Source organism: Vibrio mangrovi, from assembly GCF_024346955.1.
Classification (GTDB): domain Bacteria; phylum Pseudomonadota; class Gammaproteobacteria; order Enterobacterales; family Vibrionaceae; genus Vibrio; species Vibrio mangrovi.
On record NZ_AP024883.1, the window covers coordinates 1,499,459 to 1,614,801 of the forward strand.

Here is a 115,343-nt window from a genome sequence, read left to right on the forward strand (position 1 = left end):
CGCAACTGAGGCTGATTCGTGACGGCGAAGCTGTGGTTCCCGGCCGGCAAGAGCTGGCTGTGGAAACGACGGAAGTCATTACTGATGAGGATGAGCAAGAAGATACCGCATCAGATGTATTAACAGGATTTGAAGGTGAAGCATGATTGAAAGAGGTAAGTATCAATCACTGACAATGATCAACTGGAACGGTTTTTTTGCCCGGACGTTTGATATTGATAATCTGGTAACAACGCTTTCGGGTGGTAACGGTGCCGGGAAATCAACGACGATGGCGGCCTTTATCACGGCACTGATTCCTGATCAAAGTCTGCTTCATTTCCGGAATACGACAGAAGCCGGAAGCTCCCAGTCTTCCAGAGATAAGGGTTTGCACGGGAAGCTTCAGCCGGGCACCTGTTATGCTGCTCTGGATGTGGTCAATTCCCGTAAACAGAGAATTCTGTTTGCCGTGAGATTACAACAGGTTGCCGGCCGGGATAAGAAAGTCGATATCAAACCGTTTCTGGTTCAGGGTATTCCCAGCCATGTCCGGCCGACTGATCTTTTGATTGAGAATGTTTCAGACCAGCAGGCCAGAGTCCGGACTCTCAGCGAAGTGAAAGAGGCGGTTGCCCGCCTGGAAGGAACACAATTCAAAGCATTTAGCTCGGTCGTTGATTATCACACCCAGATGTTTGAGTTTGGGGTGGTGCCGAAGAAAATGCGTTCCAGCAGTGATCGTGCAAAATTTTACCGCCTGATCGAAGCCTCTTTATATGGTGGTATCTCCAGTGCAATTACCCGGTCATTGCGTGACTACCTGCTGCCACAGAATGGCGGTGTAAAAAAAGCTTTTCAGGATATGGAAGCCGCGCTGCGTGAAAACCGGATGACGCTTGAAGCGATCAAAACGACGCAGGCAGATCGGGATTTATTCAAGCACCTGATTACCGAATCGACCAACTATGTTGCGTCTGACTATATGCGTCATGCCAATGAACGCCGGAGTAAAGTTGAGCAGGCACTTTCATTCCGCCAAACATTATTTGGTGCTCAACAGACACTGATTAGCCAAAGCGAGCTCCTGTCTCGTGTCAAAGATGAACTGGATGAACTGACAGAACAGGAATCGGCGCTGGAACAGGACCATCAAAGTGCCTCCGATTATCTGCAACTGGTTCAGAATGCATTGCGCCAGAAAGAGAAAATTGAGCGTTACCGGGACGATCTGGAAGAACTGCAAGAGCGGCTGGAAGAACAGCTGATGGTTGTTGAAGAAGCTCAGGAGCAAACGGCGGAAGCAGAGCATCAGGCAACAATTCTTGAAGATGAAGTCGACAGCCTGAAGTCTCAACTGGCAGATTATCAGCAGGCACTGGATGTCCAGCAAACTCGGGCGCTTCAGTATCAGCAGGCAGTCCGGGCACTGGAAAAAGCCAGAGAAACGCTTGATGATGACAGCCTGACTGCTGAGAATGCATCACAGAAAATTCAGGCGCTGAACCAGTCTCAGAGTGAAATGACCGGGCAGGTACTGCAACTGAAGCACCGTCTCGATATGTCGGCAGCGGTAGCATCCCAGTTTGAGCAGGCATTTCAGTTGGTGCAGTCGGTTGTGAGTGATGTTGAGCGTCATACTGCCCATGAGCAGGGAGTGATGTTGATTGAGAAGTCACGCCAGTTCAGACAGCTTGCTGAACAGGAAAATCAGTGGTACGCCCGTCAGAGTGAGATCTCTCGCCAGCTTGAACGCCAGGAGAGTATAGCTGCACTGGCTGAAGAGTATCAGAACGCATATCAGATGACGCTGAATGATGAATCAGTTGTCAACGAAGAGCGCGAGAAACATCAGGAACTGCTTGATGTGGTGGAAGAAGAACAGACAGCTCTGCGGGAGTCACGAAGTGATCTCCGTCGCCGTCAGGAAGATACTCAGGCACAGATTCAGCGACTGGAAAGTATTGCTCCGCAATGGATTATTGCCCGTAATGCATTAGATGCACTAAAAGAACAGAGTGGAGAAGCACTGGATAGTTCCCAGGCAGTTTTTTCTCACATGCAGCAAACTCTGGAGCAGGAAAAGCAGCAGACACAGGAAAAAGAGAAACTGGCGTTACAGCGTCGTGACCTTGAACTGGAAATTGAGCGGCTGGCTTCTCCCGGAGGTGCCAATGATGCTCGCCTGAAGTCCTTAGCCGATACATTAGGCGGAATGCTGCTCTCTGAAATTTATGATGATATTACTCTGGAAGATGCGCCGTACTTCAGTGCGATGTATGGACCGGCCAGACATGCGATTGTCGTCTCCGATTTGTCAGAGATTCAGGAGCGTCTGGCTGAACTGGATGATTGTCCGGAAGATGTATATATCATTGAAGGGGATGTTGATGCTTTTGATGACAGTTCTTTTGATGCAGATGAACTGGAAGGTGCGGTTTGTGTTCGCCTGAATGATCGTCAGATTCGTTATTCCCGTTTTCCTGAGATTCCTTTATTCGGCCGGGCAGCAAGAGAGCAGCGGCTGGAACAACTTCGTGCGAAGCGGGATGATATTGTTGAGCTGCATGCCAAAGCATCATTTGATGCCCAGAAACTGCAACGTTTATATCAGGCTTATCAGGCATTTGTTGCTTCCCATATTGCCACTGTTTTTGAGGCGGATCCGGAGCAGGCTTTGCAGGAATGCCGTGATCAACTGAATCAGGTAAGCCGGACACTGAGCGATTTGACTCATCAGGAACAGCAGTTACAGGCCCGGTTACAGCAGAGCAAAGATGCTTTATCTCTGATCGGGAAAGTCGCTCCTTTTATCCATTTGCTGGAAGATGAAACCCTACAGGAGCAGGCCAGTGAGATTGAAGAAAGTCTCGCTGATCTGGAAGAAGCCAAACGTTTCCTGTCACAACATGGTGCAACTATCGAACAGTTGAGCCGCTGTATTAATGCTCTTGAAAATGATCCGGAACAGTTTGATGCATTAGAAGCTGAATACCATCAGACGGATCAGCAGTTACAGCAGGTCAAAACACAGATTTTTGCAATATCTGATTTGATAGAACGGCGTCACCATTTGAGTTACTCCGATGCTGTGGCTCTGGTGAATCAGGGAGATGCCTTGAGTGAGCAACTGAAAGAAAAGTTGCAGCTTGCCGAAGCCCAACGGGCTGAAGCCAGAGAAGCATTGAAGCAAAGGCAAAGTCAGGTGAGCCAGTATCATCAGGTTCTGGCTTCGCTTAAAAGTGCACATCAGTCAAAACTGGAGACAGTTCAGGAATTCGAACAGGAGCTTCAGGAGTTTGGCGTTCATACCGATGCCAGTGCATTAGAGCGTGCGGAAAGCCGGAAGAATGAGCTTTACGAACGCTTGCATGTTTCCCGGCAACGACAGAGTGAACTGGAACGGACGCATACATCGACAGAGATGGAGATGACATCGCTGACTAAACAACTGAAGAAAGTTGAAAAAGAATATGCTGATCTCCGGAAGTTTATCGTTAATGCAAAAGCAGGATGGTGTTCGGTGCTGAGACTGGCACGGGAACATGATGTCGAAAGACGTCTGCATAAACGGGAACTGGCTTATCTGTCGGCGGGAGAACTCCGCTCAATGTCTGATAAAGCATTAGGTTCTCTGCGTCTGGCTGTGGCCGATAATGAAGTGCTGAGAGATTCTTTACGTCAATCAGAAGATACGGCCAGACCGGAACGTAAGATCCTGTTTTATATTGATGTTTATCAGCATCTGCGGGAGCGGATTCGTCAGGATATTATCCGTACGGACGATCCGGTCGAAGCGATCGAAGAGATGGAAGTTGAGCTGGCCCGGCTGACGGAAGAACTGACACAGCGGGAATCCCGTCTGGCAATCAGTTCTGAGTCGGTTGCCAGTATCATTCGCAAAACGATTCAGCGCGAACAGAACCGGATCCGGATGCTTAATCAGGGCTTGTCTAATATCCACTTTGGTCAGGTTAATGGTGTCCGTCTGAATGTGAAAGTCCGGGAAAGTCATGAAATGTTGCTGACAGGGCTGGCTGAACAGCAGGAGCAGCATCAGGACTTGTTTAACAGTCCGCGCTATACGTTTTCAGAATCGATGGCAAAACTATTCCAGCGGGTTAATCCGCATATTGATATGGGACAGCGCTCACCTCAGGTTCTCGGTGAAGAACTTTTAGACTACCGGAATTACCTTGAACTGAATGTTGAAGTGAACCGTGGGGCTGATGGCTGGCTACAGGCGGAATCCGGTGCATTGTCAACCGGGGAAGCTATCGGAACCGGTCAGTCGATTCTGCTGATGGTGGTGCAGAGCTGGGAAGAAGAGTCCCGTCGTCTGCGGAGTAAAGATATCATTCCATGTCGTTTGTTGTTCCTTGATGAGGCTGCCCGTCTGGATGCTAAGTCTATTTCAACACTATTTGAGTTGTGTGACCGGCTGGATATGCAGTTACTGATTGCCGCACCGGAAAATATCAGTCCGGAGAAGGGAACAACTTATAAACTGGTTCGGAAAATTCTTAAAGATCATGAACATGTTCATGTTGTTGGTCTGAGAGGCTTTGGTCAGAATGATACGACAGAGCCTGAGGCGCTGACGGCGGAAGCGACCTTATCGGATTAAGAATTCTGTTACCTGAGTGATGATAGGTCATCAAAATATACACCAGTGAGAAAAAACCACCTGAGTTTGCATTCAGGTGGTTTTTTTATAGTTGATACCGGTTTGACGTTCAGAAAAAACCTTGGGTGTTTAATCGATAGAAATTAGGAGCTCATCGCCTTGTTTTTCAATCTTCGCATCTCCCCGGACTTGTTCTCTGGAAACATTTTTTACAATAATATTTTTGTCTTTCCAGCCATACTGATACAGATAAGGCTTAATATAATGCAGGCGCAGGTTTGACAGATTTTTAAATGCATCGGAGCCGGTCAGCCTGTAAAAGTAAGCGCTGGTTTTAGCCTCATCAACGGCTACTGTGATCTGGCGGAATTGCTGAGGCTGTTGCAGATAACCATGAATATCATGTTCGGTAATCATCTCAGTAAAGAGAATTCTTTTTTCGTTATAGCCATAGTTATACTGATGCATTTGCCAGGCGAAGGGGATAAATAGTGTCACTAACAGCAGGGTTCTCCACCAGAATCGGGGAACCAGCAAGACCAGCATTGTAATCCCCAGTGGTAATGTAACACCTGAACGCAATGGCACTTTTACTCCCAGCGGAATAACACTGGCGTAAATTGAGAAGACGACCAACAAGGCTACAAGCGTGTATTTCAGGTGATTTTTTAGTGCCCACACCAGAGTGATCGCCGCCGGCACATAGAACAGGGGACTTAATTCTGCCAGATAGCGGGCATTGCGCTCAAAATTCGCAGCGCTTTTCCCGATATTGGCAATAATACCGCTGATATCAGCCGATGGTGTTGATTTTCTCCAGGAAACAAACTCAATAAAGTGTCCCTGTCCGTTCTGGAACAGTGTATAGCCATAGACGCTCAGATTGGCGACAGCATATCCGAGGACATAACCGGCAATCCAGAGGCAAAAGAACTGAATCAGGCTCCGGAAATTCTCTTCACTCAGTTGCCGGATAAACAACAAAGGAATCAGGAAATAAAATGCCGGATAAGTCGCAAATAATACAATACCTGATGTGAGTAAGATGACCGGTCGGGAATACCGTGCTCTGATAAAGCTGAAAAATGCCAGAAAGAATGTCCCCGGAATCAGGGTCATCGGCCATTTGAATAACATGGTAAAGTAGGGGACGTTGACAACCAGTAGTGCGAAACAGAACGCTAGCCAGCGATCACTGCGAATCTCTGATGCAACCCGGTAACCAAAAATAAATATGAACAGGTTACATAAAGTTGCTGCCATTATGGCAGGAGTCAGGCGTAAAACGTCGAAGAGGGCGAAGTTAATCCATCGTCCTTCTGAAACGAATTTGTAGTCGTAACTCTCCATGTAAGGTAAAGCGTCATGGGCAATATTTTCCAGCATAGATTCATGCAGGTTCAACAGTGTCCATACCAGAAAAAAAGTTGCAACTCCCCATTTGAACAGGGAAACAGAGTTAAGAGATTCACGTACGACTGAGGGATGTGCGGCAGGATTATTCATCGTTTTTCCTCCTGTGAGAGAAAACAGCACGATAGCCAAGATAGTTAATGATCATGGATGTACAAATAGCGATAACCTGAGCAAGATAGACGAACATCTCCAACCCATCGACCAGTAGATATAACATACCGGTGCTACAGGCGAGCGATGACAGGTTGACCAGACAGAATGGCAGCAACTGACCACTTCTGGCGGCGCTTTTGAAAACAAAGCGCCGATTAAGTATGAAGCTAAACACCATGCCGATCAGATAAGATAAAATCGATGCGGGAATATAGTGTTCAGAGAGCCAGTACAGTATGACAAACGTAATATAGCTTGTCCCTGTGTTGATCAGTCCGGCTAGCGCAAAACGGATTTTTTGCCTGAATTCGGCATCAAACAGGCTATTTTGCCACAGAGCGTTTTTTGACGGATTCAAACGTTCTTCCTTTTTTCAGGATGTACAGCGGACGGCCTTTGGACTCATTATAAATACGGGCGATATATTCTCCCAGAATACCAATAGATATTAGTTGTACGCCACCGATAAACAGGATTGAGACCAGCAGAGAAGTCCAGCCGGAGACCCAGTGATCGGTCATCAGACGGATATAGATAGAATACATCAGGATTGCAAAGGCGACACCGGAACTGATGAATCCCATCATGATAGATAATTTCAATGGCTTGACGGAAAACGAAAGAATGCCATCCAGTGCGAATTTCAGCATTTTACCCAGCGGGTACTTGGATTCCCCGGCAAAACGGGGAGAGCGTTCATAAAGGATTGATGTTTGTCGGAAGCCAATCCAACTGACCATTCCCCGGATAAAACGGGCTTTTTCCGGCATAGCGATCAACTGATCGACAACCTGGCGGTCCATCAGGCGAAAGTCACCGGTGTCCAGCGGTATCGGGACTTCCGATAATCGGTTCAGCAGGCGGTAGAATAATTTGGCTGAAGCCAGTTTAAACGCTGACTCACCATCTCTGCGGTCACGGGTACCGTAGACAACATCATATCCTTCTTCCCACTTAGCAAGCATCTGTTCAATGAGTTTTGGTGGATCCTGCAAATCGGCATCAATCAATACAACGGCATCGCCGGTGCTGGCATCCAGCCCGGCGGTGACGGCTTGCTGATGTCCAAAGTTACGTGAGAAAGACAGCACCAGAACTTGATGATATCGAAGGCTGTGGGCCAGCAATTTTTTTTCAGTATCATCCGAACTGCCATCATTGACGAAAATTAACTCAAAGCGGTAGTCGGGAATTGCGTTTGTGACGGATATCAGTTCCTTGACGGTGAAGTCGATGACCTCACTTTCATTAAAACAGGGAATGACCACGGAGATTTTCTTTTTCATAGTCTGCCACATTGCTCCATTACGGATAACGACATGTGAAGCAGACTAGCAATCCAATGTAAAAAACATGACAAACCCAAGTGAAAAGATCAACAACCGCTATGTCATTGCCAGGCTGATGTGGGCTTTACGGATGATTTGTCCGATGACAACCAGAATGATTGCGCCCAGTAAGACAGGTGTGAACAGAAATCCCCAGCTTTGTCCGGTTAGCATAATCAGTAACGGGTTTGCTCCGGCTGGTGGATGTGTGGTGTGAGTCAGTAGCATCGCAGTCACTGCCAGCCCTGAAGCAATTGCTAGAGTGAATGGTGTCACCGCTATGAATTCAGCAAAAAAGACTCCGATAAAAGCAGTGAGCAGGTGACCCAGAATCACATTTTTGGGTTGTGCCAGTGGGCTTTCCGGCAGTCCGAAGACCAATACAGCAGATGCACCGAAAGGGGCCATCAGCAGAACCAGATCTGTCTGGACAGTTTCTGAAAATGCCAGAATTCCAATCGCAATGGCTGCACCTGTTCCGGACAGGAGTGCCAGATAAAATTTATTCATTTGTTTCTCCAAAAGTAGACCGACTTATCTCCTATTAATGTAGACAAATCGGTCTACTTTTGTCAATCTATAAAAGGAGGATGCTTATGGTGAGTGATAAGAGACAGTTGTTATTGGATGAATCTCTAAGGTTATTCTATGAAAAAGGGATTCATGCTGTTGGGATTAATGAAATCCTGAAAGAGACCGGGGTGGCGAAAAAAACGCTCTATCGTTATTTCCCCAGTAAGGATGATTTAGTTCTTGAAACACTGAAATACCGGGATCAGCGTTTTTTAATCTGGCTGGAACAGGCATTACGGGGCTCTGTATCCAATGAAGAGCTTGTCAGTCGGCTATTCCGCGCGTTGACTGAATGGTTTGATGATCGCGTGCCGGAACTGAGCCATTTTCGAGGATGCTTTTTTATCAATACGTCAGCAGAGTTTCCTGACACAGGTGGTGAGATCTCTCGCTACTGCAAAGCCCATAAAGAGAGCGTCAGACAACTTATTGGCCGACTGTTACCTGTTCCGGATGAGAACTTACTGGATATGCTTTGTATTCTGAAAGAAGGTGCAATTGTTTCCGCTTTTGTGAATCAGGACAAAACCGCAGCAGAGCGCTGTCTTCCTATCATTATCCGTTGGATGAGGAGCTGACAGGTGACTGAAATTGGAGATAATCAAAAGTGGACCGATAAGGATGCACCGTACTCAGTACTGTTGTTCTGGGGTTCATAATATCCGGAATTTACCGATGATTTTTTTATATTCCAATATGTTATGTATGGAGAAACAGAGATTTCGGTGATTGATCCGAGGTTGACAGTATGGCGAAGACTCAATGAAGCCCGGGCCCCATAACCGTCATTCTGTGTTACGGAGATATCCGAATATCCGGGAACTGTACTCAAATGACTTTGATTACGTCCTTCCAGAAGGTAATCGTATTCGAGTTGCCATTCAATCAGTATTGGCCCATTTGCTAATCTGATCATGGCTCCGAGAGGAAGGTAAAGATAAGATTGTTCCCGTTCATATCCCCAGTGGCCGGTTGTCGTTTGCCGATAAGATGAATCATCATTCAGATAGCGGTAACCGAGCCCGGAGTAAGGAGTCATCAGGCCGTTCGAGTAAAACATATTCAGACCGAGCAGTCCCCTGACTTCGAAGATATAATCGGATATGTCAGACATGTCGCCGCTCTCATTACTGGTATAATCAACAGTTCCTTCAACATATGAGGCTTCTACTCTTCTCATCCAGGAGTCATAGGTTGCTACATAGCCCTGAATGCCATATAGAGTTCCCTGATCCTGCATGACGGAGGGTTCTTTATAGGAAAAGTGCGCGATAGCCGGCCCGATGCCGGCTTCATAGGTTGTCTCTGCCATCCCCAGACAAGGGAATATCAACCATATACTAGAGATGGCCGTTTTCATTTGAACATTTTTCATATCTACACCCTGAATTGATGTACTGGTTCTAATATTAACCTAATATGAAAAATAACGCCTATATATGGGACAATAGCTGAGGTGTTGAAGCAAAGTGTTGCATCGAATATTCGACCCGGGCTTCCGGCTCCAGCGGTGATTCAGAAACACCAATATGCTCGATATGTCTGAGTCTGGGGAGCAGGCCTGAACCGTTGGCTATCTGAATCGCAAGACCCGGCCGGGCATTGAGTTCCAGTACCATCGGGCCCTGATTCTTATCAAGCACCATATCTGTACCAATATAACCTAAGCCTGTCATTTCCCATGCCTTTGCCGCCAGCACCAGAAGCCGTTGCCAATGAGGGACTTCTAATTCGTTCAGGGCACGGCCGGTATCCGGATGGTGAGTTATCGGATTACCGAACTGAACACCCCGTACAGCCTGGCCCGTCGCAATATCAATACCGACACCGACTGCACCCTGGTGTAAGTTTGCCTTTCCGTCTGAAGCTCTGGTTGAAAGGCGCATCATGGACATGATCGGGAAACCTTTGAAAACGATCACCCGGACGTCCGGAACACCTTCATAACTGAATCCATCAAAGCAGTCATCAAACTGAATCAGATTCTCAATAATTGCGACATCATTTTTTCCACCAAGGGAAAACAGGCCTGCCAGGGCATTACTGACGTGTCTTTCTACATCGGCAGCATTTAAGGTCGCACCTGATGGTTTAACATAGATTCCATCTTTATGAGAAGTCACCACCAGAATGCCTTTACCGCCACTTCCCCGGGCCGGTTTAATTACAAATCCCGGCCACTGGTGAACTAATTGATGAATCTGTCTGACTTCATGCTGATTACGGATGACTCCAATCAGGTGAGGTACGGTACATCCGGCTTTTTCAGCAATAATTTTTGTTTTGAGCTTGTCATCGACTAAAGGATATTTAGAACGATCATTGTAACGACCAATGTAGCTATGGTTGCGTTTATTCATGCCCATAATCCCCTTATGCCTGAGGCGAAAAGGGGAGGTATATTTTTCAAAAATCATAGTTCATCTACCAGAGGTTTGAAACGCTTCAATTCGCTGAGACGATAGCCGGTATAAGTTCCGAGTAACAGAATCAGAGCCAGTACGATCAACTGTAATCCGATAAAATTGAACGTGAGGTGCTGTACATATGAATTGGTCATTCCCAGATAGACAAGAATTGCCGTAAATAACGAACCTCCGCCCTGTAGGAAAACCTCTTTGGCGCCGTCTTCCTCCCAGAGAATCGACATCCGCTCAATGGTCCATGAGAGAATAATCATCGGGAAGAATGTAATCGTCAGTCCTTCGGTGATCCCAAGCCGGAAGGAAAGCACTGTAAAAATCGAAATCATCAGAATAACGGCAATGATGACCGCCGATATTCGGGCAACGAGTAACAGATTTAGTTTGGAGAGGTAACTACGGATGAATAATCCGGTTCCGACAATCAGAAGGAATCCGATAATTCCGGTCAGAAGCTGCGTCTGAACAAATGCTACAGCGATCAGGACCGGCATAAATGTCCCGGATGTTTTCAATCCGATAATGACACGCAGGAATACGACAATCAGAGCCCCAATAGGAATCAGCATGATGGTCTTAAACATCGCTTGTTCTTCGAGAGGCAGGCTATGAATCGACAGATTGAGTAAGCCGTCTGCATCGACTTTACTGTTGGTCGCTTCCTGTGGAGATACATCACGGGAGATCATACTGAACTGAACCCGGCTGTTTTTGCCGCCAACGACATCCAGCAGGGAGACGTTGGACTCATCCCATACCAGCAAATTCGGATGATTAGCCTGTTTCCCGGTATCCGGATTAAAGACAACCCAGCGTTTTCCATCCCAGACTTCATTCATCGGCTCAATGTTCTGGCGACGACGACCGTCTTCCAGTTGTAGAACACCAACGATCTTATTGGGAATACCTGAATATGAAAGCATCTTTTGGGTCGCTTCATATTTGGTCATCTGATTCAGCAATAATTGGGCATTCTGACTTTCTTCATCATTCAGTGCTTTGATGAGTTCTCTGGTAAACGTAATATCATCGGCTGAGCGCTCATTCGCCTGAGTAATCAGTGAGACAGCCGCAGCTTCTTCCGGGCTGTCAAATGTCGGGCGCTCGACAGAATATTGCGGTGGCTCAGGAACAGATTCAGCCTGAGGGTCAACAAGGAATTGGGTTTTGTAATAGATCGTTTGTGGGCCACTTGCCCGGCGAATTGACCATTCCGCCCGTCTGCCGGGTTTCGACTCAAGATAAGAAACTCCGTATCCTGGTGAAGATGCAGATTCACTGACGAGTGTAAAGCCATCCTGTGTGTAAGGGGCAGCGAGAGAGACTTTTGCTTCTTTACCCAGTGCATTGAACTGGATCCGGGCTTCAATTTCCCAGACCTGTCTGGTTTCTCCGGGTGTCCAGGGAACACCATAAACCTGATGCCGGAAGATGCTCAGGTAAATACCGGCAGCGATCAGCAGCACAATCGAAATATAAAATGGAATTCGGGAAGTCATAATCAGTATTCACCAGATGATTACTTGGTCGTGGATTGAATGAATTCTTTGCTGACATCCACAAGGGCAATATCACGCAGGAATTCACGTCCCAACAAAATCGGATGTGACATATGAGAGCGATCAGCTAGGGTAAATTCGGTACGCTCACGGATTTTTCCGACACTTATCCATAGTTCGACGACAGCACGCCGTTCGGTGTCAGCTGTAGAGGCCTGTCGGATCTTGACATAACGTAGTACGGGCGCTTCAATCCAATTGCTCTTTTCTTCTGGCCTGGAATCCTTCTCCGTGGATGTTTTTGCCCGGCCGGCTAAGTGAAATTTCACCCAGTCTTTTCCATTTCTTTCAAACTCTTCGATATCCGTTGCATCCAGAGAGGATGTCGCAGCACCAGTATCCACTCTGGCATCGAATTTCTGTTTAATCGAGTCGATACTGACACGTTCAACCTGCCCGAGTATTACTTTATTGGCCGGGACAGGATCTGCCGCAGCCAGCTGTTGTAATGACTGAGCTGAGTTGGATTCCTGTGGTAATGAACGTTGATAGCTTCTCTGATTCAATAAATGAATCTGCTGCTTTAAAGATGAAACTTCATTTTCAAGGCTATCGATATAATCAACCTGATTGCTGGACTGTAGTTCCAGATTCGTCAGACGCTGGCTAATTTTGCTTTCTGTTCCATGAATTGCTGAGAGTGTTTCCTGATGAAAGTTTCTTTCCTCTGTCGTGACGCATCCCGCTAGTGTGGATATTGCGACCACGAGTGCAAGTCGTTTAAACATGAGTAACCTAATTCTGTTGTTGTTATGATTGATAAAAAATATTCTGGGGTGATTTCCACGTCCTAGCGTACTCTGATTTTTTATATTGCACGTTAGATGTATGTCAATTATGGTTTCCGGGCGATAAGAATCGCTCTTCTCGGTGCCGGATAGCCTTCAACCGTTTTTGTTGGATCATTCGGGTCAAGATAGTCAGGCAGTGAGTTATGTGTCATCCATGTTGTTGTACGCTGTTCTTCTGTTGAAGTCTCATTCTCATCAGCAATAACGACTTGAATAAAACCACATTTTTCCAGCCATACTTTCAATGCACGTGCCGAAGGAAAGAAGTACACATTCCGCATTTGAGCATAGCGATCCACAGGTACCAGAACCGCATTTTCATCACCCTCGATGACTAGTGTTTCCAGAATCAGTTCGCCGCCTGAAACCAGCTGGTCTTTTAACTGTAACAGGTGATCCAGCGGAGAACGGCGGTGATAGAGCACTCCCATACTGAAGACAGTATCAAAAGCTTCCAATTTTGGCAGTGCTTCAATACCGAGTGGTAATAAATGGGCTCTCTGATCATTTCCCATCAGCCGTCGTATCGCTTCGAACTGGATAAGGAACAAGTGAGAAGGATCCACACCGATACAGAGTCGTGCTCCTTCTCCGAGCATTCGCCACATATGGTAACCATTGCCGCAGCCAACATCCAGTACACTGCGGTTTTTCAGCGGAGAAATATGGGGTAATACGCGTTCCCATTTCCAGTCTGAACGCCACTCTGTATCAATATGGATGCCATGAATGTTATAGGGGCCTTTTCGCCAGGGATGAAATGTTTTCAGCAGATTTTCCAGTTTCTTTTGTTCTCCGACTGACAGTGGTTCCTGATTATTTATGGCAACCTCTGTTTGTAGCTCAATATGATCCGGAATCAGTGTCGGTAGTTTGTTCAGTGAACGGAGCCACCGATCGAAATCACCATGTGAATCGTTCTGCCAGTCTGTCAACTGTTGAGGCAAAACGTTCAGCCAGGGCTGAAGGCGTTGATCTTGAGCTATCAGCTGATAAAAATTAGCAAAGTTAAACATTGAATCAGGTATCCTGCGAAAGAATGAAACCGGGGAATATCCACCGTAGATAAAGTTGTTGTCTCTGCCTTGTCGCCGGGCAGAGATTCAGATATGTGTCTTATTTGATTGCGAACATCGAACCAAAGTTGAAACACTGGAACCAGATATCAAAACTACGAAACCCAATCTGCGTAAAGCGATTTTTGTGTGTTTCAATGGTGTCGGGTTGCAGCACGTTCTCAATGGCACTCCGTTTCTGGCTGATTTCCAGCTCGCTGTAGCCATTAGCACGTTTGAACTCATGGTGTAGATCGATCAGCAGATCATTGGTTGTTGTATCCGGGAACTTATATTTTTCCGAGAGAATCAGGATTCCGCCCGGACGTAGCCCATGATAGATCTTTTCCAGCAGTTGGTTACGGTCATCCGGAGATAAGAATTGCAAGGTGAAATTCAAAACGACAATCGATGCATTTGTGATGTCCACTTCCCGGATATCCGCTTCAATCACCTCAACCGGAGTATCGGAACGATAAGCTTCAATGTGTAACTGACAACGTTCGACCATTGCCGGTGAATTATCGACAGCAACAATTTTGCATCCTTCGTGGTGAATATGACGGCGCATCGATAAGGTTGCAGCTCCCAGAGAACATCCGAGGTCGTAAATATTGGTATTGGGCTTGACGAAACGTTCTGCCAGCATACCGATTGCAGAAATGATATTACTGTAACCGGGAACGGAACGCTGAATCATATCAGGAAAGACTTCAACAACCCGTTCGTCGAATGTAAAGTCCCCGATCTTATCTATAGGTGCTGAAAAGATGGTGTCTTTATGACTCATAAAAGCCTCATTGTACATATATAAAGCCGGTCATTCTGCGCTGAACCGGAAAAGGGACGTATTTTATGCAATAACAGAGCGGTTGTCATCATGAGACATCTATCAAAACATTGTCATCTGATCATTCTGCTCTGAACCGGGAAAGGGCGGCAAATCCGGCAGCCGGATGTGTTGTTGTAACTGATGATAGAGATGTTGTGCCAGTTCGGGAGCCAACTGATTGTCCGGGGTATGAATCATCAGATAAGGTTGTTTTCCCTGAGCGATCCATTCAGGAAGTTTTTGCAGCCAGGGAGTAAAAAAGGTGTCGTTGTGTGTGATGTCCGGATGGCCGATAAATCGGATCATCGGAGTGTTCCCGGTTGAAATGGCATGGACTGGAACGCGGGGTTTCTTCTTCTGGGCATCGATCACCGCATCGGTTTCCGGAAGGGCAGCAAAAACTGGTCGGCTATCCATGATAATCCGGTCGGTCTGTGTTTCAGCCAGCCATTGGTTGAACTGTTTTTCTTCCGGACCCTTTTGGAAAAATGCCGGATGACGGACTTCCACTCCAAGAGGAAAGCTGGTCGGGAAATAACGGCAAAATCGTTTGAGAGCGGGGAGGTGCTCCGGGCCGAAAGCTGCCGGCAATTGAATCGTCCATAATCCGACCCGTTCATGAAGTGGTGCCATCAGCTGCATAAAGTGATTCAGTAAATCTTCACAGCCTTTGAGCATCAGCTCATGAGTGATCTGCTTCGGTAGTTTAAAGGTGAACCTGAAGTCTGGTCCGGTGGCAGCTTTCCAGTTTGCAACTGTTGTCGGTGAAGGAGATGCATAGAATGTTGTATTCCCTTCAACGGTATGAAAAACTTGTGCGTACTTTTCCAGACGACCGGATGCGGGCGTCCCTCGTCCATACAGGGTTTGTTGCCATTGTGGGTGTGACCAGAGAGTCAGCCCGAGTCGAATTGGGAGCGGGTTTGTCATCTTTTTGATTTAATTTGTGCCAAATGCGCGATATCGTTTTGAAGAAGCCGGTCTTTTAGCGCTATAATCAGCGCCTATTTTTTTGTACAGTTATCGTTTGTACGATGACTCCGTACTCAGCCGTTGCCTCGGGCGGCTTTCCGGGCTCATATTGTTATCAAATACAACTTTGCTATCAAATACAACTTTGTTATCAAAGGCTGAATCGGTATTGTATGCCGGAATCATATTGTTGAACAGTAGCACGGTTATTTAGAATATTTGTTGTTGTCTGCTTTCAGAATAAATTAAAGCAGGCAGTGAAGGTTTGAATCAGTTATTGGAAATTGGGAAACTCATTATGCGTAGCCATTATTGTGGTCACCTGAACAAGTCCCTTGTCGGACAAAATGTAGAACTTTGCGGTTGGGTGAATCGTCGTCGGGATTTAGGCGGTCTGATTTTTATTGATATGCGAGATCGTGAAGGGCTGGTTCAGGTTGTTGTTGACCCGGATATGGCAGAAGTATTTGAAGTGGCGAACCAGCTGCGTAGTGAATTCTGTATCCGTCTGACAGGAGAAGTCAGAGCTCGTCCGGAGAGTCAGATTAACCGTGATATGGTAACCGGTGAAGTTGAAATTCTGGCAACTCAACTGGAGATTATCAACCGCTCTGATGTATTACCGCTGGATTTTAATCAGAAGAATACAGAAGAACAGCGGCTGAAGTATCGTTATCTCGATTTACGTCGTCCTGAAATGAGTGATCGCATTAAGTTGCGCGCCCGGGCTTCCAGTTTTGTGCGCCGTTTCCTCGATGGACAGGGATTCCTGGATATTGAAACGCCGGTTCTGACTAAAGCAACACCGGAAGGTGCGCGTGACTATCTGGTTCCGAGCCGGGTGCACAAAGGTAAGTTTTATGCGTTGCCGCAATCTCCGCAATTGTTTAAGCAGTTGCTGATGATGTCCGGATTTGATCGTTACTATCAGATTGTAAAATGTTTCCGTGATGAAGATTTACGGGCGGATCGCCAGCCTGAATTCACACAGATCGATATTGAAACCTCGTTCATGTCCGCAGATGAAGTCCGTGCTGTGACAGAAAAAATGATCCGGGAAATGTGGCAGGAGTTGTTGGATGTCAATCTGGGAGAGTTCCCGGTGATGGCATACAGCGAAGCGATGCGCCGTTTTGGTAGTGACAAACCGGATCTGCGTAACCCGCTAGAGTTGGTTGATGTTGCTGATTTAGTGAAAGACGTTGAGTTCAAAGTGTTCTCCGGACCGGCCAATGATCCGAAAGGCCGGGTTGCTGTGATTCGGGTTCCGGGTGGGGCGAGTCTGACCCGTAAACAGATCGACGGATACGGTGAATACGTTTCTATCTATGGCGCGAAAGGGCTGGCATGGATGAAAGTTAATGACCGGGCTGCGGGAATGGAAGGAATTCAGTCTCCGGTAGCTAAGTTTTTGTCTGAATCTGTCATTGAGGCTATTCTGGAACGAACTCAGGCGCAAAGCGGCGATATTATTCTGTTTGGTGCAGATAAGACTGGTGTTGTCTCTGAAGCACTGGGTGCATTACGCTTGAAACTGGGAACTGATTTAGCTCTGACGGATGAGTCTGTCTGGGCTCCTTTGTGGGTGGTAGATTTCCCGATGTTTGAAGAAGATGATGAAGGCCAGCTTCATGCAATGCACCATCCGTTTACATCGCCTCTGGGTGTTACACCTGACGAGCTGAAAGCCAATCCGGCAGGTGTCAATTCTAATGCCTACGATATGGTACTGAACGGTTATGAAGTTGGTGGTGGCTCGGTTCGGATCCATGATTCGGCGATGCAGACCACGGTGTTTGATATTTTAGGCATCAAGGAAGATGAACAGCGTCAGAAGTTCGGCTTCCTGCTGGATGCTTTAAAATATGGTACACCACCACATGCAGGTCTGGCATTTGGCCTTGACCGTCTGGTGATGTTGCTTTGCGGAACCGAAAACATCCGTGATGTGATTGCGTTTCCGAAGACAACGGCAGCAGCCTGTCTGATGACAGAAGCTCCGAGTGAGGCGAATCCGGCAGCTCTTGAAGAGCTGGCTATTGCAGTTCGTGCAAAAACGGAAAATAGTTAATTCCGCTGAATAAGAAGAAAGGTGGCTGTGAGCCACCTTTTTCGTTTTTAGCGCTTGCACAAGAGATTAATTGAATAGGTAACCTGATTTATACTGGTGTTACCTGATGTGAGATACAGGAAAATACTTTGGCCCAGATGTATTTTTATTACTCTGCGATGAATGCGGGGAAATCAACCACACTGCTGCAATCTTCTTTTAATTACCGGGAGCGCGGGATGAACCCGGTGATTTATACGGCGGCGATAGATGATCGGTACGGCATTGGGAAAATCAGTTCTCGAATCGGGCTGGAAGAGGACGCTTACCTTTTCAATGACTCTTCAGATCTGTTTCAGGAAATTGACCAGTTGCATCAGCAGATGAAGGTCGATTGCATTTTGATTGATGAATGCCAGTTTTTGTCGAAAGCACAGGCATATCAACTGACTGATGTAGTTGATTTGCTTGGAATTCCGGTTCTCTGCTATGGACTGAGATCTGATTTTAAAGGTGAATTGTTTCCGGGAAGCCAGTATTTACTAGCCTGGGCAGATAAACTGGTTGAACTGAAAACAATTTGTCATTGCGGTAAAAAAGCCAATATGGTGGTTCGGGTAGATGCGCAGGGGCAGCCGATTGCAGAAGGTGACCAGATTGATATTGGCGGGAATGACCGCTATGTCTCTGTATGCCGCCGACATTATAAGGAAGCGCTTGGGCGTCTTCCATCCTGACTTTCCTAGGGCAATGCTCTAAGCGTTAAAGACAGCGCAATGCGTCCAGTGTATGCTGATAATGGAATACATAACCACAGCGGCAGAGCTTGTCGCTGCTGATTTGTTTATCTTCCTGAGCAACAACCGGAGGCAAATCTGCTTCTGACGAAACGACATTTAAAGCAGCCTGATAGAATTCAGCTTTGCTGACGGTCTCCGGGGTTGTCACATTGAAAACGCCGGAAAGTTCTTTTTCAAGCACATAGCGAATGCTGCCGATGGCATCATCGAGATGAAGTATATTGGCTGGGGCCAGATAGCTGACTTGTTTGAGTTTTGGCACAAACCGGGCCGGGTGGCGTTTCGGACCGATTAAACCGCTAAAGCGTAGAATGGCGTAATCCAGGCCGCTGTCAATGACATGCTGCTCCGCGGTCAGCAAGACTTTAGCTGATGCGCTGAAATCGGGGTTCCCCTGAGCCTGTTCCAGACTGGCATCCTGTTCCGTCATTATGCCGGAGTGGTTGGGATAAACTCCGGTGGTACTGATCATGACCAGTTTTTCTACTCCGGCGATTTGACACTGTTCAACCAGATAATTCCAGTAGTGGGCGTATTCATCCTGTTTATGTTGTCGGAATCCCGGAGGAAAACAGCCGATGACAATTTCTGTGTTTTGTGCTGTAAGCGTTTCGGATAATGGTTGCTCGGGCTGCTCGAAATGGAAACAAAAACTACGGATCCCCTGAAGTCTCAGAGAATCCGCCCCTTCCGGCGTCGTCTTACTGGCAAAAACCCGGCAAGAGTCAGACAGATGTTGTGTCAGTGGTAAACCAAGCCAACCGGCACCAATGATTGTTACTCGTTTCATATTATATGCCGTTTTTATTCAGAGTCCTTTAGCGGAAGTTTACGGTGTCAGTACCCGGAGAATCCGGTCCGCATATTGAGCGACTTCAATGCCTTCATCCGTAAGATAACCACCATCCGGATGAGTACAGAGGTTTTTCTGGTACAGGCTTTCTACCGCATCCTGCGTTTTTTTCTCTGCGGTTTTATGAACTTTGATCCCAGTATCACGACTATTCAGATCAAACTGAAGCAGTAGATTGAGTTCATTGAGTTGCTGCTGATTAAATTTCATGGTCGTCTCGTCTGTTAACCCATAATATGGCATTACCATAGAAATAACTGCTTTTTATCGCAACATTTGAATGTTGAAAGTGTTATGTCGAGGGAGAATCATGAATATTCAGTGGTACTTATCTATTGTTGGTCTATCAATTTGAATGCAAAATAGGCAAACAATTCAAAAAGCAAAAAATTTATGTTGACTGCATGGGGTGAATCCGTAGAATGCAATCCCGTGTCAGAGAGGACGAGCAAGTCTCAGTACTCATCTGAACAGTGGCGCGTTGGCAGAGTGGCTATGCAGCGGATTGCAAATCCGTGGACCTCGGTTCGACTCCGGGACGCGCCTCCATTACTTCTATCTGTAAAGAAGTAAATGCGACACTAGCTCAGTTGGTAGAGCGCAACCTTGCCAAGGTTGAGGTCACGAGTTCGAACCTCGTGTGTCGCTCCAGATTCTCAGTACAGCTTCGGGTTGTATTGAAGATGGTGTTTCTCAAGTTCATTGAAGCATCGCAATAAGTAATTATTGTATGCCCTGGTGGTGGAATTGGTAGACACAAGGGATTTAAAATCCCTCGGCGTTCGCGCTGTGCCGGTTCAAGTCCGGCCCGGGGCACCATCAAAGTTAAAATGCGACATTAGCTCAGTTGGTAGAGCGCAACCTTGCCAAGGTTGAGGTCACGAGTTCGAACCTCGTATGTCGCTCCAGTCTTTTCCTCTTCTTAGGTTTTTCTCTGGACTATCTCTGTTTTATTTTTTTACTTGCTGATATCGTTTCAGATCAGATGAGTCGTTTCTTGCTTCCTGAATTGATTCACAGTGTTGCTTCCCTCAGGTCTTTTAACATCCAGATATCACAGCCGCTATGAATCGTGCCGGTGAGTGGTTGAGACAGATGGGTGAATCCAAACTGCTCGTAGAGTCGGATTGCTGAGTGCATGCTTGATAGTGTATCGAGATAGCAGCGGTGATAGTTTTTATGTCTGGCATAGTCAAGACAGGTTTGTACGAGTTGTTTGCCGATCCCGAGTCCCCGGCTTTCCGGGAGTAGAAACAGTTTTTTCAATTCACAAATAACCGGATCGCTGCCAAAAGGAGCAATTCCGCCACCGCCAATGATATTTCCGTTGAGTAAGGCGACAAAATAGCGGCTTCGGTGTTGATCCAGATAATGTTGGCTCATGTGCATGACTTCCGGATCTGAAGGACCGAAGCCATCTCCGATAGCACCATATTCCGAACCGACCTGTTGGATGATTTGGCAAATATCCGCATCCCATTTTGCGCAAATCGGCATAATTTCTACACTCATTGAAGACCATCCTGTCATATCTGATACGAATTATTGACTGGTTTCAGTCTATCAAAATAAATGCGTTATCAAATTAACAAATGTTAACCAATCAGTAAGGTTAATTTTTGAGCAGAAAATTGATGAATAAATGCTCAATAACCACATGAAAAGCGATTACAATTTGGCTTTGTAAGCGGCTTTGGGTACTATGTATAGCTATTTTATCAGACCTAAGAATTGTTCGGGAAACCGAGAGAACCTTTGTGGAAACTGCTGAAAAAGGCAGATGAGGAAACGATGCAACATCTACAAGAGATTATTGCCAATGCTAGTACGGCAATTCAGGCTGCTGACACGCTGAATGCGTTGGACGAAGTCCGTGTTCAGTATCTGGGTAAAAAAGGGGAGCTGACTGCTCAGTTGCAAAATCTGGGTAAATTACCGCCAGAAGAACGCCGGACAGCAGGGCAGGAAATCAATGCTGCCAAAAATACAGTTCAGCAAGCCATTTTTGCCAGAAAAGAAGAACTACAGCGTGCAGAATTAGAACAAAAACTGGCGGCTGAAACGATTGACGTGACGCTACCGGGACGCCGTATTGAAAATGGCGGTATTCATCCGATTACACGGACAATCGAGCGTATTGAAAGCTTCTTCGGTGAGCTTGGTTTTACAGTTGAGTCCGGCCCGGAGATTGAAGATGATTTCCACAATTTTGATGCATTGAATATCGCAGAAGATCACCCGGCGAGAACGGACCATGATACCTTTTTCTTTAACCCTAAATTAATGCTCCGGACGCACACTTCTGGTGTACAGATCAGAACGATGGAAGCCAGTCAGCCACCGCTTCGTTTTATTGCGCCGGGCCGGGTTTACCGGAATGATTACGATCAAACGCATACTCCGATGTTCCACCAGGTAGAAGGTATGCTGATTGATGAAAATGTAAACTTTGCTCATTTGAAGGGCATTCTGCATGACTTCTTGTGTAATTTCTTCGAAGAAGAGTTAGAAATCCGTTTCCGTCCTTCTTACTTCCCTTTTACTGAACCATCAGCTGAAGTGGATGTGAAGCGGAAAAATGGTAAATGGCTTGAAATTCTGGGATGCGGTATGGTTCACCCGAATGTTCTGCGTAGTGTTGGTATTGACCCTGAAAAATACTCCGGATTTGCTTTCGGAATCGGTATTGAGCGTCTGACGATGCTTCGTTATGGCGTTAATGATCTGCGGGCATTTTTCGAAAATGATCTGCGTTTCCTCAAACAGTTCAAGTAATTCAGGGGTGAAATTAGAATGAAATTCAGTGAATCATGGCTGCGTGAGTGGGTGAATCCGTCAGTAACCACAGACGAACTTGCTCACCAGATTACAATGGCGGGTCTTGAAGTAGATGATGTGATCGCCGTTGCCGGTACATTTACCGGTGTGAAAGTCGGACAGGTAGTCGAATGTGCCCAACACCCTGATGCTGACAAACTACGCGTTACAAAAGTTGATGTGGGTGAAGAAGCGTTACTTGATATCGTTTGTGGTGCACCAAACTGCCGTCAGGGGCTAAAAGTTGCGGTTGCTACGGTTGGTGCAGTTTTGCCGGGTGATTTTAAGATCAAGAAAGCAAAACTGCGTGGTCAGCCGTCTCACGGCATGTTGTGTTCATTCTCGGAGCTTGGCATCGATGTTGAGTCAAACGGAATTATGGAACTGCCCGCTGATGCCCCACTGGGAATGGACTTTCGTGAGTTCCTTAAATTAGATGATATGACGATTGATGTCGACTTGACGTCAAATCGTGCCGATTGTTTCAGTCTGCGTGGTCTGGCCCGTGAAGTCGGAGCCTTAAACCGAATGGATGTTACGGAACCGGTCATTCAGCCTGTTGAACCTTCAACTGATGCTCTGATTTCTATTGAAGTCAAAGCACCTGATGCGTGTCCCCGCTATCTTGGTCGTATTGTAAAAAATGTGAACATTGATGCTCAAACACCATTGTGGATGCAGGAAAAACTTCGCCGGAGCGGATTACGTTCCATCGATCCGATTGTCGATGTGACTAACTATGTCATGTTGGAACAGGGACAGCCAATGCATGCATTTGATCTGGCGAAGATTGATGGTGGCATTGTTGTCCGGATGGCAGAACAGAATGAAAAACTGACGCTGCTGGATGGTACTGAAGCAACGCTGAATAGTGATACTTTGGTGATTGCCGATCATCATAAAGCTTTGGCAATTGCTGGTGTCTTTGGTGGTGAAGGTTCCGGTGTCAATGAACAAACCCGGGATATTTTACTGGAGTGTGCATTTTTTGCGCCGGACAGTATCCGTGGGCGGGCGAGAAGCTACGGTCTGCATACTGATTCTTCCATGCGTTATGAACGCGGAGTTGATTATGCGTTACAAACCCGCGCAATGGAGCGTGCTACTGAATTGCTGGTGAGCATCTGTGGCGGTGAAGCAGCGTCTGTTGTTGTGGCTGAGTCTGAGCAATACCTGCCTCAGCCGGGAACAGTTACACTCCGTCGTGAAAAGCTCGACCGTTTACTGGGACACTTTATCGCTGATGAAGACGTCGTTGAAATTCTGACTCGTTTAGGAATGGAAGTTGCTGTCATTGATGGTGGCTGGACGGCTGTGGCACCGACATGGCGTTTCGATATTGCCATTGAGCAGGACCTGATTGAAGAAATTGGCCGTATGTATGGTTATGACAATATCCCACTTCAGGCTCCACAGGCTGCACTTACCATGAACCTGCACAAAGAGGCTGACTTATCGCTGAAACGTGTCCGTGATTTGTTAGTTGACCGTGGTTATCACGAAGCAATTACCTATAGTTTTGTTGAGCTGGAGCAACAGAAACTGATCGTTCCTGATGTAGAACCGTTGGTATTGCCAAATCCTATTTCTGCGGATATGTCAGCAATGCGGTTGGGATTGATTCAGGGATTGTTAAATACGGTTGTACATAATCAGAAGCGCCAGCAACCTCGTGTTCGTTTATTTGAGCATGGCTTGCGTTTTATTCCTGATCAGCTGGCCGATCAGGGTATCCGTCAGGAAGCGATGATTGCGGGTGTGATTGCCGGAACTCAGGGTGAAGAACATTGGGATCTGGAAAGCCGAACCGTTGATTTCTTTGACGCGAAAGGTGATGTGGAAGCAGTTCTTGAGCTGACATCAAACCCGAATGCGTATTCATTCTCTGCTGCCAGACACCCGGCATTACATCCGGGACAGACAGCCGCTGTGTATTATGAAGGCCGTCAGATTGGTATCATTGGTACGGTTCATCCGGAAATTGAGCGCAAGTTTGGCCTGAATGGTAAAACGGTTGTGTTTGAGATCGAGTGGAGTGGACTAAATCAACGTTTGATTCCAGAAATCGCATCGGTTTCAAAATTCCCTGCGAACCGCCGTGACATTGCTTTGGTTGTTGATCAGAACGTGACATCCGGAGAAGTGGTCGCAGCTTGCTCTCAGGCTGGTGGGCAGTTGCTTCAGGAAGCGAAGCTTTTTGATGTTTACGTTGGAAAAGGTGTTGAAGATGGGAAGAAGAGCCTTGCCATTGCTTTGACATTACAGTCAGTCGAGAGAACTCTGGAAGAAGCTGAAATTTCTGCTGCAGTTAGTGAAATTGTTGCTGTAGTCTCTGAAAAATATGGTGCAGTCCTTCGTGACTAAGTCCTTTGATTGAGTGACTAAACAGGCTGATGTGATACACATCAGCCTGTTTTTTTATGGTGAGGATAAATATTTAGACCTGATGGACAAACATATTTGATCTTCTGGCGTAATTTTGACATTATTATGATAATAATCAAATAGTTATGAAATAACTTTCTGTTGAATACTCTCGATTTTTTCGATTGAATAATCAATTGTCTGTGGATGAAATGTGATGTTCTCCCACAATCCTTACGATTAGAGTGTTTATTTTACAAGCGATTTAATAAAAAAGTTGGCGTAAATCAGAAGGTTGGCATACACTATTTACAATAAAGCCGATATGTTGTTGATTGGCTGAGTAAAAATGCTTTGGTGCTGTCATATCGACAGTAAGGTTCAATATAGCTTTGAGGGAAGTTTTATGGCGCTCACAAAGGCCGATTTGGCTGAAAACCTGTTCGAAAAGCTTGAGTTTAGTAAACGGGATGCCAAGGAAACGGTTGAAGCATTTTTTGAGGAAATCCGTAAAGCTCTGGAAAATGGCGAGCAGGTAAAACTGTCTGGCTTTGGTAATTTTGACCTGAGAGACAAGAACGAGCGTCCTGGTCGAAATCCAAAAACCGGTGAGGATATTCCGATTACTGCAAGACGTGTTGTCACATTCCGCCCGGGCCAGAAACTGAAAGCCCGCGTCGAAAATATAGAACCGAACGAAGAGTAATGAGTGATACATGAAGGTGTACAGGCGGTACGCTTTCATTGATGAATCTTATATTCTTTCCGGCTTCTAGCCTTTTGCCACTGATAAACAGTTCTACTGTAGACCTGTTCCAGTGGCTATTGTTTTTATATCAGAGAAGTTCTTCATGGATAAAGATTTCTGGCTCACAAAGTGGGCTTCAAATCGTATTGGTTTTCATTCGACTGATGTTAATCCGTTGTTGATAGAATACTGGCCTGCATTGTCACCAAAGGGAGATGAGCATGTTCTTGTTCCCTTATGTGGAAAGAGTGAAGATCTCGTCTGGCTGGCGTCGAAACACCAAAAAGTCATTGGTGTGGAACTCAGTGAAATTGCTGTCAGGGCTTTTTTTGCCGAGCACTTTTACCTACCGTTAGTGACACATATTGATTCATCTCATGTGTATTATGAATTTGACGAGCTAGAAATCTATCAGGGTGATGTATTCACAGCTCCACTTAGTGGCGTCGATCTGATTTATGATCGGGCGGCATTGGTGTCAATTGCTCCATCCCAGAGATATGCATATGCCCAGCGGTTATGTTCGTTGCTGAAACCGGGTGGAAGGATTCTTCTGATTACGGTAGATTATGTACAGGATGAATTAGCCGGACCACCGTTTAGTGTTGACGCTGAACAGGTACAACAACTATTTCCGGGGATGAAAACAATGTTACTTTGTCGTCAGGAAGCGGATCAGCATCATCCGAAGATTGCCAGACAAAATCTTACCCGATTTGCCGATGAAGTCTGGCTTATTGAAGCCTAGAGCATGTTGGTTGAAATGATAAAGGCCAGGTTATAAAGACCCGGCCTGTTTTTATTCTGCCATCATGTTTCATTTCTATTGTATTGTGGCTTTATACTGGCAGATTCATTGTCTTAGTAATGAATGATAATCTGACGGGCACATGCCAGAGCTGCTTCTTTGGCCTGCTCTACGTTTTCTCCTGTAGCCAGAGTTACTCCGAGTCTTCTTCTTCCTCCGATTTCTGGTTTAGCAAACAGGCGAAGTTGTGTTCCCGGTACAGTCAGTGCTGCTGCCAGACCGTCAAAACGAATATTGTCAGATGTTCCCTGACCAAGTAAAGCAACTGAAGCTGCCGGTTGATATTGAACGATCTGCTGAACCGGTAATCCGGTAAATGCGCGTACGTGCAGGGCAAATTCGGATAGGTTCTGAGAAGCCAGAGTAACCAGTCCTGTATCATGTGGACGTGGAGACACTTCGTTGAAGATGACTTGATCACCTTTTACAAATAGCTCAACACCGAAGATTCCGTATCCGCCGAGTGCTGTGACGACTTTACCTGCAACTTCTTGTGCATTTTTCAGTGCTGTTTCAGACATGGCCTGAGGCTGCCAGGATTCCCGGTAGTCACCATCTTCCTGACGGTGTCCTATTGGTGCACAGAAATGGATACCATCGACGGCACTGACAGTTAACTGGGTAATCTCATAGTCAAAGTCAATAAAGCCTTCCACGATAACTCTTCCGGCACCAGTTCTGCCACCTTCCTGTGCATAGTCCCAGGCTTTATCGATATCCTGTTCTGATTTGATGACACTTTGGCCTTTACCAGAAGAACTCATGACCGGTTTGACGACGCATGGAAGTCCCACTTCTGCAATAGCATCCCGGAAACTATCGTAGTTATCAGCAAAACGATAGGGTGAGGTCGTCAAAGATAATGTCTCAGCAGCCAGGCGGCGGATCCCTTCACGATTCATGGTCAGTTGGGTTGCTTTGGCTGTTGGTACGATGTTGATGCCTTCAGCTTCCATCTCAACAAGTGTTGCCGTTGCAATTGCCTCAACTTCGGGAACCACATAGTCGGGTTTTTCCAGCTCAATCACTTTACGTAGTGCATCACCATCCAGCATATTGAACACATGGCAACGATGAGCAACCTGCATTGCCGGTGCATTAGCGTATCGGTCACAAGCAATGACTTCCAGCCCCAGCCGCTGGCACTCGATAGCGACTTCCTTGCCCAGCTCTCCGGAGCCAAGTAGCAGAACTCGTGTTGCACTTTCTCTTGTCGCTGTCCCCAACATTATCTGATTTCCTCATTTCATTATGAAAACTGCGGCAATCATACTGGAATCGCCCCAAAAAGCAAACGTTTGCTTTTTGGGGAGGTTAAACATGAGAAGGGGGATTTCTCATGAATTATTAACTGGTTATGTTCAGAAGAATCTTATATTTGAATATATTCCAGTTGTATATTGGGGTCGATTTTTTGCAGGGTTGAACGGGTATCGTCCAGATGGGTTATCTTTCCGCTTTTCGTTTCGGCAAGGACAACACGTTTGATGTCATTAAATGCAGAGCCATGCATTCTGAGTTGTACCAGCGCGACCTGAAGTGGGGGAAGGCTGGGATTGAAAGCCGCATTTTCGGCATAGGCACCTAAAGAAACTCTCTGGTCCGTAAGTTCTATGGCGATACCACTAAAAGTATTGCTATATGGAGCATAGCTTTTGTTTAATGCTTTAATTGCTTCCTGTTTTAACGGATCTGAATATTCTGCATGGACTTGATGTGATTGTTCCCCCATCAAACCGGTCTGGATTCCCAGATCTAATGGTCCGAATGCCTCAGGAAGATAGTCATGCAATTTTTTAGCTTCTTTGCCGGGCAGTGTAATATGTAATGTGTCTGCGCCTGAGAGTTCATTCATAAACTGGCGGCAATGACCACAGGGTGGAGTATCGATGATGATGTCGGTCAGCCTTTTTTCTCCGGCCATCCAGGCATGAACGATTGCTGCCTGTTCCGCATGAATGGTTTGCCCTAGTTGCACGTTAGAGAACTCAATGTTGGCACCAAAGTACAGCGCCCCGGATTCTCCGAGGACAATCGCTCCGACCCGAAAATCTGAAATCGGTGTATATGCATAAGCAGCAGCCAGCGGTAGCAGATGCTGAGCGAGTGTCTGTGTGTCCATATCGGTACTGTGGGTCAGCTGCTCGACTTGTTGTGAGGTGAAGTAGGCAGAAAAGCTCGGATCTATGATGATATTCTCGACTTGCTTAGCCAGAGTGGCGGGAAACTGACTGAGAACAGTGAGTAAGTCTTGGGTCATATTTTCATCTCTTTCACAACTTCAGGTATTTCATACTAGCGTAGTTTGATTAATTTGTTGTGACTAAATTCTTATTATGCGACCAATAATTGTTTCAGTTTCATTAATATTGTGATTTATATCACCATATGGTGGGTGATAATAAATTCTATTATCAGTATGCGGTGTAACTTTATCCGGAAAACCGGAATACGACACGCAGACGTATTCCGGGATACTTCTATCTATTTATCACTACGGTTTCAGCGACTAATTCCGCCACTGATAAGGAGGCATCACAGTGACTTCGTTGACACTGTTGACTCCATTCCAGTTGTCATTCACCAGTCCGTAGAATGTGTTGTAAGATTTACTTGTGTAGTACTCTAAATCTCCAAGCAGGCGGACATTGCCACTGGCACTCTGATTATCGGAGAACCATCCCATCGGATAAAACGTTGATTCGACAACTGCATTGTCCCGAACATGGAACTGGCGTCCCCACATATAGTTGTTCGGAGCAACCCCAATCAGACTCATGGCACCGACAGTACTATTACCGGAAACAGTTCCATTCACAACCGTGGCATGATCAACGATTCGTGCATTACCTGAGACATTTCCTCCCAATACTTTGGCATAAGGGCCGACATAAACACTTGATGGTGTACCATTAACAGCACATCCGCCGCCATATGGATGCCGAACGGTACCGTTAGGGCAGGCGTCTCTGTTGCCATTCCGGAAGCCTGCCGGCCAGGCGCCCTGCATCTGTACCATATATGGATAACGGTAGATAGAAGGATATGGTGTGCCGTCAGATGTTCCTTCCCAGGTAATTTTTTGGTACTGGGTTGGCGCAGCAAGAACGACCAGATAAAGCTCTTCGTTGGAATTAACGGCAAAGCTTAATTGACCATCAGTACCACTTTTCAGTTCACTGTAACGGGGACGAGACAGACTGCTGTCGGTCGCTACCAGACCCCAGCGCCACCCTGAATTTGCACCGGACTGGGCGACACCACGAAATGTAATGGTTACATTTCTTGTGTTTGCTTCAGGATAGAGACGAATGACATTATAACCCCAACGCTGTGGTGCCCAGTGGTAAGGTGAAACAAAACGGTGATTGCCCTGCCACTGATTATCCATAGATTCCAGCTGTGTCAGGCGTAACCGGCGATGGGTATTGTTGCCTGGATCCTGATCAATGGCACCATAAGTGGAGCGGAACAGTGAACCTTTATTACTGCCATCCGGATTTCGGTAATCCCAGGTAACATTGTGCATTGCCCATTCACCGAACAGATCATTTAACTGTTCGATATTCCAGTTCTGGTTATACATGAGCTTTGTCCAGGGATCACGCCAGCCATATGGTGCGTCTTTTGTCCACATATTGTTGACGACTTCATGACCAAACTTATCTTTGAGGTACTCGAAGAATTGCCAGTTACAGTAACGGTCCCGGGTGTTGCCATAATGCAGATGAGGGGCATTGGCCAGCATTTCACTGCAATGGAGATTGGTCGGGAAGACCTGATGAGCCATCCAGTTGGCATGACTTTCATAAATCCAGCATGCGACGCCACCACATTCAGGGAATGCCGGTGTTAGAGACTGAACGCCATGTGCGAATTCGTGAGCAAGTCCCCAGCCGTCTGCTGCTGTTCCGGGGCCGACCCACATGCCCATATTACTATGACCATTGCTATACCAGCCACCGCCGGACAGACCATAGTTATTACCAAAATGGATACCCGCTTTGTATTTTGCTGACGAGTTACAGTAAGGTTCCTGAAAATTGACTGTGTCGCCGAAGTAGATGTCCCAGATACTTTCCAGCGTATTCAACGCATTCCAGGCTTGGGACTGATTGATGTTCGTGCCGTCAGCCCAGTAAGTGGCAAAGTGTGCACTTTCTATTCTGAGCGGTGAACCGTCGGTTCCGGTGGCAGCTGGAGCAACCCAGTTACCGGCGACACACGACTGGGCGGCATTCACATTACTGGCAGAAGCCAGCAACATCAGGGTGAGACCCAGCATACTGACGATGTTAACTATATTGTATTTCTTATATTTCATTTCGTATTATCCTCATGAATGAGTTCATGATGATTATATGAAACAAGATGCTTTTGATTGATTTGTTTTTGTACGTTTTTTGATCTACCCCTAATCTTTTTTTACAGTATGGATACTGTATTTAAAATATTCATTTATCGTATCGCATCAATTAGATATGACAGTACATTATCGGTTAGTTTGTCAATAACTACATCTGCATATTACTGACTACACCATAATGCGAAGACATATGCCAACGGTGCCAGTACAGAAGTAATAATACCGCAGAGAACCAGAGCAAGAGAGCTGAATGCTGCATCTCTGGGATCATTTTCTACACAGCTTGCTGTCCCCAAGGCGTGAGAGACACTTCCCATCGTGAGCCCTTTTGCGATCGGATGGGTGATATTCAGAAACCGGTAAATCGGGTATGCGAAAATAGCGCCGAACAGGCCGACAATCAGGACTAAAATCGCAGCAATTGACGGTTCTCCTCCCAGATTACTGGTGATTTCCATCGCAATCGGTGTGGTGACTGATTTTGCCAGCAAAGCGGCAATGAGAGGCATATCCGCATGAAATAATATCGCAATCAGCGCTGTCGTGAGCATAGACATTACACTGCCAAAAACACAGGCAAACAGGATGATTCGCCATTTGGCCCGAATTTGTGGTAATTGCTCATAAAGTGGGTAGGCGAGAGCAACGACAGCGGGTTGTAGTAAAAAGTTGACCCACTGATTGTCTGCTGCATAGGTTTGATAAGGAACGTGAAAATAGATCAGGATACCGATAAGAATTGCCACACAAATCAGTAGAGGATTCGCAAGCGGTGTCTGGCATTTTTGGCACAGCCAGCGGACGGCAAAAAAGATAGCAATAGTAATAAAAAGCCACATTTGTGATATTCCTCAGTGATGTTCTTTTTTCAGCATGCGATCCAGTAACAGACCCATACCGACCAACACAATGATTGTGCCACCAACAGCACTGGCAAAAATAGGTAACGCATTCCGGACAAGTGTATCGAAATGAACCATCAGGCCGACACTGATTGGAACAAAGAGAAAAACCATATAGCGGATAAACAGTGAAGCGCCCGGTTTTACCCAGGTGACCGGCAGTAGTCCGCTGGAGAGGGCAATAAACAGAATCAGCATTCCCAGAACGCTGCCCGGAATGGAAAGATGTAACCAGACCTGAAGAAGGGTTCCGAGCCACAGAGAAGTAAAGATTGCTCCAAAAGAGACAACATATTTGAGCAGTGAGATTATCATGTCGATTTCCGAAATTAGCGGATATTCATCTTCACTACATGAAAGCCTTATCCATAAAAAGACCAGCATGAAGATAATATCCGGCGAGTAAATCCACTACGATGTCAGGCTGGCAACGTAATGGTAGATTGATTTCAGTATCTGCATCTTGTGCGCATCCTGCTCATGTTCATGAGCAAGATTTTCCAGACGCAGAATATAATCATCCATGTGCTGAGAGAAGTAGTCCTGACAGTGGGATTGCCACTGTTTCTGTTCCGGCATTGTGAGTGTCTCCGGATAATTTCTGGCCCGATAACGGAACAATAGCGGTTTGATACGCGGATCCTGAAAAGAAATGGATAAATCCTGCAATGCATCAGGAGATGTTTGCCGGATGATTTCCATCGCCGCTTTATCGGCAGGATTGAAGAAGCCGCTGTACAGCTGCGTGTCTACATCGGAATCCGTGGTATAGTCTTTTTCTTCACTAAAAATCTGTACCAGCTTCTCTCTGATTTCCGGGTGTTGTTTGATCAGTGCTAAATGATGCAGACACTTGTCTCTGTCGATTCCTATCGAGCTGGCGTTCTCTGCTGTCAGCGTTTTGGCCGGAGCAAGGATCGGGCATTTATTCAGATGCACCAGTTTAACCGGGACAGGGAGTTCATCCTCTTGTAAATCATCATGTTTGGTATAGAGACGTCCCCGAAGCGCATCAGCATCCAGATCAAAAAGTGGTTGTGGATCTTTTGCCAGGTCAACCATGATCACGGCATTTTTATTCTGAGGGTGCCATGCGAGTGGAACAACCCAACTGGTGTATTGACAGTGACTTCCCAACATACCGGACACGTGCATCAATGGTGTCATGCTGACAATATCGATCAGGTCGTTCAGCTTACGCTTATGGCGCATACTGCAAAAGTAATCAAATAATTTGGGTTGTGCCTTTCTGATAACTTTTGCTAGTTCAATGGTCGCGTAAACATCAGCCATCGCATCATGCGCGTTGGCATGTTCGATACCATTCGCAACGGAGAGATGTTCCAGTTTGAAGCTGGTAGTTCCATCCTCATTTTGAGGCCACTCAACACCTTCCGGGCGAAGTGCATGACAGGCTCTGGCTACATCCAGCAAGTCCCAGCGGGAGTTACCGTTCTGCCAGCTCCATGCATAGGGGTCGATAAAATTACGGTAGCAGGTATAGCGGGTGATCTCATCGTCAAAGCGAATATTGTTATAGCCCAGACTGGTTGTATTGGGTTTTGCCAGTTCCTGATGAATACGGTGGATAAATTCCGGTTCGGATAAACCTTTGGTATTGGCCTGCTGTGGTGTAATGCCGGTAATCAGAGCTGCTTCCGGTGCCGGAAGGTAATCTGCCGGAAGCTTGCAAAAGATGACTAATGGTTCTCCGATGACATTGAAATCCGAATCGGTCCGGACACCGGCAAACTGGCAAGGGCGATCTTTGGCAGGGTGCGTTCCCCAGGTTTCATAATCAAAAAAGAAGAATGTCGGTTGTTCGCTATTTTTCATATATAATGTGTTGATTAAATTAGTTAAATCAACCAGTTGAATGAATACGATGGGTCATCGGGCGAATAACGGAACCGAATAGTGGAGAAGCCGTTTTCAAGGCAAGAATGACTCTTTCGTATTGTTTATTTCAATGGCAAGCATACATAGTTCTGTTGCAACAAGTATCCGGTAATCAGCCTTAGAAAAGCAAGACAATTCATGAATGTTGACCGTCGGGGCATTGTCAGTGCAGAGAATTCTATCACTTTGGGTTTGAAAATAAAGTTTGTGGCGGAATAACACTAATTCTGCAAATGAACTAATTATTTTGATGGATGTAGTGGAACAACCCCTTTCTATAAATAAGCAGTAAAACATGGATGCCTTTGTTTAAGCGTAGCAGGATGTTTTTGGTCATTGTGGAATTAGATCTGTCAGGATTATAAAACGAATGTGGCTGGTATCACCTGTCCGGTTAGGCTGAGGGTTTTCAAATGTTCTCATCAGTGTCAGAAAAGATACGGAGTCAGGAGACTCCGTATCCGCGAGCTGAGGTTATAATTTGATCTTCTTAATCATACCGGCCTCGGCGTGACCTGGGATATTACAGGCGAATTCAACGTTCCTTTCGCCATGAAAATGCCAGATCAACTGTTTCGCTTTTCCCGGAGCGACAGTCACGGTACTGCCGGAGTCATGTTGATGATGGCTGTTTGCAGTTTTCATCATTTCACGATGTTCAAGTTGCTCTTGCTCTGAGCCAATCGAGAATTCGTGAACAATTTTGCCGGTGTTGATCACGACGAATTGCACAATATCATCCGGTTGAATGTTCACCTCTTTTTTGAAGGTGATTCTCATGTTGTCATCTAATATCACGTGGACCACTTTGTCTGGTTTGGCCCCGGTTGCCGGCATGCCGACTGCGGACATTCCATCCATGTCCATCATTTCAGAGTGCTCCATGTTGGTGCCGCCACTCATCTGGTTGTTGTTCATTGTATCGTGATCTGAACCGGAATGTTCCATGTGGGCAAATGTAGTTGTTGCCGTGAGGGTCAGTACGATTGCGATTAACATTTTTCTCATTAGAGTTTCCTTAGTTGTTACGGAACATTTTCCACAGAACATCTATTTAGCCTGAGTGACTTCCCGCTGTTTCCATAACTTAAAAATAGCGGGTAAAACAAATAGTGTAAGTATGAGGGCCGAAGCCATACCACCGATCATCGGTGCGGCAATACGTTGCATGACTTCTGACCCGGTGCCTTCCCCGTACATGATCGGGATTAAACCGATGATTACTGTCATAACAGTCATCATGACCGGACGGACACGTAACCCTGCGCCTTCATGTATTGCCTTGTTGAGATCATCTCTGCTTAAAGGGAGTTTGTCTTGCTGGGCATCGAGTTTTCTGGCGTGCCAGGCCTGATTAAGATAAACCAGCATGATGACACCAATTTCAACGGCGACACCAGCCAGAGCAATAAAGCCGACTCCGACAGCAATCGAAAGGTTATAGCCGAGGGAATACATCAGCCACAGCCCCCCGACCATCGCGAGTGGCAATGTTGCCATGATAATAAGTACTTCACCCAAGCGACGGAAGCTGAAGTAAAGCAGCATCATGATGATGACAAGTGTGATGGGGACAACCATACTCAACCGGTCTTTGGCCCGTTCCATATATTCATATTGTCCGGACCAGGTTAACGCATATCCCGGTGGTAGCTTGAGTTTTTGGGCCACTACTTGTCGCGCTTCTGAGACATAGGAGCCAAGATCCCGTTTTTCAATATCAACATATACCCAGCCATTGGGACGGGCGTTTTCGGTTTTAATCATCGGCGGACCGTCTTCATAGCGAATGTTTGCAACATCAGCTAACGCAATACGTGCTCCATTCGGTGTGACCAGCGGGAGGTTTTGCAGCCTGACGACAGAGTCACGGTAATTTTGTGGGTATCGGACATTAATCGGATAGCGTTCCAAACCTTCGATTGTTTCACCGACGTTCATTCCACCGACAGCTGTAGCAACGACCTGCTGAATGTCTTTAATACTTAGTCCATACCGGGCAGCCTGACGGCGTTGAATATCTACTGTGATATAACGGCCACCGGCAACACGCTCTGCGTAGACGGAAGCCGTACCGGTAATATCGTTGAGAATTGGCTCCAGTTGTGCACCTATTTCTTCAATCACATTCAGTTCCGGACCAACGATTTTGATACCAATCGGAGTTTTGATACCGGTTGCCAGCATATCGATACGGGTTTTAATCGGCATCACCCAGGCGTTGGTCAATCCGGGAAACTGGATAAGGTCATCCAGCGTTTTACGCAAAGACTGTGGAGTAACTCCTTCACGCCACTGGTGACGAGGCTTGAACTGTATCACGGTCTCAATCATGGTAAGCGGGGCCGGATCCGTTGCGGTTTCTGCCCGGCCGATTTTGCCCCACACAGTTTTCACTTCTGGTATGGTTTTGATCAGTTTGTTGGTCTGTTGCAGTAACTCCCGCGCTTTACCAATTGAAATTCCCGGATAGGTTGTCGGCATATACATCAGATCACCTTCATCCAGTGGCGGAATGAATTCGCTGCCCAATTTACTGGCCGGATAATATGCTGAAAACATCAGCCCTGAAGCAATAACGATCATCAGTTTCGGGTAATTCAGACTGAGGTTGAGCAGAGGACGATACAGACCAACTAATATGCGGTTGACCGGGTTTTTATGTTCAGGCAGTACCTTCCCCCGGATAAAGTAACCCATCAAAACAGGAACCAGAGTGATCGCCAGTCCGGCAGATGCAGCCATCGCATAAGTTTTTGTGAAGGCGAGTGGTGAGAACATCTTGCCGGACTGACCTTCCAGTGCGAAGACAGGAACAAAGCTTAAGGTAATGATCAGTAATGAAAAGAAAAGCGGTGGCCCGACTTCCTGAGTTGCTTCAGTGATAATCCGCCAGCGGTTCTTATCGGTTAGTGGAGTGCGCTCAATATGTTTGTGAACGTTTTCAATCATCACAATTGCACCATCAACCATGGCTCCTATCGCAATTGCGATCCCGCCTAATGACATTATATTGGCGTTGATCCCTTGCCAGTGCATGATGATGAAAGCGACCAGAATGCCGACGGGCAGACTGAATGCGATGACCAGAGATGAGCGGATGTGAAACAGAAACAGTGCACATACGATCGCAACGACAATGAATTCTTCTGCCAGCTTTTTCCAGAGATTCTCAACAGCGGAGTGAATCAGGTCTGAACGGTCATAGACCGGTACAATTTCCACGCCATCCGGCAGGCTGCGCTGTAAGCTTGCCAGTTTATCTTTCACATCACTAATCACACGGCTGGCATTTTCACCGAAGCGCATTACGATTACACCTCCGACAGCCTCTCCCTCACCATTCAATTCGGAAATACCCCGGCGCATCTGAGGGCCGAGTGTAATATCCGCAATGTCTCCCAGTAACAGTGGTGTGCCTTTTTCTGTAACTTTCAGAGGGAGTGACTGAATATCCTGAATTCCGGTCAGATAGCCGGTTGTCCGTACCATATGTTCAGCTTCTGCGACTTCAATCACCGATGCTCCGCTCTCCTGATTTCCGTTCTGAATCGCCATATTCACCTGTTGCAGTGTCAGGTCATAAGCCCGTAATTTGGCAGGATCAATCTGTACCTGATACTGCTTGACCATTCCGCCAACGGTAGCCACTTCAGAAACGCCGGGAACCGTTTGCAGTTCATATTTCAGAAACCAGTCCTGCAGGCTGCGTAGTTCTGCTAAATGGCGTTGACCGGTTTTATCCTGTAATACATAGCTGAACACCCAGCCCACACCGGTTGCATCTGGACCTAAAGTTGGTTTAGCGTTGTCCGGTAGTCTCGGGGCTACCTGGCTGAGATACTCCAGAACACGGGAACGTGCCCAGTACATATCCGTCTTATCATCGAAAATGATGTAGACATATGAGTCGCCGAAGAAGGAGTAACCCCGTACAGTTTTGGCTCCGGGAACTGCCAGCATTGCCGTGGTTAAAGGATAGGTGACCTGATCTTCAACGACCTGAGGTGCCTGACCCGGATAACTGGTTTTGATAATAACCTGTACATCTGACAGATCCGGAATGGCATCGACCGGAGTGTTCTTTACGCTGTAAAGTCCGGCTAAAATCAATGCGAATGTTGCGATAAGCACAAGAAACCGGTTATTGACCGACCAGCGAATAATTGTATTAATCATTGTGCCCCCTCAACCGGTTGGAGTTGCTGCAGAATATATTCAGAATTTTGTCTGCGAACTAGAAATCGGACCCGGTCACCTTCAGCAAAGCCGGATAAGTCCACTTTGTCCCCTACGGAAAAATTCATTTCACCAGAATCCCAGTTCCATTCTGCGACCGGTTGGTGCTTCAGCGTGATCATGCCGTAATCTTTCATCAGAGAACTAATATCTCCGTTTAGCCATACCTCTGCTGAGATAACGGTATCTCCGATCTTGAAGTCGATGATTTCATATCCACCACTTGCGGTTTTCTTTAACTCAAAATCAATGGCTTGACCCGGTTGCAGATTGTCTGCCTCAATGTTGTCAGCGAGTGTGAAATTCATGACCATTCCCGGCCAGTCCCACTCTGGTACCGGCTGGTGATTAATCGTCAGCATCCGGTGTTCTTTCATGACATCGGTAATTTCACCGGAAGCCCAGGCGGTTTGTGCCTGAGATGTGACACCGTTAATCCGAGACAAATCCGCAGACTGACTGGACTCTGAATCCAGCAGGAACTGAGCAGAGGTAACGACGCGGTCGTTCTTTTTCAGTCCTTGTAACACTTCGATGTTATCTCCGTCTTCGCGGCCAGTAGCAATTTGGGCCGATCGATATTTGCCGTCACCTTCTGCCAGAACGATCCGAGTCATACCACCGGAGTGAATCACCGCAGATTTAGGAATAGTCAGGACCGGTTTTTCTGTGACCGGCTGCAACGCGATGTTTGCGAACATATTGGGTTTAAGATCACCGTCGGGGTTTGGAAACTTGAGGCGTACCCGTAACGTCCGGGTTTTGGGATCCAGAATCGGGTAAACATAATCAACTTCACCTTGCCACTCCCGTCCCGGAATCGCATCTAAAGTCATTGTTGCCAGACTTTTCGCTTTGACCCAATGGGCCTGACGTTCAAACACTTCAGCATCAACCCAGACCTCGTTGAGTGGGCCGGCACTAATCACTGCCTGGGCTGGTGACAAATAACCGCCTTCCCGGATGTTCAGGCTGGCAACGACGCCATTTGCCGGAGCTTTGACTGCGATGGATCGGGAAACCTGATTATTTTTGAGGATGGATTGAATTTGCTGACGATCAACACCCAGAGTAACCAATCGTTCGGTTGCACCTGCAAGCAGATTACGGCGTCCGGTTCGGTTTGCGTTCAGTAACTCTTCCTGAGCTTTTACCAGTTCCGGAGAATAAAGAGTGAACAGAATATCGTCTTTGCTGACCTGTTCACCGACAGTATTGACGTAAAGCTTTTCTATCCATCCTGCAACCCGGACATTGATTTGCCATAAACGGCTTTCGTCAAAGGCGATATAACCGACGGTTTCGATGCGGGGAGAAAGTTGTACCAGTTCGGCAGAGGCTGTTTTGACACCTAAATTGTTTTCAACCGATGGGTCGATTGTCACTGTGCCCGGCTGTTTATCAGTGTCGGAACTTTCTGCATAAACAGGAATGAGATCCATCCCCATTGGGGACTTGCCGGGCTTATCCCGTTTATAATTTGGATCCATTGGGGCGACCCAGTAGAGTGGTTTGTTCTCTCCGGAGGGGACGGTTTCTTTTGTCATGGTTTTTTGTGAAATTGCATGTTGTGAGATTTTCGGAACGGAGAAAATATATTGGGAGCCAAAGCCCAGTGATGCGCCGATAATCAGTGCCAGCGTGGCAACTTGTGTTGTTTTCATTCGTATTCCTGCCTTGTTATTGTTTTACCGGAGTAATTGCTGATAGTGGCTTTGCTGCCGGAAACTCGTAACTGCCAAGTAGTTGCGCCAGACGGCTATTGACAATATTGAGGTCGGTTAACAGACGCTGATGTTCCAGTTGTAATGACAACTCATCATTACTGGCCGTGATAACATCATTAAATTGCGCGGTATTGTTCTGATAACCGCGTTCAACCGCGTGGATCCGGGCTTTCGCCTGAGGCAGTAAGGTGGATTGATAATGTTGAATGCGTTGATTCAGATTTTTATGATCAGCCAGTAATGCATTGACCTTTGCGTTCATCTGAGTTAACAGCACATCTTTTTGTGACTGGGCTGCTCCAACCTGATACTGGGCTGCTGACAGCTTCCGGTCCTGTCGGTTTCCGGTAAAAAGAGGAATATCCATGGTCAGATAGGCACTGACTAAATCAGAGGCTGGTTCGCCTCTCATATTGTTAGATTGTCGATAGGCATACATCACTTCGATACCGAACTGGGGTGTGTAGGCTTGTCTGGCAATATCGACCTGAGTCTGACGGGCAGTAATGGTAGCGTCTGTCATTCTGACCATCGGATGCTGGTTCAGATACGGGTAATAGGAGTATAAATCGGTATTATTATCGAGTTGTTGTTGTAGTTTTGACCAGTCTAGATGGTTGCTTGCCTGTAAATTACGGCCGGTAGCCAGCCAGTCAGAGCCTAACCATTCGGAAAGCTGGGCGATCAGGCGTTGCTGACGTTGTTTGTTGGTCTGAAGTTTTTCATCCAGTCTTGAAACCTGAAGCTGGGCGTTAAGGAGATCCTGAGTTTCACTTTTTCCTATTGAATAATTGGTTTGAATAAACTGCTCCATCTCTTGCATCAGTTGCCGGTTTTCAAGTAAAACCTTTTCTGCAATTTGCTGATATCCGAGTTCCAGCCAAAGCAAAACCATACTGTTGATCACATCCAGCTCCCGGGCAGCCGCTTGCAGCTCCGTACCATTGGCCTGCTGGTTGGCTTTTCTGTGACGCAAATCGAGCGTATCACCCCGCCCAAATTGTTGCATGATGCCGATAGAGAGGTTGGTCATGGGATCTTCATCGAACTCGAAGCTGTCAACGGGTAATCCGGTTACGCCGACTTTGAGTTTCGGATCCATCCATGTTGCATCGGCGATCCCGGTTTCGCGGATGGCCTGAGCCTCGGCAAGAAATTGTTTTCTGTTTCCATCGTGATTTAATGCGATCTCAATCAATTGAGGTAAAGACGTTACGGTAGATGACTGAACTGTATTTTGCGATATCGTATCGGCATACACAGTCGAATTCATCCAGGCCGCTGCGCTGACGGACAGCGCAAGAATGCATGGTTTGATATTCACTTTTATATCCATTGTTGAGCGCTAACGCGCACGTAGACACCCCCGCATGACATAGTGCGGAGAAACGACAACTGTTTGGTCTATTGAAGCAATGGAATTAAGCGATCGGAGGCCTGAAAAGGGATTGACTACGATAAACGGCATCGCCGGACAGCATCATCTTGAAAAGAGCCAGTCGACCGTTCAGGGAAGTGAGTTCATCGATTTGAGGAATAACGGCAAGGACATTGATACATCCCGAATCGCAACAGTAGTGCTCCGATTTCGTATCTACATCACAATGGCTGTTATCCGCCATTTGATCCGGTCTGGGCGTTGATTGATGCTGATGGGTGTGAGGTATGCTTGCCTTGGATCGTGCACTGTCTGAAATCTGAGAACTTGTCAGGATAATACTTGAAGCGAAGACGGACACAAGCAGAGCCATCAGTGCAATCAGCGTAATCCAGGTTGTACGGCCAACAGATAAGTGCATAAACAACAATAAATGAAAAATTTTGCATATATTAAAGGTTTACGCAGGGTAAAGGTCAAGCCGAATTTGTATCTGTCTGTTACTCGATTTCTGATAGTAGCGTATTTCGTAATAAAATCGATGATTGATGAGAATAGGAGCAGACACTTGTTAAATGAAGACATTGCTGAAGGAGGGGGTGATAACCGATGGATAGGTTAGATGGTTGTTTCCCTTTACAATAAAAACAGAGACATAGCCGAAATCTTAGATTGCGGTTAGACTTGGACTCATTGAAGTATGATGAAGACTTTATGTCCGATGAGATGTATTAGGGGATAACAAATGCTGGATACAAGTTTAAGTGAAGCAATACAACTACGAATTGATCAGAAAACCAAACCGTTAGGGTCGTTAGGAAAGCTGGAATCTCTGGCACATCAGTTAGCATTGATCCAGAGTCAGGGGCTTTCTCAGGCGGTAGAGCAAATTCAGATCAATCGGCCAACAGTCTTGGTCTTCGCCGGTGATCATGGAATCGCTGATGAAGGCGTCAGTATTGCTCCCAGCGCAGTGACGCAACAAATGGTACTCAATTTTCTTGCCGGTGGCGCTGGTGTGAATTGTTTCTGCCGGGCCAATCAGGTTGAGCTCAAAGTGATTGATACCGGTATTCTGATCCCGGTGGAATCTGAGTCAAGCCAACTGGTTGTACAGCGTATCGGTGAGCGAACCTGTAACTTTGCTAAAGAACCGGCGATGACACCAGAGCAGGTTGAACAAGGAATAACTCTTGGGCGACAAATTGTACTGGAAACGATTCAGAATGGTTCTAACCTAGTCATGTTTGGCGAAATGGGGATTGGGAATACCAGTAGTGCGGCAGCAATTCTGGCTGCTTTGACTGAATATGATGTTGAATCCTGTGTCGGGGTAGGAACAGGAATTTCACCAGAGCAGTATCAGAAGAAAGTGGCTTTGGTTGCATCTGGTGTGCATCGGGCAAAAGGACAGGACCCGAAAACAGTACTTGCTGAAGTCGGTGGTTATGAAATTGTCCAGATGGTTGGTGCTTTTCTTGCTGCCGCAGAGAAGCGGGTTCCAATATTGGTTGACGGTTTTATTGTGACTGTTGCAGCACTGGTCGCTGCACGATTGCAACCGGAATGCCGTGAACTGATGATTTTTGCTCATCAGTCTAAAGAATCAGGACATCAACGGGTTCTGGAAACATTAAATGCTAATCCGTTACTGGATCTTGATTTACGTTTGGGCGAAGGAACCGGTGCGGTACTTGCGGTTCCTCTGGTTCGTGCAGCAGCAGAATTTTATAACACCATGGCAAGTTTTGCTGAAGCCGGAGTCGAAGTGGAATGTTGAGTCGGGTAAAATATCAGATTGAACTCTTTCTGTTGTCACTGAGCTTTTTTTCCCGTATTCCGGTCCCTGCATCTGTTCCTTACTCGACGGAACGTATGAACCAGTCCGGTCGTTATTTTTCACTGGTCGGTTTATTACTTGGGCTGATTTGTTACGGTGTCTACAGTGTGTTCCTGCTGGTATTGCCGGAGCATATCAGTGTTCTGCTCATGATCTGTGTCAGTCTGTTATTAACCGGAGCCTTTCACGAAGACGGTCTGACGGATATGGCTGATGGTATCGGTGGTGGGATGACAACAGAACGGCGTCTGGAAATTATGAAAGACAGCCGGATCGGAACCTATGGTGCGTCAGCTCTGATTATGGCGTTAGCCGTTAAATATAGTGTGTTGTCTTACCTTGCTCTGCATACATCCATGCTCCAGGTTTTGCTGGTGGGTTATGCGTTGAGTCGGGCGATTGCCGCTTCTCTGATTTATGACATGCCTTATGTGTCGGACAGCAATACCAGTAAAAGTAAACCGTTAGCCAGTCGTCAGACAATATATGAGTTAGGTATCTTACTGTTTTTCGGTATTATTTCCTGTATCGGATTAGGTTTATCTATACTGATGATTATGGGATGTGTATGCTTCTTGCTCCGGTTTGGACTGAAATGGTGGTTGCTGCGCAGAATCGGTGGTTTCACCGGTGACTGTTTGGGGGGCGTCCAGCAGATCATGGAATTGACGATTTATCTGGTACTGGCAGCATCGATGGCTTCTTAGATACAGATTTGGGGTTGAATTATTCTGGGGGGGTATGCCTGTATCCTGAAACCTGAGAGGAAGCGGGTAATCACTTTATTCCCCGTGTAAAAAGCATTGGCGTCACATTGTGAATAATCACTCGATGCTTTTCTGCAACTTAATGATAAAATTGCGCTTTGTCGAATAACTGGTACTGCAGTCAGACAGGTCTTAATATTGCTGTTCTATCGATTGAAGGAGTAATACATGAGCAATTCACTTTTTCGTCAGTCATTTCTGATTGATAGCTTATATAGTGATGGTGCTCTTTTATCGAGTGAATACACAACGGATGATGGTGTACTGTTGAAGCTGCATTGTCCGGGTGTTCTGGAAGTGATTCCGCCACAATTGGATGAAAAGACACAACATATTGTTGTATCGTGTGCGATTCATGGCAAAGATGCAGGGCCGGTTGAATTGGTTAATCGCATCGTTTCTGACATCGAAAGTGGGTTTCAGCCTGTTCGGGAACATTGTCTGTTCATTATCGCTCATTTAGAAGCACTCAAACATCACACTCAGTTTTTTGATGAAAATCTGGAGCGTTTATTTGATGATAAGCCCAGAGAATCGTCTCAGGAACTGGTGATCGCCGATAATCTGAAAATATTCCTGAAAGCGTTTTGGAAAGAAACATCCAGCGAAAACCGCTGGCACTTTGACTTGCACAGTACGCTGAATCCCTCTTCTTATCATACATTCGCGATTAGCCCGAAGGTGCGTCACACTGTCCGGCCTAAGGCATTGGTCAATTTTGTGGAGTTGTCTCACCTTGATGCGCTTGTACTGGCTAATGCGCCATCCAGCTCTTTCAGTTGGTATACGGCAGATTGTTATTCAGCCCGCTCTCTGGCGATTGCGCTTGGACAATCCTCCCGGCTGGGGCAAAGTTTGCTTGATCGTTTTAATGCGTTTGATATTACGCTCAGGGATTTATGTGCCCGGGAGCCAAATGAGCATTTACCGAGAAAAACAAAGTTTTACCGGGTGAGCCGGACAATTGTCCGTATGAATGATGACTTCGATTTTATTTTTTCTGACGAGGTTGAGAATTTTACCGCTTTTGTTCATGGCGAGGTTTTTGGTCATGACGGAGATAAGCCATTGATGGCAAAAAATGAAGGGGAAGCCATATTATTTCCTGATAAATATGTTTCGGTCGGGGAACAGGCAGCTTTGATGGTTTGTCCGGTCACGGTAAGATACGAGCAGGATCAACTGGTTTACGATTAGTCGTAGTTTTTGGAATATTTCCGGAATAATGGTGAGTGTTGGACACCCATTTCCTTTTCAGCAGAGGTTAGCCAGAGCATAATCATTGGGTATGACCTCTTTCTATTTCACGGGTGACGCGTTAAGGTTAGCCCATCTGATTCTTCTACCTTGATATTCATGGATTTTACTCAACTTCTTTTTGAAAAAAGGAAGCGTTGGTATCGTGCAATTATTGCGATGAGTACGCTATTACTTGCTTTTAGTGCTGTTTATGTTTTTGCCGGAGAGGTGTTTATTACGCCCTGGCATGAGATGACGGGCTTTGACCGGCAACTGATTCTGGAATTACGAGCTCCCCGGTTGATCGCTGCTATCGTTATTGGTGCATGTTTGGCCGTTTCCGGAGCGACATTGCAGGTTTTACTGGGAAATGTACTGGCAGAACCGGGAATCATTGGCGTCTCCGGAGGTGCCAGTGTGGCTATGGTGATTATTCTTTTCTTCTTCCCTCTGGCAGCAACTCCACTGGTTTTTATGTTGGGTGCAATCATTGGGGCAATGGTATTTACTTCCATTCTGGTCGGAATTGCTCGAAGTATGCGGCTGACAACGATTCGCTTATTGCTTGTCGGTGTCGCGTTGGGGATTCTGGCCCGTTCGGTTGTCACCTGGGCGTTTTACTTCAGTACGGATTTGAGTTTGAGACAACTGATGTACTGGCTGATGGGCAGTATTGGTGGCGTTGACTGGTCTTATCATCTGCTTTCGCTATTAATATTACCAGTGTTTATCTGGTTGATTCTTCAGGGGAGTGTGTTGGATCGACTGATGATGGGAGAGATACATGCAAAACAATTGGGTATCGATGTTCATCGTGTTCGCTGGAAACTGATTGTTGCTGTTGCGATTCTCGTCGGTGCTTCAGTTGCTTTAGGCGGGATTATCGGTTTTGTCGGGTTGGTAGTACCACACTTGTTACGCCTGGCATTCGGGACTGAGAACCGTTATCTCTTGCCTGTCTCCGCTGTTGCAGGTGCGCTATTACTGGTGTTTGCTGATTTGATCTCCCGGACCGCACTCGATTCCGCCGAGTTGCCTTTGGGAGTGGTGACCACAACTATCGGGGCGCCGGTATTTATATGGATGCTATTGAAAAATCATGATTCACGTTAGAGATCTCAGTGTAGGAACCCGCCTGCTTCCACTTAGTTTCGATTGTGCTCAGGGGGAGTTGATTCATGTCGTTGGTCCAAATGGTAGTGGTAAAAGTACGCTTCTTACAGCTTTAGCCGGGATGATTCCCTATCGGGGAAATATCCAGTTGGGGGAAACAGATCTTACCCATCTTTCTCTGCCGGCTCTGGCTCAACTCAGGGCTTATTTATCTCAGCATGAGCGTCCTGCATTTTCTATTGATGTTTACCAGTATCTTGCGTTGTCTATACCGTCGGTTTTACCTGTCACACAGGAAAAGTCGTCTGTTGTGATTCAGGAATTGGTGCAGCGGTTAAACTTGCAGGATAAGTTGCATCGTTCAATTCACCAGATATCTGGTGGAGAGTGGCAGCGTGTCAGGCTTGCCGGTAGTTGTTTACAGATTTGGCCGACGCTGAACCCCCATGCCCGGCTGATGATTCTGGATGAGCCCGCAGCTGCTCTGGATGTTGGTCAGGAGTATATGCTGTACGAATTATTGCAGGACGTGAATAGCATGGGAATAACGGTGATTATGGCGAATCATGATTTGAATCGTACACTTCGGTATGCTGATAAGACATTACTGCTGAATCAGGGGATTTTGCAGCAGTGGGGAGATACCCGGTCTGTTCTGGCTCCTGAACATGTTGCCGATGTATTCCGGACACAAGTCCAGTCGGTTGAAATTCAAGGGAAATCCTACTTACTGTTCGATTAGTTTTGGTGCATGAAGCACAACACTGGCGCAGGGATGAATGTGAATTTTATGGTATCTTTAGTGTTCTTATTTTATTTGTATATAAATCAATTGGTTAAAATACTATAAAAAGTTGGCATACAAATAGCATTTACATTATTGATACATTCTCGTTCTTGTTAGGCTTTTTATAGTCTCCTTAGCCACCTTGCTCCACAAGGTGGCCTTTTTTTATTTTACTGGGTCAGTTCGGACAGTGCTGCCGGACGATAGTAGACGGATTTCAGGACTTTTCCCTGACGAATTGTTTTTTCTGCACTAACAAAATCTTCAGCACATTTGGCAATGATGTAGTCTCCTTTAATGACCGGAGCCAGTTTGATACCTTGTTCTGCATAAAACGACTCGGTTTCATCATATTCTTTCTGGCTGCGACAGACCTTACTCATATTTGAGCTGTGAACTTCATCCCAGCAGGGAATAAAATCAATATTGCGGTGATCTGCAACATTTAAAAGTAGATCAATAAGATAACTGATTCCGGGATTATGTTCTGGTGTATGATGCCCAAGGTGTACCAGCCGTCCCATCAGTACATAAACTGTATCAACAATCGCATCGGCTTGCTCTGTTTTGTCCTGAGCTTCAGCAAGTTCAGTCAGTTCTTCAATGGCAAGTGAAGTATGAAGCGTGTCCGCAGCACTATCCAGGCTATCCGGTTGATTAACGGGAAGATCAAATGTAAGACGAAATTCTACGATATCGTTATATAGATGTTCGAACACTGCTGGTGTTAACTTAGATAAATACATGGAGGTAATCCCAAAACTATTTCATGCGAAAGGCTAAACTGAAGCCTCTGTTTTCATCGACTCAAGCCCAAAAATTATAACAGACGAAGAGTACCATTCCTGATTCAAAAGTGGTACACCCCGATAGTATCGGTGTGAGGAAGGCGCAGCCCCTGAAGCGGTTCATCAGAATATCTTCAGGGCTTATGTGATATGGGTTCGAGCTAATACTAATAAGAGTGTCGGTTTGGCGGCAGTGTGGTAAATATGGTCCATTTCTTATCCACATCTCCTTTATAGCCGACTACTGTTGCAGAGACTCGCCGGTTTTTTGCGTTACTAATCTGATCTTCACCATTCGCTTCAGGAGCCGATTCGCCAAATCCGACAATCCGGATCCTTGCTGCCGGAATTCCTTGTTCGATCAGTCGTCTTTCTACACTTTCGGCTCTTTGCCGGGATAAGGCCTCATTATACCGGGTTTCGCCGCTTTTGCTGGCATAACCTCTGAGTTCAATTGAGGTTTCAGGGTATTCTTTCAGGAAATGAACCATCTGTTTAATTTGTGCATTAAAGATCGGATTAATATTACTGGAGTTGTTCTCAAATAAGATGCGTAACTGGCGTTGTGTTTTACTCCGGTAATAAGTCTCACAACCTTCATTATCAGTTTCGGCGTCTTTTGGAGTTGAAGGGCATAAATCACGGGCGTTAATGACCCCATCATGGTCTGAATCACTCAAATCAGAAGTCTGTACAGCAACCGGAGGAGCGATGTAATCATATTCATCCTGACTTTGGTCAGCAATGTTGGCTGCACAAGCAGAAAAAGATGATAAAAGTAGTAAGTATTTGAATTTCATCTTAATCACCAGATGGTTCAGTCCATTCTTTCGGTACAATGACCTTCAGGCCGTCAAGTAAATTACCCACTGCATTCATCACCCGGTATCTCGCATAAACCTCGGTATATTTTGCATCAAGATAGTCCTTACGGGCCTCAAAGAGTTCATTCTCGCTGTTTAGCAAATCAAGCAGCGTTCTCTGACCGATTTGGTACTGTTTCTCGTATGCGATGACTGTTTTTGATACCGAGTCAACAAGATCTGCCAGGAAAGTGCGTCTCTGAGTCGAAAGATCGAGAGATTGCCAGGCTAACTCAAGGCCTCCCACAACTTCTCTGTATGATTTTTCGCGTAAATCTTTTGCCCGATTCAGAGAATAAGCAGCACTTTTCTCATTCGCTCGATCAGTACCACCATTATAGAGATTATAATGCAGACGTAACATTGCGGTTGTTTCACTACTACTTCCGAGATAGCCTGCTGCATCACTCCTGATACTATGATTCGCTTCCAGAGAAACACTCGGATAATACGGAGACTGAGACTGTTTATATTGATAACGGGCTGCAACAATATCTTCCTGAGCAACTTTGAGCACTGGGTGTGTTTTAAATGCCTGATCTTTCGCATCCTGAAAGCTGTGAGGAAGCAGATCTTGATCAGCCTGAGGGAATGTTAGGTTACTCGGTGCTTCTCCTACAGTCTGCTTAAACTTGGAGTGTGCTTCAAAAAGGTTATTCTGAGCTGCCAGCAAATTCGCTTCTGCCTTGGCAACCCGTGCTTCTACTTGAGTTACATCCGCAGTTGAACCCAAACCGGACTCGGTTCTGCGCTTAATATCCCGGTAGATTTTCTTATGAATTTTTAAATTGGCCTCAGAGAGTTTTAGCACTTCATCGGCTTGCTCTGCATCCAGATATATTTTGGCAACCTCCAGTGCTTTATCAGATGCATCAGCTAATAACTGGTAACGGTTTGATTCGGCATCCGCGGCAGTTCTGCCAATATCATTGATTGTCGCTGAACCATCCCAAATCAACTGAGTGAGAGAGATAGTCGCTTCTTTACGTGTCAGATCAGTATCTTCTTTGGCATTTGAAGTTGCAGGGGCGATTCCCTCGTAGCCTATACCCGCATCCAGATCTATCTTCGGCAGATATGCACCCTGAGATGCTTCTGCATTGTGTAACTGGCTTTGGTATTGATTGAATGCGCTTTCCAGCTCTGGGTTTGTTGCTAACGTAATTGAGACAGCCTGCTCAAGTGATTGTGCAAGAACATTACCATTCAATAATATACAGAAGCATGCAACAGCTTTGAGTGGGAATGTTTTCAAAGAACTTCTCCTATGAGACTGATTTGATTAGGCATAAAGTAAGATATTGTCAGAAAGCCCACAGTCTATATAAAAATCGATCTCAGTGATGAGAAAATAATTATAGCAATAGCTAATATTCTAACGGTGGATCTATGGTTATCACAAGTGGTAATGCATGAAGTTTCAATTATATAACCTTTTGCGAGCTTTGAGACGTTCAAACCGAGAAATTATCTTAAAACCATCAAAAAACAGAGTAATAAACAAAGTTGCGCTATTATTGTAAAAATGACCTGTTAATAACGTGATTTGTGCCACACATGTGGTGTTGGACTACTGTATGATATACAATCACAAATCTACATGCTGATTGTGGTAAGACCATGATTCGTGCAGGGTTCGCAGGGGTTGTGACCTGTATCCTTGTTTTGTAGAACTTCGGCTATGCGGTATATTATTTAGAGGCACTATTTATGAGGTTTGAGTCAAAGATTTCTCTACCTGACTTAGCAAAAAACCAAGTGATTCTCATCGATCAGGATGGAAACATCATTACGGTCAAACCCGGAGAAATTATTCCTCCCGGCGTAGTGATTTTAGAAGGCGGACACTTTTTAAATCACGATACATATACCGCACTGAATGCCAAAGTTGTCACTCCGAATGGCGACAAAGTTGATATTACTGATGACGTCAATCAGCTGCTCACAGCAATCGAAGAGGGCGTCGACCCAACACAATTAGGTCAAGAGTTTGCTCCGGCTGCGGGAAGTGTTTCGGGCTCGAGTCTTTCAACAAGTGCAACGATTGAAGTGAACAGTGATGAACTGATTGCGACGACAGATTTTAGTACTCACGGGCTCGCTCTATCTTCCAGTCTGTCATTGTCCACAACCCAAAGTCTGGCACTGCTGGACATCTTCAACACTTTGTCACCGATAGCCGATTCAAATGTAATCAATTCTGCGTCTGTTGTTGCGGGGGCATTCTCGGGAGATGTGACTGAAGGAGATATCGGTGATGTGTCTCAGGCAACTGGAACGATTAGTATTAGCGATGTGGATCCCAGTGATAATCCTGTGTTTGCCGATACTATAGAAACCGGCAGTTACGGTAGCCTGACTTTAGTTAATGGTCAGTGGACATACACGTTAGATCAAAGCCAGGTTCAGAGTTTGAGCGAGGGAGAACAGGTTACTGATACGATTACTCTGACTGCAAGCGATGGGACAACACAAGACATTGTGATTGAAATTACTGGCACTAATGATGCTCCCGTTGCCGTTGCGAAAACCGATGCTGTAACAGAAGATGGGCTGACGATAGGTATTATCCGCGCTTCTGATGTCGATCTGCCAGATGGTGAGAATCTGGTATTTAGCACTGATTCAACTGTTGCAGGCCTGACACTGAATGCCAACGGTGTCTACACTTTTGATGCCTCATCTTACGATTATTTGGGAGAAGGCGAGACGCAGGTACTCGAGATCCCGATCACGGTGACCGACGATCAGGGTGCGACCGATACCACCACGCTGACGATTACCATTACCGGCACTAACGATGCACCAGTGGCACAGGCTGCGAGTGGTGCTGTTGTGGAAGATGCCACCATCAGTGGCAGCATCACGGCAACCGATGTGGATTTACCCGATGGTGCAGCACTGGTATTCAGCACTGATTCGAATACTGCGGGCCTGACCCTTAATACCGACGGGACGTATACATTCGATGCGTCATCTTATGACTCTCTGGAAGAAGGCCAAGAGTTTGTTCTGCATATCCCGATCACTGTTACTGATGATCGAGGCGCGACTGATACTACGACCTTAACCATTACCATTACCGGAACCAACGATGCGCCGGTGGCTGTTGCACAAACAGGAGCGGTTACCGAGGGAAGTTTGACGGTCGGTATCATGAGTGCTTCCGATGTCGATTTACCGGAAGGTGCAAGTCTGGTGTTCAGCACCGATTCCACCGTTGCCGGACTGACGCTCAACGCTAATGGTACATACATTTTTGATGCCTCGTCTTACGACAGCCTGTCCGAGGGCGAGACGCAAGTGCTTGAAATTCCGGTCACGGTGACCGACGATCAGGGCGCGACGGATACCACCACGCTGACGATTACCATTACCGGCACCAACGATGCGCCGGTAGCGCAGGCGGCGAGTGGTGCGGTGTTGGAAGATGCCACCATCAGCGGCAGCATCACCGCAACCGATGTCGATTTGCCCGAAGATGCAGCACTGACTTTCAGCACCGAATCCACTGTGACCGGACTGACCCTCAATGCCGACGGCTCCTACACCTTTGATGCCTCATCTTATGATTCTCTGAGTGAAGGCGAGACGCAGGTGCTTGAAATCCCGGTTACGGTGACCGACGATCAGGGCGCGACGGATACCACCACACTGACGATTACCATCACCGGCACCAATGATGCGCCGGTCGCACAGGCGGCGAGTGGTGCGGTGCAGGAAGATGCAACCATCAGCGGCAGTATCACGGCGAGCGATGTCGATTTGCCCGAAGATGCAGCACTGACTTTCAGCACCGAATCCACTGTGACCGGACTGACCCTCAATGGCGACGGGACTTACACCTTTGATGCCTCATCTTATGACTCTCTGTCCGAGGGTGAGACGCAGGTCATTGAAATCCCGGTGACCGTCACTGACGATCAGGGCGCGAGCGATACCACCACGCTGACGATTACCATTACCGGCACCAACGATGCGCCGGTCGCGCAGGCAGCAACCGGCGCGGTGCCGGAAGATGCAACCATCAGCGGCAGCATCACGGCGACCGATGTCGATTTGCCCGAAGATGCAGCACTGACTTTCAGTACCGAATCCACCGTTGCCGGTCTGACCCTCAATACCGACGGCTCCTATACATTTGATGCTTCATCCTATGACGCTCTGTCTGAGGGTGAGACGCAGGTCATTGAAATCCCGGTGACCGTCACTGACGATCAGGGCGCGACGGATACCACCACGCTGACGATTACCATTACCGGCACTAACGATGCGCCGGTCGCGCAGGCGGCAACAGGCGCCGTGCAGGAAGATGCGACCATCAGCGGCAGCATCACCGCGACCGATGTCGATTTACCCGATGGTGCTGTACTGACTTTCAGCACCGAATCCACCGTTGCCGGGCTGACCCTCAATGGCGACGGGACTTATACATTTGATGCCTCGTCATACGACAGTCTGTCCGAGGGCGAGACGCAGGTGCTTGAAATTCCGGTCACGGTGACCGACGATCAGGGCGCCACGGATACCACCACGCTGACGATTACCATTACCGGTACCAATGATGCGCCGGTAGCGCAGGCGGCAACAGGCGCCGTGCAGGAAGATGCGACCATCAGCGGCAGCATCACGGCGAGCGATGTTGATTTGCCGGAAGGTGCAAGTCTGGTGTTCAGTACCGAATCCACGGTTGCCGGACTAACGCTCAATGGCGACGGGACTTATACATTTGATGCCTCGTCTTACGACAGTCTGTCCGAGGGTGAGACGCAGGTCATTGAAATCCCGGTGACCGTCACTGACGATCAGGGCGCGACGGATACCACCACGCTGACGATTACCATTACCGGCACCAATGATGCGCCGGTCGCGCAGGCGGCAACAGGCGCCGTGCAGGAAGATGCGACCATCAGCGGCAGCATCACGGCGACCGATGTGGATTTGCCTGACGATGCCGCACTGACTTTCAGTACCGAATCCACTGTGACCGGACTGACACTCAATGCTGACGGCACCTACGAATTTGATGCCTCATCTTATGACTCTCTGAGTGAGGGTGAAACGCAGGTCATTGAAATTCCGGTTACGGTGACCGACGATCAGGGCGCCACGGATACCACCACGTTGACGATTACCATTACCGGCACCAACGATGCGCCGGTAGCGCAGGCGGCAACAAGCGCCGTGCAGGAAGATGCCACCATCAGTGGCAGCATCACGGCGAGCGATGTGGATTTGCCGGAAGGTGCAAGTCTGGTGTTCAGCACCGAATCCACCGTTGCCGGTCTGACCCTCAATGCCGACGGCTCTTATACATTTGATGCCTCATCCTATGACGCTCTGTCCGAGGGCGAGACGCAGGTGCTTGAAATTCCGGTTACGGTGACCGACGACTTGGGTGCCACGGATACCACCACACTGACGATTACCATTACCGGCACTAACGATGCGCCGGTAGCGCAGGCGGCAACAGGCGCCGTGCAGGAAGATGCGACCATCAGCGGCAGCATCACGGCGAGCGATGTTGATTTGCCGGAAGGTGCAAGTCTGGTGTTCAGCACCGAATCCACCGTTGCCGGTCTGACCCTCAATACCGACGGCTCTTATACATTTGATGCTTCATCCTATGACGCTCTGTCTGAGGGTGAGACGCAGGTCATTGAAATTCCGGTCACAGTGACCGACGATCAGGGCGCGACGGATACCACCACACTGACGATTACCATTACCGGCACCAACGATGCGCCGGTGGCGCAGGCGGCAACAGGCGCCGTGCAGGAAGATGCCACCATCAGTGGCAGCATCACGGCGAGCGATGTGGATTTGCCGGAAGGTGCAAGTCTGGTGTTCAGCACCGAATCCACCGTTGCCGGTCTGACCCTCAATGCCGACGGCTCTTATACATTTGATGCCTCATCCTATGACGCTCTGTCCGAGGGCGAGACGCAGGTGCTTGAAATTCCGGTTACGGTGACCGACGACTTGGGTGCCACGGATACCACCACACTGACGATTACCATTACCGGCACTAACGATGCGCCGGTAGCGCAGGCGGCAACAGGCGCCGTGCAGGAAGATGCGACCATCAGCGGCAGCATCACGGCGAGCGATGTTGATTTGCCGGAAGGTGCAAGTCTGGTGTTCAGCACCGAATCCACCGTTGCCGGTCTGACCCTCAATACCGACGGCTCTTATACATTTGATGCTTCATCCTATGACGCTCTGTCTGAGGGTGAGACGCAGGTCATTGAAATTCCGGTCACAGTGACCGACGATCAGGGCGCGACGGATACCACCACACTGACGATTACCATTACCGGCACCAACGATGCGCCGGTGGCGCAGGCGGCAACAGGCGCCGTGCAGGAAGATGCGACCATCAGCGGCAGCATCACCGCGACCGATGTCGATTTACCCGATGGTGCAGCACTGACTTTCAGCACCGAATCGACCGTTGCCGGACTGATCCTGAACGCCGACGGGACTTATACATTTGATGCCTCGTCCTATGACGCTCTGAGTGAGGGCGAGACGCAGGTCGTTGAAATCCCGGTCACAGTCACCGACGATCAGGGTGCCACGGATACCACCACGCTGACGATTACCATCACCGGCACCAATGATGCGCCGGTGGCGCAGGCGGCAACAGGCGCCGTACAGGAAAATGCGACCATCAGCGGCAGCATCACGGCGACCGATGTCGACCAGTCCGAAGGAGTAAGTCTGATTTTCAGCACCGAATCCACTGTGACCGGACTGACGTTGAACCCCGACGGCACCTACGAATTTGATGCCTCATCTTATGACTCTCTGAGTGAAGGTGACACGCAGGTGCTTGAAATCCCCGTGACCGTCACCGATGACCGGGGCGCGAGCGATACCACCACCTTAACTATTACCATTACCGGCACCAATGACGCGCCGGTGGCGCAGGCCGCAACCGACTCCGTTACTGAAGATGCCACCATCAGCGGCAGCATCACGGCGACCGATGTGGATTTACCGGAAGGCGCTGCACTGACTTTCAGCACCGAATCCACTGTGACCGGACTGACGTTGAACCCCGACGGCACCTACGAATTTGATGCCTCATCTTATGACTCTCTGTCCGAGGGTGAGACGCAGGTCATTGAAATCCCCGTGACCGTCACCGATGACCGGGGCGCGAGCGATACCACCACCTTAACTATTACCATTACCGGCACCAATGACGCGCCGGTGGCGCAGGCGGCGAGTGGTGCGGTGCAGGAAGATGCAACCATTACCGGCAGCATCACGGCGACCGATGTGGATTTACCGGAAGGCGCTGCACTGACTTTCAGCACCGAATCCACTGTGACCGGACTGACGTTGAACCCCGACGGCACCTACGAATTTGATGCCTCATCTTATGACTCTCTGAGTGAGGGCGAAACGCAGGTCATTGAAATCCCCGTGACCGTCACCGATGACCGGGGCGCGAGCGATACCACCACCTTAACCATTACTATTACCGGCACCAATGACGCGCCGGTGGCGCAGGCCGCAACCGACTCCGTTACTGAAGATGCCACCATCAGCGGCAGCATCACGGCGACCGATGTGGATTTACCGGAAGGCGCTGCACTGACTTTCAGCACCGAATCCACTGTGACCGGACTGACGTTGAACCCCGACGGCACCTACGAATTTGATGCCTCATCTTATGACTCTCTGAGTGAAGGTGACACGCAGGTCGTCGAAATTCCGGTCACGGTGACCGACGATCAGGGCGCGACCGATACCACCACACTGACGATTACCATTACCGGCACTAACGATGCGCCGGTAGCGCAGGCGGCAACAGGCGCCGTGCAGGAAGATGCGACCATCAGCGGCAGCATCACCGCGACCGATGTCGATTTACCCGATGGTGCAGCACTGACTTTCAGCACCGAATCGACCGTTGCCGGACTGATCCTGAACGCCGACGGCTCTTATACATTTGATGCCTCGTCCTATGACGCTCTGAGTGAAGGCGAGACGCAGGTGCTTGAAATCCCCGTGACCGTTACTGATGACCGGGGCGCCACCGATACCACCACGCTGACGATTACTATTACCGGCACCAACGATGCGCCGGTAGCGCAGGCGGCAACAGGTACGGTGTTGGAAGATGCCACCATCAGTGGCAGCATCACGGCGAGCGATGTGGATTTGCCGGAAGGTGCAAGTCTGGTGTTCAGCACCGAATCCACTGTGACCGGACTGACCCTCAATGCCGACGGGACTTACACCTTTGATGCCTCATCTTATGACTCTCTGTCCGAGGGTGAGACGCAGGTGCTTGAAATTCCGGTCACGGTGACCGACGACTTGGGCGCGACGGATACCACCACGCTGACGATTACCATTACCGGCACCAACGATGCGCCGGTAGCTGTTGCACAATCCAATAGTGTGACAGAAGGAAATATCACGGTTGGTATGATGCAGGCGTCAGATGTGGATCTGGGAGATAATGCAAAGCTGGTTTTCAGTACCGATTCCACCGTTGCCGGACTAACACTGAATGCCAACGGTACTTATGTTTTCGATGCCTCATCTTATGATTCTCTGAATGAAGGCGAAGAACTGGTTCTGACTATTCCGGTCACGGTTACCGATGAGTATGGTGCGACAGATACAACGACATTAACCATTACGGTGACAGGTACAGACGATGCACCGGTTGTTAGTGGTACATTTACCGGAGCCGTTACCGAAGGTGATATCGGTGACGTGGCTCAGGTTACCGGAAGTATCAATATCAGTGATGCAGATAGTGGTGACAATCCAGTATTTGCGGATACTACAGAAACTGGCAGCTATGGCAGTCTGACTCTGGTCGATGGTCAGTGGACATACACCTTAGATCAAAGCAAAGTTCAGTCATTGGGTGAAGGTGAGCAAGTTACTGATACTATTACACTAACGGCCAGTGACGGTACGACTCAGGATATTGATATTGAGATTACTGGTACCAACGATGCGCCGGTTGCTGTTGCAAAAACAGATGCATTGACTGAGGGTGGAGTAACTATTGGAATGCTCAGTGCTTCGGATGTTGATCTGGGTGAAAATGCAAGATTGGTATTCAGTACGGATTCAACGGTTGAAGGTTTAACTCTGAGTGCCAATGGTGTTTATACCTTTGATGCTTCGTCTTATGACTATCTGAGCGAAGGACAAGAGCTGACTCTCGATATCCCGGTCACAGTGACCGACGATCAGGGTGCCACGGATACCACCACGCTGACGATTACCATTACCGGCACCAACGATGCGCCGGTCGCGCAGGCGGCAACAGGCTCCGTACAGGAAGATGCGACCATTAGCGGCAGTATCACAGCAACCGATGTGGATTTGCCGGAAGGCGCCAGTCTGGTGTTCAGCACCGAATCGACTGTTGCCGGACTGACCCTGAACGCCGACGGGACTTATACATTTGATGCCTCGTCCTATGACGCTCTGAGTGAGGGCGAGACGCAGGTCGTTGAAATCCCGGTCACAGTCACCGACGATCAGGGTGCCACGGATACCACCACGCTGACGATTACCATCACCGGCACCAATGATGCGCCGGTGGCGCAGGCGGCAACAGGCGCCGTACAGGAAAATGCGACCATCAGCGGCAGCATCACGGCGACCGATGTCGACCAGTCCGAAGGAGTAAGTCTGATTTTCAGCACTGAATCGACTGTTGCCGGGCTAACGCTTAATACCGATGGTACCTATGAATTTGATGCATCATCTTATAATTCTCTGAATGAAGGCGAAGAACTGGTTCTGACTATTCCGGTCACGGTTACCGATGAGTATGGTGCGACAGATACAACGACATTAACCATTACGGTGACAGGTACAGATGATGCGCCGGTTGTTAGTGGTACATTTACCGGAGCCGTTACCGAAGGTGATATCGGTGACGTGGCTCAGGTTACCGGAAGTATCAATATTAGCGATGCAGATAGTGGTGACAATCCAGTCTTTGCTGATACGGCAGAAACCGGTAGTTACGGTAGCCTGACACTGGTTGATGGTCAGTGGACATACACCTTAGATCAAAGCAAAGTTCAGGCATTGGGTGAAGGTGAACAGGTGACCGACACCATTACACTAACGGCAAGTGATGGTACAACTCAGGATATTGTGATTGAAATAACCGGCACCAATAACACACCGGCAATTTCAATTGATGACTCGGCTAAACAGGTGGCGGTATCGGAAGAAGGGTTGAATCAGGGGAATCCGGACAGCACCGGTAGTAGTGATACGACTAATGCCAGACAGGTTTCCGGATCTTTTTCTGTTTCAGATCCGGACTCATCATCTGTGACATTGTCACTTGTTGCGCCAACAGCTACGCTTTACAGTCATGGTGTTGCGATCATATGGACTTTACTTGCCGATGGCTCTTTGGCTGGTGAGGCGAATGGTGAGACAGTGATGACAATCAGCCTTTCCGATGAGGGGAATGGAGATTACTCGTATACGGTGAATCTTGAAGGACCGGTTGATCATCCTGATCCATCTTCTGAAGATGTACTTCATCTGGATTTTGGTATTTCAGCAGATGACGGACAATCCGTTTCAACCGAATCGATTCAGGTATCGATTGAAGATGATGCTCCTGATGCTCATACCACAACCGTGGTCGTTGACTCAGATCCTGTCCATGCACCTTTGCATTTTTCTATCTCAGGAACAACGGTTTCTCTGGGGAATTCTGTATTCGATAACGGTAACTGGCATACCCAACAGTCTGATACAAAGGTTGTCTGGGGAACTTCAGGACCGTGGGATAGTAGTTATTCATCCTATGAGGTATCAGCTGTGCAGGAAGGTTCGAATAATAACCACGCAGGTGGTGAACCTTTTGAACTTGCTACGCTGGTACACAGCAATGGAACGGTATGGAGCAATGAGTCAACTCTGGATAGTACGGTATTGACGGTTGTCAGTCAGGTAAGTATCAATGGAGTAACACAGTCGGTTACACTGCATTTAAACATCGATCACCATGAGACTGCCAATAATAATACCAATGGTGGTGACTCGGTTACACTGACAACCGACTATGTCGATGTCGAAATTGATGGTGTGATGTACCGGCTGGATATTGAGGGCTTTAAAAGCAGTGACGGAACCATTTCCAAAACGGTTGTGACTTCAGAAGGTGAAACGGCTGCGTACACACTGGTTGCGAGTCTGGATCATCTGCCGGGCACCAGTACTGATCAGATAGTTACGGGAACGATCGATTATGATGCCGGAGCGGATGGAATGGCTTCTGCTGTTTGGGAAAACGGAACCGAGACAAGTGGTGTGACAGTTATCCATGGTGATTATGGGACGCTGACGGTCAATGCTGATGGCAGCTATTCCTATGTAGTGGATGAAGATGCACTGACAGTCTTAGGTGAAGGTGCGACAGCTACGGATTCATTCAGTTATGTTGTTACAGATAATGATGGAGATGCTGCGACCAGTACGTTGAATTTTGAAGTCACCGGAAGTGCTGCTACTCCGATGACTTCAGGTTTACATGGTGAGTTCTATAATTATCAGGAAAGCTGGTTCGGTGGGGATAATGTCGATAGCCTTGCCGATGCTCTGGCAATTATTCAGAATCAGGATCCGAACGCTGTATTCACTTCAACTGAAGTTGATTATCAAAGTGATTTATTGGCAAACAATCTTGGCAGTTATGACTGGGCCTACTGGCTGAATGGCCGGACAAATCTGGAGGATTGGCTGGAAAATTCCGGTGACGATAGCTCAGTTGTTTTCAATAATAAGGAAAATACCTCTGATGCGGTTGTCCGGTTAAGTGGTGCTGTATCACTCGACAGTGGGACTTATGCAATAAAAGTTACGGCTGATGATGGCTACCAGATTAAAATTGATGGTGTGGTTGTGGCTGAATTCGATGGTACTCAGTCTGCGACAACCGATACATTCAAATTTACTGTGGATGGCTCCGGATACCAGAACATTGAAATTGTGTATTGGGATCAGGGTGGAGCCCATCAGCTAACGATTGAACTGGCAGATGTCACCGATGGTGTCATTGGTGATTATGCTGTACTGGGAAGTGAAAACTATCCGACAGTTACCGATACCGTTGATACTGTCGGTTCCGTTGATTTGGTCACGGAACATGAAGAAATGGCGGCCGGTTATGAAGATCGCATCGCTCAGTTTGAATCGGCAGATTACTTGGACACCGATGGTGATCACAAAGACAATGACTTAACCGGGTCGTTTTGGAATGATCACATCAATGGTCACGGTGGTGACGATGTGATTGATGGCGGTCTTGGTGGGGCTGACTGGTTATACGGTGATAATGGGGATGACACCATTTTCAGTAGTTATGGCAGTGAAGGTGATCTGCTTGATGGTGAAGATGGAGATGATCATCTGTATGGACGCGATGGTGATGATATTCTGATTGGTGGTTCAGGAGATGATTATCTTTTTGGTGGTGCAGGAAATGACATTCTGATTGGTGGTCAGGCTGATGATAATAGTCGGGATGGTGATGATGTTCTGATTGGTGGAGAAGGGAAAGATTTATTTGTACTGGATTCTTCTTCAGAAGATACGATTCAGGATTTTAATTACTCCGAGGATGCGATTGATCTCTCCAACCTTTTAGCTGATGTACTAGATAATCAGGATTCCGACGCGATTCAGCAGTATCTGGATCAAAATGCGGAAGTGACATCCGAGAACGGAAATACGCACCTGAGCATCAACAATGTCAATGTGGTTGATTTCGGCAGTGATTCTAGTTTTGATGCGGGAAGTACAGTTGCTGTGATTATTAATGACCATGAGTTTTCAGTGAAATATCACGGTTAATCATCTTTTTTGATTGATGAGAAACAGAAAGCCAGTGAGGAATATCCCGCTGGCTTTTTTACGGTTCTATTCTTTGTGTGTTGTCATCAGGTAGCTGAATAATCTGGTTTTTTCCTCACTTGTGAGTGTTGAAATGCGCTGTATGTTATTTTCCGGGATACTTTCCGGATGAGGATAGCGGGCCAGTACTTTTTCGATACTTTCTTCACGGATAAGGTGATAGATAGGATAAGGTGACTTATTGGTCAGGTTCTCATCATCTTCAGGACGGTTGCCGGCAAAGCAGTAATCAGGATGGAATGTTGCTACCTGATATATCCCTTCCCAGTTGTGCTGCATGATCAGTGCATCAATCCAGTCAATAAACTGATTATAGTCGTCGAATGATGACAAGAAATAAGGAACTACAACCAGCGTTGTTTCCAGTTGATCTGCCGGAGTTGAATCGAGTTCAAGAAACTGCTGATAAAGATCTTCCAGTAACTTCTCTTCTTGCTGTGCCTGACTGATATATATCTTTATCTGTTTCTTCTTATGGGGTTTGGCGGCAAAAGGGCATAGATTCAGACCAATAACGACCTGAGTCAGCCACTGTTCGACCCTCTGATGAATCGAGGTCTGTTCTGATTGAGAGTTCATAGTGTCAATAAGCTGCAAGAGAAATTTGCGGGCAAGGATACCATGAAATCTAGATTGAGTTGGTATGTTGCTGAGGGTGAAATGTACTGAACTCTCTCAACTGCCAGCATAAGGCAAACAGGAACAGGTAAACACAACTTCCACCGGCAACGACGGCATACCAGCCACCGTACTGCCAGCAGGCCATAAGAAAGAAACCGCCTAAACTTCCCCCGAGATAGTAATGCACCAGATAAAGTGCCGTTGCAGTTGCTTTGGCTTGCTTTGCATGCTGACTGACCCAGGCATAAGCCAGTGTATGAGTGAAAAAGGCACCGGAGCTGATACAGATTAAAGCAATGATCATCATTGGCAGAGATTCAATGACAGCCAGCCACATCCCGGCGAGGCTAAGGCATGTCCCTGCAACCATACCGGAAACTGTATGATAGCGTTTGAGCCAGCAGGATGTCAGACGTGAACTCAGCGTGCCACCCAGATAGCAGATGAAGATGAGAGAAGCAAGTCCGATAGGTACAGAGTACGGCTCGGCAACCAGACGAAACCCCATCACGGTGTACAGGTTCACAAACAGAGCAAAGTTAGCTCCGCCAAATAACATTGCCAGCCAGAGCTTACGATTACGCAGATGCATTAATACCGAGCGTTGATGCTGAAACAACTGTCCCCGGCGTGGCGTAAAGTTTTGCTGGGGCGGGAGACGGAAATAGACATAGATTGCACCGCATATACTCAGTACACTCACCACAATAACAGCCGTTTCCCAGTTAAACAGCCCGGTGAGATTCCCTCCGGCAATCCGGCCACATATTCCGCCCAGAGAATTTGCCGCAATATAGCTGCCGATAGCCGCCTGAAAAGCTTTGGGAGAAAATTCTTCAACCATATAAGCGACAGCAACCGAGGCAAAAGCAGCAATTGCAACTCCGGAAAGTGCCCGAGCTGCGACAAGTGTCCACCATACCGGATGAATCAGTAGCCCGATACCGATCAGCGGTAAAGTAAACAGACCTATCATCATGATCTTTCTGCGTCCGAATGATTCCGAACAGATGGCCCAGGGAACTAAAGTGACTGACAAAGCCAGAGTAGATGCAGCAAAGAGCCAGTTTACTTTAGTTCCGGACAGGTGATAAAGCTCAGCCATATGCGGCAGAATTGGCTGAAACAGATACAAATTACAAAAAACAATAAAGGCACCGAAAGCCAGTCCAAAAGAGACCCGGCGGTATTGAGGTGTATGTAATTCGATCATTCATCTGTCCTGCTGTTTATCCTGTGATCAAAGTAACATCAGCCACGTAATTAATAAAATATATTAAAAATATTATTGCTATATAATTTATATATAATGGAAATTCGTCAACTGAAGCATTTCACTGCGATTGTACAGACGGGAAGTTTTACCGCGGCAGCCCAATCCCTTCACATTGCACAATCGGCCTTAAGTATTTCAATTAAGAAATTTGAGCAGCAACTGGGTATTCGCCTCCTCAGAAGAGACGAACGTAAAGTAAGCATGACTGATGAAGGAAAAGTGCTATACGACTATGCACTGCGTATTCTTCAGCAGGTTGATGATGCCAATCTGGCCATGGATGAACTGCAAGGATTAGTGAAAGGTGAAGTCCGGCTGGGAACACCGAGTATGACCGGTTCTTATTTTTTCCCGGAGATTGTCATGGCTTTTAAAAGCCATTACCCCAATTTGAAAATGACTGTTGTTGAAGCCGGAGGACAGTCGATCAGAAAAATGTTGCTGGCCGGGGAATTAGATATCGGTGTCATTTTAAACCGGGACATTCCGGAAGGACTGAGTGTTGATCCGCTACTGACATCACAAATGGTTGCTGTTGTCGGGGAGCATCATGAATTAGCTGAATTGTCTCATATGACTCTGGAAACGTTTTTTCAGCATGAGCTGGTGACTTTTCAGCCGGGTTACTATCATCGTGAGTTCATCGAGAAAGCATGTCAGGAACACCATTTTCAGGCTCAGATTTCATTTGAAACGAATCTGCTACCAATGATTTTAAGGATTGTGAAAAGAGAATATGCAATCAGTTCTTTATTGAAGCTGGTCACAGATCATGAGCCGAGTGTGCGTGCGATTCCTTTTGAACCACCGGTTCCTGTCCACTTGGCGCTGGCCCGGCGCAATGACGGCTATCTGTCTTATGCCAATCAGGCTTTTATCGATTTTGTGAAGACTTACGTGTCCTGAGAACTCCGATCAGTTTGTAAAAGATTAAAACGTTAGGCAGAGCAACATGTATATGCTGAAAACATGTTAGGTTGAGTATAAAGAAGTTCGTTTCAGACTGAACTTGATGTCGGGGAGGTTGAAATGGATATTGAAATTTACCTGCCGTGCCAGCCTTACTGGATATGCCGGTCTCTGATGTATACATTCTATGTTGTTATGACTATCGCTGTTGTGTGGCTGATTGGTCTGGTGATCCGGGAATATGTTCGTATACGGCATCGTGCTGAGTATGTACAGAAACTCAGAAAGCTACATTATAAGGAAAGGCATCAATTGAAATCTGAGTATCCGATGAAACGTTTGAAACGGCCAATGCGGCGAAAATAATATTGTTATTGCCCTATATTCTCAAGGTTTAGTGCACTTCCGGTGAGTGATTTCTGCTGCCCTGAACTCTGCATCCTGAAGATAAGTTGAGTATAATGTATATAGGAGGCCGAGATGAATATTCATGTTTTTTATTACACGCCGTGTAAACCTGACTGGTTATGCGGACCGGCAATAATTGTGATAGGAATACTTCTCGCAATTGGGCTCGTTTTATTTATCCGGCTGGTTATCAGAGAATATTTACGGATTCACCGGACACAATATGTTTTAAAACGCAGAAGCCTTCATTACAAAGAGAGACATAAATTAAAACCTTATCATCCGATGCGCTGGCCAAGAAAACCCCGCGATTGATCCTTAGTATTTGCTGCTTTACGGATAGAGCTGCCGGTGAAATTTCCGGGACTGTGCTGTTTCACCAAAATATTGAATAAATCTATTTAAGTGTATTCTGGCGAGAGCGTACTGCTGCGCTTTTATTTCGGTCCGGATCAGATAAAACTGAGACTGGAATCGTTTTGGGTCATGATTCAGTGCCTGTAAAAAAAATTGCTGTGCCTGAAATGAGTCTCCGGATTTCAGTGAGCAGAGACCGGCATTTTCATAACTGGCCGCAATCTGAGGGTAATCCGGCCTTGAATAAACCCGGGCGAAGAATTGCTGCGCCTGCCTGACCTTTCCTTGCTTACATAAAAATGTGCCGTAATTATTGAGAATATCCGCGTGATTCGGATGATCATCTAATGCCTGTAAGTACTGCTTTCTGGCTTTGTCTGTTTCGCCGACCGTTTCGTAATAATAGGCCTGTGCAAGTTGCAGCCGGATGTAGTGTGGTGCAATTTCGGCTGCCTGTAATAAATTACTCAGTGCCTTCTGAGGTTCGTGACGCTGAAGATAGGCAATACCTAATGTAATTCTGGCATCCGCAACATTTTGGTTGTCAGAAGTATGTTGTGAGTTGAGGCTACACCCGGAAATATAATAGCCACATCCCAGCAGAATCAGTAAACGTTTCATATTCTCTCCATTTATCAGCGAATGATAGAGCGATAAAACGGAGATGGAATACAGTGATGTCTGTCTTGCGACTCAGATAAAAAAAGCAGTCTTTTATCTGACTGCTTTTGAGAAAATCAACATGGCCTAATCATCTTTCGTGAATTTATCTTCACTGAAATGTTCCAGATCGTACGGTGTTTGCTGGTAAACACAATAGTTGAGCCAGTTTGAAAACAACAGGTGGCCGTGGCTTCTCCAACTGGCAATCGGCGGATTGTCGGGATTATCATTCTGGTAATAATTCACAGGAACAGTAGGTTCCAATCCTTCCCCTAAATCGCGGATGTACTCGCCGTGTAACGTCATGGCATCATACTCAGGATGACCGGTGACGAAGACATGACGCTTATCCTGACTGGTTGCCAGATACATTCCGGCATCCTCAGAAGTGGCAAGGATATCCAGATCTGTATTTTCCTGAATAAAATCAACAGGGAAATCAGCATATCTGGAATGAGGAGCAAGGAAAGAATCATCAAAGCCCCGAATCAGCGGGTGAAAATCTTTCTGGAGCGAATGTGTATAAACTCCGGAGAGTTTCTCTTTGCGGGTCAGTTTCGGTAATCCGTAAAGAATATTGAGCCCAGCCTGAACTGCCCAGCATACATATAAGGTTGAAGTTACATGGTTTCTGGCCCACTGAATAATCGATTCCAGATGTTGCCAGTAGACGACATCTTCAAAAGCAACCAGTCCCAGAGGTGCGCCGGTTACGATGAGGCCATCAAAGTAGCGGTCTTTGACCATTTCGAATTGACGGTAGAACGTATTTAAATGTTCTTCGGGTGTATTGCGGCTAGGGCGGTTATCAATGCGTAAGAGTTCTACATCGACCTGGAGCGGACTATTGGAAAGTAATCGTAAAAACTGAGTTTCAGTCTCAATTTTTTTAGGCATCAGATTCAGGATAAGAACTTTTAGCGGTCTGATTTCTTGCGTCGAAGCACGAGATTCATGCATGACAAAGATGTTCTCATGCAGCAGAACATCGGTTGCAGGAAGTTGATCAGGAATCTTTATCGGCACAGCTTAACTCTCACAATAAATCTATCTGGACGTCTATACATCTAAACTTAACCGAATCGATCGCATATGTCGACAGAAAAAATCAAGAACCGTTGCTGATGAGTATTTTTTAGTGCTGTCATGTATAGAGTAGTGGCGTTGTGACACTTATATATTCATCAGTTTGATATGAACTGACTGTGGATATTAATTAAAAGAATAACCACAGATAAGCAGTTAAGCCTGAGTATTCAGCTTATCTGTGGATGTATACACGTGTGATGAGATGACAGACAACTGTTGGATTTACCTATGAAAGCTTGGACAGAAAAAATCCGCCCGCCATATAAGTTTATGTTTTCCTTTCATTGATAACAGTACGTCTTTGCCTTTCATTTGAGGAAATGCGAATAAAGGAGGCAATTCATCCACATCACTCGGTACCGCTTTGTATGCGCGGATACAAGTAAAGGTTGAATCTAAATTGTCTACCAGCATATCGTGAGATAAACAAATACCTAGCTCATCGCGTATCATTGTATGTTCCTTCTATCTATGTTTTCCCAAAGGTGTAACGCATACTTCCCGGATGATATTTTTATATGAAATAATTCCAGCATCCCTGCATAAAAAGTATACAACCTATTTGACAGGTCGATGGTTCGAGGCCTGAATTTCCTTGTGATCTTTGCCAAAAATTATTATGAAATTTCTAAAGTTGTTTTCGTGATAAACCCCTCTTGAATCTGCTGGTGGTCCGGGTAAATTAACCGAAAATAACGTCGTGAACTTAGCTGATGAATTTATTGTTATTTTTCTAAAATCCTGACAATATAAATTTTAGAACACCTTGTTATCGGTTCCGGACTCTGATGAAGATGATCTATGTTTGAGATGAACCCAGTGATTTTCGCTGAAACTGCATCTTGAGGCCATTTGGGTATACAATAACAATGTCAAAGTTGCTGTTTTTACAGCCCGGTTCAATTCAGAATAGAAGTAGAGCGGTATGAGTCATCCAACAAGTACGATCTTGACAGAAAGTGGAACAAATGAATTAGAAATCATTGAGTTTCATATAGAAAAACGGCTGCCTAACGGCGGAACCAAGACTTGTTACTACGGTATTAACGTCGCAAAAGTCCGGGAAGTAATTCAGGTTCCCGAAACCACGGATTATCCTAATGCTCAGCCGCATATGATCGGTGTGTTTTCTTCCCGGGATATTTTAACTCCTCTGGTCGATTTAGCCGGGTGGCTTGGTATACCCAAATCACCGGATGTCGAAAGTAAGTTTGTTATCGTGACAGACTTCAACCGGATGACCAATGGGTTCCTGATCGATAGTGTCAGCAGAATTCATCGTATTTCCTGGAATGATGTGGAGTCGCCAAGCCAGTTTCTTGAAGCCGGAGAGCAGGACTGTGTGGTTGCAGTCGTGCGGAAAGAAGGGCATCTGATTATGATTCTGGACTTTGAGAAAATCATTGCTGACATCAACCCTGAGCTGAGTATGGAAAAATATGATGTCAGAGTAGATAAAAGTATCGATCTGAATCAGAAGATGATTAGTAAGAGAAATGCGAAAACAGTCATGGTTGTTGATGATTCTGCATTCATTCGCAGCCTGATTCAGGATACGCTCAGTTCCGCCGGTTATAACGTGATTGCCTGTAAAGATGGCGGTGAAGCGTTTGAAAAACTGATGAATATTGAAAAATCAGCGGCAGAGGAAGGTGTTCAGGTTCGAGAGCTGATCGATGCGATTGTAACCGATGTTGAAATGCCTCGTATGGACGGTATGCATTTGGTGAAACGACTGAGAGACAACGCATCGTACGGTGATATTCCAATTGTCATGTTCTCTTCGCTGATGAGTGATGATAACCGTCATAAGGCATTATCACTGGGAGCCAATGATACCATCACCAAACCGGAAATCGGCAAACTGGTGACCATGATGGATCAATACATTTTCGAGTCTGCATAGTCAGACTGAAAGTGTTATCTGCGAAGTGATGGGTCTATTGATTGTTCTGTGTACACCGACATTTCTGTGTCGGTTGTATGAGTGAAACGTGCTGTAAGAAAATAACCGGAGTTTTTTATTACGATGCTGAACATCTTTCTTATTGTTGCATTGTTAGTCTTGTTCTTTATTTTTGCACAGCGCTATTTAATTAAAGAAGATGACAGTAAAGAATATGCCTATCGGCGGTTCGGACCATTACTTAATCCGGCGGAGAGCACGTTTTACCGTGCGTTAATTGATGCCGTAGGAGAGCAGGGCGTCGTATTTGCCAAAGTCAACATGGCACAGTTGCTGGTACCAACAGGCCTGAAGAAGAAAAAAGACCTTTTTATTGCCAGTAACCGAATCTCAAAATACTGTTTCCAGTTTGTGGTGTGTGATCCCAGAACATTTGAACCCCGGGCAGTCATTGAACTGGATAATGGTAAATCACTGAGTAAAGCTAAAATCGAACGGGAAAAGCTGCTGATGAGTGTCTGCCGGTCAGCGAATATTCCGTTGATTGGGACAACCATTAAATATAGTTATCAGGTGAGCCGGCTACGGCGATTGCTGGCGGCTCACATCGATTTGATTGAAGTCGATAAAGAAGTTCGTTTCTGTAAGAAATGTGGTAGTCCGATGGTGATTCGCGTCGCTACTCAGGGAGAATATAAAGGTCGGCGTTTTTTCACCTGTAGCCGTCAGCCTCATTGTAATTATACTGAGAATTATAATGTCGTTTATGAAGATGAGGAGGAAGATTAGTTTGGGAATCTGTGTGGCGCGGTGTTAAACCGATTCGTAATGTTCGACCTCTTCTTCGGTTGTTGACGTTTTAGCACCGGTTTGACAGATCCGTACCTGATTTTTACCGTTTTTCTTAGCCTTATAAAGCTCAATATCTGCCAGTTTCAGGATGTCCGAAAGGTTGTCGCCATTACGGTAACGACAGATACCGATGCTTAGTGTCAGTTGTAATCGTTTGTCTCCGAAGCTGAACAGATGGCTACTCACGGTATGGCGTAGTTTTTCCCCGATTTTTTTTGCTTCATCAAGATCCATGTCAAACAGAGTAATACAAAACTCTTCACCACCAATGCGAAAGAGATTTTCATCTCCGACAATACGACTAATAATCAGACTGGTTTCTATCAGTACCTTATCACCGATGTCATGACCAAAACGGTCATTGATCTGTTTGAAATAGTCGATATCAAGAATCAACAGACTCAGATGTTGCTTCTCTTTTTTCGTACTCGTAAAACGGTGAAACGCTGTCGATAAGGATAAGCGATTGTGTGTTCCGGTTAGTGAATCTCTGGAAGCCAAATACATCAGTGAGTTTTCAATGTCTGACCGGTTTGACTCATACAGATGAGAAACTACCCAGATGCCAACGTAACACAGAACGAGATTAAACATGCTTTCTAGCATGTTGTAGGTGTCATTGTGACTAAATTTGATGGCGATAATCACGGACTGGATCAGCAGAAATATTCCACTTGTGTACATACCGTGCCTGATGCCTAGTAGTAAATACAGCATCATTGGCGCAAAAGAACTCCAGATAAAAAGTCCCTGAGTGACAGGTTGCGAGTATGTGCCGAGAAGCAGCATGAACATCAGATAATAAGCGTAAGAAAGGATATATTTCTGAGAATACCGTTTCTGTTTGATCCGGGTATAAACTGAGCAGGAATAAACCGAGAGAATACATTCGGCGAAAGCCATAACGTATTCGTTTTGATGGACAAAATGAAAGATAGCAAAGAACAGGGCAATCAATGTTAAAAATAGACTGATACCGGAAAGAACAGATGTTCTGAGTAAGTATGATTTATTGGGTAACCGATCATCCATTTTAAGAGCATTCTGCATATGTTCTAGCCAATTGGCGTATGTTACGCAATCGTTGTAATAGTTCAACTGGTTTTATGGGTGAATGTCACAAAATTAGACATAAATTATATTTATATCCGTAAAGATTATGCCGATATCTGGTGAAAATTACTTCGAATTGAACAAAAAATTTCCATGTTGGTGATCTTAAAGGCAATCAGTTCATTTTCAGGGAAATTTTTCTTGCACAACGCTAAGACTGTCGTTAATATCCTTCCCGTTCTTGATTGATGCGTCCGTAGCTCAGTTGGTTAGAGTATCGCCTTGACATGGCGGGGGTCGGTGGTTCGAGTCCACTCGGACGCACCATTACAAGAAAGCACAATCTGCGTCTGTAGCTCAGCTGGTTAGAGTATCGCCTTGACATGGCGGGGGTCGGTGGTTCGAGTCCACTCAGACGCACCAGAATTTCAGATAAAGCCCGCATCTTGCGGGCTTTATTAGTTTCAGAAGATTGTCTTTTCACAGACTGCTTTCAAACGGATCGCTTTCAACTGAATGTTTTAACTTTCATGTTGACTGGCTGACTGCTCAATAGTATCTATGATTTCATGCAGGGAGACAGCGTCTTCAAAATTGGGTGCCAAACGGCTGCCCGTCTCAATATCCTGATAAAGCCGGGTATACATGCGGGCAACGTTGCGTACTGTTGCTGATTCCGGCCAGCCCTGATAGTCGTCTTCTGCTGGCATGAGTAGCTCCAACTCTTTCTGTGCACCTTTAGCACCTTTAACCGTGAGCTGAATCATCTGTGCATGACCCAGACCACCGGTTACCTGAATATCACCTTCCGTACCATTGATTTCCCAGAGTAGATTCGTGCCACGGGAAACTCCGCCGCGGTAATGAACTGAAAGTGCTGCGCCACTGGCAAGTGTTCCCTGAACCAGAATCTGGTCGGGAACTGTTTTAGGACGGGTTTCTCCGGTATCGGTGACTGTTACAGCGTCAAACTGACTGATAAAACGTGCATCCAGCGAACCGAATTCACCCAACACATCACGCATTGCTGCAAAGGTATGAGCCAACGGGATAGTTTGCATATTTGCACCGTTACGGTTATCGAACAGATAGTAATAATCGTCGATGGTTTCTCCCGCCCAGTTACCTCCGGACCCGATTAGTGTCGTGGAAAGAACTTTACCGACAAATCCGTCTTTAACCAATTGGCTCAGATGTTCAATTTCCAGTGCCGCACGGGCTTGTGTACCTGCTACCGCAACAACACCTTTTTCTTTTGCTAGTTTAGCAAGCTCACGGGCTTCAGCGAGACCATTACCCAGCGGCCATTCACAATAGACATGTTTACCGGCGTTCAATGCAGCAGTTACTAATTGCAGGTGATGCGGTACTTTTACCGTCACGACAACGAGATCAATATCCGGCGAGTTGACTAATGCTTCAGCATCTGCGAATGCATGAGGTAAACCCAATGCGGAAGCGGTACGTTGAGCACTTTCCTGACTACTGTTGGCAACACCGACGATGGTAAATTTGTCGGAAAGTGACTGTAGGGCCGGAAGATGAGCAGTTGCAGCCCAGTGGCTATCAGGATTTAATCCAATAAAACCAACCCGAATCCGTTGATCTGCCATAATATATACCTCCATTTTTCAATTATATTTAGAGCTGTTCCGCAGAGTTCAACCTTGGAAGTTCAGCAGCCCTAGTAGAGTGTTCCATTGTGCTGTTCACGTGAAGTGAAGGCAGTCGCTAAGCAGTAATCTACCGTAACTTTGCTTTGATACGCGCACCTGATAATCTCAATCATCTGCCTGATCCTCTCAATATAATTCAGAATCCGAGTGGTAAAGACCAACGAGCCGGAGATGAAACAGTACAAAATAAGAGACAGACTGCTGAAACAAATGTGTCAGATCGTTAGTGGGTGAGGTGATTTTGTTACTCAATAGAAATAGGCCGTTAATGGAATGAATGATTGGATTGAAAAAATACGATCTCAGGTCGAGAAATACATGGTTCTTGGGGAAAGTGTTACGCTTTTTTCCGGTGTTTCCGTTTTTGCTTCAACGGGAACGACATGTCCGGTCTCAACATTGCATGAACCAATGCTTTGTCTGGTTCTGCAAGGGGCGAAAGAAGCGATTATAGGACAGAATGTATTACGTTATGAGATGGCTTCCTTTTTCGTGAATTCGGTTGAACTGCCAATTGCCAGCCGGATTATCGAGGCCAGTGAGCATCAGCCGTATATCGCGATTAACATGACACTGGATACCGACAAACTTGCAGATATTGTGACCCGTTTTCCTGGGACATTGCACCAGCAAGAGGGAAATTGCTATGCGGTTACACCGGCAACTGAAACATTGCTGGAGCCATTGTGGCGGTTGATGACATTACTGGACATCCCGGATGATATACCATTTTTGTTTCCTATGATTGACCGGGAAATTCTCTACCGTTTGTTGCAGGGATCTCAGCAATCGATATTGCGTCAGATTGCAGGTACAGATAACCGTGTTATGAAAGTACGGCAGGCTATTCGCTGGATTCGCACACATTATGCCCGGGCAATTCCAATCCATGTTCTGGCTGAAGAGTCCGGGATGAGTCTATCGTCACTACATCGTCATTTCAGAGCAGCGACCGGAATGACACCACTTCAGTACCAGAAAACACTGCGTTTACAAGAGGCTAGACAGCTTCTGGTCGGTGGTGCTGATGTTGGTGATACAGCTTATAAAGTCGGGTATGAAAGTCCTTCTCATTTTAGCCGGGAATATACCCGTATGTTCGGTATTACACCGTCAGTGGACGCGAAGCAACTGCGCGGCCGGGGTGTCACTCCAGCTGAGATTAGTCATGCACCATGGTGATGTATGACATGATGAAAATTGGTCGATAAGGCAATTATTTCTCGTCGTCATCAACTTTTTAGAGGCCTCAAATTTACTCATGAAAAGACTTATTGCTCTTTTTATGAGTATAGAGAGGTCTTTTTTTATGAATATGACTACTTTATTTGCAAATTTCCGATTTAAGACTATATACATTGCAGGCTCTTTGTCCTGAGGGTTAGAGAATGAATTTGGACGATCAGGCAATAAAGATGCAAGATCTATCTACCGTTACATACCAACTTTCCTATATATTCTTTAACAGATTTACAAGGTGGCCGAATGAATGTCACTAGTAACAAAAATCCTATATCACAGGGCGTAGTAATCTTTTGAAAAGGTTTTGTAGCACGCTCTGAAGCGAATTGACTGAACAAAACTTTGGAGAAACTGATGAGTAATAATATTGCGAATAAAGTCGTTATCATTGCTGGTGCAAGCAGCGGCATTGGTGAAGCAACCACTCGCCGTCTGGCACAGGATGGTGCAAAACTTGTTATCGGTGCACGTCGTGAAGACCGTCTGAAAGCACTGGCCGAGTCACTGCCTGGCGCAGATATTAGTTATCAGGTCGCTGATGTTACAAAACCGGAAGATATGGAAAATCTGGCAAAACTGGCGATGGATAAGTATGGTCGTATTGATGCGATCTACAATAATGCCGGGATTATGCCGACAGCCAACCTGAGCGAAGTTCACCGTGATGAATGGAAAGCGATGCTTGATATCAACATCATGGGTGTACTGAATGGTATTGCTGCTGTACTGCCAGTTATGAGAGCACAGAAAGACGGTTTGATTATTTCAACGGATTCTGTTGCTGGTCATGTCGTTTATCCCGGTTCAGCAGTTTATTGTGGGACTAAATTTGCTGTCCGTGCAATTATGGAAGGGTTACGTCAGGAAGAGCGTGAAAACAATATTCGCTCTACAATTATCTCTCCGGGATTGGTCAACACCGAACTGTATACCACAATCAGTGATAAAGAATTTGGTGAGTCTTTAAGAGATGCCGCACAAATTCCGGGAATTGGCCTGAACCCTGAAGATATTGCCAATGCGGTAGCTTATGTGATTGGCACACCAAGTACAGTAGCCGTCAGTGAGATGCTGATTCGTCCGACGAATCAGATAGTATAAGTTCCGAAAATAAAAAACGAGCCAGCGAAGGCTCGTTTTTTTGTCCGGTCAAAATGTTGAACCGGAATCCGGTACTTTGGGCTGCTGAATTTCCGTTGCTTCTACAACCGGACTGAGTTCCCGCCACCAGGTTGTGAAAGTTTGCGTGGTATCGTCCAGATTGATGCCTGCTCCGATTAAAGGCAGCAAGAGACGATAATTCTGTTGTTCACTGGCCTGAGTAATGCGTTCAAGCGGTTCATACCAGGTGTGTTTGGATAATTTGAATTTGCAGTTGTGCGAAGGCAGTAAAGCCTTTGACTGCAAGTCGGCTGCCGCCTGAGCTGTTTCTTCCGGCATCATGTGGATATAAGGCCAGGCAGTATTGTATTGTCCGGTCTCTAATACAGCGATATCGAATGCGCCCAGTTTGGCCGAGATTTCCGCAAAATGTTTGCCATAACCGCTGTCACCTCCCAGATAAATCTTATGATTCGGACTTATCAATGCAATTGAACCCCACAGGGTTTTATTTCTTTTGAGTAAACGTCCGGAGAAGTGCTGTGCCGGTAATATGTGGATTTCAATGTTCTGCTCCCGAAAGCAGTCATACCAGTAACCTTCAAAAATCTTCTCTGCTGAAAATCCCCACTGCCGGAAATAAGAACCGACACCGAAAGGTGTAATGATTTGACTAATTTTATGACGCAGTGCATTAACTGTCGGGTAGTCGAGATGATCCCAATGGTCATGTGTGATTAACAGATAGTCGATATCAGGAATATCATCAGGCTGATAGATATTACTGCCCCGGAAAGCAAGATTGGTATATGGAACAGGTGAAGCATTTTCACTCAATACCGGATCAACCAGAAAGCGCAGTCCGTCCAGTTGAATAAAATAGGAAGAGTGGCCCATCCAGATCATGACATTGTCTTTTCGATCCAGAGTCAGGAGATCTGTTTTGACCGATGGTAATGCCTGTTGTGGTTTGGAGTGCTCGACTTTTTCAAACAGAAACTTAAACAGACCGACAAAGAAATTCTGTTCTCGAACCATTACCGGAACCGGATCGCTATTCTGGAATACGCCGTTGATGCTTTTCGAATCATGATGCGCGGCCGATGAATTTTCCGGATGAACGATTGGCTGAGTAAACTGAGGTCGCCGGAGATAAAAGTAGAGACCTGCGATCAGTAACAGAATCACGATAATAAACATATTCCCAAGCTCCACTGGTCTATTCGTACATTTTCAGAGAATCAATTACCGTTGTTTTTGTTGAAGTCTGGCTTCCTCAAAAGAGGGCAAATTAATTTTTCTGGATTTCTTAATGAATTGATTACTATGATAATTAATAATTGCATAGTATATAAAATGCTCAATAATATTCTATCGAAGTAACCCTTCCGAGATAGTAATAAAACTCTTTAATTCTTGCCTAATCCTACAAGGTTTAAATTTTCTTTTTTCCCATTCCCTGATGCCACGGGGTCTGACACAGGAATGTAACTGAGGCATGGCATGCCATGTTTTATAGGTATTGGACTTACAAAAAGTGTGTAATTAGATTGGTTGCTATGACTCAGGTTGCACTGTTGTGTCACGTAAAGAGCTGTATGCGGTCGGGCTGAACAATGATTTTGTGACTGCGATAAAACGTTATATCAACAACCAAGGGTCGATTGTGTAGATTTTTATCATCGGGAGTATAAATCATGGGTCAAGAGAATCAAAGACGAGAGTTTCTGAAGAAAGCTGCGCTGGCTGGTGCCGGTGCTGCATTGGGGGGCGGAATGGCTTTGCAGTCTGCAACAGTCAATGCTCAGGAACTGAGACATGCAATCCAAAGCCGGGGATTAGCCGCGACGGACAGCACAGGAATATTGCGGGAATGGACTTTTCCACGTCGGCCTCTGGGCGACAACGATATTCTGATTGATATCAAATACAGTGGTATCTGCCACTCAGATATCCATCAGGAGCGCGGTCACTGGCAGCCACAGCAATATCCTCAGGTTCCGGGACATGAAATCGCCGGTATCGTGGCTGCTGTCGGTAAAAAGGTCACTAAATTTAGAGTTGGTGATAAAGCCGGTGTTGGCTGTATGGTTGACAGCTGTATGGAATGTTATAGCTGTACACATGGTGAAGAACATCTGTGTGAACGCAACGAAACCGTATATACATACGGTTCACCACAGCAATCTTCGCCGACTGGTATTTCTCAGGGCGGTTATTCATCCAATATTGTTGTTCGTGATCACTTTGCTATCAGAATTCCTGACAGTATTGATCTCCAGCACGCAGCACCGCTACTTTGTGCGGGAATCACAACTTATTCGCCGCTGATGCGTTCTAACTTTAAACCCGGCGATAAAGTCGGTGTCGTTGGTATCGGTGGTTTAGGGCATCTGGCAGTCAAACTGGCCGTGTCGAAAGGTGCTGAAGTGTATGCCTTTACAACCAGTGCTTCTAAAGTTCAGGATATTTTAGGTTTCGGTGCCAGAGAAGTTATCGTCGTTGACACACTGGATAAACTGTTGCCTTATAACGGTCAGATGGATTATGTGATCTCTACAATTCCTTACGACTTTGATATCGCATCGTATGCGAGTCTGGCAAAACCATTCAAAGAGTTCACTCAGGTAGGCATGCCAATCAGAGGTCAGCTCTCAGTCAATAACTTCCTGATGATCAGAAACCGCGTTAATCTGAATGGTTCTCTCATCGGCGGTATTGCCGAAACACAAGAGGTGATGGACTACTGTGCGAAAAACGGTATTCACCCGCAAATACAGATTATCGATGCCGGTGAAGTGAATGATGCATGGAACAAAGTCGTCAACAAAGATGCCCGTTACCGCTATGTAATTGATGCATCAACCATCTAACTCAGATGTTTCCTCTGCTGAAGTTCAGACCCGCGCTTTGTCGCGGGTTTTTTCATGCTTGTGTAACCATTGATTAAGATAAATGAATCCGTCAGTATTAGATTAGTTGATTATATGTAGCTGGTGTTAATATGGCACTGATGAAAACCGTAATGCCTGCCTCTGACACTGTTTTCCCAGAAGAATTGATATATATGAACACGATTATCGAACTGATGAAGCAAGATCCGCTGCGACGTGAAGCGCTGGAATATGTCTCTCAGCTAGGGCTTCCTCAGTGTTACATTGCCGCAGGATTCGTCCGGAATCTCGTGTGGGATCACCTGCATCATTTTGAAACGTCCACACCACTGAACGATGTTGATGTCATATACTTTGATCCGTCTGAAAACGGTGTGGATACATACCAGATTTACGAATCTAAACTGAGTCAACAAATCCACACGCTTAACTGGCAGGTTCGTAACCAAGCATTGATGCATCTTCGTAATGGTGATGAACCCTATCTGAGTTCTGTTGATGCAATGAGTTACTGGCCGGAAAAAGAGACTGCCGTTGGCATACGACAGATCGGAACCAATGAATATGAGTGTATTTCAGCGTTTGGTTTTGACTCTCTGTTTGCTTTGAAACTCACACCAAATCCCAAACGCTCATATTCAGTCTTTGAAAGTCGTATGAAAGCAAAAAACTGGCTGGAACACTGGCCTGTACTAAAAGTTGAGTCGTAGGACTCACTTCTTATATACGTTACCGGAGGAAATATGCCCAAAGTGATTGCTGTAAGCCGAAGTGAAGCACATACATTTTCAAAATCAGTTGTTGATTCGATCACGTTGATTGCCGGAGAAGGTGTCGAAGGGGATGCCCATCGGGGAAAAACCGTTAAGCACCGATCAAGAGTTAAAGTTGATCCTACTCAGCCGAATCTCAGACAAGTTCACCTTATTCATAGTGAGTTATTTCAGGAGTTACAGGAAAAGGGTTTTCAGGTAGAAGCGGCTGCTTTGGGTGAAAATATCACAACCCGTGGGATCGATTTACTGAGTTTACCCAAAGGAACCGTTTTACAATTTCCGAGTGGTGCAAAAATTATGATTACCGGCCTTCGTAATCCGTGTCCTCAGATTGAAGCGTATCAAAAAGGTTTACTGTCTGCGGTATTAACGAAAGACAGCGCCGGTCATGTTGTCCGTAAAGCCGGGGTGATGGGCATCGTTGAAAACGGAGGGCGTGTAACCTGCGGGGATAATATTGAGATCATCTATCCGGAGGAGCCTTTTGAAAAACTTGAACGGGTTTAGAGGCCTGATTTAGCGGGCATTCTTTAAAGAGATTGAAATGAAAGGTAAAATTGTTAAGTGGAATGACTCAAAAGGATATGGATTTATCTCTGCTTTAAATAGCGAACTTAGAGTGTTTGTTCATATTTCGTCATTCAGGAGTGTTTCTCAACGTCCTAAGCTGAATGATCAGGTCACTTTCGAAGTGACGAAAGATAAACAAGGACGAATAAATGCAACAGATGTGAGATTTGATGGCATTGATAAATTACCTGTAACCGTCTTATTCGGGACAACATTTCTGGTTTTTGTGTGTGCGTCCGTTGTGGTACTCAATGGCCAATGGATTTTTGTTCCTTTGTATTTCTCTCTGAGTCTATTTACTTATCTGATGTATGCATGGGACAAGCAGGCGGCTCAAACTGGTGGCTGGCGTACATCGGAGAATGTCCTTCATATGCTGTCGTTGATCGGCGGTTGGCCCGGTGCATTATTGGCACAGAATCAATTACGCCACAAATCGCAAAAACAACCATTTAAGTCAATTCTTTGGGTCACCATATTTCTGAATATTGGTTTGTTTAGCCTGACTTTTTCAATCTCAGGCCATGAGTTAATTCTGTATCTACTGGGCAATATGCGATGATATCTGCCTTCAACCAACAACTTATTGATACACCGGAGGTATTATGAAAGGCCCGAGTCCGGAAGATAAAGAACCGATGAAAGGTTTTCCTCAGGTTGGATATCTGAAGAATTATATTTCTTGTGAAAATATCATTGTCGGAGATTACACCTATTACGACGATCCGGAAGGTCCGGAGCGGTTCGAAAATAATGTGCTTTATCATTTTCCGTTTATTGGCGATAAGCTGGTCATTGGGAAATTCTGTGCCATTGCAAAAGATGTTAAATTCATTATGAATGGCGCGAATCATAAAATGTCTGGTTTCTCTACTTATCCATTTCAAATTTTCGGTCACGGTTGGGAGAAAGTTATGCCTGAAGCAGGAGATTTGCCCTACAAAGGCGATACGGAAATAGGCAATGATGTCTGGATTGGTTATCACGCGACAATTATGCCGGGAGTTAAAATCGGCAGCGGTGCCATTATCGCGAGTCAGTCTGTCGTCGTGACGGATGTTCCGGCTTACAGTGTGGTTGGCGGCAATCCTGCCCGTGTGATTAAATACCGGTTTGATAAAAACACCGTTAATGCGCTGCTGGAAATAGCATGGTGGGATTGGAGTGCAGAAAAAATTACTGCCAACCTTGAAGCCATTGTTGGTTGTGATCTTGATGCTCTCCGGTGTTGTATGCCGGTTGCTGGTGAGTCTGTGTAAATTTGGCCTCAAAGGAAAAGATTTAGTGAATTATATACAAAAGGGCAGTGGTGATTATCTCGTATTAGTACATGGCGCACTTACGGATAGCTCTATGTGGTTGCCTCACATTCAATATTTAGCATCAGATTTTGATGTGATTGCAGTGAGTCTGCGTCACTTTGAACAGCCGGATGAGGGTGGATTCGGACTGAATACTCATGCCGCTGATCTTGCAAAACTGTTATCAGACTTGCCCGAGAATAAACCAATCAATATCGTTGGCTGGTCTTATGGCGCAGATGTCGTTCTGAATATGCTGGTCAGTGAGCCGTTGCCGTTATCCAGCGTTTTTCTGTATGAACCCGGTTATCCCGGATGTTTAGCAGAAAAAGACATGGAAATCTGGCAGCAAGATGCAAACATGATGTTTGGCAGTGTCTTTGCCCATTATTCTGCCGGTAATCTGGAATTGGCGGTCGAATCCCTGATTGACGGTTCGGGTAATCATCCGGGGTATTTTGCTGCTCAGGAACCGGCGGTGAAAGCGTTACAGCTTGCTAAGGCCTATACTTTGGCCCATCAGTTGAATCAACAGGAACAACCTGCTATCGAACCGTCTGCTGTTACGGAAATCAGTACACCCATGGTGGTCGGTTACGGGGCTGAAACCCGGGATATTTTCCGTCTGGTTGCAAAAAGTACGGCTCAACTGGCAAAAATTGCAGATATTGAAGTGATCTCCGGTGAAAATCATATGTTGCCACAGGAAAAACCAGAGCTGTTTTCTGCGCTTGTGAAACGTATTTTTAAGAGAGATGAACAGTCTGTGTAATTTGGGTTTGTCACCACATCTAAATACCAAAAACCACCTGTGAAGGTGGTTTTATCTTATGAATTAAACAAGGCAGCTTCTGATTTTCTCAGCTGGAGGAGGAGCGTAGCCGCCCTGACGGGTGGTTCTGGCTTTAAGTCTGACAAGGCTTTCGCATAGTGAAACGGCGCAGGTGACGCCATCCAGTACTGGGATGGAGAACTGTTCCGATAGTTTATCTGCCAGATCAACCATACCGGCACAGCCCAGAACAATGGCTTCGGCGCGATCTTCGGTTATCGCTTGTTCAATTTCCTGCGCAATCTTTTCCACCGCACCTGAGCCTTCATCTTCCAGTTCCAGTACCGGAATTTCAGAAGAACGTACCCGGATACATTGTCTCTCCATGCCGTAGCGATGTAGGTTATGTTCCAGTGCCGGGACGGAGCGGGCGAGGGTGGTGACGACGCTGAACTTATTCGACAGCATCGACGCAACACGATAAGCGGCTTCACCAATGCCGATCACCGGTTTGTCTGTCAGGCAGCGGGCAGCGTCCAGACCGGTATCGTCAAAGCAGGCGATCACCACCGCATCAAAATCCTGTTGTGACTGAATGGCCTGTAACATGCCGGGAACAGCCATGGCTTCATCGTAATACCCTTCAATAGAAACGGGGCCACTGGGTGATGTGACTGCAACAATCTCAGTGCCTTCGGATGCAACCAGCCGGGCGGCAATGCAGGCTTTTTCAGTCATACTGGCCGTTGTATTAGGGTTTACAACTAATATTCGCATTAAATGTCTCCACCTAAATAAGCTTCTTTAATTCTTTTATCATTCATAAGTTCTTTGGACTCACCTTCTAAAACGATAGAACCGGTTGACAGCGCATAAGTCCGGTTTGAGATCGACATTGCCATGCGACTGTTCTGTTCTACCAGCAATACACTCACTTTCTGGTCTCGTGAAATTGCCACAATCGAGCGGGCAATCTCCTGAACTAATTTCGGGGCAATTCCCAGACTCGGTTCATCCAGCAGCAGCACTTTCGGCGCTGCCATCAGCGCACGTCCGATGACCATCATCTGCTGTTCTCCGCCGGACAGTGTTCCGGCCTGTTGAGAATAACGCTCTCTTAAGCGGGGAAAACGTTCTAAAACACTTTCCAGCGTTTGGGCAATCCCGGCTTTATCGGTCCGGGTAAATGCACCCATCAGTAAGTTATCTTTAATCGACATATATGGGAAGACCCGGCGGCCTTCCGGCACCATGGCAATTCCACGACCGACGATCTGGCTGGCAGGTGTGCCGTCCAGACGTTCGCCCTGATAGTGAATCGAACCCGATTTGATTTTAGAAAGTCCGGTGATCGCTCTCAGTATCGAAGATTTTCCGGCACCGTTGGCACCGATGAGTGCAACCGTTTCACCTTCATTTATGTGTACTGAGACGCCTTTGAGTGCGTAAACATGATCGTAGTAGAGTTCTACATTATCGAGTTTCAGTATTTCTTCCATCGTTTAAATCCCTACGGCAACATCTTCGGAACCTAAGTAGGCTTCGATGACTTTGGGGTTATTCTGAATTTCCTGGGGTGAACCTTCGGCAATTTTTTCACCAAAATTCAGCACCACAATCCGGTTTGAGATCTTCATAACTGCCGGAATATCGTGTTCGACCAGAAGAACCGTGACACCACGTTCATCTCTTAAACGTTTGACCAGTGTTACCAGACGCATGGTTTCATCGTGGTTCAGACCGGCAAACGGTTCATCGAGCAAGATGATCGAAGGATCGGTCGCGAGGCCAATCGCCATGCCCAGCACTCGTAAGTGTCCCTGTGGCAGGTTTGAGGCTAATTCGTGGGCAATGGCTTCCAGACCAAGCAGATGAATAATTCTATCTGCCGATTCACCAAACTTCGCCTCATCAGTTTTGGCTGCACGGGTGCCGAGAAAGAACCCGAGCAATGAGGCTTTTGACTGTAAATGATGAGAAACAATAATGTTTTCCCGTACGGTCATGGATTTGAAAATCGTGGTTTCCTGAAAGGTTCTGACTACGCCACGCCGGGCAACCGTATGAGGCGCCAGATTACTGATCCTTTCTCCCCGGAACAGCACCATACCGCTGCTGGTTTTCAGGAAAGATGAAATAAGCTTAAACAGGGTTGATTTACCTGCACCATTCGGGCCGATAATCGACAGAATTTCTCCTTTCTTGACCAGAAAACTGACATCGTTTACAGCCGTTAGCCCGCCAAAACGTTTGGTCACGTTACGCACTTCAAGTATAGGTCTCATGAACGTTTCTCCTTCCTTTCCAGCAGACTCAGCACACCGTTTGGCAGGAACAGCATCAGAATAATCAACAGACTTGAGTAAACCAGCATTTGATACTTGCCAATCATGAACAGTAAATCCCAGCCGAAGTAGAGCATCAGTGTGCCCAGCATCGGGCCGAATACATAACCCAGACCGCCGAGGAAGCAGTTCAGCATGAAGTTAATACTATCGGCGATCTGGAACGATGACGGGTAGACCGATTGTGTAATTGCCACAAAACTGGCGCCGGCAATCCCACCGAAAAATGATGAAATCGAATAGGTCAGCACCCGCAGATAAGTGGTGTTCACTCCAATTGATGAAGCCAGTTCTTCATTCTGTTGTAAGGAACGGCACAGATGACCGAGACGCGAGTTTACAATCCGCCATAACACCGCATAAACGATGATCATCATAGTGATTGCCATCAGATAAAACGCAATTTTCGGATTTTCCAGCGTACTGAAATCCGGGATCAGCGTGATACCGAAGACTTCTAATGCTCCGGGCAAGGGGAGTGAAGTAATCCCTTTTGCTCCGTTCGTGATGGGCAGAGCCAGTGCGGTCAGACGCATCACTTCAGTCAGGATCAGTGTAACCATCGCGAAATAGACACCACGTAAGCGCAGGATTGGCAGGCCGATAAATACCGAAAGTCCGGCACAGAATAATCCGGCCAGCGGAAGTGTTGACCAGAAACTATAACCGTACTGGGTGATTAAAACCGCAGAGACATAACCCCCGGCTAATGAATAAGCGCCTTGACCAATATTGATCCGACCAATATAGAAGGTCAGCCATACACCCGCAGAAGAAATCGACAGCAGAGCAACGGAGGTTAGTGTGTAATAAAAGTCCGAGCGTCCGGTAAGGCTGATAAATAACGGCACCAGTAGATAAACGGCAATCACAAAAATTGCAATGCGGCTGAGTATTTTTTTATTCATGAGACTACCCCCAAGGTTTACCCATTAAACCGTGAGGTCTAATCGCAAGAAATACCATCAATGATGCGAAGATCAGCAGATAAGTAATATCGCCATACTGAGATAGTACGGACAGGCCGACACTTTCCATCATTCCCAGAATAAGACCACCGATAATAGCTCCCGGAATAACACCGGCACCGCCGATCATGATCATAATGAATGCTTTGGTGGACGTTGGACCGCCCATGCCGAGGTTGATCCCAGTGATGGTAACCAGCAGACCACCAACAATTCCGGCTAACATCGCTCCGAGCGCAAAACCAATCATCTGATAACGGTCGACATCGACACCCATTAAAGTTGCGGCGACTTTGTCCTGAGCCAGAGCACGCATTGCCCGGCCGGCTTTTGAATAGTGCATAATGAGCATAAAGGCAACGATCATTGCCATGGCAATCGCACCAATAAGAATCCGGTCGTACGGCATGATAATTTTGAAATCCCAGTTAAACACACCATTGATGATTTTAGGGACGCCGCGTTGTTTTTCGCCGAAAACCAGCAAAATGACCGCATCGAGGAAGAAACCAATCCCGGCAGCCAGCAGCATGGTACTCTCGTCCCGCTTGGACTTTTTGATCACCGGACGGAATAGGAATTTTTCAATCAGGGCTCCGACGACGGCTAATACGACCCCGGATAAAATCAGGGCAAGAAAAAAAGGGACATTAAACTGGGAGACAACGGTGTAGGTGACAAAACCACCAAGTACGTACATCTGCCCGTGGGCGAAATTCATAACATTCATTAACGAGAAAATGAGTGTCAGACCCAGTGCAATCAACGCGTACTGTGCGCCCAGATAAAGTCCGTTTACAATGATCTGTTCCATAAGAAATTATGTTCCATAGATGATCTATTTAATAAGAATTCTGTTTGATACACATTCTGTTCTGTCAATATTCTGTATGAAGAGAGTGGCACTTCAGACAGTGCCACTTTTTACAGAATCAGCGAGATGATTAGTCAACCTGAGCAACGAACAGAGTTTTAAACTTGCCATCGCTGTATGTGTTGACAACCAGAGGTACAGAAAGCTGTCTCTTCTGACCAAAGGAAGTGCTGCCGACGTATTTGAGTTTTGCATCACCAACCATGTATGGGTTTGGTGCTTCAAAGCTATTCATTGTCTTCTGGAACTGTTTCACATCAGTCAGAGCCGCTGGATTTGCTTTGAGCGTATCGATGATGTATTCCAGTGCGTAAACTTTGGTGTTGGACTCATCGTTATATTCGCCGAACTTCTTGGTATAACGTTTCACGAATTCACGCATAGTGTCAGAAGCCAGTTCAGGTGTTGATGCTCCGCCGACAGAGATAAAACCATTGGCCAGATCGCCAGCACCTTCTTTCAGGACATTGGCATCCTGAGCGGTTTCCGTTGAGATCAGGCCGGTATAACCCAGTTCACGTGCAGAACGAATGAGCTGAGGAGCATTGGCCGGAGAAACACCGGAAAGAACCAGCAGATCAGGACGGGATTTGACCACTGGCAGGAGAACCGGCGTGAAATCCGTGGTATCGACCTGATAAGTGACGTTACTGGATACGACATTCAGTCCCAGCTTTTTCGCTGCTTCGACACCACCGTCGCGTTGGCTCAGTGGATCGGATTCGTTGGCTGCAACAAATGCGACGTTTTTAATACCGTTGTGGTCCATCAGATATTTGTAAATTGCCGGACCGGACTGATAGTTGGCAACCATCCCGAGAACTGCATTCGAAGCAGGAGCTGTATACAAAGATTTTGGAAATGCATATGGGAAATACATGATGCCTTTTTGCTCAGCAACCGGACGGACCGCCGCTGCACCATCATCGACATTCGGACCGACCACATAGTGAACGCCTTCCTGTGCCATTTTTTCCATTCCGGCAACAGCACGTTTCGGATCTTTCTGGTCATCAAAAGCGACAATATCAATATCGTAAGTTGTACCACCGATAGTGACGCCACCCATTTCATTGAGCCAGTCGGCACGGGTTTCCATTGAACGCTGGTTCGAGATCCCCCAGGCTGCTGCCGGGCCTGAAGTTACCCCGACAAAACCGATCTTTAATTTAGGGTTTGCTGCCAGTGCAGAACCAGATATGGCAACACTGACCATACCTGCCAATAGACCAGCTTTCAGGAAGCGATATTTTTTCATTCTAAACTCCATTTACTATTTTCATACCGTGAAGCCAGTCTCCGACCGGCACCAAACATCTAAATCTAAAATCCATTCCGCTAGAATTGTCTACAATTACTTTTATCTTTGTGAACAATCTAATGTTTGTATTGTGTGCAATAGCTGTGCCAGTTTCGGTGAAAAGTGGTAGGACTTTGAGCATGTGTTATAAAATCAATAAGTTAATGAGTTTTTTATCATGTATTTATCGTATTGATATTACGCCATATCTTGGAATGAACTGATATTTCACAGATTTTGTGCACCGTAAACAAACAGCCTGACCTAAAATGGTTCAATTATTGTACAGGTGTGCAATATTCCTGATTGGTGTTACTGAGCTCTCCTTAGAAAATATTTATAATTCAATGGGTAATGTGTCATTTTTGTATTTTTAACATGTGGTTTGATGTGCTGTGTACAAATTGAGTAAGGATGCTTAGAGGGAAGTATTGGGAGACTCTTTTTTTAAATAGAATGTAAATTGTATACAATTTAGTGGCATTTTGAGTGCCAAGAATCTGAATGAAAATGAGATCAAAAAATTGGCTCTGGGGAAAATATCTTGGTGACTTGATTTCTTATCGGGGTCGAAGAGATGAAGCTTAGCAAAATATCAGATTATTATTTACTTTGTTATTTAAATAACCATGATTGAATTGTGGAAATATATAGAGGTACAATACTGAGTAAACAGCTTGATAATATTGATTTTCATTTGTTTATGACAATTTTAATATTTATTTAAATTTAGCTAAGGATGAATTGTGTTTAATAAAAATATATTACTTACAATATTATTGATTTTTCTTTCAACTTATACTTTGACTGCTAAAGCAGAAGCAGGGCGCCGTGAAGGGACGATTCAGTATATTCGGGTCCATGAGGCGCAAGAGTACCCTGACTGGGCTCCGCCAATGTTCTGGTTCACACTGAATGAAGTGGCCGATGCAGGTACATGTCCACTGTGGAATGGTCGTGTGTTATTTGCTATGAGCAGTAATATGGCACTCTCTCTTATTTTGTCTGCAAATATGGCGGATAAAACACTTTCGGTAAAGTATGATGATACAAAGAGAAACGGCTCATGGTGTAAGGCAACTTATGTGACCCTAGGTAAAGATGCACCACTATAATCTATTTTCTGTCACAATTAATTTTTAATAAATCATTAAATACAACGACCTTTAGTTCATTAATTAAAGGTCGTTGTTTATTGAGGGAATTAAGCTTGTTCGGTACTCAGCACCATCTCTTCGCTGGCTTTTTCACGTTGGGATTTGGTGGCGAGAAAATAAATATATCCGATAAACATCATTGCGGCGAACAGTATTGCAATTGTCAGGTTAAACCAAATCATCGCGATCAGACAGACAACGGAGAGAACCAAGGCAATCGCCGGGACAACAGGATAGCCCGGTGCACGATAGCTACGCACCATATCCGGTTCGCTCTGACGCAGTTTGAACAGACTCAGCATACTCATGATATACATCACAATTGCTCCGAATACGGCCATGGTAATCATAGCTGCGGTTAAGCTCATGCCTTGCAGGTTAATCACACCGTCACTGAAAATCGCTATAATTCCGATGATTCCACCGGTAATAATCGCACGTTGTGGTGTTTTAAATGCAGAGAGTTTTGCCAGACCTGCGGGCATATAGCCAGCACGGGCGAGGGCGAAAAACTGGCGGGAGTAGCCAAGAATAATACCGTGGAAACTGGCAATCAGACCGAACAGACCAATCCAGACCAGCATGTGCAGCCAGGTGGAGTTATCACCGACAATCATTTTCATTGCCTGTGGCAGTGGATCATTAATGCCTGACAGAGCCTGCCAGTTACCGGCACCGCCGGCGAACATCATCACACCAATTGCCAGTACAACCAGCGTCAGAATTCCGGAGATATATGCCACGGGAATCGTTCTTTTCGGATTTTTGGCTTCTTCAGCAGCCATCGCTGCACCTTCAATTGCCAGGAAAAACCAGATCGCAAACGGAATTGCTGCAAAAACACCGGTAACAGCATGCATGCCGAAGCTATCACTTCCGGCCCAGCCATTGGCTGTGAAATTCGCAACGCTGAATCCGGGGGCAACGACACCCATAAAGACCAGTAACTCGATAACCGCTAAAATGGTAACAAATAGTTCAAATGTTGCGGCGAGTTTTACTCCCAGGCAGTTGAGTCCCATAAAGACAACATAAGCGCCGACAGCAGCATATTTCGGATCCAGACCGGGATACTGAACATTCAGATAAGCACCAATCGCCATGGCAATCGCTGGCGGTGCAAATACGAATTCGATGAGTGTGGCATAACCGGCAATCAGGCCACCAAGTTCACCAAACGCACGACGGCTATAAGCAAAAGGTCCGCCGGCATGTGGAATCGCCGCGGTGAGTTCGGTGAAACTAAAGATAAAACAGGTATACATGATTGCAATTAAGGCAGTAGTGATCAGGAAGCCGAGAGTACCGGCGACGCCCCAGCCGTAGCTCCAGCCAAAATATTCACCTGAAATCACCAGGCCGACCGCAATTCCCCACAGGTGAATTGTGCCCAGTGTCGGTTTGAGCTTATCTGTCATGATTGTACCTCCATTTATTCAATCAAACGACGATGGGCTCCATTCCCATACATCTTTGTTTTCAACAATATGACAGACGACTAATGCTTAAAGCGTGCCTGAATTGATTCCGGCAGAAAGGGCTGTGATACAGGAATTTATGGTTATCCTTCCTGAACAATGACTGACAATGTAGAGATTACAAAGGATAGCACCGCTATCTGGTTGAATAATTGATGAGACACAATTGGCATGATTATGTTGTAATTGATTGCAAATCATACGGATCTTGGGCAAGTTTTACGGTAATTTACTCCCCGAATACGGGCCATTTTGTGTACTGAACGACTAGGTTTGCCCGATCATTGTGCAGGTATTGCTTTCTTTGTGCATCTTCCTTAATGAATTGCATATCATCAGGTCACGAACTCTGAACTTCCTGTTTCATCAGATAGAAACTTCTCCGGATTCGGTCTAGCTTTTATATATACCAAGAAACAGAGTTCAGCATGCTTTCTATGAACTCCATTCAAGGAAAATGTCGATAGAATGGCATTCCCTTTCAACGTCATTTGTATTATGAAGGGGGAAATTATGGCTAAAGAAGCGATTCAGACTCTGAATATCTACAGTATCGGGGAGTATCATCCATCATCGGGTTGTAAGTCACCGTGCATTCGTCATTGTTGTCTGGATGACCACAACATTTGTGTCGGATGTTTCCGCACACTGTCGGAAATTCTCAACTGGCATACCTATACCGAAGCGCAGAAGAGCGTGATTGTGAGTCGTTGTGAAACGCAAAAGAAAAATCATCTTCATGCAGTGTTCAGTGATGAGGCGACTTCTTATCATGAACGGGCGAGGATGAAGAGATCATGATGATTTTTTCAGAAGTTTCGCTGAAAATATATGGAGGTTTATCCGGTAAAATAATTTTAATAAAAATTATTTTTCAGAGAGGGATTAATTCTGACAATGGATAATGATCACTGCTGGCTGAAAGACGACGACTAGGCATAGGATTATTTATGTTAAATACAAATAAAATGATATTTCAAAAAAAAACCTAAAAACAGATCACATTATAAAATAATGTATCAGATCACGTTTTATCCTTTTTGATTATGGTTGTGTAGATAAAATATTTTTTATTATCAATAAGATATAACTAATCTCTCTCTATTTCTGACTAGTGTAACATTGCGCATATCTCACTAATTACAATAATAACTGTTACTTATATATTTAAATGGAGATGCTTATGCCGCATATGCCACAGTTCATTTTCTCATGTTATGTTAAAGTTTAAAGCTGCCATTAATAGATATGAAATATGTTCTATATCATTATAACGATAGCTTTCCGGATATTTAAACTCACAATGAACAATATGAATTATGTTGGTTTAAATAAAGGAACTAACTGAGCATAAAATAGGAGACGACTGCCGCAAATATTATTCTAAACATCACAGAGCATCGAGGCGTTCTCATCCGGGGGAACCGGAGAGATGATGGCTTGTGACAAACTTAGTTGTGACAAAACTTAAAGTTTTTGTAAAACGTCAGGAGAACATACATGAAAAAGACCAGGAAGAATTATTTCTTGCCGGTGTTAACAGCAATCGTATCTGCTACCCCAGCTCTGGCGCTCGCAGATCTTTCACTCAACGGAAGTGCAGGTAATGGTGAAATCAGCCTGAACTGGAGTGGTGCAGGTGCTGATTCTATCTATCAGGTATACTACGATACCGACAGTAATCCGGCAGGACGTACCCGTCTTGCAACACTAGCTCCCTCAACTCACTCTTATACCGCATCTAATCTGAACAACGGTACTCAGTACTGGTTCTGGGTTAAGTATCAGAATGACAGCGGAGATTGGTTAAATTCCAGCGTATTCACTGCGACGCCATCTGCTGGCGGTCTTTCGTTAACCGGTGTTGCCGGTGACCGTCAGGTTCAGCTGAACTGGAACAATGCCGGTTCCGGTGGTGGTTATCAGATTTATTATGATACCGACAGTAATCCGGCAGGACGCTCCCGGGCTGCAAGTGTCTCTGAATCCACTCATAGTTATACGGTCACTAATCTCAACAATGGCACGCCATACTGGTTCTGGATTAAGTATCGGGACAATAGTGGCAATATGGTCAGCTCTGAGGCATTTAATGCAACTCCGGTTTCATCTTCGGGTGGTGGCTCGTCTGGTGGTGGCTCTTCATCTGCGGATTCATATGACGCCAGCCTTTCCTATCAGTGGCAGGGCGCATACGAAAACGGTAATCAGGACAGTTGTGTGAGCGGCAACTGGCAGACACCATCCTCAACAGGTGATACAGGTCAGCCACTGCGTGCAGAAAGTACTCACTTTGCTGTTTACTGGGCAGATGGAACCAATATTAATACCGATCAAGCCCGCACGGCGTTAAACACACTGGAACATGTCTGGTCCGTTTACTACGGCAATAATGTTAAATTCCAGGAACCTTACTGTAATTCTTCTCAGAAATTTAAAGCCACGGTCCACTTTGGTAATGATTTTGCTCTGACCGGTGGTGGCTGGTTCAAAAACGGTAACCGTCTGATGGGAATGTGGGTTGGCCCCGGAGCTGCTGCCGACCAATGGGGTCTGGCACATGAATTTGCTCACGGCGCACAATTTATGACAACAGCATTCCCCGGTTGTAATGGATTGGGATGCTGGATTCATGAAAGTCATGCCAACTGGATGGCTCATCAGGTCTTCCCGGATAATGCACACTGTAGTGAAATGCTTGTGAACACCACGCATCTTCATTACGGCAATACCAGAACCCGTTATTGTAACTGGCAGTTCTTCGAATACCTGAAAGATAAATTCGGTCCGGGTGTTGTGGGTAAAATGTGGTCAACCAGCACCTATGATAAAGATGAATGGCAGAAACTGATGGCGAATCAGGGTTGGGACATCAAAAGACTCAACGATGAATTCGGCGATTGGGCGATGCATAACGTAACCTGGGATTATCTGGATATCAACGGCACAAACCGTGGCGCCTATTTCAGAGATACCTATGGTGCGATCGATCAGGATCCCGGTGCGAATACACAACGACGGCTACGTTTGACCCAACTGGAAACGCTGGATAATAACTGGCGAAATAATCACCGCTTTGTATCACCATATTACTGGGCGCCACAACGTTGGGGTTATAACATTGTCCGTTTATATCCGGAACAGGGCGCATCCAGTGTGACGGTGAATTTCCGTGGTGTTGTACAACAGGGTGCTGATTCCGACTGGCGTTGGGGATTGGTTGCAACTGATCGCAACCTGAATTCACCACGCTACAGCAGAATTCAGCGTGGTAATTCCAATCAGGCATCAATTTCAATCAACAATGGTGATGAAGTGTATCTGGTTGTAATGGCTACCCCGACACAGTATCAAAAAATACTGTGGGCAAGACATTCGTCTGACGGTACGCCATATCCATCAATCTACCGTTATCCATATATGGTTGAAGTGCAGGGCGCATGGCCTGATGGCTTCAGAAATGGTGCTAAAGATGCTTGTCCGTCAGGAACAGTCCGGCATGGCAATGGCGGAGGCTGTGCTCCACAAGGTACACCATCTTCTGTTTATGTCGGTCCTTATGCCAAAGTGTTAGGTGGTACAGTAAGAGACAATGCCCGGATTGAAGATCACGCAACGATTGTTCACGGTACAGTTAGTGGGAACGCTGTCGTTGGTGCGATGACATTACTGGGCTCAGAGAGCACAGCTACATCCTGGTATCATACGTTCGATGTCTCAGATAACGCGACAGTGAAATCGACTTTCTATCCAATGGGATGGTTTGGTGACAGAGCTGCCGGTGGTACTGTGACACTATTAGGTGACTTAGAATACTATTCAAATAAATATTCTAATTTCTTCTATGGATTAGTTGATGATCGCTGGAACGGTGATACATCAATTAATGATATTACCGTACGTCCACCATATAGCTGGCGTTAGACTGTAAATATTAAATCCAGTCTTTTATCTCAACCGGCCTTATTTAAGGCCGGTTTCATTTTTGAATTTTTATTTCAAATTCATATTCAAGTTTTCTCATCTGAAAGTTATAAGTGTAAATAATTCACCAATAGTTCATCGTTTATAAACAATAAGATCACATACAAAGCAATTGTTTATGGTATGGCATACTAGTGGCGGTTATTTTTGTTGTTTATTGCTCTATATATTTTTTTGGTTTGTTGATTGTTCGTATTTTTTGTAACTAATTGATATAGATGAATATTTATTTTTATTCTGTATATAAGTGTTAATAATTGGTCTATTGAATATAGATGAATGTGGCACAGTTAAAAAAGAATATAAAAACATGTAGAATATTTGCTCTAGATCCCTAATAATCGTGTTGGTGCATTGTAGTAAATATATTAAGTTATTCATAAAAACCGATAAGTCGTAACAAATCAAAGTAAGTAAAATTACTGTTTTATATTCTATTTTATTTCGAAATCTTATATTTCAAATGTGCCGAATATAAATATATCATGCAGAGTTCATCTGACTCCGAGGCTACGTTATCGATTTTCGCCGTAGAATGACAATGAATTAAATCGCTGCCTTGCTCAGCCCCGATGACTCTCTTCAATATCGGATTCTGAGGTCATCTGGGTATATATCCTCATCGGCTGAAGTGACAAAGGTGGTTGCTGATAAACACCTTCAATGACGACTTCAGTAAATGACAGGTACGAAAATTATTCAACGTTGAATGAACAACGTCAGGAGTATTGATAAATGAAAATGAAGCAAAATAAATTTGTGATCCCCGCACTGACGGCTCTTATCTCTGCTGCATCGGGCAGTGTATGGGCTGCGGATGTTTTAAATCTTGTTAGCAGTCCCGGTGATGGAGAAGTCGTTCTGGCTTGGGCGGAGCCTGATTCCAATTCTACTTTTCAGATCTATTACGATACGGACAGCACTCCAGCAGGACGTGTTCGTATCGCGTCTTTAGCGCCAAATGTACTGAATTACACCGCATCTGGCCTGCAAAATGGCAAGCAGTACTGGTTCTGGATTAAATATCAGAACAGTCAGGGACAATGGGTTAACACCGAAGCTGTGACAACCACACCATCTGGTAATTATGCTAAAAGTCCGGTCGCGCTGACCGGTAAAGCCGGAAATGGTCAGGTCGATCTGCACTGGACCGATTCAAGTGCCGGATCGAACTTCCAGGTTTACTATGATACAGACAGTGATCCGAAAGGCCGCACAAAGCTTACAACGCTAAGAGCCGGTACTTTCGATTACACCGTACACAATCTGAATAACAATTCAAATTACTGGTTCTGGGTCAAGTACACGGACAGTAAAGGACATACGGCAAACTCAAATGCCTTTCAGGCGAAGCCATCCGGCAATAGCGGCCCGGATGTTGATCCTAACGCAACGGTTGTAGACTCATCGCAAGGGTTACTTTCTGCAGTCAGCAAAGCAAAAGCGGGTGATACCATTTATCTGCGCGGCACAACATACTACTTTAATGACTCGATTGATCTGGACCGGTCTGGCTCAGCATCAAAAATGATCACACTCAGCAAATATCCATCAGACAGTACTCGTCCGTTATTGGATTTTTCTTCCATGTCTGAAAAAGGCAGCAACCGTGGTATTGAGCTGAGAGGCAGCTACTGGCATGTTTACGGAATTGATGTGCAGAAAGCCGGTGATAACGGAATGCACATTACCGGTTCTCACAACACAATCGAGTTCTCTACATTCTCCCGGAATGCCGACACGGGTCTGCAACTGGACAGTGGAGCCAGCTATAACCTGATTAAAAACGTCGACTCTTATTTCAATGCGGATTCCACTCTGGAAAATGCTGATGGATTTGCAGCTAAACTTGGCATCGGTACTGGTAACCGTTTCTACGGCTGTCGGGCATGGAATAACCTGGATGACGGGATTGATGGTTATCTGCGTGGTGCAGACAATGTCACAACCACTTACGAAAATACCTGGGTGATCCGCAACGGTTATCTGGAAAACGGTAAGCTGGGTAAAGGGGATGGTAACGGCTTTAAAACCGGTGGTAGTGATACTAAGAAACTGAAACATAATGCTATCTATATCAATACAATTGCTGCCGGTAACGCAGAAGATGGTTATGATCACAACAGTAACCGGGGTAACATAACTATTTATAATTCTGTTGCTTATCAGAATGGCCGTAACATTTCATTCAGCACGAAAAATATCGCCAATCGTCTGGAAATCAAAAACACCATTTCTTATCAGGGCCGTAAGTCCAAAGATAAATACGATGCGAGCCACACCAACATCTCACACAATAGCTGGCAGGATGGTCACTCCGTTTCTTCCAGTGATTTCAAAAGCATGGATATCAATCAACTGCTCAGACCGCGTAAAGCAGACGGTAGCTTACCCGATGTGGATTTCTTCCATTTGAGAAGTAATAGTGATCTGATCAATGCCGGTACTGATGTAGGCGTTGACTATAAAGGTTCAGCACCTGATATCGGTGCGTTTGAAGAACGGTAATATAGTTTATTTCCCGGATGGGAAGTGACTTCAGGGTATACAGCCAGCATGGATTGCTGGCTGTTTTTTTGTCCGGAGAGCGATCCCGGATTCCAGTCACCAGAGCAAACTGATTTCTTGCAGCGTATTTGCCAGCGCCGGAAGTAAAAAGAAAAGGAACCCGAAAATATAAAACGGATGGGCCGTTTCCTGACACGGACGCCTGATTAACCTGTGTTCCAGATAAAACATATATAACGTGTTTAAGATCAGAACCACAATAAACAGACTGCCCACATGTCCAGTCAGAAACAGAACACTCCCTGAGAATGTACATGCGAGAAAGGCGATGCAGGAGAGGATCGCCAGACCTTTCTGATCGATTTGATGCAACGGTTTCAACTGTTCTGCGGGCGTGACTTTCCGGTCCACAATCGAGTGGGATAAATCATGGGCAAATCCACCCGACCAGAAAAATACCGCCATTAAAATGTGGAACTGATTGATCTCTCCGGCGGTGATTAATCCGGCATAGACGGGCAGGATTGCTATCGTTGCGTTTAATATCAAGGCATGCAGCAGCGTCGGGAGTTTCACTTTGATACTGAAAAACAGTGACCAGACAGCGAACATGGCGAGCAGAAATTCGACTGTCAGTTGCAGGTTTTCCGTGATGACAAGACTGACCACACCGATGACGGCAAGGGCAATTTCCCGGCACCGTTTTAACTGTCGGATATTTTGTTCATGACGACATAAAAAGCGGGTAGGGTGCGCAAGTTTGTCAATTGGCAAATCTGCTATATCGTCTGTAATACGAAAGGTAAATAGTATCAGGCACCCCATGATTACTGTGGTAAATACCAGCGGATATGAAGGAATGGCAGGCATGACAGAAGTTGTCAGTATGGCCGCAATGAACAGCAGCACCGTCAGTGGGCTGCGCTCCTGTGTGTACTGATAAATTGCCATGAACAGTGAATGATTCATATAAATTCCTAAGCGATACAGTATATTCAGTAACCTCAGGATGAAGCGCGATGAGCATCTTGAGGTTACTTCAGGTTGAGGTTACTTCAGGGCTGTCGACTGACCTGATTAAGCAACTTTCTTGGACGCTTGCAAATGAATTTCCCCGGTCTTGCCATTCATACTGATTTCGCTGCCATCAGCAATGTATTGGGTTGCATTTTTAACCCCGACAATTGTCGGAATACCAAGCTCCCGGCCAATGATCGCGGTATGAGAGAGCAAGCTCCCCCGTTCTGAAATCAAACCGGCGGACAGTGTCATTAAAAATACCCATCCGGGATCGGTTGTTTCAGAAACCATAATCTTGCCCTTGATATCAGTATCCTGACTCGGATCTTTGATGATGCGGGCTGTTGAATGGATCAGGCCATCGGAACAGCCAACGCCTTGCAGTGAGGAGAGATCACTTTGCAGATTCAGCCGGATATCGGGAATGGTATTGGCATAAACACAACCGCGGGTATACACCTTGCCTTCCTGCGTTTTCTGCAACCATTGCTGCGTCTGCTGTTTCCGCATCGCGACGATTGATTTCAGATCATCCGTCACTCCACAGCCCTGACGAAAATCATTCAGTTCTGAGACGGTCAGATAGTAAATATCATCAGATTCGGCAATGACATTATCGCTGACCAGTCGTTCACCAATGTGATGCAGCAGTGTTCTGAAAAACGAGAAATGCAAGCCGCGATCCAGCCGGGTTGCTTCCCGGTGCGCAATACTCTGACGTGTTTTTTTCAATAACCACTTCAGCAAGCGGCTATGCCGGGTATGTTTTAAATGGTGATTCAACGCCTGTTCTGCATCTTCTTGCCGTATAGGTTCCGGTGTTTCCTGCGATGCTGACTGCAGCAGAATATTCAACAGCAGGAAGGGACTTTCCCGAAATGTTTTCGCTTCCATGATCAATTCTTTGGGTGAACGATGACCGTAGCGATCAATATGGGTTTTCAGCAGAGATGCAAACTGGCTGAATCCTTGCTGGTGGAGTGCCTGAGTGAGTTGTTCCGGTTGATTCAGGTCTGGCTGTTTTTGTACGGTTTGTAAGTAGCTCTTCAGGTTGTCATTGTGTCTGACTATGTTAATAAGCTGATTGATCGACTCTACCGGTTTGGTACTTTCAATGGCCTGATTTGCAAGCAATCGATTCAATAGATTTTCGCTATCGGGAATCTTTGTGGCGGCAAAGGCTTCACGTGTGACCGCCATAAATAACATCGCGTAAAAATCATTGGTCAATGGCGCGCTCATGGCTCTGGTAAAACGCTGTACAAAATCATGGAGAGCACCAATCAGCTCGTCCGCACTGGTCGCTGCCAGATCAATGGCTTCAAAATCTTTCTGAATTTTGTGGGTGACAGAAAAATAGTTTTTGATCAGCTTATTGTGACGCAGAGAGTGATAGAGAAATCTGACCGGAAACATGATCGCGCTTTGCAGTCGCTCCGTCGGCGTCAGCGGGGTGTCATTCAGGCTTTCTGAAAACGAGCCGTCGGTGCCAACCATCTGTTCAAAGTATTGGATCAATCGTTTTTGGGCGTAAGGGAAAGTCAGAAAAACCCGATACCAATTACCAATGTTGTAGTAAGCGCGTCCGTTGATATAACCCACCAGATTGCGCAGCACTTCATCACGGCTGTCAATGACACTTGTGGGAATTCCCAGTGCGAGTAAAGCACCTCTCATACAGTGATAATAATCCAGACGTACGATCGAGAAAGTCATCGGTGAGATTACGCCGGGGTAACTTTCTACAATGTTGCAGTTGTCGAAAATGCGTTCTTCTCCGAACGGAATGGTGGTAATCGGACGAGATTGAAGAATATAAAGCTGACCATTCTGATCAAAAGCCCATTCGATATCCTGATAAGTATCGTAGATTCTGGCAATGTTATCGGATGCCTGAAGCAGTTCATGACGCTGTGATTCGGTGAGAACTGGCTGCTCCTGTTGATGGACTTCAACGGCGGCTTCCTGAGTGCCTGTTTCCGGATGGTAGATAATTTTCCGGTGCTTGGTGTTGATATTGAGTTGCCACTCTTTTGTCGGTTTGTGATAGAGGTATAAATCGCTCTCGACTTTGTCTCCGACAATCCCTTCACCTAATCCGTATCCTGCCGCAATAGCCAATTTATCAATGCCATTCTGCGGATCAGCCTGAAACATGACACCCGCAGATTCTGCATCGATCATACGCTGAATCACAACGGCGACAGGATTCGAATCGTGCTGAATGTCTTTACGTTTATGCATGTATGTCAGAACGCCGGGTTCATAGGCACTGGCCCAGCAAGCCTTGATCTTATCGATAATCTGATCCCGGCTGACGTTGAGCCAGGTGCCTAACTGTCCGGCAAAAGAGCTCTGGGTGCCATCTTCATTTACGGCAGACGAGCGGACTGAAAATCTGTCCCAGCTATTCAGCGATGACAGGCTTTGCTCAAGCTGTGCCGTCAGTTCTGGGCTAAGTTCACATGAGAGAATCAGGGATTTAATAGCTTTGGACACTTGTGTCAGTGAAGAGAGTGAACTGTAATCGCAGGAGTCCAGTAATTGTTTAATCTGAGTTTCTGCCTGCGCTGTTGACTGGGTAAAAGCCTGAGCCGAAACACAAATAAATTCAGGAACTTCTATACCGTTGGTCTGTAGCCGGAAAAGATTGGCGGCTTTGCCCCCAAGCGGTGCATCTGCATGAGCAGCTATATTTTTAGTGTCGATGATATATTGAGTCATATGAGTCACAAAAATTAGAAGATGGATACGAAGGTATGCTTACGATGTCAATGAGCCAATCCGGGTGCCGCATTTGATCAGGGTCTCGATATTTTTGGCTGAATTTTCAAGGATATCCTTGTCGATTTGCGGCCCGTCAGCACCCCAGAGCAAAACAACCGTTGAGCCTCCGAACCGGAAATAGCCTTTTTCATCCCCGCGCCGGAAAGATTTCCCGGAATATGACTGGTGTATAGTACCGATAGTAAGAGCACCAATTTCCACCATGATGAGAGAACCCAGTTCCGGAGACTGCAACACAGTCACCACTCTTTTATTGAAGAAACTTTTAGCGCCGCTATCGAGGGCAATCGGGTGGACGGATTCAAGAGGTCCGGGGAGGTTAAAGCTATTCAGGATATGTCCTGCACACGGGAAGTGGAACCGATGGTAATCTTTGGGAGCCAGCCGGATAACCAGAGCAGAACCACCGGACAGCGTGGATGCCAGTGACTCTGAAAGCAATAGTTCCGCTACAGAGACCCGTTGCTGTTTAATAAATAAAGACACATCATTCTCAATCCGATAATACAGTGCACGTCCATCTGCGGGTGATATCAGATTTCCGGGAGTCTGGTCTATCGGGCGGGCAGCTGGTTTTAACCGGCGACAGAAAAACTCATCCAGAGTTTGATACTGAGCAAGATCTTTTTCTGCTTCATCAACATCAACTCCAAATGTCTCAGCAAATGGCGCGATGCTTTTCTTACTCAGCCAGGAACGTTTGGGAATGGCATTCAGGTGACTGAACCACACCTTATTGAACAGAGCTTTGCGCAGCAATGCCCCCAGTTTATGGTGGTATAAAAACAATAGCTCTTTTTCCCCGTAAACCCGCTCGGTTTCCAGCGTTTGTGATTCGCGGTTAATGTATTGAATCCGTGTTTGTGTCATCGCAATAAACCTATTTTTCCCGTTCGCTTTTTCAAACGAACGGTTTCCTGCGTGGATGGTTTCTCTTTTAAACTGGCTGTTTGCGTAAACCGAGGCTGAAGAGTGACAGATTGATCACAAGATGGATCAGCGGGCCTAACAATAGAGTACATATCAGTACCGAAACGGGTGTATTGACCATAAGGGCGTAAACAATGACACAGCCAGCCGGAGAGTCAGCCTGATCGATCAAGCTGAACCAGAAGGTATTCTTACTGGCCGGTTCTCCGGGTGGAATATTGAGTCTGCGTTTGACATAAGAATTCGGTAATTCGGGAATGACATAGCCCAAACCAAGTAAAGCACCGAGCCATGCAGGATTTACCTCATATAAATCAACCAGAAGAAAGTGGCTGAAGTAAGGGGCAATCAGATAGATAAAATAAGTTGTCGGTATGGTTGCCACAACCATAACAACAATACCGCGCCAGGTTTTGTTTCTGCCAAAACGCTTTTCGCTGATTGGGATTGCCAGACGGGAAAGCCAGTTTCTTTTGACCACAACCATATGAAATGATCCTGACAGAATCAGGGGGAACAATAAGAGGAACGATGTGAAGACAATATTCAATAACATGAGAAAATCCTGTGTAGAATTATTGCAATAACCAAAATACGGAAAACAGTATTGCCAACAGAGGCATGGAGACATAGATCAGCCCTTTAGGTTTCGGCAGACGAAAGGGCGTGATAAACAGCATTCCGGTGATCAGGAGTAACGCGGTGCTGTACCAGTCTGACAGTGCCGGAGGTAACCAGATGTTCAGCGACAGACCAATACCGAAAATCAATGAAGCGAAGGTAACCGGCAATCCCAGATAATACTTCGCTGCTTCGCTCTTGTTCTCCTGCAAAATATTGAAATAGGCCAGCCTCTGCGCTGCGGCACAGACATAAAAAACAGACGCGGCAATACTCCAGAAATCGTGCTGTATGCTGTTTACAATAATGGCGGGTGTGATACCAAAGCTGACGACATCGACAATCGAGTCAATGTGAAGCCCGAAGCGTGACTCTTTCTCTGTCAGTGATGATCTGCGTGCCACGAAACCATCAAACAGGTCAAAAATCCCGGCCCAGATCAACGCGACCAGTGCAAACTCGTGATACCCATTGAGTGCCAGTATGCAGGCAAACACCGATGATACCAGCCCGAGCATGGTGACCCGGGTTGGTGCGTTATAGATTCCGATGATGTTCATAAGGCTCCTGATCTGCTCACTTCAAGTTGCGATGTATCGACTGAGGTTACTGCTGATGACTTCGGAGCCGGCTGATGTTGCAGAATAATCCGCCCCTGACTGCCATCAATGGTGATGACATCGCCATCCCGGACTTTACGGGTAGCCTGTTTTACCGCCAATACTGCAGGGATGCCGTATTCCCGGCAGATCACCGCAGCATGAGAAAGGATGCCGCCCGTTTCGGTGACCACACCACTGAGCATCGAGAATTTGGGCGTCCAGCCCGGATCAGTACAGCGGGTGATCAGAATATCTTCCGGTTGCAGGCGATCAGCATCATTGATGTCAACAACAACTCTGGCAATTCCGGTTATGACGCCCGGACTACCAGCAACTCCTTTGATGCTGTTTTCAGGTTCATCAGACGAACTGCTGTCAGCGAGTAAATTGTCTGTGTTTGAAGCCATCGCACCGAACATTCCATAGCGTTCACCGATTTCATCGGCGATCTGGTAGCGGGAAAAACTCGCGTAGTAAGCCCGGTTTTTCTGCACTTTTTCACTCACCTGTCCGGCGCTGAGCTTACCTTGTACCGCCGCAATCACGTCTGACATCTCCAGAAAAAACACATCATCTTTTTGCTGTAAAACTCCGGCTTGCAATAGTCGGTTTTCAACTTCCAGTGTGATTTTGCGGACATAACGGTAGTATCGGACTGACAAGTCTCTGAGTTCTTCCCGCCACCACAGCAGTTCCCTGACCTGGCCGAGCATTCGGGTCAGACTGCGTCGTTTCAGGAGCGGCGTCGATTGGATTAGCATTTGCATCACCGCTTTGTTCTTCGACTGCTGATCTTCATTTCTCACGCGGGGATCTTTGTCTGCATCCTGACGCAAGACGGTCTGCAATTGCTCAATGATACTTTCCGGAATCTCAATATAGCGCGGTACCAGAAGATCCAATTCTTGTTTGGAATGATGACCAAACTCCTCAAGATATTGAGCGACTTCAGTCAGATAATGTTGAGTACTGCCTTGGTTAAGCTCCGCAGCAATCGTTGCGCTGCTATGATTCAGCCAGTAGTGCTGCGCTTGTGAGTCTTGCTGAATTTTGTCCCGCAGCTGCCACAGATTTTCAATGGGTGCCATGTGTGATACGCCAGACAACCCACTGAGCAGAAACGGGAACTGACCCATATCAAACGAGGTCTTTTCGACTTCGTCTTTGAAGATGCTGTTCAGGTTTACGTTGTCGTAGATAAAGTTAAAGTAGGTGGATTCGCTGTTAAAGTATTCCTGGCGGATAAAAGATTCGTAGAACCGGAATAGCTCCTGATCAGGCAGGGCAGTTAAATCCATGGCCGCCAGTTCTTCTAATCGTTGATGTTGCTGCTTAGAAAATATTGGGGATTCTCTGAGCTTGCGTTTGACGTTCGCTTTGATATTTAACAGGGTTCGAATACCAACCAACAGCGATTTCAGCGTGGTTTTGGTCACAATACCGTTGCCCTGATAATTCGGCGAGATGCCCAGACTTTCATCAAAAGCCCGCTCATTAAAACCGGGCATTTTCGCCATGCACTGCTTGAATTCACCGAGGTTCCAGTAAGGCCGGCCAAAGAAGCTTTTTTGCCAGACAGACGCAGGTTTTTTGGTCAGTTGCAGACCTTGCAGATAGCTTCCCATGGTTGAGTCCATGATGAACTTGTACAACGAAGCCATGTAAGGCGTACACACCATGGCGGAAACACCACCATCCCGGTAATCTGCTGTGGTCCATTCTCCGGCAATTGCGCTGTATCCGAACTGCGTAATAGGCCGGCTTTGCAGAATATAGAATCTGCCATTTTCCTGAGCCCATTCAATATCAACCGGAAATCCCGACTGTGTCTGAATACTCAGCCCGAAACCTGCCAGTTCAGTGACTTCCTGCGTTGATAACACCTGCTGACTGGCAAGCGCATCATCCAGCGCTTCGAGTTGGACAAACGGTGCTGCACTGATGCGGACACAACGCTGTTCTTTGGTTGAAATTGTCCGTTCGCTTTCTGCTTCCTGATACCAGTTATACCGGTAGAGATCAGGTGTAACGGCACCGGAGACCAGCGCTTCTCCCAAACCGAAAGTTGCTTCAATCAACATTTCAGTATCGATCCCTTGGATCGGATCGGCGGTAAACAACACGCCACTTTTTTCTGCGGGAATCAGGCGTTGTACGACCAGCGCCATACCGAGTGAGCCGACAGTATGCTGTTTTGCCATGTAAGTCTGTACCCGTTCATTAAACAACGAGTACCAACAAGTTTTAACGGCCTCAATGATGTCTGCTGTTTTCTGAACGTTTAAAACAGACTGGAACAGTCCGGCAAAAGAAGCTTCGGCACCATCTTCAACTGTGCCACTGCTGCGTACCGCGAAATGACTGTCCGGATACTGACTGCGGAATGCAACCAGCTCGTCGATGATTTCAGAGGCGATCTCACAGGCGAAAATGCTGCTGCGGATCTGATCATTATCCATAGGTAATGGCTGCTCCGGATGATTCAGCCATGCCACCAGGTCATGCAGCCCATTTTGTTTTAGGGTTTCGACGAATGCACCGGCAGTCACGCAGCAAAACTCCGGGACGGGCATTTTCATCTGGTTCATCAGTACCCACAGGGAAGCGCCTTTACCACCCAGTATACCGGGCAGGTCGCTCAAATAATCTGACTGAGCGAAATCCGGGTCATCCCAACGGACAATCATTGGTAATTGCGTTGTTGTCGATTTGGTATTAGCCATGGTTTCACTCCTAATCTGCCAGCATGACCTGATCGTCAGTTTCCAGTGAGGTAATTTGTTTCATATCGATATGCGTACGGAAACCGTGAGACAGCGCCATCTGAAATACTTCTCTTGCTTCTTCGATTGAAGAAATACCGCCTAAGCTATAATTCTTATCCGCTTGTGACATGGTGAGAACGACGGTTTCGGCAAGGCAGGCAAGGGTGACACCCGAATCCAGATTAACAATATTTAAACGGCCGAAGCGCAAATCTGCCGGCATACGAACCAAACCACCTTCATAAGCAGTAATATCACTCCGGCTTTGTATCACTTCCTGAAGAAGATCTGAGGGTCGTGCGACATCACAGACAATGGCATTCTTCGCTAGTAGTCCGGGTTGGATAAACGCTTCACCATTACTGGTTGCAGTGATCACCACATCGCATTTGGGCAATGTTTCTTCGACATGGTTGCTCAGCAGAATCGGGAAGTCATCCAGTTGACCGTAAACATCCAGATAGTGGTCTCGTACGGCAACGAATAACTCCCGGTATGCATTTTCAGGGTAATGCTGTGAGTTTTGATCAATCGGCTGAGAGTTAATGATCTCTTTGGTATTTATACTCGTCAGTTTCTGGAAAACCGGACTGACCAGATTCACGATTGGGTTCTCAAAGAGTTTAAATAACAGCTCGCCTGCAACGACTTCGAGCTTTTTGACATTTGCGCCGTTCCGGGCATTACCGATCAGCATGATTTTCTGAAATTCTGCGCCGATATCGAGCAGACAAAGCCGGCCAACAGAACCTGAAGCTCCAACAACCCCTAGTGTTAACTGGTCAAGGTGAATTGATTTTTTCTGGCTGATTTGACGAATACTGTCGGTACTGGTGAGTGCAGTGAAAGCATTACCGGTTGTTACAGGTGTGCCACAGTTTTCAACGGCTGTACCACTGCGGGTAATCACGGACGTAAATGCTCCGAGGCCGATAACACTGGCTTCTTTCTCCTGAGCCAGCTCAACATAGCTTGCGATCAGGCGTTCTTTTTCTGCTTTAGACAAAGACATCATTTCGCTGGGCGTCAGCATGCTGAAGAGTAACCAGCCATCAACATAGCCACCGTTATTCGATGGAATACAGGGCATATAATAGGCTGAGGCCGCTTCATTGTATTGGGATTTTGCTTTATCCATCCAGTCCAGGATTTTTGCCGTTTCTTCTTGGTTATACGCATTCTGACCGCCGGGCATACAATCCACAGAACTTATTTCATTCAGCGGATGAACCAGAAAGCAGAATGTTCCCAGTTTAGGGCCAGATGCGACGGCGTGATTATCCTTGTAAGTGTGAGAAGAGACGTGTGATGGCTCGGGTTCAAGATCAATGGCAACACGCAGTATTTCGGAATATCTGTTGTGAGTGATTAATTCTCCAACATCTTCCAGTGCATGAATTAATAAATCTATTTCTTTTTCAGTAACATAGTAGCAAGGCTGAATACGCAACAGATTTTTGTTGTTCAGCGCGAACATGGTGAAGAGATTATGGCGGTTCAGTAAATAACCCGAAACCAGAGCAACAATAAATCCATGATCGGTTAATGACTGACACGCATAAGACTCTTCATCGTCCCAGTCTTGCAAAACCAGCCCTTGCATCAGACCGATGCCATGGTTAGACGTAAATGCCTGCGGGTATTTTTCCACCAGAGCAGATAACTGCTCGGCCAGATAGCGTCCGGTCTTTTGAACATTGGCTAATATGCTGTGATCCTGAACCAGTTTGTTGATGACTTCATAGCCGACAACTGTTGCCAGATGATTGTTGGCAAATGTTGAACTATGGCGTTGACCAAAATCTTTTGACCATGCTTTTTTATTTGCCAGACAGGCACTGATCGGGATCATGCCGCCACTGAGTGTTTTAGAAAGTAATAATATATCGGGTTCGACCTGTTCATGTTCGCAGGCAAATAGTTTCCCCGTACGACCAAGGCCCGTTTGTACTTCGTCGACGATAAACAGCGTGCCATATTTTTTACATAACTGTTCGCAGCTTTTCAGGTATCCCGGAGTTGGCGTGATCATTCCGCCTTCTCCCTGTACCGGCTCGACAATAAAAGCCGCATATTGTTTAGATGCCAGTGCCTGTTCTAATGCTTCAGAATCATCATATTCAACATGGGAAAATGACTCATGAACCGGATAAAAACATTCACGGTAATATTCATTTCCTGTCGCTAAAACCGCCGCCATTGTTTTTCCATGAAAGCTGTTCCGGGTTGAAAGAATAGCTTCGCGTTTGGTTTTTGCCTTAGCCATCTTGATCGCGATTTCTACTACTTCGGCACCAGTACATCCAAAGGTGACATATTCCAGTCCTTTGGGGGCGACTTCAATTAATTTGCGGGATAGTCTTATGGCACCTTCTGAATGAAATGGCTGAATCATTATTCCAGGTGATTTTTCTTTTTCTTCAATTAATTTTTTCCATAAAAAATCAGGATTATGACCAAATGGAACTGCACCGAACTGAGTTGTGAAATCAAGGTATTTATCACCATCTTCGCTATAAAGATATAAGCCGTTTGCGCTGGTGATATTTTTATTAAATTTAATAAGTTCAAGGAGTTTGGTTCTTTCTATACTTAAATGCCTGGACATGACGGTGGTCTCTCTCAAATTATATAGGTTCTATTGGCTTGTCAGTCATAGACGGACAAGACGCTTAATTAGTATTTCTGTGTGTCGGTGAATTGTTTTTAGAATAATCCCTCTAATAATTTTTGTGATGTTGGGGTAATGGTTAACCTTCATCTTTATTCAAGATGAAAAAGCGTAAAATAATGTAAAGGTGGAATTGTATTCATTCCCGAATATTATATTATTGATTATACATTTATTTGGTTTATATTACCTTTTGCTTATTAATCAGCTATATAATATTGCTCATAAAACTCTATAATATTCTATCTGTTACTTAATTATAAATTGCCGGGTTTTAAATTTATCTTGAATGGAGTTGTTATGTAAATTTAATCATGGCTGACATGGTTATCATTATTTTAGTATTTTTGTTTTATTAATGTTGAGTGCCGGGCAGGTTAGATGGACTCTATTTTTAAGTCAATGGAGAAATATATGTAAAGAGTGTCTTTATACTTTTATGTGATTTTGTGTCAATAGTTTTGCTATATTTTCTGATAGAAATGACTGTTTATTTTTATATAAAATCATCATTGAAAACTAAATTTCTGAGTAAGTCATAAATAAAATTCACTGGCGGGGAAAACAACTTTTTATTTAAAAATCTCCTTTGTTCGGTGCTTTTCTCTTCCATGATCTCTGTACTTACTTATCTATATGATGTTTTATTATCGTGTTACAGCCGTTATATTGTTTACGAAAGATACAGATGGATTCAGTGTAATCAAGGCCAGACAGAGCCAGGGAGTATCAGATGAAATTAACTTGTCACTGTGGAAACGTAACGCTTGAGTTGAGTGAAATGCCAACGGAGGTTGGCGATTGTAACTGTTCTATTTGTCGCCGTTACGCTGCATATTGGGCATATTTCTCTCCGGATCAGGTGCAAATCACTACGAAAAAGCCAACGGTTTTCTACTGCTGGGGCGACAAAGAAGTCGAGTTCCATCGCTGCGACGAATGTGGTTGTCTGACTCACTACATAACCACTGAAAAATGTGCGGAAAATATTTTAGCCGTCAATATGAGAATGGCTGAAAGTGAAGTGCTGTCAGGGATTCCGGTCAGGAAGATCGATGGCGCATCGTTTTAGCGGTTGGGTTTTTCGTTTGTGGTGGAATGGTTTTCTTTCATCCAAACGGAAGGTACCTCTCGCATCAATGAATCAATAACATAGGCCATAACCGAACGGGAGCGTAATGCCGGTGCAGCTCTTAGCCACATGATGCTAAGTTTTGGAAGCCAGAGTGTCGCGGCTGAAGTTGAAATTGAAAACCAGATGGTGTTTTATCATAAGTAGCGGAACACCAGAGCTGAATGCCCCGACATTGTTATAAGTTTTGATTCCTGAAATGTCCGCATCAACGTTCGGCAACGGTGCTTCGCGTCTGTGAAAAATGAAATGGAATTAGGATGACATCATATGGATATGAAAACGTATAAGGGAAGTTGTCACTGTCAGGCAGTACAATTTGAAATCACTACAGATTTTCCTGAGCTGACGACTTGTGACTGTTCTATTTGCCAAAGAAAGAATGCGCTCATGGTAAAGGTACATGAGAATGAAATGAGGATATTGTGTGGTGAAGAATCTTTAGCTACCTATCAGTTTCATACTCACACAGCAAAACACTATTTTTGTAAGGTCTGTGGAATATACCCATTTCATAGAAAAAGGGTGACGCCGGATTATTTCGGTATCAATGTTTATTGCTTAGACGGTTTTGATGCGACAGGTATTCCGGTCAGAGCTACGGATGGCATTGGCATGGCGTGATCGCCTCTACAATGCATCTGATAAAGCGAAAGCGTCAATTGTTAGTGTTGAGATAGCTATCCCAACACTAACTGACTCGCAGATTTGCGTTTATCTAAGGTGGTTTTGTGGCAGTTGAGATTGCCCTAAGACCGCGACGATCAGGATGAAACCATCCTCTTGGGTATAATATGTGGTGTGTTTGCCCACATGGAAATAGAAACCACTGCGATATATCTCATCACATTTTTTTCCTAATCCCGGATTGTTGGCTAAAGTCTGAAATCCTGAAAGTAAAATAGTTTTATAGTGACGCCATTGTACTTCTGAAAAGTTTTCAACCGTGTAATTTTTGATTTTAAGCAAGTGCTCTTGTGCGAGATAGCTTAATTTATATGGTTTATTTTGCATATGATAGGTAAAGCTAATTCAAAGCGAGTTCAGGAAATTTTCACCATCAATAACGGTTCCATTGGTCAAATCTTTTTGGGCGGATTCAAAGCAATGCTTGAGGTAGTCAGCTTTCATCGCTTCAAGTGCTTCAAAGTCGTGAATTGACATCACAACAACGACATCTTTATTGTTTTTACTGATTTTTACCGGTTCACGCTGAGCGTTCATCAGAAGTTCTCCAAAATTTCGTTTTGCATCATTTGCTGTGAGTGTGCGCATTATCAGGCTCCATATATTGGGATACATCAGATTGTAGCGCAGCATGCAAACAGGTCAATTTAATTAAATCGTGCGATTTGTGCTAAAAAGGTAAGATCACGGAGAATCAGGACAGCTCCTCTATCTCTTCTGAAAGATAGATTACATGCTTTTCCCATCTAACTAAAACCTAACTATATGAACTTCATCGCATTTTCTTTGGTAACGGTGATAAAATCACAAGTGATGGTGTTTTTGGTGAGCGGGCTCGATTATGCTATAACGGTAAGAACGGGTAACTATCTGAATAACATTACCTAACTGAACGTCACATTAACTCATGTAAATAAAAAGCGTCTTTATGAAAACTTCACTCGATCATCTTCCCGAACGTAAACAGCACGATCTTGCGCTGATTTCGACGATTCTGCGCGATACGCTGGAGGAGTTTATCTCCGGGAAGAAGGGGAGTAAGTCAGAATTCCAGATCCTGAAAATCATTCTGTTTGGCAGCCATGCCAAAGGCGGTTGGGTGAGTGATATTCCCAATGGTTACGTCAGTGACTATGACATTCTGGTGATTGTGAATCAGTCGGCGCTGGTGGAAGAAGATTTAGTCTGGCGACGCGCAGAAGAGCAGATCGATCGCAAAGTGAAAAGTGCACCGTTAGGCTTGATTGTCCACACTTGGCAGGAAGTGAACGAACAGCTCCGGCAAGGTCACTATTTTTTCAAGGATATCCGGCAGGAAGGAATCGAAATCTTTGCCGCCACACCGAAAGAGCTGGCGGAGCCGGGGCATCTGAGTGATGAAGAGATGCATCAAATTGCGTTGAGGCATTTTGAACAATGGTTTCAAAGTGCAGGGGAGTTTTTAGAATTCTCAGATATTGCCATAGAAAAAGCTTATGTGAATAAAGCCGCTTTTGAACTACATCAAGCCGCAGAGCGCTTCTTTGCCTGCACTTTACTGGTTCTGACCAACTACCTGCCCAAAACCCACAATATCGAAAAGCTGAAAAAATACTGCGCCGAGCAGGATCTTGCTTTTGCCGATATCTTCCCGATGGACGACAAATTCCGCCGCCGCAGTTTCCGCCGTCTGCAACGCGCTTATATCGATGCCCGTTATTCGATGCATTATGAAATCACCGAAGCAGAACTGGTGTATTTGCAGGGGGAAGTGGAGAAGCTGAAAGGATTGGTGGAACGGGTTTGTTTGGAGAAATTGGGGGATTAATTGGTTCTTACCGTTTCTGTCGCTTTCTGCTGCTCTTTTGGCTCTGAGGTATGATGCACGATTAGCTTTGTGGTTTCAGTTACATCGGTGTCATGTGCGCCAGTTCATCTTTGATAGATCAAAGACGAACCAGAAAATCTTTTTTGGTTCCGGGCATGTGGTTCAGGTCGGTTCTATTCGCTCCTGCTCATAAGAACCTAAAATTTCGTCCTGAAATTTTTCCTTTGTTCAGTGGATTTCTTTCCGTTTTGTTCAAGTTTGCTTTATCAATGTGATATTGCCGATATCGAAGATGTGTCATTTTGATATTGATTTTCTGAAACTTTCCCGTAGCCTGCTTGATATGCAACAGAATGTAAATCTGTCGATTAGGATGAATTTGCTCTGAATCGGTATCTGATGATGAAGGAGGTTAATAATGGCATTGTATCCAGCAAGTCCCGAAGGGGTTTCAGTTGATGCAAACATGAAAATGATCCGGAATAAGTTTGGGCGTATCGTTGGCCCTATCGATTATTATTGGTTTTTTGAGCAAGTAAGAAATAAAGGTCCCTGGGATTACAAACAAGCCGGGCCATTTGAAAACTTTGGGAATTTTCATTATGGTGCGGTAGGTTATGCGGGAGGAATTCCCGAAGACATATTACTGAGAGCCGCAGGTTGTGCGCAAATGAGAGCTGGTACGTCTGTAGATAGTTGGGATAGTTGCTGGGGCGATAAACCGTATGGAGACGACCCAACCGACCAATACTACATATCATTAGGAATTGAATATGCAAAAAATAAAGGCTATTAGCTTAATTTTCTTTGGCGCTTTACTGGCTTATATTGCATCAAATCTGTTCCAGCCTACAGATAATCTGGATCAACAGATTCTCGATGTGGCTCTCTCTGATACTGTGTCGGTTGTTGGTTTTCGAAATAACAATGGCAATGCGACAGTTTCCTATAGCTACAATTTTTATGTTCGCTCGGAAGGTGAAGAACTACCATCACCATTTTTAATCTCCGGTACGCCCGATGTGAATGTTACCGCGAAAGGTGCGGATTCATTTGCATTAGATATTACCGGGAAAATCTATCAATTTACCAATATTGTATGGATCAACAAAAATGGCAGTCTGCTACCTATCCATGTTGAATTGGTTGCGAAGAATGGTTGAGTAAACGTATCGTAGGCTTCAGCTCCGAGGTATGACGCACGATTAGCTTTGTGGTTTCAGTTACATCGGTGTGATGTGCGCCAGTTCATCTTTGATAGATCAAAGACGAACCAGAAAATCTTTTTTGGTTGACTTGGTCACCAGTGGTTCAGGACCAGATTTTACGGGCATCCTGCCCGGAAAATCTTAAAATTTCGTCCCTGAAATTTTTCCTTTGTTCAGTGGATTTCTTTTCCGTTTTGTTCAAGTTTGCTCATCTATGTGACGTAGTCACTCCCAAAGAAATGTCATGTTTATGTTAATTTTTGCTGGAAATTTCCAGAAATATATTCAATTCTATGTATGGCAATCAGACACCCAATCGTAAACAAGATGAATCTGGCCCGAGCAAGTTCTCGGATGGCGGTAGCGTTGGTGGATGAGATATTGTTCGGTTTCAGGGTGATTAGGTTGGTAGATTAGATAGCATGATGCCGTAATTTCTTCTAAGTTCTCATAACTTAATTGAATTTTTATCTTTAATTTCAACGTTATATGTGACATTGAATTATAGTGCTACGGTTAGATATACAGAATTATGAGAGAAAATTATACGGCAGGGTGTCTAATGTTAGATAGAAACTGTCTGTAATTATCACATTGGTTATACAAAATTATTAGTGAAAACAACGTGATATAAAAAGTAATTCTATATTTTCTGCCTAATTTATACAGATAGAGTCTAGTTAAAAGGTACTGTTAGGTTTTCGGATCATACACGTTCAATGTAAATTAGGAGGAAGTTATGGCAGGCAGGGCTTTTGGTTTTGATTACAAGGAAGAATGGCTTGAAAATGAAAGACTAAGACAAGAAAATTCAAAAGAAAACTGGATTTATATTGGTACTGATGTACAGCGACCAGATATGGCAAAAATAGGACTAACTACTGGCTCCTTGGGTACTAGGGCGAGTGGAAGCCAAAACCCTTTTTATACTCTGCTATGCGCATTTAAAATAAAAGCTGGAGTTAAAAAGGAACAAGTCAAACATATTGAAGATTCAGTCAAAGTATTTTTGAATCAGTCTTATCAGTGTATAAATCATGAGGGGTCAGGTCGTGAATCTGAGTGGTTTTATGTATCGCCATACGAAATGAGAGGGATTGTACATGACTACTTATATGAAAACTTCAGTTGGGAAATGTACTGCTATCATTGCCATATAAGAGATATTGGAGTGATTTATTCTTGGGAAAATGCAGCTTTGCTGCAGAATACACGTCGTGCTCCGTATCAAGCAAATGACTTAAGCTCACCACCGGTAGACCCCGATTGTTACATGCCCGGTGGTTGTGGTCGTGACTGTGATTGTTGGGATTAATTATATCCGAGTAGTCTCTAGCAACAAAATCTAACAAACTGTTCAAGAGGGATTCGCAACGCGTGGCATTTTTACTATGCGTTGGTTTTAGTGTTTAAGGTGGTATGCGGAGGCTTCGGTATTGCGTTGCTCACCCTTTAACAGGGTGTTAGAAATAAAAGGAGATCAACTCTTTGGCAGCAAGAGATAAGGCAATTCAAGGCAGAGAGGATATATCAAGATTTGTTGTACATCTTACGAGGGATGATTATAAAGATTTTGATTTTGGCTCAACTGCTGATGAGAATTTTAGGAACATTATTGAAGAACGTTTTATTGGTGCATATAGCGCGCATTGTATAAATGCACAACAAATTCCAGAAGACGCAGAAAAATCATTTTATGTAGCGTGTTTTTCAGAAGTTCCGCTAACTCAGCTTCATTTACTTACTAGAAAAATGGAGGGGAGGAGAACAGAGTTAAAACCTTATGGTATTGTATTCTCCAGAGAATTTATCCTTTCTAAAGGAGCTCAGCCAGCAATTTATATTAATTCATATGGTGATAACACTGATATAAGAGATGCTGTAGATTCACTTTTTGATATGGCGAGGAGAACCGGATTTAAAAGGGGGGAAATACGAAAAATATTACCTTACTTGAATGCTATGCATGAACGATATGACTTTACATGGGAAAGAGAGTGGCGAATCGTTGGTGGTATCGCGTTTAGACCAAAAGATGTTGTAGCGGTAATTTTACCACTTGAAGAAGAATTAGATTTGAGAGAAGAATTTATAGAAAAAGGAATTCCAGTTCTTTCTCCTGGTTTAACTTACGAAGAAATAGTAAACCAATTTTCTCTACAACAAAAAGCAACAAGGACTGCTTGGATTAGAAATAAAAAGCGCCGTAGCAGAAAATAATTTCTAACAAGTCGAATCATTTGACAAAATAATTGTCACGCAAAGGAGAAAATAATGCCATTACCAATTATTTTATGGGGCTTAGGTGCTGCTGTCGCAGCTTATGCTGGTAAAAAGGGCTATGACTATTATTCAGAAGAAAAAGAAAAGGAAAAACGCGATAGGCGTGCAAGAGAACGACAACAATATGAAGAAAAAGTTTCTAAAGCCAAATTGGCTTCCGAGGCATTCGAATCTCAATGGGGAGAGCGTTTTGAATCTCTTCTATTAGTTGATTCCAATATATGGATGAATCGTGATTATGAGGATTTTTTTAAGAATCTTGAATGGGTTATGAGTCGATTCGAAAGCAGCATTAAAATGTCTTCAGTTCAGTTTGATGAAATGATTAATTTGAAAAATCTGCCTTATGACAACCCTAAAAGTAAGCTTGCAAGATGCGCATTAGCAAGAATTGAATATTTTCAGAATATTGATTTAATCGAAATAATTCCAATGGGTCTAAACGCTAAGAAAAATGCATATGCTGATCCAGATATTATTGAAATTTTGGTTGATTCTTTAAAATTACATTCTGCTATGACTTTGGTTTCTGATGATCGCGAACTCAGAATTAGAGCAAATCAAATCTTAAAAGACAAACAAGCTCCTGATTTCAAATCAATTATGGGTACAGAGCTCCATAAGGAAATGAAAGAATACCAAGAAAATATTCAGTTCTTGAGCTAACAAGAAAATTAAATCGGACTAAAAATGTTTGGCTTGATTTGCTGCGCTCACAAGTATAGCCAAGCATTTTTAGCCGTTTATTTAAGCGTTAGCTTTTCAGCGCTGAGCAGAGAAGGGATTTATGGCAAGAACAAATAAAATCAGAAAAGAAAAGCTATCTATCTATTTGGCGAGAGATGGCTGCAAGCCAGATTCTGATGTTATAAAGCTAGAAAATGCTAAGCAGCCTATTGAAATAGACTTGCCTGAAGCAGAATCAGCCCGTCTTTACATAAAAAAACAGCCACCCAAAAATTCTCCTCCTTGGACTAAATTGTTTACAACAGATAGTCAAGTTGATGTTTCTGAATTTGGCACTTCTTCAAATGTAGGTGCTGTATTTATAGTAAGAGTATCAGGGGCTACATTTTTACTGTCTTTTGGAACTGGTTTTCACTTGTTAAAACAAGAGTCTATCGAGCGTGATTTCGGTTTAAAGGTGACGCTCAACTCGGTAGATCCTGACAAGCTGAGAAGTTTGGATAAAGCCAGCTATGATCACAACCCATTGAATTCAAGAACTCAAAGCACTCGGGATGTAGATATATTTAATCTTCATTTAGATTCGGAGATGGAGATGCTTTACGCAGTAACAGGCACATCATTAGTAAAAGAATTTGGTAGTCATGTAACTGGTAGGGATGCCTTGACAATAGCAGTGGAGACCAACCTTTCAAATATACCTGCGATTCTTTCAAAGGCGATCACACAATATCGTTCTAATCTTCCAGACAAATTTAGCTGGGTAGAAAATATCAATAGAGTTCGGGACTATGACGAGATTGAAATACTAGATCTGGAACTAGATCAATACTTGAGCAGTAACAATGTTTCTAATTTCTGGTTAGGGGAACCGGAAATAGTAGATTGGGAAGGTCAAATTGGCTATTCATTTGATATGTACCAGAAAACCCTTCGTCATGTAGTTTTATCTTTCGATGACTATATAGCATATCTTGGTGGTGTTACTCCTACAGTTGAGTTAATGAAGAGCAACGTTGTTCACGTAAATAACAGTGAGTATCAGTCTGTAAAAAGTTGGCCGGTTTACCGCTGCTTATA

The 115,343-nt window shown here is 45.6% G+C and carries 92 protein-coding genes and 6 tRNA genes (2 of these 98 running past the window's edge); 46 read left to right on the top strand and 52 right to left on the bottom strand.

The annotated features are described in order from the left end of the window. On the top strand, positions 1–146 hold the final stretch of the coding sequence (gene mukE / locus OCU74_RS06800; RefSeq protein WP_200807637.1) for a chromosome partition protein MukE. Its footprint begins 595 nt before the window's first position; 146 of the gene's 741 nt are visible here — the last part of the coding sequence; its start codon lies beyond the left edge, outside the window; its stop codon occupies positions 144–146. Then, complete coding sequence (gene mukB / locus OCU74_RS06805) at positions 143–4,606, top strand: chromosome partition protein MukB (protein ID WP_087479013.1); 4,464 nt, start codon at positions 143–145, stop codon at positions 4,604–4,606. Before mukE ends, mukB begins: the two co-directional genes overlap by 4 nt. A gap of 129 nt (positions 4,607–4,735) precedes the next feature. Here mukB and OCU74_RS06810 read toward each other — a convergent pair whose 3' ends face one another. The 4 genes from OCU74_RS06810 to OCU74_RS06825 form a co-directional block, all read right to left on the bottom strand. Next, a complete protein-coding gene (locus OCU74_RS06810; RefSeq protein WP_087479014.1) occupies positions 4,736–6,112 on the bottom strand; it encodes a hypothetical protein in 1,377 nt (458 codons plus the stop codon). Further along, on the bottom strand, positions 6,105–6,533 hold the full coding sequence (locus tag OCU74_RS06815; protein WP_087479015.1) for a GtrA family protein: 429 nt from the start codon (positions 6,531–6,533) through the stop codon (positions 6,105–6,107). The genes OCU74_RS06810 and OCU74_RS06815 overlap by 8 nt, the downstream gene beginning before the upstream one ends. Beyond that, a complete protein-coding gene (locus OCU74_RS06820) occupies positions 6,499–7,461 on the bottom strand; it encodes a glycosyltransferase family 2 protein (protein WP_087480044.1) in 963 nt (320 codons plus the stop codon). The genes OCU74_RS06815 and OCU74_RS06820 overlap by 35 nt, the downstream gene beginning before the upstream one ends. Before the next feature lie 99 nt (positions 7,462–7,560). Next, positions 7,561–8,013 carry an HPP family protein gene (locus tag OCU74_RS06825; protein WP_087479016.1) on the bottom strand — a complete coding sequence of 151 codons (453 nt, stop codon included), beginning with the start codon at positions 8,011–8,013 and terminating at the stop codon, positions 7,561–7,563. 86 nt (positions 8,014–8,099) lie between these two features. Here OCU74_RS06825 and OCU74_RS06830 point away from each other — a divergent pair, with 86 nt between their 5' ends. Continuing rightward, a complete protein-coding gene (locus tag OCU74_RS06830; RefSeq protein ID WP_315972450.1) occupies positions 8,100–8,654 on the top strand; it encodes a TetR/AcrR family transcriptional regulator in 555 nt (184 codons plus the stop codon). 23 nt (positions 8,655–8,677) lie between these two features. On the opposite strand, the gene OCU74_RS06835 is transcribed toward OCU74_RS06830, so the two are convergent. The 7 genes from OCU74_RS06835 to OCU74_RS06865 all read right to left on the bottom strand — a co-directional run bounded on the left by OCU74_RS06835 (position 8,678) and on the right by OCU74_RS06865 (position 15,666). Then, positions 8,678–9,451 (bottom strand): hypothetical protein, encoded by a 774-nt coding sequence (locus OCU74_RS06835; RefSeq protein ID WP_087479017.1) that lies wholly within the window; start codon positions 9,449–9,451, stop codon positions 8,678–8,680. Between the two features lie 58 nt (positions 9,452–9,509). Then, positions 9,510–10,490, bottom strand: a complete 981-nt coding sequence (locus OCU74_RS06840; protein WP_087480046.1) for an alpha-L-glutamate ligase-like protein — start codon at positions 10,488–10,490, stop codon at positions 9,510–9,512. Further along, a complete protein-coding gene (locus OCU74_RS06845) occupies positions 10,490–11,998 on the bottom strand; it encodes an inactive transglutaminase family protein (RefSeq protein WP_087479018.1) in 1,509 nt (502 codons plus the stop codon). The genes OCU74_RS06840 and OCU74_RS06845 overlap by 1 nt, the downstream gene beginning before the upstream one ends. Positions 11,999–12,018: 20 nt before the next feature. Then, entirely contained in the window at positions 12,019–12,786 is a 768-nt protein-coding gene (locus OCU74_RS06850) for an ATP-dependent zinc protease family protein (protein WP_087479019.1), read from the bottom strand. A 107-nt stretch (positions 12,787–12,893) separates the two neighbouring features. Next, entirely contained in the window at positions 12,894–13,865 is a 972-nt protein-coding gene (gene cmoB, locus OCU74_RS06855) for a tRNA 5-methoxyuridine(34)/uridine 5-oxyacetic acid(34) synthase CmoB (RefSeq protein ID WP_087479020.1), read from the bottom strand. Between the two features lie 100 nt (positions 13,866–13,965). Continuing rightward, positions 13,966–14,694, bottom strand: a complete 729-nt coding sequence (cmoA, locus tag OCU74_RS06860; protein WP_087479021.1) for a carboxy-S-adenosyl-L-methionine synthase CmoA — start codon at positions 14,692–14,694, stop codon at positions 13,966–13,968. Between the two features lie 102 nt (positions 14,695–14,796). Next, complete coding sequence (locus OCU74_RS06865) at positions 14,797–15,666, bottom strand: DUF72 domain-containing protein (RefSeq protein ID WP_087479022.1); 870 nt, start codon at positions 15,664–15,666, stop codon at positions 14,797–14,799. 340 nt (positions 15,667–16,006) lie between these two features. On the opposite strand from OCU74_RS06865, the gene aspS reads away from it, so the two are divergent. Continuing rightward, entirely contained in the window at positions 16,007–17,779 is a 1,773-nt protein-coding gene (gene aspS / locus OCU74_RS06870) for an aspartate--tRNA ligase (RefSeq protein WP_087479023.1), read from the top strand. Between the two features lie 128 nt (positions 17,780–17,907). After that, entirely contained in the window at positions 17,908–18,495 is a 588-nt protein-coding gene (locus tag OCU74_RS06875) for a thymidine kinase (protein ID WP_087479024.1), read from the top strand. A 25-nt stretch (positions 18,496–18,520) separates the two neighbouring features. On the opposite strand, the gene OCU74_RS06880 is transcribed toward OCU74_RS06875, so the two are convergent. Next, positions 18,521–19,348, bottom strand: a complete 828-nt coding sequence (locus tag OCU74_RS06880; protein ID WP_087479025.1) for an NAD(P)H-binding protein — start codon at positions 19,346–19,348, stop codon at positions 18,521–18,523. A 39-nt stretch (positions 19,349–19,387) separates the two neighbouring features. Continuing rightward, complete coding sequence (locus OCU74_RS06885) at positions 19,388–19,621, bottom strand: TIGR02647 family protein (protein WP_087480047.1); 234 nt, start codon at positions 19,619–19,621, stop codon at positions 19,388–19,390. A 265-nt stretch (positions 19,622–19,886) separates the two neighbouring features. Between OCU74_RS06885 and OCU74_RS06890 the strand changes: the two genes are divergently transcribed. The 4 genes from OCU74_RS06890 (at position 19,887) to OCU74_RS06905 (ending at position 20,319) form a co-directional block, all read left to right on the top strand. Further along, a tRNA-Cys gene (locus OCU74_RS06890) sits at positions 19,887–19,960 on the top strand. A gap of 26 nt (positions 19,961–19,986) precedes the next feature. Next, positions 19,987–20,062, top strand: a tRNA-Gly gene (locus OCU74_RS06895). Positions 20,063–20,143: 81 nt separating this feature from the next. Beyond that, positions 20,144–20,230: transfer RNA gene (locus OCU74_RS06900), tRNA-Leu, on the top strand. A gap of 13 nt (positions 20,231–20,243) precedes the next feature. Then, a tRNA-Gly gene (locus tag OCU74_RS06905) sits at positions 20,244–20,319 on the top strand. 106 nt (positions 20,320–20,425) lie between these two features. Here the strand turns inward: OCU74_RS06905 and OCU74_RS06910 are convergent. Continuing rightward, positions 20,426–20,923 carry a GNAT family N-acetyltransferase gene (locus tag OCU74_RS06910; RefSeq protein WP_087479026.1) on the bottom strand — a complete coding sequence of 166 codons (498 nt, stop codon included), beginning with the start codon at positions 20,921–20,923 and terminating at the stop codon, positions 20,426–20,428. A 279-nt stretch (positions 20,924–21,202) separates the two neighbouring features. On the opposite strand from OCU74_RS06910, the gene pheS reads away from it, so the two are divergent. From pheS to OCU74_RS06930, 4 genes are all read left to right on the top strand, one after another. Continuing rightward, positions 21,203–22,186 (top strand): phenylalanine--tRNA ligase subunit alpha, encoded by a 984-nt coding sequence (gene pheS, locus OCU74_RS06915; protein WP_087480048.1) that lies wholly within the window; start codon positions 21,203–21,205, stop codon positions 22,184–22,186. Between the two features lie 18 nt (positions 22,187–22,204). Further along, the gene (gene pheT / locus OCU74_RS06920) at positions 22,205–24,592 is read left to right on the top strand and encodes a phenylalanine--tRNA ligase subunit beta (RefSeq protein WP_087479027.1); all 2,388 of its coding nucleotides are present in this window, start codon (positions 22,205–22,207) and stop codon (positions 24,590–24,592) included. A 406-nt stretch (positions 24,593–24,998) separates the two neighbouring features. Further along, a complete protein-coding gene (gene ihfA, locus OCU74_RS06925; RefSeq protein ID WP_087479028.1) occupies positions 24,999–25,298 on the top strand; it encodes an integration host factor subunit alpha in 300 nt (99 codons plus the stop codon). A gap of 145 nt (positions 25,299–25,443) precedes the next feature. After that, positions 25,444–26,088, top strand: a complete 645-nt coding sequence (locus tag OCU74_RS06930) for a thiopurine S-methyltransferase (protein ID WP_087479029.1) — start codon at positions 25,444–25,446, stop codon at positions 26,086–26,088. Between the two features lie 113 nt (positions 26,089–26,201). Here the strand turns inward: OCU74_RS06930 and purT are convergent, their stop codons facing one another. The 11 genes from purT to OCU74_RS06985 all read right to left on the bottom strand — a co-directional run bounded on the left by purT (position 26,202) and on the right by OCU74_RS06985 (position 41,080). Then, positions 26,202–27,377, bottom strand: a complete 1,176-nt coding sequence (gene purT, locus OCU74_RS06935) for a formate-dependent phosphoribosylglycinamide formyltransferase (protein ID WP_087479030.1) — start codon at positions 27,375–27,377, stop codon at positions 26,202–26,204. A gap of 143 nt (positions 27,378–27,520) precedes the next feature. Further along, positions 27,521–28,408 (bottom strand): cytidine deaminase, encoded by an 888-nt coding sequence (cdd, locus tag OCU74_RS06940; protein ID WP_087479031.1) that lies wholly within the window; start codon positions 28,406–28,408, stop codon positions 27,521–27,523. A 249-nt stretch (positions 28,409–28,657) separates the two neighbouring features. Then, positions 28,658–30,472 carry a DUF6055 domain-containing protein gene (locus tag OCU74_RS06945; protein WP_087479032.1) on the bottom strand — a complete coding sequence of 605 codons (1,815 nt, stop codon included), beginning with the start codon at positions 30,470–30,472 and terminating at the stop codon, positions 28,658–28,660. A gap of 203 nt (positions 30,473–30,675) precedes the next feature. Continuing rightward, positions 30,676–31,353, bottom strand: a complete 678-nt coding sequence (locus OCU74_RS06950) for an LrgB family protein (protein ID WP_087479033.1) — start codon at positions 31,351–31,353, stop codon at positions 30,676–30,678. Between the two features lie 12 nt (positions 31,354–31,365). After that, positions 31,366–31,731, bottom strand: a complete 366-nt coding sequence (locus tag OCU74_RS06955) for a CidA/LrgA family protein (RefSeq protein WP_087479034.1) — start codon at positions 31,729–31,731, stop codon at positions 31,366–31,368. Positions 31,732–31,827: 96 nt separating this feature from the next. Further along, complete coding sequence (sbcB, locus tag OCU74_RS06960) at positions 31,828–33,252, bottom strand: exodeoxyribonuclease I (RefSeq protein ID WP_087479035.1); 1,425 nt, start codon at positions 33,250–33,252, stop codon at positions 31,828–31,830. Positions 33,253–33,789: 537 nt separating this feature from the next. After that, positions 33,790–34,323 carry a copper-resistant cuproprotein CopI gene (copI, locus tag OCU74_RS06965; RefSeq protein ID WP_087479036.1) on the bottom strand — a complete coding sequence of 178 codons (534 nt, stop codon included), beginning with the start codon at positions 34,321–34,323 and terminating at the stop codon, positions 33,790–33,792. A 42-nt stretch (positions 34,324–34,365) separates the two neighbouring features. Beyond that, positions 34,366–37,494 carry an efflux RND transporter permease subunit gene (locus OCU74_RS06970; protein ID WP_087479037.1) on the bottom strand — a complete coding sequence of 1,043 codons (3,129 nt, stop codon included), beginning with the start codon at positions 37,492–37,494 and terminating at the stop codon, positions 34,366–34,368. Continuing rightward, positions 37,491–39,218: an efflux RND transporter periplasmic adaptor subunit gene (locus tag OCU74_RS06975; protein ID WP_087479038.1), complete on the bottom strand. Its 1,728-nt coding sequence runs from the start codon at positions 39,216–39,218 to the stop codon at positions 37,491–37,493. The genes OCU74_RS06970 and OCU74_RS06975 overlap by 4 nt, the downstream gene beginning before the upstream one ends. Positions 39,219–39,234: 16 nt before the next feature. Continuing rightward, positions 39,235–40,617 (bottom strand): TolC family protein, encoded by a 1,383-nt coding sequence (locus tag OCU74_RS06980; protein ID WP_087479039.1) that lies wholly within the window; start codon positions 40,615–40,617, stop codon positions 39,235–39,237. 85 nt (positions 40,618–40,702) lie between these two features. After that, positions 40,703–41,080 carry a hypothetical protein gene (locus tag OCU74_RS06985; RefSeq protein ID WP_087479040.1) on the bottom strand — a complete coding sequence of 126 codons (378 nt, stop codon included), beginning with the start codon at positions 41,078–41,080 and terminating at the stop codon, positions 40,703–40,705. A gap of 324 nt (positions 41,081–41,404) precedes the next feature. Here OCU74_RS06985 and cobT point away from each other — a divergent pair, with 324 nt between their 5' ends. From cobT to btuD, 5 genes are all read left to right on the top strand, one after another. Then, positions 41,405–42,439 (top strand): nicotinate-nucleotide--dimethylbenzimidazole phosphoribosyltransferase, encoded by a 1,035-nt coding sequence (gene cobT / locus OCU74_RS06990; RefSeq protein ID WP_087479042.1) that lies wholly within the window; start codon positions 41,405–41,407, stop codon positions 42,437–42,439. Continuing rightward, positions 42,433–43,206: an adenosylcobinamide-GDP ribazoletransferase gene (locus OCU74_RS06995; RefSeq protein WP_087479043.1), complete on the top strand. Its 774-nt coding sequence runs from the start codon at positions 42,433–42,435 to the stop codon at positions 43,204–43,206. The genes cobT and OCU74_RS06995 overlap by 7 nt, the downstream gene beginning before the upstream one ends. A gap of 228 nt (positions 43,207–43,434) precedes the next feature. Beyond that, positions 43,435–44,463 carry a succinylglutamate desuccinylase gene (locus OCU74_RS07000; protein ID WP_087479044.1) on the top strand — a complete coding sequence of 343 codons (1,029 nt, stop codon included), beginning with the start codon at positions 43,435–43,437 and terminating at the stop codon, positions 44,461–44,463. 159 nt (positions 44,464–44,622) lie between these two features. After that, positions 44,623–45,618, top strand: coding sequence for a vitamin B12 ABC transporter permease BtuC (gene btuC, locus OCU74_RS07005; RefSeq protein ID WP_087479045.1), 996 nt, complete (start codon positions 44,623–44,625; stop codon positions 45,616–45,618). Then, positions 45,605–46,360: a vitamin B12 ABC transporter ATP-binding protein BtuD gene (gene btuD, locus OCU74_RS07010; RefSeq protein WP_087479046.1), complete on the top strand. Its 756-nt coding sequence runs from the start codon at positions 45,605–45,607 to the stop codon at positions 46,358–46,360. Before btuC ends, btuD begins: the two co-directional genes overlap by 14 nt. Before the next feature lie 215 nt (positions 46,361–46,575). On the opposite strand, the gene OCU74_RS07015 is transcribed toward btuD, so the two are convergent. The 3 genes from OCU74_RS07015 to OCU74_RS07025 form a co-directional block, all read right to left on the bottom strand. Next, on the bottom strand, positions 46,576–47,151 hold the full coding sequence (locus OCU74_RS07015; protein WP_087479047.1) for a nucleoside triphosphate pyrophosphohydrolase family protein: 576 nt from the start codon (positions 47,149–47,151) through the stop codon (positions 46,576–46,578). Positions 47,152–47,360: 209 nt separating this feature from the next. Then, complete coding sequence (locus OCU74_RS07020) at positions 47,361–47,993, bottom strand: OmpA family protein (RefSeq protein WP_087479048.1); 633 nt, start codon at positions 47,991–47,993, stop codon at positions 47,361–47,363. 1 nt (position 47,994) lies between these two features. Next, entirely contained in the window at positions 47,995–49,311 is a 1,317-nt protein-coding gene (locus OCU74_RS07025) for a TolC family outer membrane protein (protein WP_087479049.1), read from the bottom strand. A gap of 455 nt (positions 49,312–49,766) precedes the next feature. On the opposite strand from OCU74_RS07025, the gene OCU74_RS07030 reads away from it, so the two are divergent. Continuing rightward, positions 49,767–60,923: a VCBS domain-containing protein gene (locus OCU74_RS07030; RefSeq protein WP_261856163.1), complete on the top strand. Its 11,157-nt coding sequence runs from the start codon at positions 49,767–49,769 to the stop codon at positions 60,921–60,923. Between the two features lie 66 nt (positions 60,924–60,989). Here OCU74_RS07030 and OCU74_RS07035 read toward each other — a convergent pair whose 3' ends face one another. Both OCU74_RS07035 and OCU74_RS07040 read right to left on the bottom strand, forming a co-directional pair. After that, positions 60,990–61,562 (bottom strand): DUF1415 domain-containing protein, encoded by a 573-nt coding sequence (locus OCU74_RS07035; RefSeq protein ID WP_087479050.1) that lies wholly within the window; start codon positions 61,560–61,562, stop codon positions 60,990–60,992. Positions 61,563–61,611: 49 nt separating this feature from the next. Continuing rightward, positions 61,612–62,817: an MFS transporter gene (locus OCU74_RS07040; RefSeq protein WP_087479051.1), complete on the bottom strand. Its 1,206-nt coding sequence runs from the start codon at positions 62,815–62,817 to the stop codon at positions 61,612–61,614. 96 nt (positions 62,818–62,913) lie between these two features. Between OCU74_RS07040 and OCU74_RS07045 the strand changes: the two genes are divergently transcribed. Continuing rightward, positions 62,914–63,786, top strand: coding sequence for a LysR family transcriptional regulator (locus OCU74_RS07045; RefSeq protein ID WP_087479052.1), 873 nt, complete (start codon positions 62,914–62,916; stop codon positions 63,784–63,786). 123 nt (positions 63,787–63,909) lie between these two features. Continuing rightward, on the top strand, positions 63,910–64,155 hold the full coding sequence (locus OCU74_RS07050; RefSeq protein WP_087479053.1) for a hypothetical protein: 246 nt from the start codon (positions 63,910–63,912) through the stop codon (positions 64,153–64,155). A gap of 375 nt (positions 64,156–64,530) precedes the next feature. Here OCU74_RS07050 and pilW read toward each other — a convergent pair whose 3' ends face one another. The 3 genes from pilW to OCU74_RS07065 all read right to left on the bottom strand — a co-directional run bounded on the left by pilW (position 64,531) and on the right by OCU74_RS07065 (position 66,759). After that, a complete protein-coding gene (gene pilW, locus OCU74_RS07055) occupies positions 64,531–65,175 on the bottom strand; it encodes a type IV pilus biogenesis/stability protein PilW (protein WP_087479055.1) in 645 nt (214 codons plus the stop codon). 126 nt (positions 65,176–65,301) lie between these two features. Further along, on the bottom strand, positions 65,302–66,243 hold the full coding sequence (metA, locus tag OCU74_RS07060) for a homoserine O-acetyltransferase MetA (protein ID WP_087479056.1): 942 nt from the start codon (positions 66,241–66,243) through the stop codon (positions 65,302–65,304). Positions 66,244–66,528: 285 nt separating this feature from the next. Then, on the bottom strand, positions 66,529–66,759 hold the full coding sequence (locus OCU74_RS07065) for a hypothetical protein (RefSeq protein WP_087479057.1): 231 nt from the start codon (positions 66,757–66,759) through the stop codon (positions 66,529–66,531). 472 nt (positions 66,760–67,231) lie between these two features. Here OCU74_RS07065 and OCU74_RS07070 point away from each other — a divergent pair, with 472 nt between their 5' ends. Then, entirely contained in the window at positions 67,232–68,212 is a 981-nt protein-coding gene (locus OCU74_RS07070; protein WP_087479058.1) for a chemotaxis protein, read from the top strand. 123 nt (positions 68,213–68,335) lie between these two features. Next, positions 68,336–69,001, top strand: a complete 666-nt coding sequence (locus tag OCU74_RS07075) for a DUF2726 domain-containing protein (protein WP_087479059.1) — start codon at positions 68,336–68,338, stop codon at positions 68,999–69,001. Positions 69,002–69,025: 24 nt separating this feature from the next. Here OCU74_RS07075 and OCU74_RS07080 read toward each other — a convergent pair whose 3' ends face one another. Next, positions 69,026–70,114, bottom strand: a complete 1,089-nt coding sequence (locus tag OCU74_RS07080; RefSeq protein ID WP_315972451.1) for a GGDEF domain-containing protein — start codon at positions 70,112–70,114, stop codon at positions 69,026–69,028. Positions 70,115–70,367: 253 nt separating this feature from the next. Here OCU74_RS07080 and OCU74_RS07085 point away from each other — a divergent pair. Continuing rightward, a tRNA-Val gene (locus tag OCU74_RS07085) sits at positions 70,368–70,444 on the top strand. A gap of 19 nt (positions 70,445–70,463) precedes the next feature. Continuing rightward, positions 70,464–70,540 (top strand) — tRNA-Val (locus OCU74_RS07090). Between the two features lie 98 nt (positions 70,541–70,638). Here OCU74_RS07090 and OCU74_RS07095 read toward each other — a convergent pair. Further along, positions 70,639–71,730, bottom strand: a complete 1,092-nt coding sequence (locus OCU74_RS07095; protein ID WP_087479060.1) for a Gfo/Idh/MocA family protein — start codon at positions 71,728–71,730, stop codon at positions 70,639–70,641. Between the two features lie 336 nt (positions 71,731–72,066). Here OCU74_RS07095 and OCU74_RS07100 point away from each other — a divergent pair, with 336 nt between their 5' ends. Together OCU74_RS07100 and OCU74_RS07105 are read left to right on the top strand one after the other, a co-directional pair. Then, positions 72,067–72,975 (top strand): AraC family transcriptional regulator, encoded by a 909-nt coding sequence (locus OCU74_RS07100; protein ID WP_087479061.1) that lies wholly within the window; start codon positions 72,067–72,069, stop codon positions 72,973–72,975. A 414-nt stretch (positions 72,976–73,389) separates the two neighbouring features. Further along, complete coding sequence (locus OCU74_RS07105) at positions 73,390–74,136, top strand: SDR family oxidoreductase (RefSeq protein ID WP_087479062.1); 747 nt, start codon at positions 73,390–73,392, stop codon at positions 74,134–74,136. 48 nt (positions 74,137–74,184) lie between these two features. Here OCU74_RS07105 and OCU74_RS07110 read toward each other — a convergent pair whose 3' ends face one another. Further along, positions 74,185–75,336 (bottom strand): MBL fold metallo-hydrolase, encoded by a 1,152-nt coding sequence (locus tag OCU74_RS07110; protein WP_087479063.1) that lies wholly within the window; start codon positions 75,334–75,336, stop codon positions 74,185–74,187. Positions 75,337–75,833: 497 nt separating this feature from the next. Between OCU74_RS07110 and OCU74_RS07115 the strand changes: the two genes are divergently transcribed. The 6 genes from OCU74_RS07115 (at position 75,834) to OCU74_RS07140 (ending at position 80,449) form a co-directional block, all read left to right on the top strand. Then, the gene (locus OCU74_RS07115) at positions 75,834–77,009 is read left to right on the top strand and encodes an NAD(P)-dependent alcohol dehydrogenase (RefSeq protein ID WP_087479064.1); all 1,176 of its coding nucleotides are present in this window, start codon (positions 75,834–75,836) and stop codon (positions 77,007–77,009) included. Between the two features lie 194 nt (positions 77,010–77,203). Beyond that, the gene (locus tag OCU74_RS07120) at positions 77,204–77,740 is read left to right on the top strand and encodes a nucleotidyltransferase family protein (protein ID WP_087480051.1); all 537 of its coding nucleotides are present in this window, start codon (positions 77,204–77,206) and stop codon (positions 77,738–77,740) included. Positions 77,741–77,773: 33 nt separating this feature from the next. Continuing rightward, positions 77,774–78,313, top strand: coding sequence for an MOSC domain-containing protein (locus OCU74_RS07125; protein ID WP_087479065.1), 540 nt, complete (start codon positions 77,774–77,776; stop codon positions 78,311–78,313). 37 nt (positions 78,314–78,350) lie between these two features. Continuing rightward, on the top strand, positions 78,351–78,938 hold the full coding sequence (locus OCU74_RS07130) for a DUF1294 domain-containing protein (RefSeq protein WP_200807638.1): 588 nt from the start codon (positions 78,351–78,353) through the stop codon (positions 78,936–78,938). 43 nt (positions 78,939–78,981) lie between these two features. Continuing rightward, entirely contained in the window at positions 78,982–79,635 is a 654-nt protein-coding gene (locus OCU74_RS07135) for a Vat family streptogramin A O-acetyltransferase (protein WP_087479067.1), read from the top strand. A 25-nt stretch (positions 79,636–79,660) separates the two neighbouring features. Then, the gene (locus OCU74_RS07140; protein WP_087479068.1) at positions 79,661–80,449 is read left to right on the top strand and encodes an alpha/beta fold hydrolase; all 789 of its coding nucleotides are present in this window, start codon (positions 79,661–79,663) and stop codon (positions 80,447–80,449) included. Between the two features lie 63 nt (positions 80,450–80,512). On the opposite strand, the gene OCU74_RS07145 is transcribed toward OCU74_RS07140, so the two are convergent. From OCU74_RS07145 to OCU74_RS07170, 6 genes are all read right to left on the bottom strand, one after another. After that, positions 80,513–81,226 carry an aspartate/glutamate racemase family protein gene (locus OCU74_RS07145; RefSeq protein ID WP_087479069.1) on the bottom strand — a complete coding sequence of 238 codons (714 nt, stop codon included), beginning with the start codon at positions 81,224–81,226 and terminating at the stop codon, positions 80,513–80,515. Beyond that, positions 81,226–81,948: an ABC transporter ATP-binding protein gene (locus tag OCU74_RS07150; protein ID WP_087479070.1), complete on the bottom strand. Its 723-nt coding sequence runs from the start codon at positions 81,946–81,948 to the stop codon at positions 81,226–81,228. Before OCU74_RS07150 ends, OCU74_RS07145 begins: the two co-directional genes overlap by 1 nt. Before the next feature lie 3 nt (positions 81,949–81,951). Beyond that, a complete protein-coding gene (locus tag OCU74_RS07155; RefSeq protein ID WP_087479071.1) occupies positions 81,952–82,734 on the bottom strand; it encodes an ABC transporter ATP-binding protein in 783 nt (260 codons plus the stop codon). Beyond that, on the bottom strand, positions 82,731–83,702 hold the full coding sequence (locus OCU74_RS07160) for a branched-chain amino acid ABC transporter permease (RefSeq protein ID WP_087479072.1): 972 nt from the start codon (positions 83,700–83,702) through the stop codon (positions 82,731–82,733). The genes OCU74_RS07155 and OCU74_RS07160 overlap by 4 nt, the downstream gene beginning before the upstream one ends. 4 nt (positions 83,703–83,706) lie before the next feature. Beyond that, the gene (locus tag OCU74_RS07165) at positions 83,707–84,576 is read right to left on the bottom strand and encodes a branched-chain amino acid ABC transporter permease (protein WP_087479073.1); all 870 of its coding nucleotides are present in this window, start codon (positions 84,574–84,576) and stop codon (positions 83,707–83,709) included. 130 nt (positions 84,577–84,706) lie between these two features. After that, positions 84,707–85,894 carry an ABC transporter substrate-binding protein gene (locus OCU74_RS07170; protein WP_087479074.1) on the bottom strand — a complete coding sequence of 396 codons (1,188 nt, stop codon included), beginning with the start codon at positions 85,892–85,894 and terminating at the stop codon, positions 84,707–84,709. 788 nt (positions 85,895–86,682) lie between these two features. Between OCU74_RS07170 and OCU74_RS07175 the strand changes: the two genes are divergently transcribed. Further along, positions 86,683–87,051 carry a hypothetical protein gene (locus tag OCU74_RS07175; RefSeq protein WP_087479076.1) on the top strand — a complete coding sequence of 123 codons (369 nt, stop codon included), beginning with the start codon at positions 86,683–86,685 and terminating at the stop codon, positions 87,049–87,051. A gap of 89 nt (positions 87,052–87,140) precedes the next feature. Here OCU74_RS07175 and eat read toward each other — a convergent pair whose 3' ends face one another. Further along, positions 87,141–88,511: an ethanolamine permease gene (gene eat / locus OCU74_RS07180; protein ID WP_087479077.1), complete on the bottom strand. Its 1,371-nt coding sequence runs from the start codon at positions 88,509–88,511 to the stop codon at positions 87,141–87,143. Between the two features lie 573 nt (positions 88,512–89,084). Between eat and OCU74_RS07185 the strand changes: the two genes are divergently transcribed. From OCU74_RS07185 to OCU74_RS07195, 3 genes are all read left to right on the top strand, one after another. Further along, positions 89,085–89,372, top strand: coding sequence for a DUF1289 domain-containing protein (locus OCU74_RS07185; RefSeq protein ID WP_087480052.1), 288 nt, complete (start codon positions 89,085–89,087; stop codon positions 89,370–89,372). A gap of 699 nt (positions 89,373–90,071) precedes the next feature. Then, positions 90,072–92,495, top strand: a complete 2,424-nt coding sequence (locus tag OCU74_RS07190) for a DUF6055 domain-containing protein (RefSeq protein WP_087479078.1) — start codon at positions 90,072–90,074, stop codon at positions 92,493–92,495. Between the two features lie 795 nt (positions 92,496–93,290). Then, the gene (locus tag OCU74_RS07195; RefSeq protein WP_087479079.1) at positions 93,291–95,063 is read left to right on the top strand and encodes a right-handed parallel beta-helix repeat-containing protein; all 1,773 of its coding nucleotides are present in this window, start codon (positions 93,291–93,293) and stop codon (positions 95,061–95,063) included. A gap of 96 nt (positions 95,064–95,159) precedes the next feature. On the opposite strand, the gene OCU74_RS07200 is transcribed toward OCU74_RS07195, so the two are convergent. The 7 genes from OCU74_RS07200 to OCU74_RS07230 all read right to left on the bottom strand — a co-directional run bounded on the left by OCU74_RS07200 (position 95,160) and on the right by OCU74_RS07230 (position 106,396). Further along, on the bottom strand, positions 95,160–96,032 hold the full coding sequence (locus OCU74_RS07200) for a UbiA family prenyltransferase (RefSeq protein ID WP_087479080.1): 873 nt from the start codon (positions 96,030–96,032) through the stop codon (positions 95,160–95,162). Positions 96,033–96,140: 108 nt separating this feature from the next. Beyond that, entirely contained in the window at positions 96,141–98,807 is a 2,667-nt protein-coding gene (locus OCU74_RS07205) for a PEP/pyruvate-binding domain-containing protein (RefSeq protein WP_087479081.1), read from the bottom strand. A 39-nt stretch (positions 98,808–98,846) separates the two neighbouring features. Beyond that, positions 98,847–99,740, bottom strand: a complete 894-nt coding sequence (locus tag OCU74_RS07210) for a phosphatidylserine decarboxylase (RefSeq protein ID WP_087479082.1) — start codon at positions 99,738–99,740, stop codon at positions 98,847–98,849. Positions 99,741–99,807: 67 nt separating this feature from the next. Beyond that, complete coding sequence (locus OCU74_RS07215) at positions 99,808–100,431, bottom strand: CDP-archaeol synthase (RefSeq protein ID WP_087479083.1); 624 nt, start codon at positions 100,429–100,431, stop codon at positions 99,808–99,810. Next, entirely contained in the window at positions 100,376–100,981 is a 606-nt protein-coding gene (locus tag OCU74_RS07220) for a CDP-alcohol phosphatidyltransferase family protein (RefSeq protein ID WP_087479084.1), read from the bottom strand. The genes OCU74_RS07215 and OCU74_RS07220 overlap by 56 nt, the downstream gene beginning before the upstream one ends. Further along, positions 100,978–103,746: a PEP/pyruvate-binding domain-containing protein gene (locus OCU74_RS07225; RefSeq protein WP_087479085.1), complete on the bottom strand. Its 2,769-nt coding sequence runs from the start codon at positions 103,744–103,746 to the stop codon at positions 100,978–100,980. Before OCU74_RS07225 ends, OCU74_RS07220 begins: the two co-directional genes overlap by 4 nt. 10 nt (positions 103,747–103,756) lie before the next feature. Further along, a complete protein-coding gene (locus tag OCU74_RS07230; RefSeq protein WP_087479086.1) occupies positions 103,757–106,396 on the bottom strand; it encodes an aminotransferase class III-fold pyridoxal phosphate-dependent enzyme in 2,640 nt (879 codons plus the stop codon). A 796-nt stretch (positions 106,397–107,192) separates the two neighbouring features. On the opposite strand from OCU74_RS07230, the gene OCU74_RS07235 reads away from it, so the two are divergent. Both OCU74_RS07235 and OCU74_RS07240 read left to right on the top strand, forming a co-directional pair. Next, the gene (locus OCU74_RS07235; protein ID WP_087479087.1) at positions 107,193–107,531 is read left to right on the top strand and encodes a GFA family protein; all 339 of its coding nucleotides are present in this window, start codon (positions 107,193–107,195) and stop codon (positions 107,529–107,531) included. A 330-nt stretch (positions 107,532–107,861) separates the two neighbouring features. Then, positions 107,862–108,215, top strand: coding sequence for a GFA family protein (locus OCU74_RS07240; protein WP_234993510.1), 354 nt, complete (start codon positions 107,862–107,864; stop codon positions 108,213–108,215). Between the two features lie 90 nt (positions 108,216–108,305). Here OCU74_RS07240 and OCU74_RS07245 read toward each other — a convergent pair whose 3' ends face one another. Both OCU74_RS07245 and OCU74_RS07250 read right to left on the bottom strand, forming a co-directional pair. Continuing rightward, complete coding sequence (locus OCU74_RS07245; RefSeq protein ID WP_087479088.1) at positions 108,306–108,605, bottom strand: type II toxin-antitoxin system RelE/ParE family toxin; 300 nt, start codon at positions 108,603–108,605, stop codon at positions 108,306–108,308. An 18-nt stretch (positions 108,606–108,623) separates the two neighbouring features. Then, complete coding sequence (locus OCU74_RS07250; RefSeq protein ID WP_087479089.1) at positions 108,624–108,866, bottom strand: type II toxin-antitoxin system Phd/YefM family antitoxin; 243 nt, start codon at positions 108,864–108,866, stop codon at positions 108,624–108,626. Between the two features lie 340 nt (positions 108,867–109,206). On the opposite strand from OCU74_RS07250, the gene OCU74_RS07255 reads away from it, so the two are divergent. The 7 genes from OCU74_RS07255 to OCU74_RS07290 form a co-directional block, all read left to right on the top strand. Further along, positions 109,207–110,085, top strand: coding sequence for a HEPN domain-containing protein (locus OCU74_RS07255; RefSeq protein ID WP_087479090.1), 879 nt, complete (start codon positions 109,207–109,209; stop codon positions 110,083–110,085). 418 nt (positions 110,086–110,503) lie between these two features. Beyond that, complete coding sequence (locus OCU74_RS07260) at positions 110,504–110,881, top strand: polymorphic toxin type 44 domain-containing protein (protein WP_087479091.1); 378 nt, start codon at positions 110,504–110,506, stop codon at positions 110,879–110,881. Beyond that, positions 110,859–111,248, top strand: a complete 390-nt coding sequence (locus OCU74_RS07265) for a hypothetical protein (RefSeq protein ID WP_087479092.1) — start codon at positions 110,859–110,861, stop codon at positions 111,246–111,248. The genes OCU74_RS07260 and OCU74_RS07265 overlap by 23 nt, the downstream gene beginning before the upstream one ends. Positions 111,249–112,032: 784 nt before the next feature. Further along, positions 112,033–112,608 (top strand): GIY-YIG nuclease family protein, encoded by a 576-nt coding sequence (locus tag OCU74_RS07270; RefSeq protein WP_087479093.1) that lies wholly within the window; start codon positions 112,033–112,035, stop codon positions 112,606–112,608. A 173-nt stretch (positions 112,609–112,781) separates the two neighbouring features. Continuing rightward, positions 112,782–113,513 (top strand): hypothetical protein, encoded by a 732-nt coding sequence (locus OCU74_RS07280; protein ID WP_087479094.1) that lies wholly within the window; start codon positions 112,782–112,784, stop codon positions 113,511–113,513. Between the two features lie 54 nt (positions 113,514–113,567). Next, the gene (locus OCU74_RS07285) at positions 113,568–114,242 is read left to right on the top strand and encodes a DUF3824 domain-containing protein (protein ID WP_087479095.1); all 675 of its coding nucleotides are present in this window, start codon (positions 113,568–113,570) and stop codon (positions 114,240–114,242) included. A 121-nt stretch (positions 114,243–114,363) separates the two neighbouring features. Then, on the top strand, positions 114,364–115,343 hold the 5' portion of the coding sequence (locus tag OCU74_RS07290) for a TIGR04141 family sporadically distributed protein (protein WP_087479096.1). 637 nt of this gene lie beyond the right edge of the window; only the first 980 of its 1,617 coding nucleotides appear in the window; it begins with the start codon at positions 114,364–114,366; its stop codon lies beyond the right edge, outside the window.

Coding starts and splice junctions, on each gene's coding strand:
- OCU74_RS06975 (WP_087479038.1), bottom strand. CDS start 39,218: ATGAAAACAACACAAGTTGCCACGCTGGCACTGATTATCGGCGCATCA.
- OCU74_RS07070 (WP_087479058.1), top strand. CDS start 67,232: ATGAGTCATCCAACAAGTACGATCTTGACAGAAAGTGGAACAAATGAA.
- OCU74_RS07255 (WP_087479090.1), top strand. CDS start 109,207: ATGAAAACTTCACTCGATCATCTTCCCGAACGTAAACAGCACGATCTT.
- OCU74_RS06995 (WP_087479043.1), top strand. CDS start 42,433: ATGTTGAGTCGGGTAAAATATCAGATTGAACTCTTTCTGTTGTCACTG.
- OCU74_RS06910 (WP_087479026.1), bottom strand. CDS start 20,923: ATGAGTGTAGAAATTATGCCGATTTGCGCAAAATGGGATGCGGATATT.
- OCU74_RS07205 (WP_087479081.1), bottom strand. CDS start 98,807: ATGACTCAATATATCATCGACACTAAAAATATAGCTGCTCATGCAGAT.
- OCU74_RS06970 (WP_087479037.1), bottom strand. CDS start 37,494: ATGATTAATACAATTATTCGCTGGTCGGTCAATAACCGGTTTCTTGTG.
- OCU74_RS06880 (WP_087479025.1), bottom strand. CDS start 19,348: ATGAAACGAGTAACAATCATTGGTGCCGGTTGGCTTGGTTTACCACTG.
- OCU74_RS06850 (WP_087479019.1), bottom strand. CDS start 12,786: ATGTTTAAACGACTTGCACTCGTGGTCGCAATATCCACACTAGCGGGA.
- OCU74_RS07160 (WP_087479072.1), bottom strand. CDS start 83,702: ATGAATAAAAAAATACTCAGCCGCATTGCAATTTTTGTGATTGCCGTT.
- OCU74_RS07235 (WP_087479087.1), top strand. CDS start 107,193: ATGAAATTAACTTGTCACTGTGGAAACGTAACGCTTGAGTTGAGTGAA.
- OCU74_RS07240 (WP_234993510.1), top strand. CDS start 107,862: ATGGATATGAAAACGTATAAGGGAAGTTGTCACTGTCAGGCAGTACAA.
- OCU74_RS07200 (WP_087479080.1), bottom strand. CDS start 96,032: ATGAATCATTCACTGTTCATGGCAATTTATCAGTACACACAGGAGCGC.
- pilW (WP_087479055.1), bottom strand. CDS start 65,175: ATGAAACGTTTACTGATTCTGCTGGGATGTGGCTATTATATTTCCGGG.
- OCU74_RS07130 (WP_200807638.1), top strand. CDS start 78,351: ATGAAAGGTAAAATTGTTAAGTGGAATGACTCAAAAGGATATGGATTT.
- OCU74_RS07190 (WP_087479078.1), top strand. CDS start 90,072: ATGAAAAAGACCAGGAAGAATTATTTCTTGCCGGTGTTAACAGCAATC.
- OCU74_RS07015 (WP_087479047.1), bottom strand. CDS start 47,151: ATGTATTTATCTAAGTTAACACCAGCAGTGTTCGAACATCTATATAAC.
- OCU74_RS07270 (WP_087479093.1), top strand. CDS start 112,033: ATGGCAGGCAGGGCTTTTGGTTTTGATTACAAGGAAGAATGGCTTGAA.
- OCU74_RS07185 (WP_087480052.1), top strand. CDS start 89,085: ATGGCTAAAGAAGCGATTCAGACTCTGAATATCTACAGTATCGGGGAG.
- OCU74_RS07095 (WP_087479060.1), bottom strand. CDS start 71,730: ATGGCAGATCAACGGATTCGGGTTGGTTTTATTGGATTAAATCCTGAT.
- OCU74_RS07030 (WP_261856163.1), top strand. CDS start 49,767: ATGAGGTTTGAGTCAAAGATTTCTCTACCTGACTTAGCAAAAAACCAA.
- aspS (WP_087479023.1), top strand. CDS start 16,007: ATGCGTAGCCATTATTGTGGTCACCTGAACAAGTCCCTTGTCGGACAA.
- OCU74_RS07120 (WP_087480051.1), top strand. CDS start 77,204: ATGAACACGATTATCGAACTGATGAAGCAAGATCCGCTGCGACGTGAA.
- OCU74_RS07040 (WP_087479051.1), bottom strand. CDS start 62,817: ATGATCGAATTACATACACCTCAATACCGCCGGGTCTCTTTTGGACTG.
- OCU74_RS06845 (WP_087479018.1), bottom strand. CDS start 11,998: ATGACTTCCCGAATTCCATTTTATATTTCGATTGTGCTGCTGATCGCT.
- OCU74_RS06820 (WP_087480044.1), bottom strand. CDS start 7,461: ATGAAAAAGAAAATCTCCGTGGTCATTCCCTGTTTTAATGAAAGTGAG.
- eat (WP_087479077.1), bottom strand. CDS start 88,511: ATGACAGATAAGCTCAAACCGACACTGGGCACAATTCACCTGTGGGGA.
- pheT (WP_087479027.1), top strand. CDS start 22,205: ATGAAATTCAGTGAATCATGGCTGCGTGAGTGGGTGAATCCGTCAGTA.
- OCU74_RS07135 (WP_087479067.1), top strand. CDS start 78,982: ATGAAAGGCCCGAGTCCGGAAGATAAAGAACCGATGAAAGGTTTTCCT.
- OCU74_RS07125 (WP_087479065.1), top strand. CDS start 77,774: ATGCCCAAAGTGATTGCTGTAAGCCGAAGTGAAGCACATACATTTTCA.
- OCU74_RS07170 (WP_087479074.1), bottom strand. CDS start 85,894: ATGAAAAAATATCGCTTCCTGAAAGCTGGTCTATTGGCAGGTATGGTC.
- OCU74_RS07215 (WP_087479083.1), bottom strand. CDS start 100,431: ATGTCTCCATGCCTCTGTTGGCAATACTGTTTTCCGTATTTTGGTTAT.
- OCU74_RS07250 (WP_087479089.1), bottom strand. CDS start 108,866: ATGCGCACACTCACAGCAAATGATGCAAAACGAAATTTTGGAGAACTT.
- OCU74_RS06865 (WP_087479022.1), bottom strand. CDS start 15,666: ATGACAAACCCGCTCCCAATTCGACTCGGGCTGACTCTCTGGTCACAC.
- OCU74_RS06885 (WP_087480047.1), bottom strand. CDS start 19,621: ATGAAATTTAATCAGCAGCAACTCAATGAACTCAATCTACTGCTTCAG.
- OCU74_RS07265 (WP_087479092.1), top strand. CDS start 110,859: ATGCAAAAAATAAAGGCTATTAGCTTAATTTTCTTTGGCGCTTTACTG.
- OCU74_RS06950 (WP_087479033.1), bottom strand. CDS start 31,353: ATGTGGCTTTTTATTACTATTGCTATCTTTTTTGCCGTCCGCTGGCTG.
- OCU74_RS07260 (WP_087479091.1), top strand. CDS start 110,504: ATGGCATTGTATCCAGCAAGTCCCGAAGGGGTTTCAGTTGATGCAAAC.
- OCU74_RS07225 (WP_087479085.1), bottom strand. CDS start 103,746: ATGGCTAATACCAAATCGACAACAACGCAATTACCAATGATTGTCCGT.
- OCU74_RS07230 (WP_087479086.1), bottom strand. CDS start 106,396: ATGTCCAGGCATTTAAGTATAGAAAGAACCAAACTCCTTGAACTTATT.
- OCU74_RS07285 (WP_087479095.1), top strand. CDS start 113,568: ATGCCATTACCAATTATTTTATGGGGCTTAGGTGCTGCTGTCGCAGCT.
- OCU74_RS07210 (WP_087479082.1), bottom strand. CDS start 99,740: ATGACACAAACACGGATTCAATACATTAACCGCGAATCACAAACGCTG.
- ihfA (WP_087479028.1), top strand. CDS start 24,999: ATGGCGCTCACAAAGGCCGATTTGGCTGAAAACCTGTTCGAAAAGCTT.
- OCU74_RS06985 (WP_087479040.1), bottom strand. CDS start 41,080: ATGCACTTATCTGTTGGCCGTACAACCTGGATTACGCTGATTGCACTG.
- OCU74_RS07105 (WP_087479062.1), top strand. CDS start 73,390: ATGAGTAATAATATTGCGAATAAAGTCGTTATCATTGCTGGTGCAAGC.
- OCU74_RS07245 (WP_087479088.1), bottom strand. CDS start 108,605: ATGCAAAATAAACCATATAAATTAAGCTATCTCGCACAAGAGCACTTG.
- OCU74_RS06810 (WP_087479014.1), bottom strand. CDS start 6,112: ATGAATAATCCTGCCGCACATCCCTCAGTCGTACGTGAATCTCTTAAC.
- cdd (WP_087479031.1), bottom strand. CDS start 28,408: ATGACCCAAGACTTACTCACTGTTCTCAGTCAGTTTCCCGCCACTCTG.
- OCU74_RS07145 (WP_087479069.1), bottom strand. CDS start 81,226: ATGCGAATATTAGTTGTAAACCCTAATACAACGGCCAGTATGACTGAA.
- OCU74_RS06830 (WP_315972450.1), top strand. CDS start 8,100: ATGGTGAGTGATAAGAGACAGTTGTTATTGGATGAATCTCTAAGGTTA.
- OCU74_RS07035 (WP_087479050.1), bottom strand. CDS start 61,562: ATGAACTCTCAATCAGAACAGACCTCGATTCATCAGAGGGTCGAACAG.
- OCU74_RS07050 (WP_087479053.1), top strand. CDS start 63,910: ATGGATATTGAAATTTACCTGCCGTGCCAGCCTTACTGGATATGCCGG.
- OCU74_RS06930 (WP_087479029.1), top strand. CDS start 25,444: ATGGATAAAGATTTCTGGCTCACAAAGTGGGCTTCAAATCGTATTGGT.
- OCU74_RS06980 (WP_087479039.1), bottom strand. CDS start 40,617: ATGGATATAAAAGTGAATATCAAACCATGCATTCTTGCGCTGTCCGTC.
- OCU74_RS06835 (WP_087479017.1), bottom strand. CDS start 9,451: ATGAAAAATGTTCAAATGAAAACGGCCATCTCTAGTATATGGTTGATA.
- copI (WP_087479036.1), bottom strand. CDS start 34,323: ATGAGAAAAATGTTAATCGCAATCGTACTGACCCTCACGGCAACAACT.
- OCU74_RS07150 (WP_087479070.1), bottom strand. CDS start 81,948: ATGGAAGAAATACTGAAACTCGATAATGTAGAACTCTACTACGATCAT.
- OCU74_RS07100 (WP_087479061.1), top strand. CDS start 72,067: ATGAATGATTGGATTGAAAAAATACGATCTCAGGTCGAGAAATACATG.
- mukB (WP_087479013.1), top strand. CDS start 143: ATGATTGAAAGAGGTAAGTATCAATCACTGACAATGATCAACTGGAAC.
- OCU74_RS07080 (WP_315972451.1), bottom strand. CDS start 70,114: ATGCAGAATGCTCTTAAAATGGATGATCGGTTACCCAATAAATCATAC.
- OCU74_RS06825 (WP_087479016.1), bottom strand. CDS start 8,013: ATGAATAAATTTTATCTGGCACTCCTGTCCGGAACAGGTGCAGCCATT.
- OCU74_RS07115 (WP_087479064.1), top strand. CDS start 75,834: ATGGGTCAAGAGAATCAAAGACGAGAGTTTCTGAAGAAAGCTGCGCTG.
- OCU74_RS07000 (WP_087479044.1), top strand. CDS start 43,435: ATGAGCAATTCACTTTTTCGTCAGTCATTTCTGATTGATAGCTTATAT.
- OCU74_RS07020 (WP_087479048.1), bottom strand. CDS start 47,993: ATGAAATTCAAATACTTACTACTTTTATCATCTTTTTCTGCTTGTGCA.
- btuC (WP_087479045.1), top strand. CDS start 44,623: ATGGATTTTACTCAACTTCTTTTTGAAAAAAGGAAGCGTTGGTATCGT.
- OCU74_RS07195 (WP_087479079.1), top strand. CDS start 93,291: ATGAAAATGAAGCAAAATAAATTTGTGATCCCCGCACTGACGGCTCTT.
- OCU74_RS07165 (WP_087479073.1), bottom strand. CDS start 84,576: ATGGAACAGATCATTGTAAACGGACTTTATCTGGGCGCACAGTACGCG.
- cmoA (WP_087479021.1), bottom strand. CDS start 14,694: ATGAGTCATAAAGACACCATCTTTTCAGCACCTATAGATAAGATCGGG.
- OCU74_RS07110 (WP_087479063.1), bottom strand. CDS start 75,336: ATGTTTATTATCGTGATTCTGTTACTGATCGCAGGTCTCTACTTTTAT.
- OCU74_RS07065 (WP_087479057.1), bottom strand. CDS start 66,759: ATGATACGCGATGAGCTAGGTATTTGTTTATCTCACGATATGCTGGTA.
- cmoB (WP_087479020.1), bottom strand. CDS start 13,865: ATGTTTAACTTTGCTAATTTTTATCAGCTGATAGCTCAAGATCAACGC.
- sbcB (WP_087479035.1), bottom strand. CDS start 33,252: ATGAAAAATAGCGAACAACCGACATTCTTCTTTTTTGATTATGAAACC.
- OCU74_RS06955 (WP_087479034.1), bottom strand. CDS start 31,731: ATGATAATCTCACTGCTCAAATATGTTGTCTCTTTTGGAGCAATCTTT.
- pheS (WP_087480048.1), top strand. CDS start 21,203: ATGCAACATCTACAAGAGATTATTGCCAATGCTAGTACGGCAATTCAG.
- cobT (WP_087479042.1), top strand. CDS start 41,405: ATGCTGGATACAAGTTTAAGTGAAGCAATACAACTACGAATTGATCAG.
- OCU74_RS07220 (WP_087479084.1), bottom strand. CDS start 100,981: ATGAACATCATCGGAATCTATAACGCACCAACCCGGGTCACCATGCTC.
- OCU74_RS07075 (WP_087479059.1), top strand. CDS start 68,336: ATGCTGAACATCTTTCTTATTGTTGCATTGTTAGTCTTGTTCTTTATT.
- OCU74_RS07155 (WP_087479071.1), bottom strand. CDS start 82,734: ATGAGACCTATACTTGAAGTGCGTAACGTGACCAAACGTTTTGGCGGG.
- purT (WP_087479030.1), bottom strand. CDS start 27,377: ATGTTGGGGACAGCGACAAGAGAAAGTGCAACACGAGTTCTGCTACTT.
- btuD (WP_087479046.1), top strand. CDS start 45,605: ATGATTCACGTTAGAGATCTCAGTGTAGGAACCCGCCTGCTTCCACTT.
- OCU74_RS06945 (WP_087479032.1), bottom strand. CDS start 30,472: ATGAAATATAAGAAATACAATATAGTTAACATCGTCAGTATGCTGGGT.
- OCU74_RS07045 (WP_087479052.1), top strand. CDS start 62,914: ATGGAAATTCGTCAACTGAAGCATTTCACTGCGATTGTACAGACGGGA.